Raw genomic sequence first — 85,129 nt, 5'->3', positions numbered from 1 at the left:
CTTTCGGGACACGCCCTGCCCCTTGCGGTACGTCGCCGTCTCCCGGCCGGTGGCCGGTTGTTCGCGCAGTTCCCCGCGCCCCCGGTGTGCGTGCCCTTTGTCCGTGGGGTCGGGGGCGCTCCGGAAGCGTCTCCTCGGAAATGTGCATACGGGTTCGTCCGCAGTCTTGCCCGGGGGCCGCGCACATTTCTCTGCGGGGAGCACTTCCTCCCCACCCCCTCCCGCTGATCCACCGTGCGGCGGGGGACATGGGCACGGCCAAGGTCCTCCCGCAGACGGGGACCGGCCGGAAGGGGACGATCCGGGTGTGTCCCCGCAGAGCTTTGCAAGGCCCCGGGCACCCTGACGGAAAAAGTCGCCATGCAAAGCTCGAGGAGACACTCCCGGAGTGGCCCCTGACCCCACCCACGAACGTGCACCGCCAGGGGCGCGAGGAACTGCGCGAGCAACCGGCCACCGGCCGGGAGACGGCCACGGCGCCCCGGGGGCACCCCGGAGGCCGAAGGGGCGCGGGGTCCCCCAGCCTTCGGCCGGGAGGTGCCCCCAACGCGACAAGCCGCGACGGCGCGGCAGGCGGCCGGAGCAAGCCCCGGGGGCACCCCGTTGGCGCGACAAGCCACGACGGCGCGGCACCCCGAAGCAAGCCCCGGGGGCACCCCGTTGGCGGCTAGAGCTCCGCGTAAGCGGACAAGCGGCGGACCGCGTCCTCGCGACGCGCCAAGCGCCGCCCCGCCGCTTTGGAGCGCGCCGCGGTCAGCGTGGCGAGCGCGTGGGCGACCGCGGCCACCGCGGTGGGGGAGTCGGAGAAGGACGCGCTCGCGGTCACGGCCGTGAGGCACACCGTCGCGTGCGCGGCCAACGGCCCGCCCGCGTCGTCGGTGACGGCCACCACCGCCGCGCCGGACTCGGCGAACGCCTCGGCGAGCCGGATCGTCGACGCGTCGTAGCGGCGCAGGGCGAAGGCCACGAGGACGTCCTGGGTGCCGGCGTCGGTGAGTGCCTCGATCTCGCGTCCGGCGGGCCCGCCGACGAGCGCGACCTGGCCGAGGACCGCGGACAGGTCGGTCGCGAGAAGGTGCGCGAACGCGTGGCTGCGGCACGCACCCGTCACCCAGCGGCGGCGCGCGCCGAGCAGCGCGTCGACGGCGAGGCTGAGCGCGCCGTTGTCGTCGAGCTCGCTGAGGGTCGTGGCGACGTTGTCGGACTCCAGCACGGTCATGCGCGGGAGCAGTCCGGCGCGCGCCGCCGGTCCCAGGCGCATCTCGAACCGGGCAACGGGCGTGCGCAGTTCGTCGTTGAGCTTGTCCGTGACGCGGGCCTGGAGCTCGGCGAGGTCGCGGAAGCCCGCGGCGGTGAGCAGGCGGTGGAGGTCGCGCCGGGTCGCGCCGCTGCGTTCCAGCAGGACGTCGTGGCGCAGCAGCACCGTGTGCGGGTAGCCCGCCGACAGCACGTCGTACAGGGCCCGTTCGCCGTCACCGAGTTCCTGTGCGGCGTCGGAGAGCATCGCGAGGGGGTCGGACCAGGTCGAGGCGTGCGGGAACACGTCAGTCCTCCAGCGGTTGGGGGCCGGGGAGTTGGCCGATGTCCATCCTTACCCTCCCAAAGCGGTGTTGAGCGTGATAAGCAATGGGGCCAACCGAGGTCGAGTGGAGCCGGTGTGGCGTCAGGGGGTCGAGGGACCGTGGGGGATCGGCGGACGGTGCGGGGCTTGCGGGAGGGGCCGGCGCGTGGAAGCGACGCGGCCGCGGCCCGGTTGGGGGCGCGGCTGCGCCTGTCGCGGCGGCGGCTGGGGCTGACCCAGGAGGCGGTGAGCGACCGGACGGGCCTGTCCAAGAGCTTCCTGAGCCAGTTGGAGGCCGGGCTCGCCAATCCGACGCTGGACTCGCTGCACCGGATCGCCGAGGCCGTGGAGACCCCGCTGTCGGTGCTGCTGGGCGGCGGGGGCGGCGGACGGACGGCGGCCGCGGTGGCGCTGAGCACGACCTACCGTCCGGCGCGTGACGGACGGGAGTGGGCCGACGGCGAGGGCCGCACGTATCCGCTGACCGCTCCCGGCGCGCGGCGCTTCGAGACGGTGCTGGCGGAGGGCACGCCGGCCCACCACGGCTTCGTCACCGGCCATCCGGGCGAGGAGCTGTGCCACGTGCTGGGCGGGCGGCTGCGCGCGGAGGTCGACGGTCAGGAGTTCGACCTCACGCAGGGAGCCTCGCTGCACTACGACAGCGCGCTGCCGCACCGCCTGACGGCGCTCGAGCCCGGCACGCGCTTCCTGCTTCAGGTGGCGGGTCCGCCGGTCGCCTGACCCGCTCGGCGGGACGGCCCCCCGGCCGTGGCGGGAGCATGTCATGGACGCCCACGGTAGTGAGGCGCTCGCGCCCAGGCGATGGACGAGCCGTCGAGGCTTGGGGAATTCCGGTGGACGTTTCGTCCAGGACCGGCGTCACCAGCGGGGCGGCTCGCCGGGAGGGCGGGGCGGGAGCGGGTGGCCGGGCGGGTGGACGACGTAGGCCGCGCCCGCGGCGCCGCCGGTGAGCCAGACGCGCTCGAACGCGGCGCGCGGGTAGACGCGGTGGGTGGTGTCGTCGGACGCCGCGAGCGGATCGTTGACGACGACGTCGCCGGCGACGGTGAAGCCGCGTACCACGAGGATGTTGCCCGCGGTCGCGTACAAGTGGCCGGCCGGGAACTCCGCACCGCCGCCGGAGAGTTCGCCGCTGCGGGCGGCCAGCGGGGTCGCGACGGGGATGCCCGCGGAGACGAAGCCCTCGACGTCGACCAGCGACGCCAGCCGGAGCACCGCCCCCTCCAGGCCGAAGCGCGCCGCGTAGGCGACGTTGAACGCCCAGTTCCCACAGCCCCGGTAGGCGTGGTCGTAGACCTGGCGGGCCGCGAAGTCGACCTGGGGGGCGGGGTCTTCGGGGTCGAGCCAGGCCAGGTCGGCGGGAGCGGGGCCGCGGCCGAAGTACTCGACGAGCATCGCCGTGCAGGCCGGTCCCGCCCATGCCTCGCCGCCGCCGTCCCACTGGGGGCAGTGCCCGGTGTGCGCGCCCTGGGACCGTCCGGGCACGTCGAGGACCGTGCCCCACGCGGTGCCCGGCCCGGCGCCGGCCGGTCGCGGGCCGGGCCCGGGCGGCCTGCTCCGGGGGTAGGGCGAGGCGGCCGCCTGCACGCGCGTCAGGGAGGGCCGCACGAAGCCGCCGGCCCGCCGGGCGAGGACGACGCGGACACGGCTGGCGCGGACGCCCAGCGGGCCGGCCAGGAAGGTGTCCGCCTCGACGCGGCCGCCGCCGTCGCTCTGACCCGGCACCGTGGCACGGTGCACCACCGTGTCTCCGGCGCACCAGCGGGCCAGCACGTACCAGCCCCACACCGCGCCCGAGCCGTCGCGGACCTGCAGCAGCACGTCGACCCGGGTGCCGTCCGGCGCGTCCGCCGACCAGGACGGGATGAGGTCCGCCGCGGCGAACGGGAGCTGCGTCCACGGCGACGTCCAGCGGGCGAACTCCCAGTCCAGGCAACCGTGCCCGAACGGGTCGTGGTACGCCGCGCGGCCGACCGGCGCGGCCAGCCGCAGCGCGCCGTCCCGCCACCGGGTGCCCTCGAACCGGCCCGCGGCGAAGTCCTCCTCGCCCGCCCAGCGGTGCAGCACCGCCCGTGTCCCGGACCAGAGGGAGCCCGCCGCCGCCTCGGGGGCGGCGCTCACCGCGGCTTCCCCGGTCCCGGCCGGACGTCGCCGTGCGGCTGCCGGCGGAAGGCCGCGCCGCGCGGGGTCCCGCTGCTCACGCCCAGCACTGTCACCACCACGGCCCTCCGAACCCGTCGGCGTGCCCGAACAGTAGGAGCGGCGGGCGGGCGAAAGCCATCGGGACGGCCGGAGTTCACCGGCAGTGGACGCGGCCGGGGCCCACCGGCCGTGCTACGGCGGCGTGTTCAGCGTCAGTGAACTTTGACCTGCGTGATTGCCGCCACCACTGGCCGGCTGTCAGCCTGCGACCGCTCCCGGGGGAGAACCGCCGCGGACCGCATCGCACCCCTACGGCACGGCTCACGGCCACGCCCAGGACAGAGAGCAGGTACCCGCCCATGCGACGCCAACTCCGTACCACCGCCGCCCTGGCCGCCCTGCTGCTCGCCGGTGCCGCCGCCTGCGACTCCGGCGGCAGCGGCGGTTCCGGACAGAAGGACCAGGGCGCGTCCGCCTCGGGCACGCTGACGGTGTGGCTCCAGGTGGACGCCCAGTCCCTGTGGCCGAAGTCGGTGGCCGCCGCGACCGCCGCCTTCAACCAGAAGTACCCCAAGGTGAAGGTGTCCGTGCAGTACCAGGCGTGGGCGGACCACCTCACCAAGTTCGACGCGTCGGCGCAGGCGAACAAGGTCCCCGACGTCATCGAGCTCGGCAACTCCGAGACCGCGCAGTACGTGCAGGCCGGCGCGTTCGTCGACCTGACGGCGAAGAAGTCCATGTTCGACGGCAGCGACAAGTGGCAGAAGGGCCTCGTCGACGCCTGCACCAACGACGGCAAGCTGTTCTGCGTCCCGTACTACGGCGGAACCCGCGCGGTGGTGTACCGCAAGGACCTGTTCCAGGCCGCGGGCATCGCCCAGCCGCCCAAGACGTGGAAGGAGCTGCTGGCCGATGTGCAGAAGCTGATGGACAAGCACAAGAGCGACAAGGGCTTCTCCGGCTTCTTCATGCCCGGCCAGCACCCGTACGGCGCCCTGCCGTTCGTCTACGACAACGGCGGCCAGATCGCCACCCAGGGCTCCGACGGAAAGTGGAAGTCGGACCTCGCCTCACCGGCCGCGGTCCAGGGCCTGAAGAACTGGAAGGCGCTGATCGACGCGGGCATGCGCGGTGACCGTACCGGCGACGACCTCGGCGCCGTCCCCGCACTGGTGGCCGGCAAAGCCGCGATGAGCTTCTCCACCAACGGCCAGCTGGTGCAGGTCTACAGCGCCGACAAGGGCGACCCGAAGCTCAAGGGCAAGGTCGGCTCGTTCCCGATGCCCAGCCCCACCAAGGAGGGCTCGTACGCGCCTCCGTACATGGGCGGTTCGGTCCTCGCGGTGACGGCCAAGAGCAAGGAGCAGACGTGGGGCGAGGAGTGGATCAAGGACTTCACCTCCACGGAGCGTGAGAAGGAGTTCCTGGCCGGCGGCTTCCTCGCCAACACCCTGGACCTGACGTCCGACGACCCGGAGCGCGCCGGCTACTTCGTCGGCCTGGAGCAGAGCTGGAACGTCCCGGCGGCGAAGAACTGGGCGCAGGTCGAGAAGGACCTGACGATCAAGCAGATGCTCGCGGACATCGCCACCGGGAAGATGAGCGTCGAGGACGCCACCGCCACGTACGGGAAGAAGATGGAGGACACCCTCAACGCCTCCTGACGACCGCCCGTCCGCGGTCCGGCGCCGTCCGCCCGAGCAGTGCCGGGCCGGCGCCGGCCCGCGGCCCCCGCACGGATGGAACCGCCACCATGACGTCCCTGGCTCCCTCACGGAGGTCCGCGACCACCGCGGAACCCCCGGCGCCGGCCCGCCGGCGCGCCGACCGCACCCCGTACGTGCTGATCGCGCCGTCCCTCGTCGTCCTGCTCGGCGTGCTGGCGTACCCGCTGGTGAAGGTGGTGATCCTGTCCACCCAGAAGTGGGGCGTCGCACAGATCTTCAGCGCCTCGTCGGCCCCGACGTTCGTCGGCCTCGACAACTACACCAAGCTGCTGGGCGATTCGGCGTTCTGGACGGTCCTGCTGCGCACGGTGGTGCTCACCGTCGCCATGGTCGGGCTGTCCATGGGCCTCGGCCTGGGCATCGCGCTGCTGATGCGGCAGGTGCCCGCGTGGTGCCGGCGCGGCATGACCTTCGCCCTGGTGATGGCCTGGTCGGTGCCGACCTTCATCTCCACCGAGGTGTTCCACTGGATCACCGAGTACAACTCGGGCGTCGCGAACTGGGCGCTGGGCATCCAGCCGCACAACTGGTACACCGACGCCACCCAGGGCCTCGCGGTGGCCACCGCCGTGGTCGTGTGGGGCGCGGTGCCGCTGATCGCCATCACCCTGTACGCGGGCCTGATGCAGATACCGTCGGAGCTGGTCGAGGCGGCCCGCATGGACGGCGCCGGTCCGTGGGGCGTGTTCCGGCACATCACCCTGCCGGTGCTCCGGTCCCTGCTGGCGATGCTCACCACGCTGTCGGTGATCTGGGACTTCCAGGTCTTCAACCAGATATGGATCCTGCGCAACGGCGCGCCCTCGTCGGACTACTACACGCTGGGCATCTACGCCTACGTGAAGGCGTACGCCGGCCACGACTACGGGCTCGCCTCGGCGACCGCGGTCCTCACGGTCGTCGCGCTGCTCGGTGTGATGGTGGTCTACCTGCGGCAGATCGCCAAGATCGGAGAGCTGTCGTGATGCCCGCACCCGCCAGGTCCCGCCGCCGGGAGCGGCCGGCCACCGGCGCGAGGCCCGCCGCCAGGGCGGTCTGGACGGCCCTCGGCGTGCTCGTGATCGCCGTCTGGATCTTCCCCGTGTACTGGATGGCCACCACCGCCTTCAAGTCCACCCCCGCGATGGAGGCCGACCCGCCGCAACTGTGGCCGCACACCCCCTCGCTCATCCACTTCCGCAAGGTGGTCGACGACCCGTTGTTCTGGGACGCGGTGCGCAACAGCGCGCTCGTCACCGGCATCACCGTCCCGGTGGCGGTGCTCGTCGCGTTCGCGTCGGCCCTGGCCATCGCCCGCTTCCGGTTCCGCGGCCGCGGCACCTACCTGGCCGCGGTGATGCTCGTGCAGATGGTCCCGCACGTGGCGCTGGTGGTGCCGATCTTCCTGACGCTCAGCGACGTGGGCCTGTCCGACTCCGTGCCCGGACTCGTCGTCACCTACCTGGCGTTCATCCTGCCCTTCGCGGTGTGGACCCTGCGCGGCTTCGTCGCCTCCGTCCCCAAGGACCTGGAGGAGGCCGCGATGACCGACGGCTGCACCAGGATGGGCGCGTTCCGCCGGATCATCCTGCCGCTGACCCTGCCCGGCCTCATCGCCACCTCGGTCTACGCCATGATCCTCGCCTGGAACGAGTACCTGTTCGCGTACTTCATCCTGGCCAGTCCCGACAAGTACACCGTGCCGCTGTGGCTCACGCACTTCGTCACCAGCGAGGGCACCGACTACGGGGCGCTGATGGCCGGTTCGGTGATCGTCTCCACGCCCGTGGTCATCTTCTTCATGATCGTGCAGCGCCACCTCGCGGCCGGGCTGACCGCCGGCGCGGTCAAGGGCTGAGGCACGCTCAGGACGCGTACAGCCAGGCGGGCAGGCCCGAGGCGTCCAGGAGCCGGGCCTGGCACCAGTCGACGAGCCGCAGGTCGAAGGCGCGCAGCACCCGGACCAGGCCGTCGGCCAACTCCCCGGCGGCGGCGGGCGGCAGGCCCGCGTGCGGGGTGCGGGCGAGGCACAGCTCCGCGGCCCGGTCGCCGTCCGCCCGCCCGTACAGGGCGAGATGCCCGAAGCCGACGGCGAACGAGCCGGCCAGCCGCTCCCGGGCGTCCCGGCACCGCACCCCCCGGTACGGCCTGTCGGGCGGCGGCAGCAGCGACAGCAGCCGCCGCAGCGGCAGGCCGCCGGGCAGCGGGGTGACGGGCCCCTGCCGGACTCTTATCCGCTCGAACACCCGCATCGACGCGGCCCCGTCGGCGACGACCCGCGAGTGGTGCCGGCGGATCTCCGCGACCGCCGCCAGTTCGGCCTCGGCCTCGGCGAGCACGTCCGCGGAGACCAGCTCGATCTGCCGCCAGTCGTCCTCGTGGATCACCAGGTCGTCCCGGTGCGCGCCGGCCGCCGGATCGGTCGGCGGCAGGGGGTCGTAGAACGTCGGAAGCGTGTACTTGATCTCCAGCGGATCGACGAACCTGATCCGGCGCACGATCAGTTCGAGACTGCCGGACGCGGTGTACTCGGCGGCGGTGGCCGGTTCGGCCAGGACGACGTCCCACTTGTCCCCGTCCAGGTCCAGCCGGGTGGCCGGCGCGAAGGACTCCGGCAGCTGCCCGGCCGCGAGTTCGGTCCGGGCGAACACCTCGCCGGTCTCGGCGTCGATCAGGCTGACCCGCACCAGGTCCTCGGAGGGCGGCATCCGTTCACGGTACCCGCAGTGGTGCGCGGCGGGCAGGGTCCATCCGAGGGGATGGGCGGCGTTCGTCCCGATGTCACCGCGTCGACACCGCCGGGATATTGGTGGAGCATGCGCGCATGCCTCTCACCGTGCGCGATCTCCTCGCGATCCCGTCGCTGCGGCTGGAGCTGGCGGCCGGGCGGGACGGGCTCGGCAACGTCGTGGAGGCGGCGCACGCGTCGGAGATGCTGCGGCCGGCGGCGTGGCTGGAGGGCGCCGAAGTCGTCATGACGACGGGCCTGCTGCTCGCCGAGCACGACAGGCCGGGCACGCGGGACACCCAGGACGCGCGGGACGCCCCGGACGCGTGGGCGCAGTACGCGGCGGACGTCGCGGGCGGGGGAGCCGCCGCCCTCATCCTCGGACTCGGGCGCCCGCTGCCGCTGCAGGACGTGCCGCCGGCGCTCGCCCGGGCCGCGGACGACCTCGGGCTGCCGCTGCTCACCGCCCCCGAGCGGACCCCGTTCGTGGCCGTCACCAAGGCGGTGTTCGGCGCCCGGGCCGCCGAGGAACGGCGTCTGCTGGAACGGACGTTGCGCACCCAGCGCCGGCTGACCGCGGCCACCGCCTCCGGCGACGGCCTCGACGCCCTGCTGCGCGCCTGGCAGCAGGCCACCGGCACCGCCGTCGTGGTGTGCGACGCTCTCGGCCGGCTGCTCGGCGCCGCCGGCACCGACGGCGCGGCCGCGATCACCGAGGCCGCCGGCATCCTCGACGCGGTGGCGCTGCGCGGGCTGCGCGGCAGCGCCGACGGCGACCTGTCGTCCGGCCGCGTGCAGGTGCAGCCGCTCGGCGCGAACCGGCTGCGCGGGTTCGTGCTGCTGCTGGGCGCCGGCAACGCCGAGTCCCGGCTGCTCGGCAGCGTGCTGGTGTCGCTGCTGTCCGTCGAGCTGGACGCCGGCACCTGGCCGACGAGCCCCAGCGGCGCCGCCGCGCCCACCTCCTCGCCCGGCTGTTCGCGCCGGAACTCGCGCCCGACCGGGCCCGGTCGCTGCTCGCGGCGGCCGGGGTGCGCAGCGCCGCGATCAGGGTGCTGGCGGTCGACGCGGAAGCGCAGCCCGACGAGCTCGCCGCCGACCTGGCGATGGCCGCGCCCGGCGGACTGGCCCGGGTCGCGGGCGGATGCGTCGAACTCGTCGTCGGCGACGGGGTGGACGTCGAGGAGATCCTGCGGCGGTTCGCGCCCGGCCGCCCCGCCGGCATCGGGCCGGCGGTCGCACCGCAGCACGCGGCGCTGTCCCTGCGCCAGGCGCACACGCTGCTGCCCACCAGCAGGGAACTCGGCCGCCCGGTGACGACCGCGGAGGCCGGCTCGGTCCGGCTGCTGCTCCGGCTCGGCAGCCCCGCGCTGCTGTCGGCGTTCGCCGACACCGTGCTGGCGCCCCTGGACGCGCAGGACCCGGCGGCCGGTCTCGGCGAGACCCTCAGGGTCTGGCTGGAGACGAACGGCGCCTGGGCGGAGACCGCCAAGCTGCTCGGGGTGCACCGGCACACCGTGCAGAGCAGGATCCAGCGCATCGCCCGGCTCACCGGCCGCCGCATGGACCGCATCGAGGACCGCACGGACCTCTGGCTCGCCCTGCAGGCCCGGGAGAGCGCCACCGCGGCGCCCGGCGCGCGGCCGTCTCCCGCCGCCCGCGATGCGCCCGGGCCGGGGGAGGAGGGGACGGACGCCTGAACCCCGAGGGGCGGCCGGTTCCCGGGACGGCCGCGAGCGGCGGGAGCCACCGGGCACCCCGGACCCGGGCGGCCGGACGGCGGCACAGGACCGCTAGACCCGCTCCGGTGCCCCGGGCCGTTCGTCCGGACGGTGGGGCCCGGGCACGTGCGGGGCCCGCACGTACGTGACGACGAGTTCCTCGAGGGTCAGCGGGCGGGTCGCCCAGCCGGGCGCGACCAGGGGCGTGTGGGGGTCCGTCCCCGGGAGGCGGACGGTGAACGTGGACTGCCGCGCGGTGTGCCGGGCATGGACGACCGTTCCCGGCCCGGGCGGCTGTGGCGCGCGGGGGCCGGTCAGGCGCACGTGCCCGGCCAGCAGCACGTCGACGTCCCCACTGAGGACGGCCCGGCCCGCGGACAGGATCAGCAGGTGGTCGCCGACCCCGGACAGCTCGGCGACGACGTGGCTGGAGAGCATCACCGTCATCCCGCTGTCGGCCGCCTCCGCCAGCAGCTCGCCGGCCACCTCGGCGCGGGCCACCGGATCCAGGCTTGCCAGCGGCTCGTCCAGCACCAGTACGGCGGGTCGTGCCCCGAGCGCCAGGGCCAGGGAGACCTGGGCGCGGTGGCCCGCGGAGAGCCGGCCGCAGCGCCGGTCGAGCGGGACGCCGAAACGGGCCAGCCAGGAGCGCGCCCGCCCGTCGTCCCACAGCCGGTTGGTGTGCCGGCCGAACCGCAGCATGTCGGCCGCGCTGAAGTCCCGGTACAGCGGCCTGCTCTGGGCGACCAGCGCGACCCGGGCGGCGGGGTCGCCGTCGCCGCGGCGCCCCGGCGCGGTCTCCCGCCCGCCGACCAGCAGCGAGCCCGTGGTGGCCGGCAGCACGCCGCCGACGATGTTCATCAGCGTGGACTTGCCCGCCCCGTTGGCACCGACCACGGCGACGACGCGCTGGGCGGGGAGCCGGAAGGTGCAGTCGCGCAGGGCCCACGTCCTGCCGAAGCGCCGCCCCACATCCCGTGCCTCGACGGCGATCCGCTCGCCGCTCACCCCGCGGTGCCCCCCGCTCGCGCACCGCCCCCGGCGGCTCCGGCGCCGCGTGCGGCGTCCTCGGCGATCACGGAGGCGAGCAGCGCCTGCACGTCCTCGTCCTCCAGCCCCGCCTCGCGGGCCTGCGCCAGCCAGCGGCCCAGGCCGCCGCGCAGCCGGGCCATGACGTGCGGGTCGGCCTCGCCGAGCGATCCGGAGACGAAGGTGCCCGCGCCCTGCCGGGCCTCGACCAGCCCCGACAGCTCCAGTTCCCGGTAGGCCTTCAGCACGGTGCTGGGGTTGACGGTGCAGGCGGCTACGACGCTGCGCACGGTGGGCAGCCGGTCCCCGGGGTGCAGCACGCCCAGCCGCATCGCCTCCCGCACCTGGCGGACCAGTTGCGCGTACGCGGGGACGCTGCTGGACCGGTCGACATGGAAGTCGATCACGCCGTGCTTCCTCTCGGGCCCGGGGACGGATTGTTCTGTTTCAGTAGAACACTAGCCAAATGGCCGGGGCAACGCCCCGCCGCGCGGTCACAGCCCCCACAGCCCCTTGGCCAGGGTGGTCACCCCGCCGGTCAGAGCGAGCAGCAGGACCAGACGCCTCGCCCCGGACTCCGGGACCCGTGCCGCGAGGATCTTGCCGATCACGCCGCCCACCGCGAGCCCCACCGCGGACAGCTCCCAGAGCACGCCGCCGACCTGCGGCAGGCCCTTGGCGGTGATCGAGAACGCGTTCACCGTGATCCCGTAGAACTGGGCGTTCGGCACGAACTCGCGCACGGTCCAGCCCGCGTTGACCGCGTACATCGAGATCGGCGGGCCGCCGACCCCGGCGGAGGAGTTCATGAACCCGCCGGCGGCGCCCGCGGTCAGCGCGCCGGGCACCCCGCGCAGCGCCTCCACCCTGCCGCCGCTGATGAGGAACAGGACCAGCACCGTGACCAGGCCGCCCATGCAGCTGAGCAGTACGGGTGCGGGCAGTCGCGACGCCACCCAGGTGCCGGCCGGAACCGTGCAGGCGGCCGCGCAGATCAGCGGGAGCATCGCCCCCAGCCGCACCTGCCGCCAGCCTCCGGCCAGGCCGGCCAGGCAGATCGCGCCGGACGCGCAGTTGGCGAGACCGACGCCGTCCCCCGGGCCCAGCACCAGCACCAGCGCGGGCACCGCGACGAGGGCGAACCCCATTCCCGTCAGGAACTGGACCGACGCGCCCGCCGTGACGATGCATCCCAGCAGCAGTTCGACCGCCCACCCGCTCGCCACCCCATGCCCTCCCGCCGCGCACGTTCGCCGGCCTCCCATCCTGGCCGGGCCGGCGCCGGTGATCAACGGCGTTTGCAGGGTGGGCCGTCACGGCGGCGCGGCTGTTGAGGACATGGCAAAAAGTTTCATCCGCGCCCTGTTCCTGGTGCCTCGTTGGCACTAAGTTTCAACTCCAGTCGCCGCGACGGTTGTTGACACTCCCTCACCCCACACGGGAGCACACGTGCCGAACCCCGAGAACGCCCGGAACGCCCGGAACGCCCGGAACGCCGAAAACACAGCCATGCCGCGCCGCCGCTTCCTGACCTCGGCCGCCGCCGTCGGCCTCGGCGCCGGAGCCGTGATCATCGGAGCCGGGCCGGCCCAGGCCATCGTGCCCGAGCCGAACATCTTCGACTGCACCGCCTGGGACGCCCGGCCCCCGTCCTCACCGGTCAGCCTCGCCGGGAACAACCCGAACAAGATCATCGTGCACCACACCGCGTTCGCCAACACGGCCGACAGCGGGACGTCCGGCTCGTTCGCCATCGCGCACGAGATCCAGGACCTGCACATGGACACCAACGGCTGGATCGACTCCGGCCAGCACTTCACCATCAGCCGGTCCGGGATCATCATGGAGGGCCGTCACCGGAGCATGGAGCGGCTGCTGGCCGGCAGCAACATGGTCGTCGGCGCGCACACGGTCGGCCAGAACACCCAGGGCATCGGCATCGAGAACAACGGGACCTACACCTCGGTCGCCCCGCCGTCGATCCTCTACGCGAGCCTGGTCAGCCTCTGCTCGTACATCTGCTACCAGTACGGCCTGAGTCCCACCGAGATCTACGGGCACCGGGACTTCAACAGCACCGAGTGTCCCGGCGACGTGCTCTACGCGATGCTGCCGCAGTTGCGCAGCGACACCGCGGCCCGCATGTAGCCGCGCCGCCTCCCCTGCGTGCGGAGGCCCGTTCCGCGCCTCGTTCCCTCCCTCCTCTCCGTTCCCTCTCCTCGTGTGCCGACGGGCGGGCCGCTCCCTGTGGGCGGCTCGCCCGTTTTCATGCCAAAAACTATGGTGAGCGCCGAACGGGCAAGTAAATGAGGGAATTTCGGCACACGGGCCGGTGGCCGGATACGTGACCCACGCCATGTGACCCATGCCACTTACGGTCCGGCTTAGTGGAAGGGCCCGCGCCCAATTCCCCGTGAACGCACGCCGGGCGGGTCCCGGCGAATTGCGCTGCCTTTCCCTGTACGACGGTGCTTAGTAGTGCGCGCCTTGTCAGGGCGAGTTCGCGCCGGTTAGAACGATGCCCCCGGATCCGCCGGGTGCCGCCGCCGAAACGGCGCACACTCCCAACCGGTGCCCGGGGTAAGGCAATCGGAAAGAAATCGGGTCGGCCATGGCCAGACACGCACGCCCTCGTACGCATCGAAAGACCAGGAACTCGGCGATCGCGGTCGTCACCGCCGGCGCGGCAGCGCTGACCGTGTCCGCGATGCGGGGCCCCTCCCACGACGCCCACACCGCGACCGCGGCGAGCGGGACCACCGCTCGCACCGCCTCGTACACCGGCTCCCAGCCGGCGAACGCCGCGGTGGCGAACCTCGCCCGCCAGTCCACCCTCGCGCTCCAGCGGGCCCACGACCAGGCGTCCCGCCGGCAGGAAGAGGCTCGGCACCGCCAGGAGCAGAGCCGTAAGAAGGCTGCCCCGCAGCCCGTGCGGCACCGCACCACCGCGACCACGACCACGCACAAGCCCGCTCCGGCACCCGCCCCGCACCCGTCCGCCACCGCGCAGCCGGCCGCCACGGCCGCGCCCGCGCCGGCCGCGACACCCACGGCGACCCCGACCGCCACGGCGGCGACGACGTACGCCAACAATCTCGACGGCTGGATCAAGCAGGCGCTCTCCGTCATGGCCCAGCACAACATTCCGGGGACCTACGACGGCATTTACCGCAACATCATGCGGGAATCGAGCGGCGACCCGAACGCCGTGAACAACTGGGATTCCAATGCCGCCGCGGGAACGCCCTCCAAGGGACTTCTCCAGGTGATCCAGCCGACGTTCGACACGTATCACGTGGCGGGCACGTCGAACGACATCATGGACCCGGTCGCGAACATCGTGGCCGCGTGCAACTACGCGGCGGCCATGTACGGTTCGATCGACAACGTCAACGGGCCGTACTAGGACAGCCCGGAACATCCTGCCCGTCCCGCGGGCGGACGGCGCCATGGGTGAGACGGGCCGCAGCCCCGCGCCGGGCTGCGATCCGCCCGCCGCTCGGTGGAACCCCGTCTTCGGCTCAGAGCAGGATCTCGACGGCCATGCCGATCGCGCCCGCCAGGAAGACGGCGACCACGAGCATGATCACCACGATCGGGGTCCAGGCCCAGCCGCGGCTGAGCGCCTTCCGCTCAGGCGCGTCCAGGGCGGTCACGCCCGACTCCGCGGGCGGCGTCCGCCCGGGGAACTGAGCCGCGTCACCGGGGATCTCCAGTCCTTCGTCGGGCAGGTGACTCCAGCCCGCCGCAGGGCGGGCACGGTGCGCAGCGGATGTGGGAGCCATGGCGCCTCCGATCGAGGGCACGCCCCGGGGACGTGCCCGGTACCGGCGCGGCGGCGTCCACGCGGCCGTCGCGCCCGACGCCCTACTGCTGCCCAGCATCGCGCCGGGAAACCTCCGGGCGCGGCCGGACCCGTCCACGCCGGGCCCGGCCGGTCCCGCCCGGCGGGCAGCGGATCACATGCGCGGTGTGCTCTGGTCGGTCCTGATGTCGAACGGCAGCGACATCACCAGCGCCGGGCCGTACGGGACCGCGCCGGTGTCGTACGACGCCGCCACGGCCGCCCCGTCCAGCCCCTGCCGGAACACCTGCACGTCGTCCAGGTAGCCGGTCAGGGGGTCCGTCCCGTCCGGTTTGGCCCCGAGCCGCAGCCCGTCGGCGGCGAACCCGTCGGTGGCGGTCAGGTCGCCGGGGCCGAGCGTGACCGTGCCGAGCGCGGCCTTGTCCACGTACAGCGTCACAGTGTCGCCCGCCCGGGCCAGGACCACCTGGTGCCAGGCGCCGTCGCCGAACGCCGTCGCGGCCGAGCCGTCCGGCGCGGTGACCTGCACCTGACGCTGGCCCGTCTGCACGGTCGCCGTCAACTGGTCGGCCGACGGCCTGGCCCGCAGCCACAGCTGCCGAGCGCCGGACACCGCACCGTAGCCCCACACCAGCACCTGGTCGGGGGTGGCCGGGCCGGCGCTGTAGCGGAACCAGGCGGCGACCGAGAAGTCCGCCGACTCACCCGGGTCGGCGGGGGTACCCGCCACCGCCTCCGCCTGGAGGGCGAGATCGGCGCCGCGGGGCACCAGCACGCTTCCCGATCCGTCGAGGTGCAGCGCTCCGCCGCCGTTCCTGGCGCCCGGCTCGATCCCGGCGCCGCCCAGCAGGTAGCCGTTGTCGCAGCGGCCCGAGACGTCCGGCGTGGTGGCCGTGGCGGCGGGCTCCGGCCGGGACGCCGGGACGGCGTACGTGTACTTGCTGTCGAAGCTCCAGCGCACGGTGGCGGCGGAGTCCGCGCCGAGCCCGCCGCCCGCGTGGACGGTCTCCAGGGCCGCGTCGTCCAGGGCGCTCGGGTACAGCCGGAACTCGTCGACCCGCCCGTCCATCACCTTCGCGCCGTCGATGCGCGAGCCGATCCGCAACCCGCGCACGCCCGTCGCCCGGCCGGACGTCAACGAGCCGGTGAGGCCCGTGGAGGTCGCCGTGTACACGGGGTCGGAGGCGGCCGCGCCGCGCACGGTGAGCGTGACCGTCCCGCCGCTGCGCCGCAGCACGAGCTGGTGCCACAGACCGTCCCCGAAGGCGCTCGCCGAGACGGTCGGCGACACCCGCCCGGTGTCGGTCTGCACCCAGGCGCTGATCGACCCCGACGACGGGCGGGCCTGCACCCACATCTGCGGGTCCGAGTTCATCCCGTACGCCCACAGCAGCGCCTGGTCGGGGGTGCCGGCCGACGCCGAGTACGCGAACCACATCGACAGCGTGAAGTCGCCGGCCCCGAGGTCCAGCGACGGCGTCATGGGCGCCTCGACGCCCGGGTGCCCGGAGTCCACCGCCAGCGACTGGCCGATGCCGCCGACCCCGGCGGCACCGTCCCGGCGGGCCGCCGCGCCGCCGAGCACCCAGGCGTCGGCGCAGTGGCCGGACTCGTCGTCGACGCCCGCGACGTCCTCCAGCACCGGTTCACCGGCCTGGTCGACGACGGTGAACGGCAGCCGCAGCACCAGGCCGGCGTCCGCGCCGGTGACCGGGTCCGCCGATCCGGCGGCCGTCGCGAGGCCCGCGATCTGCGCCGGGGACAGGGCGGTCCGGTACAGCCGGAGCTCGTCGACGTCGCCGGTGAACGGCTCCGTGGAGGACGCGGCCGGCTTGGCCCCGACGCGGATGCCGGACGGTCCCAGCGACAACGCCCCGGCGACCGGGCCGGCCACGCCCGTGGCCGTACCGGTGCCGCCGCGGCCGCCGTCGACGGTGAGGGTGATCCGGCCGCCGGCCCGGGTCAGCGCCACGTGGTGCCACAGGCCGTCACCGAACGCCGTGCTCGTCGCGGAGGCGTCCTTCACCGACACGTACGCGGAGCCGCCGCTGCCCTGCACCCCCGCGTAGAGGTCGTCGTGGTCCGGCCCGGGACGGGCCCGCAGCCACACCTGGGGCACGCCGGCGCCATACCCGTACGCCCAGAACAGCACCCGGTCGGCGGTCGCCGGGGTGGCCGTGTGCCGGAACCAGAGCGCGTACGTGAAGTCCCCGTCCGCCGGGTCGACGGACCGGGAGTACGGCACGTCGGCGTAGCCGGTGCCGGTCAGCGACAGGGACTTGTCCCACACCCCCGCGAGCTTGCCGTCGCCCAGCCCCGCACCGCCGTACAGGTACGCGTCGGACGCCTCGGGGGACGCGTCCGGGGTGGTCGGCCCGGGCTGCGGCGGCACCTGCACGCTGCCCGCGGCGCGCGGGGCGGCACCGCAGGGGCTGCCGAGCGCCGACTCGGCGAACCGGTCGAACCGGATCTCCTGCATCGAGTAGGTGCTGCCGCCCTCGTAGAGCAGGCCGATCTCGCCGTCCTGGAGCAGCGCCAGGTCGGAGTACCCGCCGCGGCTCGCGCTGACCGCCGTGCCGGTGCCGCGCCAGGATCCGCCGCACGCCGACCACAGCGTCATGTCGTTGCGGCCGGCGTTCGCCGGCGCGGCCATCAGCAGCTCGTCGACACCGTCGGCGGCCGCCGTGTGCAGCCGCAGCACGGACGCCTGGACGTCGGTCGCGCCGGGAGGGGTGAGCGCGCCGCCGCCCGCGGCGAACGCGGGCACCGACGGGGTGGCGGCGTCGGCGGGCGTCGTCGAGACCGCGGTCAGCCGCGGGCCCTTCGCCTCGTCGCGGGCCACCAGGCGGACGTCGCCGCCGGACTGCTCCGCCACGGCCACCTCGGACGGCTCCGGTGAGGCCGTGCCGGTCGCCGCGGCCGCCTTCCACTCGCCCGAACCGTCGGCCTGCGGGTCGAGATAGAGGTAGCCGCCGAAGTACTTCCCGGTCGACGCCTGGACCTGGTGGGCGCCCACGACCAGGCGCCCGGCGTGCGGACCCTCCGTCAGCTGGATGCCGTGGCCCGGCCCGGTCGCCCACCAGGTGCCGCTCGCCGTGCCCGCGCCCAGATCGGCGCCGATCCGCCGCGGGGCACTCCAGGTCAGTCCGTCGTCGGTGCTGTCCTGCACCCAGGGGATGCGCGGGTACGACGAGTTCGCCGGGTTCGAGGTCGACAGCAGCGAGATCCGCCCGCTCCTCAGATCCACGACGGGCGCCGCGTTGCCTCGCGTCACCGCCGCCCCGGCCTGCGCGGTGCCGCCGGCCTGGGGCGCGACGTCCCCCGCGGGCACGACGCGGACCGGACCCCAGGTCCGCCCGTCGTTGACGGAGCGCCGCACCACGATGTCGATGTCGCCGCGGTCCCCGCAGGACGGCGCCTCGCGCGCCTCCGCGAACGCCAGCAGCGAGCCCGCCTTCGTCCGGACGAGCGCCGGGATCCGGAAGCAGCCGTATCCGCCGGTCCCGGCACGGAACAGGGCCTGTTCACTGCCGATCGCCGGCGCGGTGCCGGACGGCGGCACACCGCCCGCCGCCGCGGGGCCCGTGCCCGGCACCGTCAGCCCGGTGACGGCCAGCAGCAGCACGAGCAGTGCGGCGGGGCGCGGCAGCCCGGGAAGTCGTCGTCGCATGTGGCTCAACGTAGCCTGCAGATAGCTGAGTTGACGTGCCGTCCGGTGACGTCGCGGCCCCGGGACCTGCTGGTCGTCTGCGCTTCATCCGCCGCACCCCGGGTGATCACCCGCCGCTCACCGGTGATCGGCAACGTTCTGGCGTGGCCCTCACACCTTGGCCCGTCGCCCGTCTCGGCGCTCGGCTCGCCATGTCGCTCGCCGTTCCCGCCGCGCTGCTCGCCCGCGCGACGCCGGCACCGGCCTTTCCCCTCGCGGCGTCAGCCGCCCGGCCGGCGGGGGATCTGCCACCCCCGCCGGCCCGCCGCGCCGCAGGGTACCTCCGGCACGGCGAGCATGCCGTCGTGGCCGTCGTGGCCGGCCGGCGGCTCCCGCACCTGTGACGGGCCACCACGGCAGGACGGCCGGAACGCCCGCCCGCTGGGGGTGTGCGTCCGGGGGATCGCGCCCGCCGCGGGCTGCCCGGCCGCACCGGCCGCACCGGTCTCATCGGCCGCGCCGAGAAGCCGGCGCTGCCGCGGCGACTCGCGGGTCCCGCCCCGTCGGAGTGGGACCCGCTCGCGGGCGGTCTCGGTCCGGACGTCGTCCTCAGCGGTCCTTGGAGAGGGCCAGCAGCTCGGCGAACAGGCCGTCCCCGGCGACCAGTTCGGCGAACGTGCCCTGCTCGGTGATGCGGCCGCCGTCCATCACGATGATGCGGTCCGCCACCCGGGTGTTCTCCAACTGGTGCGTGACCACCAGCGTGATGCGATCGCCGGCGATCGCCTTGAGGCCCTCGAAGATCCGGTGTTCGCCGCGCGGGTCCATCTGCGACGTCGGCTCGTCCAGGATCAGCAGGTCCGGCTTGCGGTACAGCGCGCGGGAGCAGGCCAGTCGCTGCCACTGGCCGCCCGACAGCTCGGAACCGCCCCACAGCTCACGGGCCAGCAGCGTGTCGAGCCCGAGCGGCAGCCCGTCGAGCGTGTCCCGCATGCCGACGGCCTCGACCGCCTCCCACACCGGAGCGTCGTCGTGGGTCCGCGGCTGGCCGAGCGTGACGTTCTCCCTTGCGCGCAGCGGCCATTGGGCGAAGATCTGCGGGACGAGGCCGCAGCGCGGCCACACGCTGCCCGGGTCGGCCGCGGCCAGGTCGACGCCGTTCCAGGTGACACGGCCCGCGTCGGCGAGATAGATCCCGGTGATCAGCCGGGAGAGCGTGGACTTCCCCGAGCCGTTCTCGCCGACGATCGCGACGATCTCGCCGCGGCGCAGCGTCAGCGACAGGCCGTCGACGGCCGGGCCGGTCTTGCCGGGATAGCGGAACACCACGTCCTCCAGGCGGATCTCCTCCACCGGTCCGTCGACGGTGAGGATGCCGCGGACCGGCGCGCGTGCGGCGGCCAGGTCGAGGAAGCTCCGCATGTCGGCGAGGTACAGGCTGGAGTGGAACAGCGCGGCGGCGCTGACCACGACCTGGGAGAGCGCGGCCAGGACGGTCTGGACGGCGACGACCGCCGTGGCGACGAGGGCGAGTTCGACCCGGCCGGTGACCGCGAGCCAGCCCAGCGTCGCCCAGGTGCAGACGAGGAAGAATCCGCCCAGCAGGGACGTGACGAAGTCGATGCGCAACTTCCGGGGAGCGGTCGCCAGGGTGCGCCGGTCGATCCGCTCGGACAGCGCCGTGTACCAGTACACGAGGTAGCCGGTCATGCCGTTCGCGCGGACCTCGTCGCCGTAGCGCGGCTCGGTGGACCACCAGCGCATCATGCCGCGCACGTTGCGGTCGCCGACGTTGGCGTAGTGCGTCGCGTAGTCCACCCGCGCCGTCAGCACCGCGCCGAGTCCGGCGGGCAGCACGGCGAGGAGCAGCAGGGGCAGCAGCAGCGGCTTGAGGACGGTGAGCACCCCGGCCGCGGCGGCCATGCGGATCAGGGCCGCGGTGAACGTCCGCGCGTCCTGGACCATCATCTGCGTGCGGACGACGCCCACCTCGGCGGCCTCGTGGCGGTCGCTGAACCCGTCCTCGCTCCAGGCCCCTGCTTCCACCCGGCACACCGCCTCGACCAGCGCGACGTCCGCCTGCGTGGTGAGCTTCGGCGTGATCCGGCCGTCGGCGTAGGCGGCCAGCGCCGAGGCGGCGCGGACGGCGGCGGCCGCGGCCGCCACGACGACCAGGGCGGGCAGTGCGGCGTGCAGCCGGTCCGCGACGGGCGCGGTACCGACCAGCGGCCTCATCGCCCGTGCGGTGGCGGTCAGTTGCACTCCCGACGCCAGGCCGGTCAGCACCTGGCAGGCCAGCAGCAGCGCGACGGCCGCGCGGTCGGTCCGCCAGGCCATCCGCGCCGTGCCGCCCAGCACCGAGGGCAGCCGCGCGCACAGCGCCCGGAACGACACCCCGCCCAGGGGGTTCTTCCCGAAGTGCCCTTGGAACGTGAAGTCGGCCGGCGGGGGAGGCGGCGGCGCCGCGGCCCGCCCTCCCTGCGCCGGTACGACGGCGTCAGCGGTCATGGCCGCACCCCGCCCCCGCCGCGGCCACCCGCCCGCCAGGGCACGCCGCCGGCGTCCCGCCCCCACCCGTCCCGTTCGAACAGCGCCCGCCCCTGGGCGGCACCATCGGTCCAGCGGTCACGGATCCTCCCCCTCGACAGAAAATCGGACGTCTGCTCGGAGAAACGCCCTGATCCTCGTCCCGGTCACGCCCCACCCGGGCGAACGACTCGAAAGAGTGCTCGCATCCACGCCGCCTGACGCCCCCACCCGCAGACGTCTGACGTATCCGCCCCTGTTCGACCACCCCGCGTCCCTCCGCGCCCCGCCGGAAGTCTGCGCGGTTCCCCGCATCGGGGAGTGGTTCGCGGACGAACCGCGGTGAGTTCAGGTCGCGGTCAGGTCGTGGTCAGGTCGTGGTCAGGGAGCGGTGCAGCAGGTCGGGGAGGGCGAGCGGGGGGCGGCCGATCAGGGTGGTCAGGGTCGGATCGACGGCGGCGAACTCGCCGGCGCGGCTGGCGGTGAACACGCTCAGCAGCGCGTCGGCCGTGCCGGCGGGGACTCCGTGGGAGGTCAGCTGGTCCCGGAAGGCGTCGTCCGGGGTGGTGATCCGTTCGATCGTGCGGCCCGTGAGGGCGGAGGCGGCGGTGGCGATGTCGGCGAAGGTGAGCGCCTCGCCCGCGGTGAGCGGCGGCGTGGGGCCGTCGAAGCGGCCCTCGTCGGCCAGGGTCGCCGCCGCCGCGTCGGCGAGGTCGGTGTGCGCGGTCCAGCTGACCGGCCCGTCCTCGGGCAGTGCGACGCGGCCCGACACGACGCCGTCGGTCAGGAAGTGCAGGGCGCTCGACGCGTAGAAGCCGTTGCGCAGCGAGGTGTAGGGCACGCCGCAGGTGCGCAGCACCTCCTCGGTCGCCGCGTGGTCGCGGCACGCCTGGAACCGTGAGGCCGGGCTCGCGCCCATGTGGCTGGTGTAGAGGACACGCCGCGCGCCGGCCGCGACGGCGGCCCCGATCGCCGCACGGTGCGCCCTGACCCCCTCGTTCCCGAACGCGTCGACGGACACGACGAGGACCTGGGCCGCGCCCTCGAAGGCGTGCGCCAGTCCCGCGGGGTCGGTGAAGTCCCCGCGCCGCACCCGCACGCCCCGGGCCGCCAGGTCCTCGGCCTTCCGCGGATCGCGCACGCTGACGCCGACACCGGCGGCGGGCATCCGCGCCAGCAGCGCCTCCACCACCAGGCGCCCGAGCTGCCCGGTGCCTCCGGTCACGATGATCATGGCCACTCCCTGATGTGGTTCCGTTGGTATCGAATCAATCGTACCATTGGTAATTCCAGTGGAATCGCGATCACGGTAGCGACGGTATGGGGCGGAGGGGGGCAGCGATTTTCCAGGTGGCGGTCTCCGGGTCGGCCGATCGCCCGGACCGCGGCCTCGGTGAGGGTCCTGGCCGTCCTTCGACCCGAGCACGCTCACCGACGCACAGACGGCCGTGCCCGCCGGCAACCGGGCGGCGCTGCGGGTGTATTCGGGGCCTGCCGCGATGGGCGACCCCATGCTTGCCGACCGCCTCGCCAAGGTGGCGAGCCGACTCTCGTGGCGTGGGGCGAGAGCGACCGCGTCGTGGACGCCGACTACGGCCGGGCCGTCCCGGACGCGGAGTTCCGGCTGCTGCCCGGCACCGGCCAGATGCCCCACGTCGAGACCCCCGCGGAACTGCTGCCGGTGGTCTGGGAGTTCGCCGAGGCCCACGCCCGTGCGCACGTGCGGGACGAAGGGCGCGGCGGCGCCTGAGCCGGTCTCGCCCCGCCCCGGGACGCGGCCCCCGCGCCCGGTCGCCCGACGTGACGCGACGGGGGGATGTGGTGCGACGCGACCGGTCGTCGGCACGGACCCGCCGTCACTCCCCGCGGGCCGCGAGCCGCGGGACCGGCCTGGAGCGCTCGTTCTCCGCCGTCGCCGCGAACGCGGCGCGCCACGCGGCGACCAGGTCGCCCTGCGCGGCCTGGAGGCCGGCCGCCGTGTTGCCGCCGGGAACGGCGACGCGGCGCACGATCTCGTCCAGGTCCGCGCCGTCGCCCATCAGCCGGCTCACGGCGTGCAGGCTCTGCGCCACGAGCTGTTCCGCGAGGGCCCGCGCGAGCGGCGCCGCGCGCTCCTGCTGGGCATCGAGCATCGCCCTCGCCGCTCCGGCCAGCAGCGCCGGCCCGCACGACGCGAGGTCGGTCGCCGCACGTCCCTGCTCCTCGTCGATCACGAACGGGTTCGAGAAGGACCGCAGCAGGTCGAGCAGGTCGGCCGTCGCCCCGGCGGTGAGGCGTGGGCCCGGGACGAGGAGCGTCGCCCCGGCACCGACCTGGTTGCCGGCGCTCGGGATCAGCTTGGCCACCGGCCCCGGGACGGCCTCGGCCAGTGCCCGCAGGAGCAGCCCGTTGTCGATCGTGACCACGACGTGCCGGTCGGTGAGGCCGGGCCCCAACTCGCCCAGGACACCGGGCAGATCGACGTTCCGCGTGCACAGCACGATCAGGTTCGTCCGCCCGGGCAGCTCCGCGAGCGGCGCGACGGCCGCACCCGGCACGGCCTCCCGGAACCGCGCGACGCTGTCCGCGGACCGGCCGGCCCCGACGACCCGCCCGGGCGGGAGTGCCTGCCCGAACCCCGTGGCCAGGGCCAGGCCCATGCGCCCGAGACCGACGACACCCGCGGACCGAAACTCGCTCATGTCGGCCAGCATCCCAGGTCAGGGGTACGGCTCCGGCGCGGCGCGGCCGGGCGCCCGGCCGGCCGGGCGAGCACGTACCCGGTCGCCCGTTCTCACCCGCCGCGCCGGACCTCGACACCTCACCGGCCCTCGTCTACCCTCCGACCTACCTAGTCAATTTGTTGAGTATCGCGAGAGGCCCGAGGACATGCACCCGTTCCGTCAGGCGGTCGAGAACCGCGACGCCTCCGCCGTCGAGGCGCTGCTCGCCGACGACGTCGTGTTCACCAGCCCCGTGGCCCACAAGCCGTACGCGGGCAAGGCGATCACGGCGGCGATCCTGCGCGGGGTGCTGCGCGTCTTCGAGGACTTCACCTACGTCCGCGAGATCGCCGACACGGGCGGCCGCGACCACGCCCTCGTCTTCACCGCCCGGGTGGGCGACCTCCGGATCCAGGGCTGCGACTTCCTGCACTTCGCGGAGGACGGCAGGATCGACGACTTCACCGTGATGGTCCGGCCGCTGTCCGCGGCCCAGGCGCTCTCCGAGGCCATGGGCGCCGAGTTCCCCCGGATCGCCAGGGAGGCGGCGGAAGGCGTCACGTCGTGAGCCGCTGACGCCTCCGCCGGAGCGTCCGCACTACCGTCCGGCGGCCGCGGCCTCGCGGCGTTCCAGCGCGCGCAGCGCGACGCCGCCCCAGCGGACGGTCTCCTGCTCGAAGGAGATGCCGCGCAGGAGCGTCAGGTACGGCCCGATCCGGTCGGCCTCCGCGAGGTACGCGTCCTCGGTGCGCCCGTCCAGCAGCCGTGCCCGGAGCCGCTCGTAGCGCGCCACCTTCGCCTCGGCCCACCGCACGCGCTCGGCGATCGCCGAACGCACCGCGCCGGTGTCGCCGACGTCGGCGCACTGGACCTTGACGAGCAGTTCGTCCCGGATCGCGGTCGGCCTGCCGGGCGGTTCCGCGACGTACGCGCGCACCGCCTCCCGGCCGGCCTCCGTCAGGGAGAACAGCCGCTTGTTGGGCCGCCGTTCCTGCTCCACGACGCGGGCTCTGACGAGCCCGTCGGCCTCCATCCGGTCGAGCTCCCGGTACAGCTGCTGGGGCGCGGCCATCCAGAAGTTCGCGATCGACGCGTCGAATCCCTTGGCGAGGTCGTACCCGGAGGCCTCGCCCTCCAGTAGCGCGGCCATCACCGCGTGACGCAGGGCCATCGGCGAACCGTAGCAAACCCGTTGATCAGGCACCGGCCCCCGTTCGGCGCGCCCGTCGTGAGGCGCGGGATCCGGATCGCGCGCGACACGTGCCGCGCCGAGTCCGTCCGGCGCGGTGGGGCCGTCAGCCCGCCTGGAGCACCTGCACGCCGCGGGACGTGACGGCCCGGACGACGGGGTGCCCGGGGCCGGCGTCCGTGACGAGGCCGGTGATCTCCTCCCAGGGCAGCACGCGGAACCGGGAGGCGGTGCCGATCTTCTCCGACGAGGCCAGGACGTAGGTCTCCGCGGACCGCGCGGCCAGCGCCCGCTTCATCGCGGCCTCCTCCGCGTCGCCCGTCGTCAGCCCCGCGTCGGGATGGACGCCGGCGACGCCGAGCAGGCACAGGTCGGCCGAGACGGCCTGCGCGGCCTCGACCGCGGCCGCCCCGCAGGTGACCGCCGAGTGCTTGAAGAGACGCCCGCCCAGCAGGATGACCTCGGCCCGAGGGTGCTCGACGAGCGCGACGGCGACGGTGGGGCTGTGGGTGATCACCGTGCAGTCGAGGTCCGGCGGAAGGGCGCGGGCGGTGGCGAGCGCCGTGGTGCCGCCGTCGAGGATCAGGGCACTGCCAGGTCGCACGAGGCCGGCCGCCACGGCCGCGACCCTGCGCTTGCCGTCCGGCGTGACGCTCTGCCGGGCCGCGTAGTCGGCGACCGCGGGGGAGGCGGGGAGCGCCCCGCCGTAGACCCGCTGGCACAACCCCTCGGCGGCGAGTTCGCGCAGGTCGCGGCGCACGCTGTCCTCGGAGATGCCCAGTTCGGCGGCGACGTCCTTGGCGACGATCTTGCCCTGGCGGGCGAGCATGTCCAGCAGGTGATCGCGCCGTTCGGCGGCCAGCATGCGTACTCCTTCGCGTTCTTGCACGTTTCTGCATGTATCGTAGCGCGCCATGACCGACACCACCCCGCACACCACCGCCCGACCCGGCGTCGACACCCCCGACCACCGCGGCCGCACCGGCCTCGACCGGGCCGGGCGCGATCTCGACCGCAACCCGGACGTCGTGGTCCGCGACGTGGAGCTGACCTCGCACGGCTGGCACGTGCTGCGCCGCACCACCTTCGACTACCGGCGGCGCGACGGCCGTTGGGCCACCCAGCAACGCGAGACGTACGACCGCGGCAACGGCGCCGTCGTCCTGCCGTACGACACGGCGCGCGGCTGCGTGCTGCTCACCCGCCAGTTCCGCTACCCGGCCTACGTCAACGACCACCCCGACGGGATGCTGATCGAGGCCGCCGCCGGGCTGCTCGACGGCGACGACCCGCGCGCCGCCGTCCGGCGCGAGAGCGCCGAGGAACTCGGCGTCGCACTCGGCCCGCTCACCCACGTCCTGGACGCCTACATGAGCCCCGGCTCCGTCACCGAACGGCTGCACTTCTACGCCGCCCCCTACACCGCGGCCGACCGCATCGGAAGCGGCGGCGGGCTGGAAGAGGAGGGGGAGGACATCGAGGTCCTCGAACTGCCCTTCACCGAGGCCATGGCCATGGTCCGGGACGGACGCATCGCCGACGGCAAGACCGTCATGCTCCTGCAATGGGCCGCCCTGCACGGCCCGTTCGCCTGAAACGTTGTGGGAAGGGCAGCCCGGCGCGCCCCTCTGCCGTGCCTCGTCCGAGCCCGGCGAGACCCCGGCCGGACGCGCGGCCGGCGCCGGCGCGGCGAGGCCAACTGCCGCACCTCTGGGGCCACATCCTTTCTGAGCAGCGAAGACACCGCCAATCCGGCCGATATGACGGTCTGTTCGAACGATCCTGGTTGAAACGTTGATTCAATCCCTGGCCCTGGCTAGCCTCGCCGCAGCAGCGATTGAAACGTACCAATCCCTCGTCCACCGGGACCCGTCCGAGGGGCTGGTGCCGCCGCGCCGTCCGTCCGACGGGACCCGACAAGGGAGTTGACGACGTTGAGGCCGTTGAGAGCGTTGGGGACGACGGGGACGTCGAGGACGATGACGCCGTTGAGGACTTCGTCCGGACCTCGCAGACGCACCGTCGCCCTGGCCTCCGCGGCCGGCGCGGTACTCGCCACGATCGTGCCGGTGGGACTGGCGTCGCCGGCCGCGCTGGCGGCGGCTCCCGGCACGCCCGCGTCGAGCCCCTGGTCGGACAGCGGATACCAGCCCCGCCCCGGTGACTGGCGGCCGTACGTGCTCGCGCCCGCCGGCCACGACGTCGCACCCGTCTCGGTGCTCTCCGCCGACCCGCGCGGCGGCGCCGTCCAGGGCGACCCCGAGGGTGCCCTGGGTGGCCGGCCGGTGCGCCTGGTGAGCAAGGGGGACCGCACGCAGTCGCCGCTGCTCACCTTCGACTTCGGCAAGGAGGTGGGCGGCCGGATACGCGTCCACCTCGCCGGGGCCTCGACGACGCCACCCACCCTGCACGTGTGCTTCAGCGAGTCCCGGCAGTTCGCCGCCCTCACCCCGCAGGCCAACAACGGCGAGGCCGCCTACGCGCCCGGATGCGACACCGCCAACATCTGGACCGGCTACCCGGGCGTCACCTACGGCTACGACGCCGACAGCCACACCCTGTCCCTCGACCCCTCGAAGCTGCCCGCCACCGTGACGGACGCCCAGCTGCGCGGCGGCTTCCGCTACGCGACGCTCTTCCTGGACGGCCCCGGGTGGGTGGACGTCGACGGCGTCTCCCTCGCCTTCGACGCGGCCCCGAAGCAGGCGAACCCCGCCGACTACAAGGGCTGGTTCCTGTCGAGTGACAACGAGCTCAACAAGATCTGGTACGCGGGCGCCTACACCGTGCAGATGGACACCTGGATGTCCGGCACGGCCAAGAGCTGGCCCTATGCGGCGGGCGAACCGGACCACTCCGACGCGCAGGTGCCGTACGCCGACCCCGGCCAGGAGGTCATCTTCGACGGCGCGAAGCGCGACCGCATCGTGTGGCAGGGCGACCTCGCCGTCCAGGCCCCCGTGACCTACCTGAGCACGGACGACCTCGCCGCCGTCGACAACTCGCTGTCCTCGCTCTCCGCGCAGCAGCTCTCCGACGGCTACGTGCCCGCCGAGAGCCTGGTCGGCCAGCACAACGAGGACGAGATCCGCACCTACGGCGAGTACGTCACCTGGTTCGTGTACAACCACTACCAGCACTGGCTGTACACCGGCGACCGCGCTTACCTGGACCGGTGGTGGCCGTCGCTGACCAAGGCGATGACCTGGCTCGAATCGGTGCGCGGCCAGGACCCGCAGGGCCTGATCGCCTTCGGCGCGGCCGGCTCCTGCGGCCACTACGGCTACAGCGACTGCGGCCACGAGACGTACGTCAACGCGCTCTACGCCCGGAACCTCGACGAGATGGCCGAGCTGGCCGGTGCCCGCGGTCTGGCCGGCGACGCGGCCACGTACGCCGCCCGGTCCACGGCCCTGAAGAAGGCCGTCAACGACCAGCTGTGGGACGGCGCGACCGGCGCCTACCGGCTGTCCCGCGAGACCCCGGACGTCTATCCGCAGGACGCCAACGCCACCGCCGTGCTCACCGGCGTCGCCGACGCCGGCCAGGCGCAGCGGGCCATGGACTACCTGCACGCGAACAGCTGGAGCACCCACGGCGCGCTGACCGTGTCGCCGAGCGCGCCGAAGTCCGCGATCGGGCCGATGTACGAGCCGCTGCCCAGCGGATTCGAGGCGAGCGCGCGCCTGGCGGTACCCGACCCGTCGGGCGGCACCCAGGCGAGCGGGCTCCAGCTGATGCGCTCCTTCTGGGGTTACATGCTGTCCAAGGACCCGGGCAGCACCTGGTGGGAGAAGGCCGACGCCGCCGGTGACCCCGGCATCGGCCAGTTCACCAGCCTCGCCCACGGCTGGGCGTCCGGCCCGACGGTGACCCTCACCGGCCAGGTGCTGGGCGTGGCGCCGACGGGAGCGGGTTTCGCGGCGTACGCGGTCGTGCCGCACCCCGCGGGCCTGACCTGGGCGCAGGGCAGTGTGCCGACGCCGCACGGCGACATCGCCGTCTCCTGGCGGGCGCTCGCCCAGGGCTTCCAGCTCCAGGCCACCGCGCCGGCCGGCACCTCGGGCCGGCTCGCCGTCCCGACGCAGGGCAGGAAGGTGAGCGTCCGGCTCGACGGGCGCCTGGTCTGGGACGGCTCCGCGGCCGCCGGCAGCGCGAAGGCCACCTCCGACGGCCAGTACGTCTACGTCGACGGCGTGACCGCCGGGCACCACGTCCTGCACGCCCAGAACCTCTAGCGCGCGGGAACGTTCGTGCCCCGGGGCGAGGGAGAAACCCTTGGCCCCGGGGCCCGCCCCGGCCGCCCCGCGCCGGCTGTGACGCTCGGTGCGCGTGTCAGTGCGCAGGGTTACGATCCCGTGCATGGCGGACGAGAGCTACGACGTGATCGTGATCGGCACGAGCCAGGGCGGGAGGTTCCTGCCGGTCGACCTCGCGAAGGCCGGCAAACGCGTCGCGCTCGTGGAGCGCGGCGCCGTCGGCGGCGTGTGCGTGAACAGCGGGTGCACCCCGACCAAGACCATGGTCGCGAGCGCGCGCCTGGCATACCAGGCGCGACGCGCGGGGGAGTACGGCCTGCGGATCGGCCCGGTGTCGGTCGACCTCGCGGCCGTGCGCGAGCGCAAGCGGGCGATGGTCGCGGGCGCCCGCCAGAACTACGCCGGGCGCCTCGACCAGGACGGACTCGACCTGATCGAGGGGGAGGCCCGCTTCACCGGGCCCAGGACCGTCGAGATCGCACTCAGGGACGGGGGCACTCGCACGCTGACCGCCGAGGTGATCGTCGTCGACACCGGCACCAGGCCCAGGCCGCCGGAGATCGGCGGCGCGCGGGACGTCGACCTGCTGGACTCGACGTCGATCATGGAACTCGGGGAGCTCCCCGAGCACCTGATCATTCTCGGCGGTGGCTACATCGGCCTGGAGTTCGGCCAGATGTTCCGCAGGTTCGGCAGCGAGGTCACGATCGTCCAGAGCCGGCCCCGCCTGCTCATGCCCGAGGACGAGGACGTCTCCGAGGCGGTCGCCGCACTCCTCCGCGACGAGGGGATCACCGTCCTGACGTCGGCCGTGGCCGAACGCGTCGAGCGGACGGACGGCGGCGGGCTCCGGCTGACCGTCTCCATGCCCGACGGCGAGCGGCAGGTCGAGGGCTCCCATGTGCTCGCGGCGATCGGCCGCATCCCCAACACCGAGGCGCTCGCCCCGGAGGCGGCCGGCATCCGGCTGGACGACCGGGGCTTCATCGAGGTCGACGAGCACCTGGAGACGTCCGTCCCCGGCGTCTACGCCATGGGTGACGTCAAGGGCGGCCCGGCGTTCACCCACCTCTCCTACGACGACTACCGGGTCCTGCACGCCACGTTGCTCGGCCGCCAGAAGGCGAGCATCCGCGGCCGGACCGTGCCGTACACCGTGTTCATCGACCCGCAGTTCGGCCGGGTCGGCATGTCCGAGCGGCAGGCCGCCGAGCAGAACCGCACGGTGCGCGTCGCCAAGCTGCCCATGAGCGCCGTCGTCCGCGCCATCGAGACGGGCGAGACCCGCGGCTTCATGAAGGCCGTCATCGACGCGGACACCGGCCGGATCCTCGGTGCCGCGGTCCTCGGCGCCGAAGGCGGCGAGATCATGTCGATCATCCAGGTCGCCATGCTCGGCAACCTGCCGTACACGGCACTGGCGAACGCGATCTTCACCCACCCGCTGCTCGCGGAAGGGCTGAACACCCTGTTCGCGCCGGACGAGCAGCCGGTGACCTGACGCCGGCCGGTCCACCGGGGTGCGCGGGGGGCGTGCCCATCGGGTCTGCCGTGCTCGTGCCGACCGCCGCGTCCGGCATGATCGCAGGACGACGCCGCCCCTGGACCGGGGGAGCGGACCCGAACGGAGGAGCGCAGTGGACGCGGCCACGGACTTTCAGGACCTGCCCCCGACCACCCTTGCGGACGTCCTCGACCGCGGGCAGGTCATGGACGCCGGCATCCGCCCGCTGTGGACGCCCGTGCCGCGCGTCGCCGGCCCGGCGTTCACCGTGCGGTGCCCGCCGGGCGACAACCTCATGCTCCATGCCGCCATCCACCGCGCCCCGCGGGGCGCGGTCCTGGTCGTGGAGGCGGGCGACAGCGACTACGCGGTGGCCGGGGGCAACGTCTGCGCCGTCGCTCATCGGCGCGGCATCGCGGCCCTCGTCGTCGACGGCGTGATCCGCGACCTCGGCGAGGTGCGGGAGCGGGGCTTCCCCGTCTTCGCGAGGGGCGTCATCCCGATCCCCGGGATCAAGGCCGCCGTGTCGCCGCTCAACGTCGAAGTCCGCTGCGGCGGCGTGCGGGTGAACGCCGGGGACGTCGTGGTCGCCGACGAGGAAGGCGTGGTCGTCGTCCCCTCCCCGCGCCGGGACGAGGTGCTGTCGGCCGCGCGGGCGAAGCTGGCCAAGGAGGCCGGTGAATCCCTCGATGCCTGGGAAGAGGCCCACCGCACCCGCATCGACGCGATTCTCGCCGAGAACGGCTACCGGGACTGACACCCGCCGCCGGCGCGGGGGACACCGCTGACCCGTTCCGGCCCGCGGCGGGCGAGGAGCGCCAGGGGCGGGGCTCCACCACCGCGAGGGTGACGCCTCGCGCGCATGTGCCCAGCACCTCCCAGGTGCGTCACGCCCGCGAGGTGTAAATGCTCGCCCCTGCGGCGTACGGGCTCCCGCCCGGCGCCCAGCGGATGCCGGTACCCAGGGGAGGACATGTGGCCAGCGTGTTTCAGGAGCGGAAGCTCAAGGGGATGTTCGACGCCTTCGACGCGGACGGTGACGGTTACCTGCGGGAGGACGACTTCCGGGCGCTGACCGCCCGGTGGAGCCGGCTGCCGGGCGTGGGGCCGGGAACGGAGCTGCGCGGGCGGGTGGAGACGCTGCTGATGAGCTGGTGGGGGGCGCTGCTGGAAGCGGGGGACGCCAACGGGGACGGCAGCGTCGACCTGGCGGAGGTGCTGGTGCTCGTGGACCTGCTGCCCGGCATGGCCGAGGACGTGACCGCGACGGCCGGCGTCGTCTTCGACGCGATCGACACCGACGGCGACGGCCGGATCTCCCCGGAGGAGCACCGGCGGCTCGTCGAGACGTGGAACGGGGAACCCGTCGACATGACGGGTGTCTTCCCGCTGCTCGACCCGAACGGGGACGGCTACCTCAGCCGCGAGGAGTTCGCGCTGCTGTGGCGGCAGTTCTGGATCAGCGACGACCCCGCCGAGCCGGGCAACTGGCTCTGCGGCCGCTTCGCGCCGTAGGTCAGGCGGGCTGCCACAACTCGACGCGGTTGCCCTCCGGGTCGGTCACCCAGCCGAAGCGCCCGACGCCGTCCATGTCCTGGGTCTCGTCCGCGACGTCCGCTCCCACGGCGCGCAACTGCGCGAGCATCGCGTCGAGGTCGCGGACGCGGAAGTTGAGCATGGTCTGCTGCGTCCGGGACCCGAAGTAGTCGGTCCCGGACTCGAAGGCGGCGAACACCGTCGGCCCGGCCCCCGGCTGCCACAGGCCGTTCTCGTCGGCGTCCAGCCCCAGGCAGTCCCGGTACCACGCGCCCAGGGCCGCCGGGTCCGACGCCCGCAGGAAGTACCCGCCGATTCCCACCACACGTTCCATACCGCCATCCTGCCAGCCGCCCCGGCCGCCCCCCGCCCGGACACGGGCGCCCGTCCCGGTGGTCAACGGGAGCCACGTCGACGGTCGTTGACGGGGCGTCATTCCAAGCAAGTGCTTGACATCGTGCTGCCGTGCGCCGCATATTCCCAGCATGTCCTTGGAAAGTGAGCGGCGCCGCGTGCGGTTCCTGGACGACCCGCTGGCGATCCGTGCGATGGCGCACCCCATCCGGCTGGAACTGCAGGCGATGCTCGGCCAGGAGGGGCCGCTGACGGCGACCGAGGCCGCGCGGCGCCTGGGCATCAGCCAGGCGCTGGCGTCCCACCACCTGCGGCAGCTGGCGAAGTACGACTTCGTGGAACCCGCGCCCGGCAAGGACAACCGCGAGCGCCCGTGGCGGGCGGTGTCGACCTCGCAGTCCTGGCCCCGGGCGGACCTCACGGCGGAGGGCGAGGCCGCCGTGGGCGTCCTGGAACAGCTCCTCGCCGAGCGCGCCCTCGACCGGCTCGCCGCCTGGCACCGGCAGCGTCCGGGGGAGGAGCCTGCCTGGAGCGACAGCGCGGGCATCGACACCACCGGGATCTACCTCACGGCCGACGAACTCGCCGAACTGACCGGGCGGATGAGGGACCTGCTGCAGCGGTACGTCGACGAGCGCCCGATCGACGACAAGGCCACTCGCCCGCCCGGCAGCAGGCACGTGCAGATCACCCAGATCGTCACCGTCTCGCCGCAAGCCGCGGAGGACGGGCCGTGAAGGACGTGTGGGCGGTGCTCACGCGGCAGCGCGACTACCGGTTGCTGCTGGGCGCCGGGCTCGTCTCGCTCACCGGCGACTGGATACTCCGGACCGGACTGGCCTTCCGCGTCTATGAGTTGACCGGCTCGACGCTGACCTCGGGCGGCCTGCTGCTGGCGTCGTTCGTGCCGACGGTCGTGCTCGGCTCGGTCGCCGGCGTCTTCGCCGACCGCTGGGACCGGCGGCGGGCCATGATCGTCCTCAACCTCCTGCACGTGATCGCGCTGCTGCCGCTGCTCGCGGTGCACGACCGGCGGACCATCGGGATCGTCTACGCCGTCGTGCTCGCGCAGAGCTGCCTGCAGCAGTTCTTCGTGCCGGCCGAGCAGTCACTGCTGCCCGCCCTCACCGAACCGGGACAGCTGCTGACGGCCAACGCGCTGAACAGCCAGACCCGGGACGTCGCCCGCCTCCTCGGCGGCGCTCTCGGCGGCGTCCTCGCGGCCGCGGGCGGCATACCTCTCCTCGCGACAGCGGACGCCGGCACGTTCGTCGCGGCCCTGGTCCTCGTCTCGTCCATCCGCCATCGGGCCGGGCGCGCCCCGGCCGTACGTGGCGCGGCGGAACGGGCCGCGCCCGGCGTGCGCGCGGAGCCGGGCAGGGGCTCGCGGCCGCGGATCCGGACAGGGGAGGCGCTCGCGCGCCTGGCGGAGGAGTGGAAGGACGGGCTGCGCCTGTGCGCGGCCGGGCGGGCGATGCGGCTCGTCTTCCTCTTCGGGCTGGTGACACAGATCGGCGAAGGCCTGATGAGCACGTTGTTCGCACCGTTCGTGCGCACCGAACTCGGCGGCGGCGCGCAGGCGTACGGGCTGATCGTGTCGTCCCAGGCCGTCGGCGGCATCGTGGGCGGCCTGGTCGCGGCGGCGGCCGGCTCACGGCTGCCCGCGGTCACGATGTGGGGGACCGGGTCGGTGCTGTTCGGGCTGGTCGACCTGACGCTGTTCTGCTCCCCGCTGGCGACGGACAGCCTCGTCCCGGCCTTCGTGTGCATGATCCTCGTCGGCGTCCCCGGTGCCTTCACCGTCGCCGGCTCGATGACCGTCCTGCAGCGCCTCGCCGAGGACGGCGCCCGCGGGAGGGTCCTCGGCGCGCTCAGCGCGGTAGAAGGCGCCGCCGTCCTCGCCGGGATCACCGTCGCGGGACTCCTCGGCAACGTGGTCGGCACCATCCCGCTGCTGGTCCTCCAGGCGCTGGGCTACGTGCTCGGCGGCATCGTCGTCCTGGCGCAGCGGCGTCTCCTCGGCGCGGAGCGGCCCGAGCGGGAGGCCGCCGCCCAGCCGGCGTGACGCGACGGTCCGCGGGCCGGGTCCGGTCCCCGGGCACGCCGCAGGTCGCCCTGGCCGGGCAGCGTGGGGGCCGTGCGCGTCAGCCCGCGAGTCTCGTGCGGGCGGGAGGGCTGGACGGGTCGCCGGCCGTGTCGCTGAGGGCCCTCAGACCGGTGAGGAGCGCCTGCCGGCTCTCGGGCCGCATGCGCTCCATGGCCTCGCGGAGCGCCTCCTCGCGGCGGTGCCGGAGGGTCCGCAGGTGGGCGGTGCCGGCCTCGGTGAGCTCCAGCTCCACCTCGCGGCGGTCCTGGGCGCCCGGTCCCCGGCGGAGGAACCCGGCCGCCTGGAGACGGTCGCAGAGGCGGGTGACGGACGGAGCGGCGGCGGACAGGGCGCGGCCGAGCGCCGTCAGGTTGATGCCGGGCTCGCGCTCGACGAGGTACAGCACCCGCGTCTGCGCGGCGGAGAGCGGAGCGGTGCCGAACGCGTCACGGGCGCGCTCCCAGGCGACCTCCAGGAGCTCCAGGACCTCGCCGACCTCGTGCGCGGCATGCGAGGGGTGTGTGTGGAGGTCGGTGGGGGCCTGGTTCATGTGACACTCCCGTGAGAGCCGTTCAGGCTCGTTTCCATCTGTTCGATCCAGTAGTCGCTTGGACGACGATATGTGAACGAGGGAAGGACCGATAGCGTTGGACAGACCTTGGACCGTGGAACGCCGCCTCCGTGAGGCCGCGCCTCACGAGATCTTCGACGTGATCCGTTCCACGATCGAGCGCCGCCACGAGGTGCTGGCGGTGCGGCTGATGATGGCCGACTACTCGTCGACCAGGCTCCAGACCGTGGGGGAGCCGTCCGCCACACGCACGCTGGTGTCGGTTTACGACACCGCCCCCGGACGGGCCTACGGTGCCCAGGAACCGCACTGGGTGCACGACGCCTCGGCGGCCGCCGTCGAGGTGCACCTGCCGGTCAGCGTCCGCGGCGACCGCCTGGGGATCCTGAGCGTCACGCTGCCCGACCCGGAGGGCGAGGGGCCGCCGCCGGAGCTGCTCGCGGAGCTCCAGGAGTGCGCCGACGCCCTCGGGCACGAGGTCCTGGTCGCCGACCGGGACACCGACCTGTTCCTCCGGGCGCGCCGGGCCGAGCGGCTCACGCTCGCCGCCGAGATGCAGTGGCAGCTGCTGCCCGGCCGCTCGTGCTCCCGGCCCGAGTACACCCTCGGCGCCCAGCTGGAACCCGCCTACGCGGTGTTCGGCGACAGCTTCGACTGGTCGGCCTCGGCCGACGAGCTGCACCTGACCGTGAACAACGGCATGGGCGAGGGGATAGACGCCGCCCTCCTGACCAACCTCGCCGTCAGCGCCCTGCGCAACGGCCGCCGCGCCGGACTGGAGCTCAGCGACCAGGCCTACCTGGCCGACCAGGCCGTCTTCGGGCAGCACCGCGGTGAGCAGTACCTGGCGGCGCTGCTCCTGCGCTTCCACCTGCCGACCGGCGAGGTGGAGATCATCGACGCGGGTTCGCCGCGCATATGGCGCCTGCGCGACGGCGCCGTCGAGATGATCGAGCTGGAGGCGCAGATGCCGCTCGGGATGTTCGAGGACACCGTCTACGAACCGCAGCGGCTGACCGTCGCCCCCGGCGACCGGCTGCTCTTCATCAGCGACGGCGTGTACGACGCGCTGTCCCCGGCCGGGGAGAAGTACAGCCTGCGCGCGCTGGCGCGGTCGATCAACGACACGCGTCTGCTGCCCGCCACCCAGGTGCCGCGGGCCATACTGGAGGCCCTGCTGGGGCACCGCGGACCCGGTCCCGCCGCGGACGACGCCCTGGTCATGTGCCTGGACTGGAACGGCCGCTGACCCCGGACCGGAACGGCCGATCAGGGGGACGGCTTGTCAGCGCGGACATCTGTACGAGATGCTTGCCGCGCGGCAAATAAATCGTCCTCCTCGCGAAAGTTGGTGCGGCCCGCTGACAGCGGGCTCCGTTCATGGCCTCTATCGAGGGAAAGCCCGTCACCGTTGCCGGGCCGGCAGCGACGTCCGACCTGTGGACGCTCGCCCCGTACCCGGTGATCGTCGCCGACGCGTCCGGCATCGTGGTGCAGGCCAACCGCGCGGCCGCCGCCCTGATGACCGGGGCGGCGGCCGGAGCCAGCCTGAGGGAATCCGTGCCCGACTGGCTGGCGCGGGCCCACGGTGAGGCCGTGGCGCACTCCCGGCCGCCGGCCCAGCGGAGCGGGAGCCACGACGGCGAGGCCCTGCCCCCCGCCTCGGGACCGGTCGGAGCGCGCCGCTTCGAGGCGTACCCGACCCGCGGGCAGGACGGCGAGGTCGTCTGGTGGCTGATCGACGGCACCGGCCGGCAGGAGGCCGAGCAGGCCCTCAGCACCGAGCGTGAACGCACCGGATTCCTCGTCGAGGCGTCCAACGTCCTGCTGGCCTCGCTGAACCTCGACCGGTGCATGGCCGCCACCGTGCGGCTGGCCGCCGACTACCTGGCGGACGTCGCGATCGTCGTCGCCCCGCCGGCGCGCGGGAAGCTGCCGGTCGCGCACGCCGTGGCCGGCCAGGACGTCGTCCGCACCCTGGTCGCGGCCGACCCGTCCAGCCTGCCCGGCCTCAGCGAGGCGCTCCAGGGGTTCCCGCCGCTGCCGTCGCGGTGGATCGACGGCGCCCTGCTGCCCGACTGGCTGCTGCCCGAGGGCTCCTCCGGTCCGATCGGGTCCGTCGTCGTCACGTCCCTGCCCGGGCACGGCGTCCCCGCCGGCGCCCTGATCCTCCTGCGCGGCACCGGGCACGCGCCGTTCAGCCCGAGCGAGGAGGTCTTCGCGCGGCTGTTCGCCGCCCGTGCCGGCGCCGCGCTGTCCGCCGCGCGCATGTACAGCGAGCAGCGGGCGATCACCCAGACCCTCATGCAGGACCTGCTGCCGCCCCGCCTCCAGCGCCTCAACGGCGTGGAGTTCGCCGGCGGTTACCGCCCCGCGGAGACCGGCGAGCGGGTGGGCGGCGACTTCTACGACGTCCACCCCGGCCCCTCAGGCGCCGACGCCTCGCTCGTCGTCCTGGGCGACGTGTGCGGCAAGGGCCTGGACGCCGCGGTGCTGACCGGCAAGATCCGCAGCACCCTGCAGGCGCTGACGCCCATGGTCGACGACCACGGGCGGATCCTCGAACTCCTCAACGGCTCGCTGCTCAACTCGCACCACACCCGCTTCGCCACGATGGTGCTCGCCTCGGTTCTGCGTAAGGGCCACGAGGTGCGGCTGAGCCTCACCTCCGCCGGGCACCCGCCGCCCCTGGTGGTGCGCCTCGACGGCAGCGTCGAGGAGGTCCGCACCCACGGCTCCCTGATCGGCGCCCTCCCCAGCATCGAGTCGCACTCCGCCCAGACCGTCCTGCAGCCCGGTGAGACGTGCCTGCTCTACACCGACGGATTCACCGAGGCGCGCGGCGGCCCGCTCGGCAGCGAGCTGTTCGGCGAGGACCGGCTCAAGCGCGCCCTGTCCGACTGCGCCGACCTGCCCGCCGAAGCGGTCGTCGAGCGCATCCAGATGCTCGCCTCGCAGTGGCTGCACGACGGCAGCCACGACGACATGGCCCTCGTCGCCATCGGTGCGCCGCGGACCACCCATCTCAGTGCGGTGGACGGCCGTACCCGGGGCAGGTACACGGTATGACGCCGACCGAATCCCGGGCCGATCCGCTCGCGGCCCTGCGCGACGACCTGTGGGCCGCGGTGACCGGCCGCGACGAGTACCAGGCCGCCGACCTCGTCCTCGGCGCGCTCGACGGGGGCGCGGACGCCGAGAGCGTCCTGCTCGACGTGCTGGCGCCGCTGCAGGCGAAGGTCGGCGCGGAGTGGGCCGCCAACCGGCTGAACGTCGCGCAGGAACATGCCGCGAGTGCCATCACCGAACGCGTCATCGGGGCCCTCGCCCACCACCCGGCCACCCGCACCGAGCCCCGCCTGGGCCGGATCACCGTGGCGTGCGTCGACCAGGAATGGCACGCCCTCCCGGCCCGCCTCCTCGCCGAGGTGCTGGCCCTGCGCGGCTGGCAGGTCGACTTCCTCGGCGCCCAGGTCCCCACCCCGCACCTCATCGCGCACCTGCACGCCAGCGGCTCGGACGCCGTCGCGTTGTCCTCCTCCCTGCCCACCCGGCTGCCGGCCGCCCACGCGGCGATCACCGGCTGCCAGGCGATAGGCGTGCCCGTCATCGTCGGAGGGGCGGCCTTCGGCCCGGACGGCCGCAACGCCCGGCTGCTCGGTGCGAACGCCTGGGCGCCCGACGCCCGCGCGGCCGCCCTGGCACTCTCCGCCGGCCTCCCCGGCCCCGACCTGGCCGCCGGACGGCAGCAGATCGACGACCTGCCCCACCTGGCCGACCAGGAGTACACCCTGGTCGCCCGCGCCCAGCGGGACATCGTCAGGAAGGTCCTGACCCAGCTGGAGGCCGCGCTGCCCGCGATGGCGTCCTACACCGCCGAGCAGCGCGAGCGCACCGCCGAGGACATCGCGCACATCGTCGAGTTCCTGGCCGCGGCCCTCTACTGCGACGACGACGAGCTGTTCGCCGCGTTCCTCACCTGGACCGCGGACATCCTCGCCGCTCGTCGCGTCCCGGCACGGTCGCTGCGCCCGGCGCTGGACGCCCTGGCGTCGGAACTGAAGGACTTCCCCCGGTCCGTCCGCATGCTCGACCGGGCAGGCCGCGCCCTGGACGCGTACGCGCCGGACGGCACCCCTCCCGGAGCACCCGCATGACGTCCCTGCCCCACTCCTCCTTCTCCGTCACCGTCGAGGCCGGTGCGGACACCGCGTCCCTGCGGCTGGCGGGCGACCTGGACTACGACACCGGCGACGAACTGGTCGCCCACGTCAGCCGCTGCCTCGCTGCGCACCCGGACCTGCGCGAACTCCGCGTGGACTGCGCGGAGCTGCGGTTCTGCGACTCGACGGGCCTGTCCGCCCTGCTGATGATCCACCGCCTCACCTCCGCGGGGAACGTGCGGCTGCGCGTGGACGGGCCGCCGCCGTTCCTGGAGCGCATGCTCACCACGACCGGCGTCCGCGGCCTGTTCCTGCCGGCGTCCGCGTCCGAACGCGCCGAGTAGCCCGCACCGGGGGGTTCCTCACTCCTTCACCCCTCGTCGAGGAGCGCCTTCACTCCTCGACGAGGAGTGACATCAGGCCCAGGAACTGCTCCCGCTGCTCGGCGGTGAGCGGCGCGAGGAACTCGCGCTGGATCCCGTCGATCACCGCGTCGAGGTCGAGCAGCCGGGTGGCGCCCGCGTCGGTGAGCGTGACGATCTTGCGGCGCTTGTTCGCCGGGTCGACCGACCGCTCCACCAGGCCTTGCGCCTCGAGTTCTGTCAGGGCCGCCGTCACGTCGCTCCGGTCGATCCCCGTGGTGCGGCCGACGTCCGCCTGGCTCGACGGCCCCCACTCCTCGAGGGCCGCCAGCAGCCGGTAGTGGTAGCCGCGCAGGCCGCCCCCGTGGGCCTCGAAACCGGCGTTGAGCAGCCGGAACGAGCGCGCGTGCGCCCTGCTGACAAGCCAGGTCGCCCGGTCCTGGAGACGGGCGGGCGTGCGGGGCGAGGGTCGGTGAGGCAGCGGCACACCCCAAGAGTATCGGTTGTTGGCACGACCCACATCGGCTATGTTGGTGGGACCAACATTGGTTCGTCCAACATAGGAGGCCGTGGTGGCCGCTGACCCCGTTCCGCTGTCGCTCGCATCAGGGCGCGGCCGACGGATCCTCGCGCTGCTGTGCGCAGTCGCGTTCCTCGATTTCGTCGACGCGTCGATCACCAACGTGGCGCTTCCCCACATCCGGACCGCCCTGGGGTTCTCGGTCCAGAGCCTCCAGTGGGTGCCCTCCGCCTACCTGCTGACCTACGGCGGCCTGATGCTGCTCGGCGGCCGCCTCGCCGACCTGCTCGGCCGGCGCAACGTGCTGCTCGCCGGCACCGTGCTCGTCGGACTGTCCTCGCTGGCCGGCGGCTTCGCCGGAGACGCCGGCGTCTTCATCGCGGCCCGGCTCGTCCAGGGCGCGGGCGCGGCGCTCATGCTGCCCGCCGCGCTGTCCGCCCTCACCACCACCTTCACCACGGACCGGGACCGCCGGTCCGCGCTGGGCGTGTGGGCCGCGGTCGCCGGACTCTCCTCCGCGGTCGGCATCCTGGCCGGCGGCCTGCTGACCCAGGGCCCCGGCTGGCGCTGGGTCATGTTCGTCAACCCGATCGCCTGCGCACTGGTGATCCCCGCCGTCGTGGTGATGCTGCCCCGGGACCGCCCCGCGGCCCGGACCTCCCGGTTCGACCTGCTCGGCAGCGTCGTGATGACCGGCGGCATGCTGCTCCTCGTCTACGCCCTCATCAAGGCGCCCGACCAGGGCTGGGGAGCCGCCCGCACATGGGGCGAACTGGGCGGAGCCGCCGTGCTGCTCGCGTGGTTCGTCGTCATCGAACTGCGGGCAGCGGACCCGATCCTGCCCCTGGACATCTTCCGCGTCCCGGGACTGGCCGCGGCCAACCTGACCGGACTGATCGGCTTCGCGGGCATGCTCTCGATGTTCTACTTCCTCACCCTGTACATGCAGAACGTCCTCGGCTACTCGCCGATCGCCGCCGGAGCCGCGTACCTGCCGCTCACCGTCGGCGTCGGCATCGGCGCGGGCATCGGCTCCAAGCTGCTGGGCAGGATCGGCAGCCGGGCCGTCGTCAGCGCCGGCGCGCTCATCTCGGCGGCCGGGCTGTTCGACCTCAGCCGCATCCCCGTGGGCGGCGGCTACGTCGCCCACGTCCTTCCCGGGCTGCTCCTCGTGGCGTTCGGCCTCGGGCCGGTGTTCGTCGGCGTGACCACCGCCGCCAACGCCGGCGTCGGTCCGAGCCGGGCGGGCGTCGCCGCCGCGATCCTCAACTCGGCCCAGCAGCTCGGCGGTGCCCTCGGCCTCGCGGTCCTCTCGGCCGTCGCGACGGCGCGCATCCACCACCTGGCCTCCGCGGGCGCCTCCGTGCCGGCCGCGACCACGTCCGGGCTGCGCCAGGCCCTGGCCGTCGGCGCGGCGTTCGCCGCGGCCGCCGCGCTGATCGCGCTGGCGACGAACAACACCCGCGAGGACGCCGCCGCGGCACCGCCACCCGAGCACGTTCCCGACCCGGCACCCGCGGGGGCACGGGAAACGGAGCGGGACGCGCACCACACGAAGGAACTGCACTCATGAACCACGCACATGACGCCGTTGCCGCCCACGACACGGAGGGCGCCCACGACTCGCACGACGTCCGTGACACCCGCGGGCCGGCCGGTGCGCACGGCGTACCGCTGCGCGTCCTCATCGTCGGCCGCAGCCCCGGCGTGCTGGTCGAAGCCGTCGGCCTGCTCCGTGCCCGCGGCCACCGGGCGGACGCCACCAACCAGTTCGGCAGCGTCCTGGAGGACTACGACGTCGGCGATCTCGACGTCCTCGTCTTCGGGGGCATGGTGCCGCCCGACACGAAGCAGCACCTGCGCGACGCCGTCGCCGAGCGCAACCCGGACGTGACGTTCCTCCAGGGCCTCGCCGGCATCGCCGGTGTGATCGCCGCCCAGGTCGACGCCGTCACCTCGGCGGACGCGACCGACGACATCACCTACGACGGCGCGGGGCGAACCGTGCGTGTGGTGCTGCCCGCTGCCGCACACGTCACCGTGGAGGCCTTCTGGGGCACGTCGTTCACACCCCCGGAGCCCAGGAGCACGTCCGCGCGTGTCCGGGACGGCGAACTCGGCGCCGGCGTCCACACGATCGCGGTACCGGAGTACGTTCCGCCGGTCGCCTCCTTCGCCGCGGTCACCGTCGGCGCCACCGTCCGGGTCTTCACCATCGGCGGCATGCCGGGTTCGGTGACGCGCCTGGTCCCGACGTCGGCGGGCGACCAGCGGCTTCCCGAGGTCGCCAGGGTCACCACCCAGAGCCATGAGCGGTGACACGAGCGGCGCGGGCCCCAGCCCCGACCGGAGGGTCAGGACCCTCCGGGGGCAGCGCGCCGTCAACCTCCTGGTCCGCGCGATGCTGCGGACACCGGGCCTGTCCCGGACGGCCGGCAGCCGGCTGGTCACCCTCTACGTCGTCGGGCGGACGTCGGGTCGTCGCTACGCGGTTCCGGTGGCCTACCTGCCCGACGGTGACGACCTCCTGATCGGCACCTCCTTCCCCTGGGCGCGCAACCTGCGCACCGGTGAGACCGTCCAGGTGCGGTTCCGGGGCCGGCTGTGCACGGCGGGGGTGCACGTCGACACCGCCGAGCCCGACGTCGTCCGCGCGTACGCGCACATGGCGCGGACGAACCCGACCTTCGCGCGGTTCAACGCGATCCGCACGGACGGGACGGGCGAGCCGGACCCCGGCGACCTCCACCAGGCGTGGCTCGGCGGCGCGCGAGCGATCCGCCTCACGGCCCCGGCCCGGTCCGCGCGGGCCGCCGGCCGACAGGTGCACCGGACGTGAACACCGCCGCGGCCGGGCGGTCCACCACAGGCGGACCGCCGCGGCCGGGGCGGTGGTGCGTCCGTTCCGCCGCGGTCGAGGGGGGCCGGGCCCCGTCCTCGACCGCGGCGCTCCGGCCGTCGGGCAGGCTGCGAACGGCGTCCGCCGCAGGCCCGACGGCGCGGCCTCACCTCAGGTGCCGGTCGTAGAACCGGCTCCCGTCCTCGCTCTCGAACGCGGGGGTGCCCAGGTGCCCGCCCGGATTCGCGTGCAGCGTCTTCTCCTTGCTGCCGAAGGCGTCGAACAGGTCCAGGGCCCGCTGCCGCGGGTTCCCCTCGTCGTCCCACTGCAGCAGGAACAGCAGCGGAACGGTCATCTGCCGGGCCTCCTCGCGCACGGCGCGGGGCACGTACCCTCCGGCGAAGAGGCCCGCCGCCGCGATGCGCGGGTCGGCCACCGCCAGCCGGATGCCGAGGGCGGTCCACCCGGAGTACCCGACCGGGCCGCTGATCTCGGGCAGCTCCAGGAGGGCGTCCAGGGCGGTCCGCCACTCCGGGACGGCGTCGTCGACCAGCGGGCCGACCAGCGATTCGAAGATCTCGTCGACCGGCTCGCCGGCCTTCATCGCCCGGCGAAGGTCGGCCCGGGCCTGCTCGGCGGCCGCGGAACGGGGCCGGTCACCGCACCCGGGGGCGTCGATGGTGGCCACCGCGTAGCCGTGCGACGCGGAGTGCCGGGCCCGCGCGACCAGCCGCGGCTCCCGCCGGGGCAGGCCGTTGTTGTGGGCCACCAGGATCAGCGGAGCCGGTTCGGATCCGCTCGTCCACAAGGTGCCGGGGATCTCGCCGAGGGTGAACTCGCGCTCGAGGATGCCGTCGTCGAGGCGTCGTTCGGAAGTGATGTCCATGGTCGTGCCTTTCGGGAGTGCTCGTGAAGACGGCGCTCCCGGACGACCTATCGCCCGACCGTGACCCCGGAGGGAAGCACCCATGTCGATTGGTTCACGGGTACCACCTCCTCGTTCTGCTGCACGGCCACCGGAAACGTAGCAGCGGCCGCCGCGCGGCGCCAAACGGTTTTCCCGGCCGCTCGTGGCGGGGCGAGCCGCCCTCCACCGGGCACGGATGGCCCGCCGGAGGCCGGCTCGCCCCGCCTCGGGCATGCGCTACTCCGCCCCGGGCTCCGGGGCCGTCGTCCTGGCGACGAAGTCGCGGACCGCCTCGGCGAACAGCTCCGGCTCCTCGACGTGTCCCATGTGGCCGCTGTCCTCCAGGACCAGCAACTCCGACTCCGGGATCAGGTCGTGGAGTTCGCGGCCCCAGCGGATGCCGCAGATCACGTCGTGCCGGCCGACGACGACCAGTGCCGGCACCTCCATGCCCTTGAGGGCGGCGCGGTCGTCGATGCTCTCGGGCACGAGGTGCTCGTCCAGTCCGGAGACGTACGTGGCCCGGATCGCGTCCCGGAACGGCGCGTACCGCTCCTCGTGGGCCCAGTAGTCGGCGAAGTACGAGGGCAGCACGCCCCGGGCGACGGCCACGGTCTGCTCGTCGCCGGAGATGTCCGCCATCGCGCCGAACGCGGCCAGCACACCCGGCAGTCCGGGGTGGCCCGCGTACCGGGCGGCGAACGCCCCCACCATGCGCCCCGCCTCCTCGGCGTGCTCGGGACCGGTGACCGGTGCCCCCTCGTAGAGGACGACGCCGGCCAGCCGGCCGGCGCGGTGCAGCGCGTGGTAGGCGGCGACGAACGCGCCGTGGGAGTGGCCGAGCAGGTGCACCCGGGGCACGCCGAGGCGGTTGATCAGGACCTCCAGGAAGCCGCTGTACCGCTCCCGCGTGTATCCGTGCGGGTGTGAGGGGAGGCGGCTGTCCTCGCTGGTCCCGACCGGTTCGACGTACACCATGGTCAGGTGTTCCTCGAGCAGGGGCATCCGCAGGTAGTCCCAGAAGATGCCGGGTCCTCCGGAGTGGACCACGCACACCGGGCCCGTGCCGTGGACGTGGTAGCGCTGGACCACTCCGCCGAGCCCGTACACGTGGGTGCCGGGGGTGAGGGGATCGTTGCCGGACGCCGTGCCGGCCGCGGGGGAGAGGGGGCTGTTCATCGGGATCTCCGGAGTCGTACAGGTGGGTGGGTCACCGACACGACGGCGCAGGAGGCCGGAAGTTGGATCCGCAGGGTGTGAACTGAGTCACACGTATCGCGGTCCGGGTCGTCGGGCCGGGACCGGCTCCGCCTACGGGCGGGCGGCGTGGTGCAGGGACACCCGGTCGAAGCGCCCGTCGGCGAGCGTCATGATCCAGGCGACCCCCGGAGGGCAGTGCTCCGGATCGTCCGGGGGGCTGACCAGCTCCATCTCCCAGATGACGAGCGAGCGGCCGGCCACGACGTGCAGGGGCCGCTGGCGCACACCCGCGGAGAGGTCCATGTCCATCCCGGCCAGCAGGAGCTCGGCTCCGCCGAGCCGTGCTCCGCCGGCCAGCAGCGACACGTCGGGGGAGTAGCGGTCCCTGACCACCCTGCCGAAGTCGCCGTGCTCGGCCGCCACGAGCATCCCGCGCGCCTCCTGCCAGCTGGCCGCCGTCCGTCGCCGTACGTCGTCGTGCCCGTCGGCCGCGGTCGCGGTCAGCGCACGGGCCAGCGCGGCGCGCGCCTGGTGGAGCCGGCTGCGCACGGTGGCCACGGGGATCCCGCAGGCGGCGGCGATCTGCTGGTACGAGGTGATCCCGGTCGAGAAGTAGCGCAGGACGACCGGCAGGCGCAGCGCCGGGGACAACGCCTCGACGGCCTCCCAGATCCAGTCCCGCAGCGCGTGGTCCTGCAGCACCTCTTCGGGTGTGCCGCCGACGGCCGGCACCGGCACCTCGGCCACGGGCTCGACCCGCCGGGCCGCGCGCAGCAGGGTGCGGCACTGGTTGCGGACGACCATGCGCAGCCACGGCCCCACGCTCGCGGGATCGCGGACGTCGACGATCCGCCGCAGTGCCACCAGGGCCGCCTCCTGCATGACGTCGTCCACGTCCGGCCCCGGCCCCAGCACGCTGATCGCCACCGCACGCATACCGGCCCGGTGGCGTTCCAGCAGCAGGACGAGCGACGACACGTCCCCCGCCTGGGCGGCACGTGTGAGCACCACGTCCTCCGCGCGATCGTCGCCCATCGGCGACCTGCCCATGTCAGGCCCTCTCGTTCGCCAGCACCCTGTCAGCGACCCTAACCGCCTGAGGCACATGTGTCACGCGGGGCCCGAGGGACCGCACCGCGGGGAAGGTGCGGAAGGGAGGGGCGGGTTGGCACACGCGCCGAGTTCACACGTATCTTGCATGGAGGGCGGTGGTCGAGCCCAGATACGTGTGAGCATGGACATCCGAACGTGCATGTGTGAGTGAGGTTGGGGAGAGCGTGAGTAGCGACATGTCAGGTGGGGCGAATGTCCGGTTGCGGCCGGAGGACGTGACGGACCTGCGGCACGCCGTGGCGGGACCCGTCCTGGAGCCGGATTCAGAGGGGTACGCGGCCGAGTGCGCCACGTTCAACCTGAGTTGCCCGCTCGCGCCCGCCCTGGTCGTCGGTGCGACGAGCGACGCGGACGTGCGCGCGGCGGTCCGGTTCGCGGTGCGCCACGGGCTGCCGGTGGCCGTGAAGTCCGCGGCCCACCAGGTCGTCTCGGCCGCCGAGGGCGGGCTGCTGATCTCCCTGGGGCGCATGCGGGCCCTCGACGTCGACGCGCGGGAACGCACTGTACGGGCCGAACCGGGTGTGCGCTGGAGCGATGTGCTGCCGCGCACCGCGGAGTCGGGACTGGCCCCGCTCGCGGGCTCCGCGCCGGACGTCGGTGTCGTCGGCTACACGCTCGGCGGCGGCCAGAGCCCGCTGCTCGGACGGACCCACGGCTATGCCGCCGACCATGTGCGCCGGCTGACCGTGGTCACCGCGGACGGAGCACTCCGCGAGGTGACCCCGCACACCGAACCCGAGCTGTTCTGGGCGCTGCTGGGCGGCAAGGGCAACTTCGGCGTCGTCACCCGGATCGAGTTCGAGGTGTTCCCGTACACGCGCTTCTACGGCGGCGGCATCTACTTCCCGGGCGAGCACCTGGCCGAGGTGCTGGAGGCCTGGCGCGCCTGGCTCCCCACCGTCGGCGAGGACATGACCTCGTCCGTGGGCATCCAGCGGCTGCCCGACCTCCCGGTCCTGCCCGAGCCGCTGCGCGGCGCCTTCGTCGTCCATCTGCGCGTCGGCTATCTGGGCTCGGCGGAGGAGGGAGCCGCCCTGCTGGCCCCGCTGCGCGCCGCGGCCCCGGTGCTCCTCGACCTGGTGGAGGAGAAGCCCTACGCCTCGATCGGCGACATCCACCAGGACCCGGTGGAGCCGATGCCGTACTTCGACCGGAGCGTCTGCCTGGAGGAGTTCGACGAGAAGACGGCGTGGACGCTGGTGGAGCTGACCGGCTCCCGGTCGGGCTGCACCCTGGCGAACGTCGAGATCCGGGCGCTCGGCGGCGCGTTCGACCGCGAGCCGGCGACCCCCAACGCGGTACCGAGCCGCGGCCTTCCGTACCTCGTCTTCGCCCTCGCAGTCGGTGCCCCCGACCGGGCCGAGGCGATGCGGGCGGACCTCGCGCGGGTCGTGGACGGGCTCGCGCCCTGGGCGGCGACGCGGAACCTCGTCAACTTCCTCTCGCCGGAGGAGGCCACCGACACCGAGGGCGTGCGGGCGGTCTTCGGGCCCGAACGCCACCGGCTGCTCGCCGACATCAAGAAGCGCTACGACCCGGACAACGTCTTCCGCTTCAACCACAACATCACGCCCGCCTGACCCACGCCGGGACCGGCCGGCGCCCGCCGCCGGCCGGTCCGGGCCCGGCCCCTGAGACACGGAGAAGAGGAGATCGGGCGTGACACCGGTCGAGCAGCAGACGCTGCACAGCAGCAACCCCGTACTGTGCCGGCCGCAGTTCGGCCGGCAGGGCGGGCGGAAGACGGCGGCCGGGGACCCCCTGGACGGCGTGCCCCTGACCCGGAGCCGCACCGACGCGGGCCCGCACCGGGCACGGGAGCACTCCGCCGGGCTCCTTCTCCCGGTGCTCGTCGCGGGCGACCTGATGACGCTGGACGACGTGCTGCCCCGCCTGACCGGGGCCCTCGCGGCGACGGCCCTCGGGGCCCTGGCGGCGTGGACTCTGCTGCCCGTCGTCCCCCTCGGCGCCGCGGAGTCCTACGGCGTCGCCGCGGTCCTCGGAACGGCCGCCGCGGCGCTGGTGGTGAGCCAGCGCCGCGAGAACCGGCCCTCGGCCCTCCGCACCCTCGCGTTCGCCGTGCTGCAGGGCCTGTTCCTCGGCGTCCTGTCGGCCACGCTCCCGGGACCCGCCGTCCTGGTCCAGCCCGTGCTCGGGACGATGACCACCACGGCCGGCGTCCTGCTGGCCTACCGGCTGCACTGGATGCGGGCCCACCGCAGGACCCGCGGATTCGCCGGCGCCGGGTTGCTCGGCCTCGGACTCCTCGCCGTGGCGGACCGGCTCCTGGTCTCCGTGGTGGGCCAGGACGCCCTGGGGCTGCGGCCGTTGGGCCTCGGATTCGCGACGGGGCTGGCCGGCGCCGCCCTGGCCGCGTCGTTCCTGGCGCTCCACCTCCGCCAGGTCGAGGACGCGATCAGGTTCGGCGCGTCCCGTGACCGCTGCTGGCCGGCCGTCTTCGGACTGACCCTGACGCTCAGCTGGCTGTACGTGGAGACCGTACGGCTGCTGACGCTGTATCCGGCGGAGGAGTGCTACGGGCCCGTCGGCATGCCCTGAGCGCGGGGGTGTGTGCGGCGGCAGGCGGTCCATGTGCCGTCCGGCAGGGCGGACCGCGGGTGGATCCGACACACGTGTGACGGGGTCCGCGTGTAGACTCGACCACGTTTGCCGGGGAGACACATGTGTGCCGGGTCCGGGCGGCCGAGCCGCGGCCCGTGGCCGCGCGCGTCGTCGGGCCCTTGTGCGTCCCTTCCGTCCCCGGCACCCCAGACCCCCTGGTTTCCGAGCTCTCAGGAGACGAAGTGCCGCCCCAACAGAAGCCGCAGGATCCCGCGTTGCTGGACGGGGCGTCGTCGCGCTTCGCCGACGCGTTTCTCCGCCGCACCACGCAGGGCCGTCCCGGCGGAGGCCCGGGACCGCGGCCGTGGACCTGGATCGCCGGCGCGGCCGCGGCCACCGCGGTCGTGGTCCTCGCCGTGTTCGCCGTCGCGCACCTCTCGTCCGGCTCCGGCGGCACGAAGAAGACCGCGGCCGCGGTGGCCTCCACGTCACCGGCGCCGTCCGGCGCCGGGCAGCACACGACCGCGACGGGCGGGCCGCCCGCGCCCGGCCGCAGCGCCGGCGCGGTGAAGCCCGGCGGCGGGGCCCGGACGACCGGCGGCGGCACCGACGCGACCGGCGGCGGCAGCGCGGTGCCCGGCGGCGTACCGCAGGCGGCCCCCGCCGCCGGGACCGGGACCGCCTCCGGGTCCAAGCCCGCGGCCGCCGGTTCCGCCGGCACCCAGCCGAAGAAGGCCGCACAGGCGCCCCAGGCCGCCGTCTACCCGGGCGTCGCCGTCGTCGGTCACGCCAGCGGCCGCTGCGTCTCGGCCACCGGGCACCAGAACAGCAGGGCCACCGACGGCACGCCCCTGGCGATCTACGACTGCGTCGGCGGATCGTGGCAGAAGGTCGACTTCCGGTCCGACGGCACCGCGCGGATCTACGGCCTGTGCATGGACATCGCCTGGGCCTCCAAGGACAACGGCGCCGCCATCCAGCTCGCCGTCTGCAACGGCGGCTGGGCCCAGAAGTTCAAGCTCAACACCTCCTACGACCTGGTCAACACCGCCATCGGCAAGTGCGTCGACGCCACCGACAGCGGCACCGGAAACGGCACGAGGCTCCAGCTGTGGAGCTGCGCCGGCACTCCCAACCAGAAGTGGAGCAAGGGCTGAGGCCCGCGGAACAGGAGGGGCACATGGATCTCGACGACGACGCGACCGTTCAGCGGCTGCTGCACAGCACCCGCCGCTTCGAGCAGGACTTCACCCGCGCCCAGGAGGAACTCGGCGCACTGACCGTGCAGGGCACGGCCGGCGGCGGCGCGGTGAAGGCGACGGTCGACCACCGGGGCGTGCTCGACGGCCTGACGATCGCACGGTTCGCGGCCGATCCGGGCAACGTCCGGGACCTGGCCGTCATGATCGTCGCGGCCGTCCACGACGCCCAGCAGGCCCTCACCGCCCGACGCGAGGAACGGCTCCGCCCGCTGCTGGAATCGATCAACGCCGAGCTGGGGAGCGGCCCGAGCCGCTGACCCGCGGCCAGCGGTCCCCCGGGCAGCCGCCCGGGGGACCGCGTGCGTCATGCGAGGTGCTTCGGGTCCGCGCCGAGGCTGATCTCGCAGAACCGCGCCCCGCCGCCGCCCGCCTGGAGGAGCCGCGGAGGCACGTGGATGAGCGTCGCGGTCCCGTCGAGGTCGATCGACACCACCTCGCCCTCCGCGGACCCGGGCGCCTCGGTCGTCCGCCCCGTCGCCTCGAACCAGAGGATCGTGCCGCCGACGTTCACCGCCCACAGGTGCTGACCGGGCGTCACACCCATGACGAGCGACCGGGAGGCGGGACCGGCCTCCAGCAGCGTCCGCTCCAGGTCCGGCACCTCCTCCGCCACCGGCCGCCGCCACACGCGCTTGGCCAGCGCGACACGCTCCCGGTACCCCAGCGGCCGCCCACCCGGCAGGGCCCGGGCGGACGACGACGAGCCGGCTGCGTACCCGGAGCCCAGGGGCCGGCTCGCGAGCCCACCGAACGGCCGCTCCGCGGGGAGGTGCTGGATGCCGAGTTCGCTGAGCCGGTACTCGGTCGCCGCGATGTCGTGGACGCCGAGCGCGTCGAGCCTGTCGACCGCTTCCCTCAGCCGGCCCTCGGCGCGGCGCAGGCGCGCGTCGCCGTCCGCGGCCGACGAGGGGCCGGCATGGCTCCCGGACCCGGCGGCCAGCGCGTCCAGGTGCTCCCGCGCGTCCCGCATCTCGTGCCACGCCCGGACGCGGACGGGCCCGTCCGGGCCGTCGAACAGCTCCGCGGGATCCGCGTCGAGGGCGGCGGCGGTGTCGCCGGTGACCGGCGGGGCCTCGCCCGGCGTCGCGGCTTCGCCCCACGCCTCGTCGCCGGACAGGGCGTCGGAGGAGTCGGCGGGGACGTGCTGCTCGAAGGCGAGCAGGTCCGGGAGTTCGTGCTCGAACCACTCCCCGACGCCCGGGTGCAGCCGGGCGCGAGGGCCCGGTGCCGGGTCGAAGTAGGCCGCGTAGGTCTCGGCGAACCCCTCGCCGGGGGTGGAGAAGTGGTAGTTGGACACGGCGTGCAGCTCGCGCTGGGCGCGGAGATAGCTGACCCACGTGCCCTCCTGGTCGACGTGGTAGACGCGCTCGCCGACGGCCAGGGTCGCCGCGCCCCCGTCGTCCAGCATCCACGGCTGTGCGAGCGCGAGCCGGGCGAACGTGACGATGCGCCCGAGCGCACCCGTCAGCCGCTCGTCCGCGGCCGGGAAGGTCCGGGCGAGGTCGGCCAGTTGCCTGGTGCCGGCGCGGAGGGCGGAGGGCACCAGCGTCTCCGCCAGGACACCTGCCAGCGTCCGGCCCCGGCGGTCCGGGAGCCGGGCCAGGTCCTCGATGCCCGCCCTGCGCAGGACGGCGTCGGCCACCTCCTCGACCCGCCCGTCCAAGGGCCGGTGGACGCGCCACCCGCCGAAGGCCTCCCGGCTCATGACCGTCTCGGTGAACCCGCGGTGGGCCTCCAGGGAATGGCCGACCTCGTGGCGGATCGTCCACTTCAGCAGGTTGCCGTGGGCCAGGACGTCCGACACCCCACCCATCACGTGCCGCCTGCGGCCGCCGATGCCCAGCGCCACGTCCCGCACCAGGCTGACGCCGTCGTAGTCGGACAGCGCCCCCCGGTCCATCAGGAAGCGCTGCCAGCGCGAACCGCGGTTCAGCTCGCTGTGCAGCCACGTGGGGATGCCCCACGGCCGGACCATGTCGATGCTTCTGGTCGTCGAGTGGTACGCGCTGGCGCTGGTCCCGCTGCCGCCGGCCCGCCGGATCGCCCACAGGTCGCGGTTGCCCCGCACGTGCGAGGACGGCAGCCCGCCCAGCACCTCGTCGATGCGGTCCAGCACCGAGTGGCTGAAGTGACCCGACGCGGAACGGCCCGCGGGCCCGATCCGCACGCCGTACCGGGCACTGAGCTCCCGCTCCCGCTCCACGGCGCCCGCGTTCCACAGCAGCCCGGCGGCTCCGCGCCCCCCGGCGCCCCGCGTCACCGCACGGGAGAGTGACCCCGCCGTGTGCTGGGTGTGCTGGGTGTGCTGCCCCTGCGCCGTCGGCCGGTCCGCGGTCCTGGGGGGCCGCGCCCGGTCCGGCCGGCCGCTGCCCAGCCGGTACGCCACCGGATCGTCCGCCGCGGTCTCCGTCCGGGGGTGCGGCGGGAAGCCGGGGATGCCGTGCGTGGTCGGCAGGAAGGACACCGCGCCGGCCGGCGGCGGCACGAGGGTGCCGGCCTGGCCGTCGAGGAACACCACCCCGTCGACGTCGCGTGCCACGTTGACGACGTGGGCGATGCCGCCGCCGCCGTCCTCGACGACCACCATGCCGCGCCGGCCCGGTTCCGCCCGGGACATCGCCTCGACCACCTCGGCGGGTCCGTGCACCGGATACGGCTCGAGGTCCCGGTAGCGGCCCAGATGGATCGTCAGCCCGTCGTCGTCCCCCTGCCCCAGTCCGTCGCTGCCCAGCCCCGACGGAGGCGCCTGGAACACCGCGGCGTCCGGATCGGCCAGCGACATGTCCACGGCGATCGCCGCCAGCACGCAGTTGGTCCGGAACGCCGCGTCCTCGTCGCGGTACGGGTTGACCCGCTCGACCCACGCGTACCTCTGCCACACCTCCAGGGAGGCCCCCGCGGAGACGACGGGCACGCCGAAGGCACCCGGGATGTCCGCGTCCCGTACGGCCGGCGGTGTGTCCAGCGCATCGCCCACGGGAGACGCCGCGCCCACGCGAGACGCGCCCAGCCGCCGGCTCGTTCCGGCCTGCGGCGGAAGCCCGCTCTGCAGGGTCCCCCGCGCCTCGTGCACGGCGTCGAGCAGCGCCTGGTACAGCGGGCGGAGTCCGGCCGGAACGGGAGCGGTTCCGGGCGACGGCTGCCAGTGGAGACGGTCGGCGAGGTCCTGCTCCCAGCCGGCCAGGATCGTCTCGATCCCCGGGGCCGCGGTGCCGACGAGCCCGGCGGCGGCCGCCGCCTCACGGGCCACGTAGCCGATGTCGGTGAGGCGGAACGTCGCCACACCGTGCCGCCCCAGAGCGGTGGCCGCCCCCAGGACGCGCGTCAGCGACGTCACCAGGGGATCGGCGAGGACACGGTCCGCGATCTCGGCCGGGGCACCCGGCCAGGTCCGGCTCTCGAGCGTCCACGTGTACGCGGACCAGCGGGTGAGCTCGTCGAGGTGGGCCCGCATCTCGCCCTGACTGGTGAGGCCCTTGCCGAAGTTGCGCAGTTCGAGCAGGACCAGCGGGCTGGAGAGCGTCGTGTCCAGGCCGAAGTCGTGGATCCTGAACACGTCGGCCTGGCCGACCTTCCGGCCGTCGCGCGTCCGGCCCGTGAGACCCGACAGGAGGTAGTCGCCCAGCGTGACGTCCGTGCCGCTCGCGAACCTCCGCGTGAGCAGGCCCTCGGCGGTGACCCTTTCCGCCGCCCGTGAGACGGCGTACGTCCCCAGCAGCGTGTCGAGGTGCTCGCTGAACCGCTTCTCCGTCCGGGCGGCCCTGTCCCGCAGGAAGGCCCGGACGTCCGGGGGGAGTTGCTTCCTGATGTCGCCGAACGACACCCGGGAGAGCGCGGGGACCACGATCTTCGGGACCGTCCCGAGGTAGTGCTCCGCCACCGGACCCGAAGCCACGTGGTTGAACAGCAGCCACGCGTAGCCGTGCAGGTCCTCCAGCCCGGCGATCCCGCCGAGGAAGGGGAAGTGCTCGGTCCGGACGGAGCCGAGCACCCGGCGGGCGTAGGAGCGGGTGACCGCGTCCGCGAACAGCCGCCCCTGGGCGAGGACGGGCGCGAAGTCGGAGAACTCCGACGGGAGCCGTTCCTCGACCAGTTGGAGCATCGTGCTCAGTCCCGCGACGGGCACGCCGACGGTGAACTGCGTGTAGGCCGGATGCTGCCGGCCCGTGGGCGCCCGCCCCACGAGAACGCTCTCGCCCATGTCGGTGACCGTCCAGCCGTCGCCGAGCGCCTCCGACAGCGGTACCGGACCGGACGCCGTGTGCGCCCGGGCGAGCCCGTTCTGGACGGACGCGTGCAGGTCCAGGCCGGTCCGCGGCGCGAACCTGGCGTCCTCGCCGCCAAGCGCCCGCATCGGGGGAAGCACGAGTTCGGGGATCTTGATGTCGCTGCGCCCGGTCGAGGGCCGGCCGGTCAGCCGGCGGATCTGGGCGTCCGACAGGGCGGCGGCACCTCCCACGCCCCGGAACACCGTGGTCGTGTCGACCTTGATCTGGGGGATGCCGACCTTCTGGGCGTCGTCGAGAGCGTCGATCTGCGCACGCGTCAGCCGCGTCCAGTAGGCGAGGGTGTCCTTGTCGTCGAGGACCGCGTGCCGCTCCCGCCCGTACTCGTCGAGCGCGAGGGGGAACTGGAACTCGGTCTCGGTCCCGACCGCGCCGAGCGGCACCGGCCGGATCGCGGGAGCGGCCGCCCGGGCCTCCTGGTCCAGGGGGAAACCGGGGACGCCGTGCGTGGTCGGCAGGAACGAGACGGCGGTGCCGGGCGCCGGAGCGAGGGTGCCCGCCTGCCCGTCCAGGAACACCACCCCGTGGTCGTCGCGCACGACGTTGACGACGTGCGCGATCCGGCCGCCCGGGCCCTCGACGACCACCATGCCGCGCTGCCCCGGTTCCGCCCGGGTCATCGCCTCGACCACCGTTGCGGGCCCGTCCACCGGATACGGTTCCAGGTCCCGGTAGCGCCCCAGGTAGTTCCTCAGGCCCGATCCGTCGCCGTCCAGCCCCCGGCCGGGTTCGCCCAGGTCCGAACCCGGCGCCTGGAACACCGCGTGCTCCGCCAGCGAGGTGTCGACGGCGATGGCCGCCAGCACGCAGTTGGTCCGGAACTCGCCGCCCTGGTCCCGGTACGGGTTGACCCGGCTCACCCAGCCGTACCGCTCCTCGCGTTCGACGGCCGCGGCGGCCGCGTCCAGCAGGTCATGCCGGGGGTCGCCGTGCGCGTCGAGGACCTGGGCCATCAGCCCCGTGCCGTCGACGTCCGCGTGGGCGCCGGGGCGGGCCCCGGCGACCGCCGCCGTGTCCGGCCGCGCCTGGTCGGTGTCCGTCCCGGACCGGCCGCTCCGCGGGCCCGGGTGGAGGGCTCCGTCACGGTCCACGACGACGCGCGGGACGTCCAGCAGGTCGTCGATGCCCGGGAACTCCGTGCCCGGACGGAACTTCTGTCCGTGCAGCTCTATCTGGCGTTCCGGACCCGGGAACGCCCCCGTGTGACCGGCACCGACCACCACCAGGTAGCCGCCGCCGTCCGCCGCCGCCCGCTGGTCGCGGCGCACCAGCCCCGCCGCGTACGTGTTCAGGGCCGCGCCCCTGCGGAAGCCGGCCCCGGCGTCGGTCGCGTCGCCGGTCGCGCGGGCCGGACGGCCGTCGACGCCCACGATCCGCACACCGTGCTGCCGGGCCGCCCTCAGCAGGTCCCGCATGCCCTGTCCCGCGGAGTGCGCGGAGGCCGCGGAATGCGGGGAGGCCGCGGCGCCGTCGAAGTGCCGGGTGAGCGACTGGAGTTCGGGTGGCATGGTGCCCGACGCCAGGTACGCGTCCAGGTGCCGCTGGTAGCTGTCGCCCCGGACGCCGCCCAGATAGACGGTCCGCACCCCCGCGGCCTTCAGGTCGGCCAAGTGACCGGCCAGGAGGCCCTGTACGGCGGTGCCCTCGTGCTCCTCGCCGATCACGACGCCCTCGTGGCCGCCCAGCAGCCGTCGCAGCGCCTCCACCGGGGACGCGCCGTCGATCGCGCGCGCCGCCTCCTGCTCACGGGTGTGCCGCGTGGGGAGCCTGCCGCGGAACACGCGCTGCTCCTCGCGCGCGACCATGCCCAGGACCGTGTCCCGCTCGTCCTGGCCCTTCCAGTAGGCCCCGCGCGTCGCCGGGTCCCGCTTGCCGAGCGCCTCCAGCACCGCGTTGCGCGCGGCGGTCGAGCCGATCGAGCCGCCCTCCAGACTCCGCCCCGCGTTGCTGAGGCCCTGATGGAGCGCCGGGTCGGTCTCGGCGAGCGTCAGCGGGTCCACCGAGAGGTCCAGCCGTTCCTTGCGGAGACCCTGGCGGGTGCCCTCCGGCAGCTTCTGCCAGGCGGCGTCCGCCAACTGGTTCGGCGTACGGCCGTCCTTGCCGCTCCGGCGCGGACCGCGCACCCTGATCGAGACGCCCTCCGGGGACGTGTAGAGCCGCCCCCCGATGTTCATGGCGGCCCAGGCCAGGGGCTCGGCGGCGGCGCCGGCCGAAGCGGGGGCGGCGGACGGCGGCGCGGGCGACAGCGGCGTCATGGGCACCGCACCGGCGGTGCCGGGCGCGCGCTCGTCGGCGAGCAGTTGCGGAAGGCCCTCCTCGAACCACTCCCGCACCACCGGGTGCAGCCGCTCGCGGGGACCCGGCAGCGGGTCGAAGTAGGCCGCGTAGGCTTCCGCGAACCACTCGTCGGGGGTGGAGAACTGGTAGTTGGACACCGCGTGGCGCTCGCGCTCCCGCCGCAGGTAGCTGACCCAGCTGCCCTCCTGGTCGATGTGGTAGACGCGCAGGCCGATGGTCTGGGTGGCGGCGCCGCCGTCGTCCAGCGTCCACGGCTGCGCGAGCGCGACGCGCGCGAAGGTGACGACGCGTTCCAGCCCCGCCCTGAGGGCCTCGTCCGCGCCCGGGAAGGACCGGGCCAGGCCGGCCAGCCGTTCCGGCTCGTCGCGGAGGCGGGACGGGACCAGCTCCCGCGCCAGCACGTCGGCCAGCGTCCGGCCTTCGTCGTCCGGCACGTCCGCCTTGTCCTCGAGGTCCGCCATGCGCAGGACGTCGTCGGCGACCTCGTCGACCCGTCCGTCCACCGGCGTGTGGACCCGCCATCCGCCGAACGCGGTCTGCTGCCGCAGGGCCCAGAACCACGCCCGGTGCTCCGCGACGGAGTGCCCCACCTCGTGCCGGACCGTCCACTCCAGAAGGTTGCCGTTGGCCAGGACGTTCGACACCCCGCCCATGACGTTGCGCCGGCCGCCCGCGAAGCCGAGGACATCGGCCACCGGGACGCCGTCGTAGCCGGACAGCGCCAGCCGGTCCATCACGAAGCGCTGTGCCCGCGACCCGCGGTCGAGTCCGGTGTAGAGCCAGGACGGGACGGCCGCGGGCCGGACCATGCCGATGCCCCGCGTCTCGCGGTCGTAGGCGCTGGCGCCGTCGCCACTGCCGGCCGCCGGCTCGATGTACTGCAGATCCGGGTTGCCCCGGAGGTGTTCGGCGGGCAGCCCGCCGAGGGCGGCGTCGATCCGGTCGAGCTCGGAATGGCTGAAGTGACCGCCGCCCGACAGGCGTTTCGAGGGGCCGATCCGCACGCCGTGCTTCTCGCTGAGTTCCAGCTCGCGCTCCCCGGCACCGGCGTTCCGGAGCAGCCCGGCGGTCCCGTACCCCCCGGTGCCCCGGGTGGTGCCGCGCCCCGCGCGCCGCGGTCCCGTCCTGCCCGTCGTCCGGGGCAGGTGGGCGTCGTCGAGGTCCGGGCCGACCGTGCCCGCGTAGGTGCGGCGCGGCGGCAGGCCGTGCTCCTCGCGGATCTTGTTCTCGGTGAACTCCAGATCCGCGTACTCCCCGAAGCCGACGACCTGCGCCTCGTCCACGGCCGCCGACGGATGCGACGTGCCGCGGAGGTTGCGGTGCACGTGGATCAGTTCGTGCACCAGCCCGATGAACGGGGGACGCAGCCCGTCGGGCGTCTCCCACGCGTTCGGGTTGTAGCGCACCAGACTGAGCGTGCCCTTGCCGGTCCGCGTCGCCCACTCCGAGTTGATCGCCTTGGTGACGTTGCCCGCGTGCGCGTGGAACCCCGCGTCCTGGCCGATCGCGGTCCCGCCGCCGATCCGCTCGATCTTGACCTTCACGTCCTGCCACGCGGCCAGCTTCGACGTCGCCGCGGCGGCGGCGATCTGGTCGAGCAGCGCCTTGCCCGCCGGTTTGCTCGCCAGCAGCCGCAGCTGCTCCTGGACCGTCGACAGGAAGTGCGGGTCCGCCTCGCGGTCCCACCGCACGGTGATGCCCGCGAAGCCCGACGGGGTGTCCACGGGACGCCGGGCCGGCTCGGGCGGCACCGTGACCGCCTTCTGCTTGGCCGACTCCGCGGCCTCGCGCTGGTCCAGGCCGTCCGTGGCCGGCCGCGGCCGGTCCTGCTCGAACGCGGTGACCGCGGCGGGCGGGTCCTCGCGGACCTGCGCCTCGGCGGCCGGGTGCGCGTCGCCGGTGAACGTCAGATGCGCCCGCACGACCTGGGCGACGAACTCGGCGCGATGGCCGATGTCCAGGCGGGTGAACTCAGGACCGTGTATGTGGAGAATCAGCGCGTAGGCGTAGGACACGTGTGCCGCGGTGACCCGGTCGTCGCCCAGGTGCTCCCGGACGCCGTGCAGCAACTGGCGGCGGTCCACCAGCTCCGCGACGGCGTTGCCGTTCCGCTCCTCCGGCGACAGCTGCCAGGGGCGCACCGGTCCGGAGCGCGGGCGCAGGCCCTGAGCGGCGGCCTCCGCCGCGGCGGGGCTCCGGACGTCCTGCGCGCCGGCGTCCGCGATCGTCCGCCGCACGTCGGCACCGGCGCCGGCACTGAGTGCGGCGTCTGCGTCGGCGGGGGCACCGACCTCGACGCCGGGAGCGGCATGGGCATCGACGCCGGCGCCCCGGGCCCCGGTGGTCTCCGGGAGGGACGCGAGGGGCGCGTTCCGCAGGATCCGCGCACCGACCGCCGCCACCTGGCGGCCCGTGTCGAGCGCCGCGAACGCGCGGCCGTGCTCGGCCACGAGATCCTGGTACGCCTGATCCACCTCGCGGTGGTCCGCACCCCACAGGCGCACGCCCGGCCGCTGACGCAGCCACTCGTCCACCCCGCGGGTCAGCTCCCGCTGCTGCCGCACGATCTGAGCGACGAACTCGGCGCGCTCGCCCACGCTCAGACGCGTCACACCCGGCCCGTACGCCCGGACGATCTGCTCATGGGCGTACGCCACGTGTGCCGCCGGAAGCGACGGCTGCCGCAGCAGGTCCTTGACCGCGCGCGACAGCTCCTGGCGGTCCACCATCTCCGCGACGACGTGTTCGGCCCGCTCCTCCGGCGACAGCCGCAGGAAGCGGTCCCCCCGCCGCTGGAGCAGCTCCTGGTGAACCTGGTACACCTCGCGCTCGTCGGGATACAGACCCGAGTGGCGCAGCAGCGGTCCGGAAGCGGCGCGCACCAGGCGCCGGGCGGAGAGCACCAGGGACTCGGCGACCTGCGCGGCCTTCGCGTCCGCCGGCAGGCCGGCGGCGGCCGGGCGCCGGACCAGCAACTCCTCGTAGGCGTGGCCGATCTGCGCATCGGTGAACCGGAACTCCGTGCGCGCCGACTCCAGGCGCCGGCGCACCTGGTCGAGGCCCGGGCGCACGTCCTGCTCCGTGCCGGCCTCCGCCGCGGCGGGGCTCCGCACGTCCTCCGCACCGGCCTCCGCGATCATCCGCGGGACGTCGACGCCGGCCACCAAGGCCCGGGTGCCCTCCGCCTCCATCAGGGAGGGCTGCGCCTGGATGATCCGCACGCCGACCGCCGCGGCCTGCCGGCCGGTGCCCAGCGCGGTGAACGGTCGGCCGTGCTCGGCCACCAGATCCTGGTAGGCGCGGTCCACCTGGCGGTAGTCGGCCCCCCACAGGCGGACGTACGGGCGCTCCCGCAGCCACGCGTTCACACCGCGCGTCAGCGTCGTCTGCTGCCGTACGGCCTCGGCGGCGGCATCGGCCCGCACCTCGGGACGCCACAGCGCGAACGCCTCGCCGTGCGTGCGGACGAGCTGGTCACGCACGTAGGACACGTGTCCTGGTCCGACCTCCGACTGGTGCAGCCGTTCCCTGACGTCGGACAGCAGCTTCGCGCTGTCCACCACCTCCGCGACGACGTGTTCCGCGCGCTTCTCCGGCGGCAGCAGCAGGAACGCGTCACCGCGCTGCCCCAGCAGCTGCTGGTGCACCCGGTGGATCTCCGGGCCGTAGAAGTAGCGGCCGGTCAGCTGCTGCAACGGCCCGGTCGCGGCCTCGACCACCTGCGCCGCGGAGGCGGTCAGGGCGTCGGCGACGTGCGCGGCCTTCGCCTCGATCGGCATGGCGGCGACGGCGGGGCGCTGCTCCAGCAAGTCCTCGTAGGTCCGGTGGACCTGCGTACGGGAGAACGTGAACCCGTCCTGCGGGAGCCCGCGGTGCACCTCGCCGTACAGGTCCGAAGGACCGGACGCGGCCGGCTCGGACACGGTGAGCGCGTCGCGTTCCGGCACGGGCGCGTGGTCCGTTGCCCCGGTACGGCCCGCCGTGCCGGTCTCCTGGACGTGCGCCGTCAGGTCGGTGGAGTGCGTCATGGTGCCGGGGGAACCGGCCGCGTCGCGCTCGACGGTGGCCTCCGCCCCCGCGGGCTCGTGCTCCTGCGGGGTGTGGTCGGTCGTGGTCCCGCCGGTGGGCCTGGCGGGGGAGCGGCCGGGCCGCTGGTGCGTCGAGGTGGGCCCGCCGTGCTCCAACTGGGTCTGGACGGAGCTGTGTTCACGCGGCGGCGTCGGGTGGGCAGCCGCGTCGTCCGCGGAGGCGGCGATGTTCCCGCTGCCGTGCTGCGGGCGGGCGGCGCCGGCCGGGCCGTCGGGACGCTGCGGGGCGGCGGGGGCCTGGTGCGACGAGGCCGGGTCGGCGGGTGTCCCGGTCTCGTGGGCGGCCGCGGGCGAGGTGTGCGCGTCCTCGGCGGCGGGACCGCCCGCCGGGGCCGGCGACGTGGCGGCCTCGTCGCGGCGCAGGTCCCCGAGGCGGCCCTGGAACCCGTCCTCGTGGTGCGACTCGTGCGCGAGCCAGGCCTCGGACGAGTGCCCCTCGGGGGCGTACAGGTCGTCGAACCGTGTGACGTGCTCCGTGCGGAAGTCGTTGCCGAGCCGGCTGATCGTGTCCTCGTGCAGGGTGGCCTCGGTGATGTCCGAGGGCCGGTCCACGAGGGTGTGGAAGGTGTGCGCGGACCGGCTGACCACCTCCTGCACGTCGCGCTCGTGGGTGATGCGGTCGGGCAGTGCCGCACGCAACTGGTCGCGCACGTCGTTCCACCCCGCCGAGGAGGCGCCCGGCTTCAGGCCGCGCTCCTGCTGACGGCTGGAGTGCAGTTCGGCCGCGTTCCGCACCTGCTTCAGGTAGCCGCCGATCAGGCGCTGTTCGCCGTCCTCGCCGAGGTGGTCGAGGGCGTGGTCGGCGGTGTGGTCCCACAGCTGGGACTGCGCGTGCGCCTTCTCCGCCTCCATCTGCGCGTGGACGAACTCGGCCTTGGCGATGCGTTCCGGGAACTGCTCGACCAGGTGCTTGGTCCGCAGGTTCCACTGCCTGCGGGGGCCCTGCCCGTCGCCGTTGCCGAACACGGCGTCGTGCCCGGCGCGATGGATGAACACCTCGTCGTGCAGGGCCCGCAGCTCGCGTGCGAGGTCCGCCCGCACGTGGTCCACGACCTGGTGCGGCCGCGAGGTCTCCCAGCCGACGTTCCGCCACCAGTCCTCGGTGACGTCGTCCGTGGCCGTGCGGACGTCGTGCTCGCGGGAGGCGATCCAGTCCAGGTCGCGGGAGGAGTCCCTCAGCAGCCTGTCGATGTGGAAGGCGGTCGAGGACTCGCCGAGCAGCCGGTTGACGCGGCCCAGCATGTCCGGCGGGATCTCGTCCGCACCGCGCGTGTCGTGGAGGGACTCGTCGAGGATGTCGTTGAGGTGCTCGCGCTTGTCGATGTAGTAGTGCTCGAGCGCGTTGAAGTCGTGCGACTTGTCACGGAAGAAGTCGACCGGCGCGTCCGCGTGGCCGTTCGGCGTGTGACCGTCGGCCGCGGCGCCGGCGGGGTGCCGGGCGGGTTCGGGCTCGTGCGGATAGCCGTAGACCTTCGCGTCGTCCCGGACGTAGGTCCCCAGTTCCTTGTCGTAGGCGTAGTCCGCCGGCGGACGGTCGAACGCCGGCAGATCGTCGCCGTTCCCGAAGGCGTTCGCCTTGTACGTCTTCAGCGCCTCCGTGAACTTGTCCGCGAACGTGATGAGCTGGTCGGCCCGTTGCAGGTGCCGGTACGCGTTCTCGTCGGCGTCCCGCAGGATCCGGTCGTAGGACTCCGTGGAGATCCGCCCGTTCGTCTCCAGCTCCGCCCGGAACTGCCGGGTGAAGTCGGCACGCCACTGGTACTCGGCGTCCTTCACCGCCCGCTCCCAGCGGGCCTCCTGGTTCATCCGCTTCCAGTGCTCGTCCATGGACTCGGCGCCCGGCCGGGACTCCTGGCCGTCCTTGCCCCGGTGGAGCGTCGCGAACTTGTCGGCGCCGCGCACCCATGCCGCGCGGACCTCCGTGTGGAGGGACTCCAGATGGGTCTCCGCGTGCAGCAGCAACGTGTTGTTCCGGACCTGCTCCCGCTTGAACTCCCCCCACTGCGCGGCCTTCTGCTCGGACCCGTGCCCTGCCGGGACCGGCTCCGGCCCGTGATCCGGCGCGGCCTCGCCCGCGTGGGCCGTGTCGTGGCGCACCGGCTCGGCACCCGCACCCGCGTGGGTCGCGCTGACGTCGCCGTGGCCGTGCCCCGTCCCGGTCGCACCGGCGTCGTGCACTGTTCCGGCCTCACCCGCGTCCGGCCCCGTCCGAGTCGCACCGGCGTCGTGGCCGCCCGCGGCGGGCGCCTCGGACGCGGAGGTGGCCAGTGCGTCCTTCCCGCGCCCGGCACCGCCGTGGGCGCCGGGCGCCGCGGACGCCTCGAAGCGCGTGGCGTCCGCGGACCCGTGCCCGTCCGGGGCGGGCCGCTCCGTCGCGGAGGACGCGGAAGTCGGCGCGGGCTCCTCGTGCCGGCCGTTGCCGCCGCCCGCGGGGGCCTCCGCCGCACCACCGTCGTGTGGCACGCCACGCCCCGGACGGGCGCCACCGGCGGGCTCAAGTCCCGCGGGCCGCCCGGCGGAGGCGGGCGCGGCGGTGTCCGCGCCGCGCACCGCCTCACGCACCGGGCCCGCACCGTGCGGGGAGTCCCCGGCCCCGCGGGCACCGCCGGAGCCCGCGCCCGCGTTCGTTCCCGCGTCGGCGGCCCGGACATCGCCGGCGCCCGCGTCGGAGTGTGCGGCCCTCATCGGGCCGGGGGCATCGTCGTGCGAGGTCACCGTGTGCGAGCCGGAGCCGGAGCCGGAGCCGGTGTGGGAGGCGGAGCTCGAGGACGGGAGGATCGGCGCGTCGTCGGCGTGCGGCCGTCCCGTGGGGGAGGGCGGCACCTCGCCGTGCGTCGGGGAGTCGTGGGCGGCGGCCCCCCTGCCGCTGGTGCCGCCGGTGCCGCCGGGGCGCGACGGCACGGTCGTGCCCGCGCCGGCAGCGGCGGGATGGGCGCCGGCCTGCGCGCTGCGCGGGGCCGGTTCCAGGTGGACCTGGGGCTTTCCGGCACCGGAGCCGGCACCCGAGACGGGTGCGGGCGCCGTGTCGCCCCTGCCCGCGTTCGCCGGCAGGTCACCGTGCCCTCCTTCGGCGGGCGGGCGCGCACCGGACTCGGGACCGCCGGGACCGGGCGCCGGGCTCGCCGGGTTCGACGGGCGTGCCGATCCCGGACCGGTGCCCGGCGCCGACCCCGGTGCGGGCCTTCCGCCTTCGGAATCCGGCCGGGCACCGCCCGGCAGCGGGGCCGTACCGCCGGGAGCGCCGCTGTCAGGCCGGGGGGCGCCGGGACCGGGCACGCCGACGTCCCCCTTCGCGCCGGGGGACGCGTCCGCCTTCACCGCCGCGTCCGGGACGAAGTGCCCCGCGTCGAACTTCTCCGAGCCGTAGGTGGCCGGCCCCGTCTCCGTGAGCTTGGCCCCGGTCGGCGGCACCAGGGTGTCCGTGGACGACCTCCAGCTGGTGACGGAACCCTTGTCCGAGAGGGTGGGGGTCGGCGAGACATGGGGCACCGCGTTCGGCACGTTCTCGCCCAGCGCGCCGGGCGAGACCTTCGGCACCGACTCCTGCTTGTCGCCCCTGGTGAGGTGCGGCCCGAAGTGCTCGCCGAGACCCGCCTCCAGACCCAGGCCGAGGTTCATGGCCTCGCCGGCCCAGTCGATCTTGATCGGGCCCTTCGCGATCTCCGAGGCCAGGATCTGGGAGAAGATGTCGTTCTTGAGGGTGAGGAACCCCCAGATCCCCGCCGACGTGGCGAACGCGGCCGCGTTCCCCAGCGCCGCCGCGATCCCCGCGAAACGGGCGGAGTCCGCGGCGAGTGCCGCCGCCAACGTGCCGACCTTCGTGGCGAGTTCCTCGATCACGCCGGCCAGGCCCAGCGTCGCGCCGTTGAGGATCAGGCCGAAGATGCTGGCCAGCGCCTCGATCAGATGCGACTTGTTGATCTCCTTGACGGTCTTGTCCAGTTCGTCCGCGTACTGGAGGATCGAGTTGCCGATCTGCTCCGCCACCCACGCGGCCTGGAAGATCTCGTTCCAGATGTTGTGGTCGCCCGTCTGCGATCCGTTCCACACCACCTGGGCCGCGGTCCCGGCCTTCCCCGTCCAGGCCCCGGACATGCTCCACACGCTCTCGTGCATCGTCTGCAGGTACCCGCGCAGATTGTGACTGTCGTTCAGCCACGCGTTGCCGAGGGCACGTATCTGAGAAGTGTCGTACTGGGCCATGGGGCACGTCCTTACAGAAGGGCGGCCCCGTGCGGGGGCCGCCCCGGTCACTCACTGGCTCTGGGTGTGACGGTGGCGGGTGGTGGCGCTACACGGTGCCGCCACCGCGGTGGTCGCCGGTGTCCTCGAAGTCCTCGTAGTCGTCGGTGCCGGGGTCCTGCACGGTCTGGACGACGTAGGCGTCGCTGCGGCGGGAGACGACGATCCCCCGGCCGGGCGGCAGTTGGCGCGCCCGCTGGTCCGCCAGCACGACCCCCTCACGAGGGTCACCGGACAGGAGCAGGCCCCCGGAACCCAGGTCGCGGATGCGCCCGGCCACCGGGTCGCCGAAGGAGCGTCCGGCCCCGCCGGTCCGGCGGGCGAGGACCACGTGGAAGCCGATGTCGGCCGCCTGCGCGAGGTGGTCGGCGACCGCGCCCAGCGGTCCGCGTCCGGTCGATCCGCCCGTGGCGACCAGGTCGTAGTCGTCCACGACGAGGTACAGCTCGGGGCCGGTCCACCAGCTGCGCTCCCTGAGCTGGCGCGGCGTGACGCCCGGGGGCGGCATCCGCTCCCTGAGCTTCTCCACGACCTGCTCCACGTAGGCGGTGGCGGTGTCCGGGTCCCCGGCCGTCGCCCCCACGTAGTCCTCGGGCACCGCGCCCAGCAGCCCGCGCCGGTAGTCGACCACGATGAAGCGCACGTCCCACGCCGACCGGCGCCGGGTCATGGCGCGCATCCAGGACCGCAGGAACGAGGTCTTGCCCGACCCGGAGTCGCCGTACACCAGGAAGTGCGGTCCGTCGGCCTCCAGGTCGAGGGCCGCGGGGCGCAGGTCGAACTCCCGGATGCCGATGGGCACGGCACCAGTGGGCAGCGCGTCCCTCCCCTCGGGAAGGGCGGCGAACTCCCGGTCCAGGTCCTGCGACGTGACCAGTTCGGGCAGCACGCGCAGCGGCGGGGCGGCGGCGCCCTTCCAGCCCGCCACCAGCTCGTCGACCACGGCCTCCTGCGCCTTGGTGAGGTTGTCGGCGGACTGGGTGCCGTCGAGCCGCGGCAGTGCCGCCTGGAACACGTGTCCCGGTGCCACCAGGCCGCGGCCGGGCACGAACGCGCGGGACTGCCGGGCCAGCGGGCGGGAGATCTCCGACTCGGTGGGGTCGGCCAGCCGCAGCTCCAGCCGCCCGTTGACGGTGTCGCGCAGGTTCGCCCGCAGCTCCGCCCAGCGGTTGGCGGTGAGCACCAGGTGCACGCCGACGTTGAGGCCGCGCACCGCGATCTCGGGCACGATCGCCTCGGCCTCCTCCATCGCCGACCGCAGGCCCGCCCAGTTGTCGATGACCAGGACGACGTCGGCGGCGTCGACGCCTTCCGGCAGGGCCTTCTCGTCGCGGAGCCGGCGGAAGTCCGCCGCGGAGTCGATCCGCAGCTGCTGGAAGAGCCGTTCACGTTCGTCGACGAGCTGCCGGACGACGGACAGCGCACGGCGGGTGCGTGCCTCGTCGTGCCGGGTCGTGACGCCGGACACGTGGGGCGCGCGCTCCAGGCCGACGAGGCTGCCGCCGCCGAAGTCGATCCCGAGGAACCGCAGTTCGTCGGGGGTGTGGGTGAGCATCGCGCTCAGCATCAGCGTGCGCAGCAGGGTGCTCTTGCCGGACTGCGGCGCGCCCACCACGATCAGGTGGCCCTGCTGCCCCGCGAGACCGAGCAGCATCGCCCGCTGCTCCTGCCGGCTGGGCAGGTCGAGCACGCCGACGGGGAACGACAGTCCGCCGCCCTGCGGCCACAGCTCCGAACGGTGGCCGCGCTCCTCGTCGGTGCTCACCGGACCGAGCAGCGCGTCCAGTTCGATCACCGGTGGCAGCGGCGGCAGCCACACCTGGTGCACGGGTGTGCCGTGGGCCCGCACCTGCTCGACGGCCACCTGCATCTCGGTGCGCCGGCCGGGCAGCGGCCGGGCGAGCGTCACCGACGGCTCGGACTCCTCCGTGTCCTCGCTCGTGGCGTCGTCGGCCGTCCGCAGCCCGAACGGCACCGGCACGGGGGCGGGTCCGGACACCGGCCGCTGCGCGGTCTCCGCCCCGTAGGCGCCGGAGATGTGCGCGACGCGGAAGCGCTCGTAAACGGATTCGTCGACCTTCAGGAAGGCCGAGCCGGGGATCGCCGGGAGCCGGTAGGCGTCGGTGGTGCCGATCACGGCCCGGCTCTCCTGGGCGCTGAACGTCCGCAGGCAGATCCGGTACGACAGGTGCGACTCCAGGCCGCGCAGGCGGCCCTCGTCCAGCCGCTGGGTGGCCAGCAGCAGGTGCATGCCCAGGCTGCGCCCGACCCGCCCGATCTGTACGAACAGCTCGATGAAATCAGGCCGTTGGGCCAGGAGCTCACCGAACTCGTCGACCACGACCATCAGGTACGGCATCGGTTCCAGGGGCCGGCCGTCGGCGTCCGTGCCGCCGCCGGCCTGCAGGATCTGGTACTCGCGGACGGAGTCGACGTTGCCCGCGTCGCGCAGCATCCGCTGGCGGCGCTGCTGCTCGCCCTGCAGGGCGGTACGGACCCGGTCCACCATCGCCAGGTCGTCCGCGAGGTTGGTGATCAGGCCCGCCACGTGGGGGAGTTCGGTCACGCCGGCGAACGTCGCGCCGCCCTTGAAGTCGACCAGGACGAATCCGAGGTGTTCCGGGGCGTGGGTCATGCTCAGGCCGGTCACCAGGGTGCGCAGCAGCTCGCTCTTGCCCGAACCCGTCGCGCCGACGACCAGGCCGTGCGGCCCGATGCCACCCAGCGCGGACTCCTTCAGGTCCAGCACCAGCGGCGCGCCGTCACCGGTGAAGCCGATCGGCAGCCGCAGCAGCGCCTCGTCGTCCGGCGCGCGCCACAGCTCGGTGGGGTCGAACGCGCCGAGATCGGCCACACCCAGCATCTCCGGCAGGGCGACGGTGCGGGCGAGGACCTGCTCCCGCTCGCCGGACAGCCGCAACGGCGCGATCGCCCGCGCCGCCTGCTCGCCCAGCCGCGGCGGGCACACGTCGGCGACGGCGTCCTCGACGGCCTGGACGAGAACGGGGTGGCGCGTCTCCAGGGCGAGGTTCCCCGCCGCGTCCACCCGGGCCCGCGCGTCGACCCGGCCGGGCTCCTCGCTCTCCCGGTCGACCACGCACACGACGTGCAGCCCGCTCTCCGGGCCGGCCTCGGCCAGCAGGTCCGCCACCAGTGGCAGGCGCGCCCAGTCCGCGCCCGGACGGTAGCCGTCCAGCACCACCACCACGTGCCGGGCCGCCCTCGTCTCGCGGCGCATGCCCAGCGCGCCGGCGCGCTCCGTACGTTCCTCGCGGATCCGGTCCACGTGCGCCTGGAGGACGTCGGCGATGCCGTCCATGCTCCGCGCCACCGCCGGGGCCAGGCCCGCGCGGCCCGGTCCGCGGGTGTGCGGGAGCCACTTCACCCACGCCCAGGGCTGGTCCTCGTCCTCGGTGAGGGCGACCAGCCGGACGTCGTCGGGGGCGTGCAGCACCGACAGTTGCATCAGCAGCGACCCGACGAGCTCCGCGGTGCGCTCCCGCGGCCCGAGCAGGCTGAGGACGCCGGTGTTCGCCAGGTCGACCCAGGCCGGCTGGAGACCGACGGTCGCGAAGTCGGCGGCGAGCCGCTCGGCGCGCTGGTGCGCGTCGGGGTCCCGCTCCGCGGTGGGATCGCCGTGCTTGCTGAGGGTGACGCGCAGGGCCGGCGCGGCGTGGCCGGTCCCCAGCCGGAGCCTGAGGAAGTCGGAGTCGGCCGGCCGGCGCTCCCACACCCGGCGGGGGCCGGCGGTGGCGATGGCCCACAGCCGCTGCGGGCTCGGGTGGGTGAAGGCCGCGGCCGCGCGCTGCGCCGCGGCCGACGCGCGGGCCTGGCGCCGGACGTCGCCCAGGTACTCCACGTACAGGTCGCGCTGACGGTACTGCGTGCGCCGGTTCGCGTTCTTCATCTGTGTCCTGATCAGCACCATGACACCGATGGAGAGCGTGACGAAGCCGACGCCGAGCATCATCAGCCACGGCCTGCCGAACGTGAACATGTAGGCGGCCATGCTGACGCTGCTCAGCAGCGGCAGCAGCATGGTCAGCCAGGTCTGGGCCTGGTTCTGGGCGGCCTTCTGGGGCGGGGCGGCCAGCGCGACCTGCTGCTCCGGGACGGAGAGCGGGAAGGTCCTGGCGGGGCGGTGGAAATCGACGCTGGTCATCTAGTTCGGGTAGTCCTGGGAGATGGGGTAGTCGGAGCCGGTGTGGTCCGTCGGTGAGCCGCCGCTGCCGCTGGTGTCGGCGAGCCCGCTCGAGAACTTGAGGAACGACGCTTCCAGTTCGACCTCCGTGTGGCTGTAGGCCACGGCCGTGCCGAGCAGGCCCCCGGCCATCGCGGGGAGGACGCCGACGGGGCCGTCCTTCGTGCCGAACATCTGGACCATGACGTTCTTCCAGGAGGCGTTGAACTCCTGCGCCTCCTTGGCGCTGCTGCCCACCCACGACAGCGCCAGGTTGCTGACCGCGTCGGTGATGCCCTCGATCTCGTCGGCCATCTGTGCGGCGAGCGACATCAGCCGGTCGCTGGCGTCGCTGAGGTCCTGCGGGCGGACCCGCAGGGTGCTGATGTCGTAGTCGGCGTTGACGGGCACGGTCAGCCTCCGGAGTTGTGGGCGTTGGCGGTCTCGGCCGCGTGATACGTGTCGTAGGTGGTCCGCATGCGCCGGGCCATCTCGTCCAGCAGGTCCTTGAGCGCCTGCGAGCAGTCCGCGAACCAGGTCGCCGTCGTCTCGAACGTCGTGGCCGACGGGCTCTGCCAGGAGTCGTGGGCCGCGACGAACGCGGTGTGGATCTGCGCGAGCAGGTCCGCCACCTGCGCCCGGTGCCCGTTCACGACGGTGATCGCGTGCTGGAGCTCCTCAAGGGCGACCCTGAACTCCTGGAGCGTGTGCGATCCCGGACCGTGCGCACTCCCGTGACCCCCGCCGCTCGTCGTCGCGAACCTGTCCGACCCGGACGAGGTGAGCACATGTGTGCCGCCCGGGGACGTGGTGTGCGGTGCCGCGCGATCGAGGAAGGGGACGCGCTGCGTGGCCGCGCCGCCGTCCGCGCCGCCCGGGGCGGCCGCCTGCGGTGCCGCGCGGTCCAGGACCGGCGAGGTGTGCGCGGCCGTGGGGGCCGCGCGGTCGAGGACCGGCGAGGTGGGGGTGGCCACGTCGTCCCCCACGCCGGAACCGCTCCCTGACGGTGGCGTCACGAGGCCGTCCTTCCTGTCGTGTGCCGGGCACGTGTGTCGTTCGCCGGCCCGGGCCGCGGCCCGGACCGGCGGAACCGAGGTTCCTCCGACATACGTATCTGTGACATTCTGGGATCAATCGACCGCCCCGAGGGCGGAGTTGCCGCCCGGCCCGCCGCCGGGCACACACAGCGGAGGAAACGTTGTCCGATTCGCGCCAGAGCGACGACGACCCGGACGCCGGGAAGGACTTCTACGATCTCGTCCCGGCGATGGGGGTCACCTGGGACGTCCCGCCCAGCTTCAACCTCGACCCGGACGGCCAGGCGGCCGGCCAGTCGTCGTCGGACGTCGCCGACAGCGGCCCGATCCTCTTCGACGCGGCGGCCGTGCGGGCCACCGAGAACACCCTGCTGGCCCGGAGCCGCGACGCGATCTCCAACTACGAGTGGCTGCGCGGGCAGGTCGACCACGCCGCGCACGGCCAGTTCTGGGGACCGGCGCACACCGCGAAGACGATCTCCTCCGGGCAGAACACCGCGTCCCAGACGCCGAACCCCTCGGGCGGCTCGCCGGCTCCGGCCCCGGACTGGGAGGACAAGGACGACCAGAACACCCTGGCCGACATCGGCGACGAGTTCGCCCGGCACATCAACCCCGCGATGCAGAAGGCCCTGGCCATGCAGAGCAACGCGCTGGAACTGCTCGGTGACTACATCGCCATGATCAACGCCTCCGGCCAGTCCTACGCGCACATCGACAAGGCGGCGGGGTTCCCCGAACCGCCGGGCCCGGTCACGCACTGACCCGGGTCCCGCGCCGTGCCCGGCGCGCCCGCGGTGGTGACGGGACATCACGCCACCGCCGCGGGCACGTCGGCCGGCCGGAGCACCGTCAGGTCCTCGCCGGTGGGATCGGCCAGGTCGGCGACCCGCATGGCGTGCTGCTCGGTCATCCGCTGGAACGCCTGCCGGGCGGTGCGGCCGTTGCCGAAGCGCTCGGTCCGCTCGATGGCGTCGAAGTGCGCGAGCAGCGTCGCCGCGGTCTCCTCGGGGACGTCGTAGTCGTGCTGGGACGCCTGGTACCGGACGATGCGGACCAGGTCGGCCGACGAGTAGTCGTCGAAGCTGAGGGTGCGGGTGAAGCGGGACGCCAGTCCGGGGTTGGAGTCGATGAGGCGTTCCATGTCCTGCGGGTAGCCGGCCGCGATCACCACCACGTCGTCGCGGTGGTCCTCCATCAGCTTCACCAGCGTGGAGATGGCCTCGTGGCCGAAGTCGTTGCTCTGCCCGACGGGCACGAGGGCGTAGGCCTCGTCGATGAACAGCACGCCGCCCAGCGCCTGGCGGAACACGCCGGTGGTCTTCGGCGCGGTGTGCCCCACGTACTCGCCCACCAGAGCGGTGCGGTCGGCCTCCACCAGGTGCCCCCGGGCCAGCAGGCCCAGGGCGGCCAGCAGCCGGCCGTACAGCCGGGCCACCGTCGTCTTCCCGGTGCCCGGGTTGCCCGCGAAGATCAGGTGCCGGCTCAGCGGCGGCGGTTGCAGACCCGCCTCCTGGCGCCGTTTCACCATCTGCATCAGTTTCGCCATGGAGGCCACTTCACGCTTGACGCCGTCCAGGCCCACCAGTTGCTCCAGTTCGGACAGCAGCGCCGGCAGTTGGTCCTCGCCGGCCCCTTCGGCGCCCGTCACGGCGGCGGCCGTCGCGGCGGGCGAGCCCGGGCCCGCGGTGACCGTCGCACCGGCCGCCGCCGGAACGGGCGCGGCCGCCGGCAGGCTCGTGACCTTGACGCCGGTGCTGCGGCACTCCTCGAACCGGGCCGCCGCGTCGTCGGCCTGCGACAGGTCCTCCTCCGTGTCCCGGATCAGGCAACGGCGCAGCACCGGAGCGGCCTTGGCACCCACGTACACCGCCGGAAAGGCGGTCGCGGACAGCGTGCAGTCCTCCAGCAGGCCCCCGGCGCCGTCGCCCGCGTACACGCCGTTCTTGCCCGTGTCCGCGACGGTCACCGACCGCACCCGCGGCCGCGCACCCGCCCAGATCACCAGTCCGCTGCCCCGGGTACCGGAGATCGCCAGGTCCTCGATCCACGACTCGCCGCCCTCGTCGAGGAAGACACCCGCGGAACCGCAGTCCTCGACCCGGCCACCGCGCACGATCGCGCCGGTGGCCGCGGCGACCTCGATGCCGGTCCGGCCGGAGCGCAGCACCTCGCAGCCCGCCAGCAGCGGGCGGTGCCCGGTCTCCAGCCGGACACCGGTCTCCGCGTCGCTGATCACGCAGCGGCGCAGCACCGCGTCGCCGCCCTTGACGTCGACGCCTGACATGGCCGCCCGCTCCACGCGGCTGTCGTCGGCGTCCAGGGTCGCCGCGCCCTCCACCCGCACCCCGTGCTGGGCGCTGTCCCGCACGGTGCAGCCGCGCAGTTCGGCCCGCGCGCGCCCGCTCACGTTCACGGCGGTGTACGCGGTCGCCGAGATCTCGCAGCCGGTGAGCCGGACCGTGCAACCGTCCGTCGCGTGCACGCCGTTGGCGCCGGTGCGGGCCACGGTGCCGCCGCTCACCAGCAGGTGTGCCTCATCCATGACGGCCAGGCCGGTGCTGGGGACGTCGACCACGCGGGTCGCCTCCAACTCCACCCGGGCCGGGCCCGCGACGATCACGCCGGCCCCGCCCGTGTCGTGGACGTGGCAGTCCGACAGCCGCAGAACGGCCGCCGCGGACGCCAGCACCCCCTCCTGGCCGGTGCCGAAGACCTCGCACCCCTCCAGCCGGATCCGCGACTCCTCCTGACCGGCGCCGGCCGCCGCGCCGTCCGCGGGAGGGGCCGTCGCGGCGGGGGCCGCGCCGCCGGAGGGGGCGGCGATCCTGATCCCCTGCGCCTTGGTGTCGTGCAGCCGGCAGCCGCGCAGCAGGGGGTGGGCGCCGGCCCGCACCACGAGTCCCGCGTCGCCGGTGCGGCGGACCGTGCAGTCGTCGAAGGTGCCCGCGGACGCGCCCAGCATCACGATGCCGGAGCCGGTGACGCGCTCGACGGTGGTGCCGCGCACGTCCGCGCGGGCGGCGTCGCCCACCGTCAGGCCGTGCCCGGCCGCGCCCTGGACGACGCAGGCGTCGAGGACCGCCCGGGCGGTCCCCGTGACGTGGACGCCGGAACCGGGGGCGTCCCGCACCGTGCACGAGCGCAGTTCGGCGCGGGCGGACTGGACGACCTCGACCCGGCCCGCGATTTCGCAGCCTTCCAGGACCGGCGCGCCCCCGGCGGCGACCACCGTGGGACCGCGGTCCGCGCCGCCCTCGAGCGTCAGCTGCCGCAGCACGGGGGTGCCGTCGCTGACGCGTACGGCGGGGCCGTGCGCGGCCACGACGCGCACGGTCCCCGGGCCCTTCTCCGCCGCCACGACGACGTCGCCGTCCAGGACCAGGGACTCGCGGTAGACCCCCGGCTGGACGTGCACCACGGTGTTCTCGCCGGCGGCCCGGAGCGCTGCCGTGAGGGTCCGGTAGGTGCCCCATCCGCGGTCCGCGACCCGGAGTACGGTGCGCTTCACGGGCGGCGCACTCCGATCGCCGCGCGCGTCACGGGGTGTGCCCCGAGTTCATCATCGCGCCGTAGACGCCGAAGACGCCCACCACGAGCGGCACGCAGACCACCGTGAGAAATCCGGCGAACGGGTCGATCCACGCGGGGCGGACGTCGGGCGCGTCGGTGCGGAACGCCCGCACCAGGCCCACCGCGAGGGCGAGCACGGCCGCCGCGACCAGCACGGTGGCCCCCGTCCAGTCCGGCGCCCCGAACGTGCCGGGGGCCGTGAGGAGCGTGGCGGTCAGGCCGGTCGCCCCCGCGAGCACCACCGGCACCACGGCCGACGCCACCGTCAGCCGCCCCGCGCGCAGCACGAACGCCAGGCCCAGGCAGGCCGCCAGCGCCACGGCGTAGCGCTGGTGCGCCGAACCGAGCACGAGCAGGCAGGCAGTGGCGACGACGGACACCACGACGTTCGTGCCGACGAGCAGCCGCCGGCCGCGCCGCACCAGGTGGGAGACGTCGGCCTCCCCACGGCGGCCGTCGGCCCCGCCGGAGTGACCGGCCAGGACGGCGAAGTGCCCGGAGAGCCGGGGCGCGACCCCCAGGACGGCGAGCAGGGCGACGCCCACGACCGCGGCGGACTCCAGCAGCGAGGCGTGACCGGCGGTCAGACACACCGTCAGCACCAGGGCGAAGCCGGCCATCGCGGCGGCCATCAGCGTCGTCGCGTGGCGGACCGCCAGCAGCGCGGCGAGCGCGCCGAGCACGGCTCCCGCGCACAACGCCACCAGCACCGCGCCCGCGTGCGGGCCGTCGCCGGAGGTGGCCGGGGGCAACGAGGCCGCCGCCACGGCCAGCAGCGGTACGGCGGCACAGGCCATCACCAGGCGCAGTCCCAGCGGCAGCGACCAGCCCTGGCGGGTGGCCTGCCACACCAGCGCGAGCAGCGAGAAGGCGACGAGGACCGCGGCGCCGGCGGCGGCCGGCAGCACCGTCGAACGGCCGCCCGTCGCCCCGAGCGCGACGAAGCCGGCGATCATGCCGAGGACGCCGAGGACCAGGGTGGTGTAGGCGCGCGTCCGCCGGCCCCACACGCTGACCTCCTCGCCGGCCTCCTCGACCTTCTCCTCCAGGTCGGTGACCACCGGCTCGTCGAACTCCCCGGTGGCGGCGTCCCGCAGGTACAGCGTCGCGCCGTCCACGACGCCGCACTCCCGCAGGGAGGCCTGCGGACCGAACGGCGGCCCGCCGGGCAGCGCGAGCGACCAGACCGGGGGCAGGGTGTCGTCGAACTCCACCTCGCCCAGGAGGGTCAGCAGGGCCGGGGTGTACTCCGCGATGGCCGCGTCCGCGGGCACGGCGAGATCAACCCGCCGCCGTGCGCCCACCACGGTCACATGGCAGCGTTCGTTCTCCACAGGGTGTTTCGTCCTTGTCGCATGTGGGGGCGGCGGGCGAGCCCGCCGCGCCGGATCATTACCTGGAGGCCCACGTCTTGGTGTTGGCGCCCTCGGCCTCGACGTAGTTCTCCCAGATGGTCTGGAGCCGGTTGGCGATGTCGCCGAGCACCCCGCCGTCGCCCCGCGTGCCGAACAGGCCGGTGGCCGAGGCGTCCCACTCGCGCATCCGGTCCTGGAACTCCGTCGAGGACTGGGCGATCCACGTCTCGGGCATGGCCAGGATGCGGTTCTGCAGGGCCTTGAGCTCGCCCATGATGGTCTCGGCGCGTGCCTCGATGGTCCCCGGCGCCGACTCCAGTTCCGTCTGGACGCTGATGGGCATGTTGTCGATCGCGGTCAACTCGGCTCCTCCGTGTACGTGTGAGTGGCGGCGGCGTCAGGACAGGCGGGCCGGCGGCATCGAAGCCGACACGCCCGAGAGCACCGTCGTGTTCGCGTGTTCGGCGCGCGCGTAGTTGTCGGCGCTCCCGACCAGGGAGGTCGAGATCTCGCCGAGGACGTTGCCCAGCCGGTGGGCGAACCGGTCCCACTCGGTCATCAGGTCCTGGAAGGTGTTCGACGCGTAGCCCTTCCAGATGTCCTCCATCTGCACGGCGTAGCTCCGCAGCGCGGCGATCTCGCCGATGATGGTCTGCTGGGTGGTGGCGATGTCGTGTGCGTGGTCCTTCAGGTCGTCGGGCGTCGCGTGGTACAGCACGCCGTTCGCGCCCTTGTAGTCCGTCACCCCGTCGGTCGCCGTCATGGCTTCCGCCTCCCTGAACTGGTCGCCGGCGGCCGGGCCGGTGGCCCGGCCGACCCCGCGTGAACTGTGGTGCGGCCCGCGGCCGCCGGCCCGGGCGGAACACCCGCCGGGAGCATCACACCTTCACTGATGTGCGCACCACACACTAACACGTGTGTCGCAAGGGCCGGGGTGTGCGGGTGTCGCATATGTGTGAGTAGCGGGCGTGCCGTGCGGCGCCGGGAAGGTGTGCCCACCCCGCGTCCGCCGCGCTCTGATCGCCGGTCAGGCGCGGCAAGGGAGGTGCCGCGGCGGGCCGCCCGACAGGGGGCGCGGAACCGGCCGCGCGGAGGCGAGGGCGGGGGCAGAGGCGGAGCGCGGCGGTGGGGCGCGAAGCCGGGCGTGCTGAGCGCATCGACGGCCTGCCTCACCCACGCTCATGACACGGTGTGAGATCTTCGTCGCCACGGGTCACTCTTGCGGAACGACGCAAGGCGGCGAGGCCGACGGATCGAGAGGCGGGATGCGGCCATGAGTGGGCATCATGCAACGGACAAGGGACCGCGGCCGGAGAACCACGTCCTCGTCATCTTCGGGGCGACAGGCGATCTGGCCCGGCGCAAGCTGCTGCCGGGCCTGTTCCACCTCGCCAAGGCGGGCCTGCTGCCCGACGGTTTCCGCGTCGTGGGCTCCGCCCCCGCCGCCGGTGCGCCGAGCGAGGCGGAGTTCCGCGAGCACGCACGGCAGGCCGTCGCCGAGTTCGGCCGGACGCCGCCCGAGGGCCCCGGCTGGGAGGCGTTCGCCGAGTCGCTGACCTTCGGAGCCGCGGACCCCGACGACGTCGGACCGCTGCTCGACGCCGTCCGCGCGGCCGAACGCGCGGTGGGCGGACAGCCCCGACGGCTGTTCCATCTCGCCGTGCCGCCGGTCGCGTTCAGCTCCGTGGTGCGGATGGTCGGCGCGAGCGAGCTGAGCGACGACGCCCGGGTGATCGTCGAGAAGCCGTTCGGCACCGACCTGGCCTCGGCGCGCGCCCTGCAGGCCGAGCTCCACGCCGTCTTCGACGAGTCCCGGGTCTTCCGCATCGACCACTTCCTGGGCAAGGAGTCCGTCGACAACGTCCTCTCGCTGCGTTTCTCCAACGGCCTGTTCGAACCGATCTGGAACCGCCAGCACATCAGCCACGTGCAGATCGACGTGCCTGAGCGGATCGACATCCAGGGCCGCGCGCGGTTCTTCGAGGGCACCGGCACCTTCCGGGACATGATCGTCACCCATCTCTTCCAGCTCCTCGGCTTCGTCGCCATGGAACCGCCCGCGGTCCTCGACGCGGACTCGCTGCGCGCCGAGAGGGACAAGGTCTTCCGGAGCCTGCGGCCGATCGACCCGGCGCACGTGGTCCGCGGCCAGTACGAGGGGTACCGGGCGGAGCCCGGTGTCGACCCCGCCTCCGACACCGACACCTTCACCGCGCTGCGGGTCGAGATCGACAACTGGCGCTGGGCGGGAGTGCCGTTCCACCTGCGCTCCGGCAAGGCACTGGCCGAGGGGCGGCACATGGTGACGCTGTCCTTCCGGCAGCCGCCGCTGAGGATGTTCCCGCTCGCCGAGCACGGCGGCGAGGCGGCCCGCAGCAACACGCTCGCGATCGACTTCGACGATCCCGGCAGCATCACCGCGCGCTTCCTGACGAAGGAGCCCGGTCCCTACATGCGGCTCTGCACGGCGGAGATGACGTTCGACTACGCCGGCTCGTTCTCCGAGGACCACGGCCTGGAGGGCTACGAGCGCCTGCTCCTGGAGGCGATGCTGGGCGACCAGGCGCTCTTCACGAGTTCCGAGGGCATCGAACGCCTCTGGGAGGTGTCCGAGCCGCTGCTGACGAACCCCCCGCCGGTGGAGTCGTACGCCCGGGGCTCGTGGGGCCCGGAGGGCATCCGGCGCCTCGTCCGCCCCCACCACTGGTACCTGCCCGACGGCCGCTGAACCGCGGGCAGGTCACGGGAGCGCGGCCGGCCCCTTCGACGCGTCCGCCGCACGCACCACGGCCGGAGGCGCGCGCGGCCGTCGCCGGGCCACGCGTGGTGGCTGCCGGCGACGGCCGCGGCGCTGCCCCGCCGCGGACGGCGGGAGCGCGGCCTACGCCCGGCTGAGTTCGAGCACGGGAATGGTGCGGATCCCCGCGGTCCGGCGGGCGTACTCGGCGAAGCCCGGGTAGCGCCGTGCCTGCTCGGCGTAGACCCGGTCGCGCTCCTCGCCGGGCAGGTCGCGGACGGTCACCCGGTAGGTCTCGGTGCCGCGTTCGACGGTGCCGTCGCCGGCGGCGGTCAGGTTGACGTACCAGTCCGGATCGGTCGGTGCGCCGCCCCTGGACGCGAAGACGTAGACGACGTCCGGGTCGGTCTCGTGCGGCAGGTACATCACGGGCGCGACGTACTCCCGCCCGCTCTTGCGGCCGAGGTGGTGCAGCAGGACCAGCGGGGCGCCCTCGAAGTCGCCGCCGACCCTGCCCTCGTGCGCCCGGAACTCGTCGATGATCCGCTGGTTCCAGTCGTGCGCGTCGCTCACGTCGAACTCCCGTCGTTGTTCTGCGCCGGCGTGTCGCCCACCCGGGTTCCGTCCGGATCCGGCCGGCCCCAGCCTATGCACCGGCGCCTCGGGACCCCGGCGCCTCGGGACCGCCGGTGCCACGCCGCGAAAGCCCGTGCTGGCATCCGCGGCGAGTGCCGGATCCGACGGGACCGCTCGTCGTAGGGTGGAGCCGGCCGACGGCGGCCACCGGCCGAGGGAGTCCCGTATGACCCGGTATCTGATCTCGTTCGACGACGGAGCGATGACCTTCCCCGAGGAGGACCTGCCCGAGGTGGGCGAGGCCGCGCACGCGGTCGTCCGGGAGGCGCAGGACGCCGGGGCGTGGGTCTTCGGCGGCGGTCTGGCGACCCAGCAGGCGAGCATCGTGGCCACCGACGGCACCGTCGCCGCCGGTCCGTTCCCCGAGACCAAGGCGGTCCTCGGCGGGTTCGCCATCGTCGACGTGCCCTCCCGCGAGGACGCGCTGAAGTGGGCCGCCAAGTTCGCGTCCGCGTGCCGCTGCGCCCAGGAGGTCCGCGAGATCCTGCCCGACCCGGCCGTCTGACCGGGACCTTCGCCGCCGGCACCTGCCGCGGACAGCGCGTCGGGCCCGCGCGTCCGGCCCGAGCGTCCGGGACGCGCGGGCCGGTGCGGTGAGCCGGGAGACGACCGGCCCGCCGAGGCGCGGGCCGCGCCCGGCTGCGGGGATGTCCGGCGCCGGGGCGTCAGCGCAGCACCCACCCGCCGTCGACGGCCAGGTCGACGCCATTGATCCCGCGGTTGCGCAGCAGGAAGTCGACGGCGTCCACCACGTCGGCCATGGAGGCCAACCGGCCGGTCGGGGTCCGCTCGGTGACCGCGTCGAGGGGCTTGTCCGCCCAGAACGGGCTGTCGCCGACGATGCCGGGGTGAAGGGCGTTGACCCGGACGGGAGCCAGCTCCGTCGCCAGCGCGCGCACGAGGCCCGTGACGGCCGCGTTGACGGTCGACACGGATATCGACCCCGGATACGCGCGCTCCTTGGCCTGTCCGCCGAAGACCACGACGGAGCTGTCGTCGTGCAGACGGTCGTGCAGGGCGTGCACCGTCGCCGTGTAGCCGACGAGCTTCAGCGTCATCAACTGGAGGGCGCCGTCGATGTCGTACGAGGCCAGGGTGTTGTGGTCGCGGGTGATCGCGCCGAGCACGAGGCCGTCCACCCGTCCCACGTCCGCAAGTGCCGACGCGATCTCCTTCGGGCGCGTGAGGTCGAGAGCGAGGCCCCTGGCGGCGCCGATCTCCTTGGCGGCCAGGTCCGTTCGCTCCGCGTCCCGTCCGGTGATCACCACGGTGTCACCCCGCTCGGCGTGGAACCGTGCCACTTCCCGGCCCAGGCCCGTGGTGCCTCCGACGACAACGATGCTGCTCACTGTGTCTCCGTTCGTTGACCGCTGCCAACTGCGGGCAGGGGGACGGTCGCGGACCTCTAGGGGGCGAGGCGCGTGTAGTTGAACCTTAAACGAGGCTGGCCAGCTCCGTCTTCCGCTGCCATTCGAACACTGCCGGACGTCTCCCGCACGTCGTGCATCACGTCGCCGGAGTTTTCGTAGGGGACGAAGTGGCCCTATGGAGGCTGCTGTTGACCTGAACCGCGCTGAACAGGCCCCGAGTGGCGCGGTGTTCGAAGGCGGCGACGCGCTCATCGACGGCGGTGACCGCGGGCGTCGGCGTCACTGGTGAGGACGGCGAAGCCGGCCGGCGGCCGACCGGTTCGTGCCCCGTGAAGGGGCCGTCCGGAGAGGACGGACCCGCCCCTTGGCGACGCGGCCGGCGGACACGCCGCGGCGGCATGGAGCGGCCGGGCGGCGGTGCTGCTCCGTCGCGCGTTAGCGTGGGGACCCCGGGGAGCGGAACGCCGTGTGCGGCCGGTGCTGCCGGTGTGGAGCCGGCCGCACGCGGCGACCCGCCCCGCGGGGAACGAAGCGGCAGCGTGAGAGCGGAGTGGTGATCGTGGAGGAACGCGTTCTGGGCCGGACCGGCCGGAAGGTCGGCGTGGTGGGGCTGGGCGCCTGGCAGCTGGGGGCGGACTGGGGGACCGTCGACGAGAGCCAGGCGCGGTCGGTGCTGGCCGCGGCCGTCGAGGCGGGTGTGACGTTCATCGACACCGCCGACGTCTACGGGGACGGCCGCAGCGAGCAGCTGATCGGCCGGTTCCTCGCCGGCGGCGGCGCCGAGGGCGTCACCGTGGCCACCAAGATGGGCCGAAGGGTGCCGCAGGAGCCGGCCGCCTACACGCTGGACAACTTCCGTGCCTGGACCGACCGTTCCCGCGCCAACCTCGGCGTCGACCGGCTCGACCTCGTCCAGCTGCACTGCCCGCCCACCGCGGTCTACGGCGACGACGCGGTGTTCGACGCCCTGGACACCCTGGTGGCCGAGGAGCGCATCGCGGCGTACGGGGTGAGCGTGGAGACCCGGGCCGAGGCTCTGACGGCCATCGCCAGGCCCGGCGTGGCCAGCGTGCAGATCATCCTCAACATGCTGCGGCTCGGGCCGCTGCGGGAGGTCCTCCCGGCCGCGCTCGAGGCCGGCGTCGGCATCGTCGCGCGGGTGCCGCTGGCCAGCGGCCTGCTGAGCGGCCGCTACGACGAGAGCACCACCTTTGCCGCCGACGACCACCGGAACTACAACCGGCACGGCGAGGCCTTCGACGTCGGCGAGACCTTCTCCGGCGTCGACTTCGCCGCCGGGCTCGAGGCCGTGCGCCGGCTGCGCCCGCTGGTCCCGGAGGAGGTCGCGATGGCGCAGTTCGCCCTCCGGTGGATCATCGACCAGCCCGGCGTCTCGGTGGTCATCCCCGGCGCCCGGTCGCCGGAGCAGGCCCGCGGCAACGCGGCGGCGGCGGCGCTCGCCCCGCTCCCGCAGGACACCCTCGACGCGGTCCGCGAGGTGTACGAGGAGCTGATCGCCCCGCAGGTGGCGAACCGCTGGTGAGGTGACGCGACGCGTCGAGGCCCGGGCGACGGCGTGCGCCCGGGTCTTGCGCGGCCCGGGGAGGGAGAGGAGCACCGGAGCGCTCAGGACCGTCGCCGGGCCCTCCGCCGGGTCTCGGGGTGCTCATGGTGCGGCGGGCGGTGCGCGGTGGGACGCTGGAAGTCGCGCCGCCGCAGGTGGGCGGCCGGTTCGCCCTGCCAGCGTCCCCCAGCCCCGCCAACCCGGGCCGTACAGCGGATGAGCACACCATCCGCGGAGTGGTCATCGCTATGGACAGCATGCAGACAGGACTTCCCCCACGGCAGCTCACACCGGTTGCCGCCGTCGTCCGCGGCCTCGTGGCCGGCGCGGTCGGGACCGCCACGATGGACACCGTGCGCTACCTGAGATACCGGCGCGGGGGCGGCAAGGACAGCCCGGCGGAGTGGGAGTTCCCGCCGGTCGCCGACTGGGACGAGGCCCCTGCCCCGGGCCAGATCGCCAAACGGGTGCTCGAAGGCTTCACGCAACGCCGGATCCCTCCTCGCTGGGCATGGCTCACCAGCACCGTCGCGCACTGGGCCTACGGTTCCGCCTGCGGGGCGCTCTACGGGATCGCGGCCGGGTCCTCGGCCAAGGCCCGCCCCGTCCACGGCCTGCCCTTCGGCGCGGCCATCTGGGCCGGCGGTTACGTCGTCCTGCCCCAGGCCGGCCTCTACCAGCAGATCTGGAAGTACGACGCGAAGACCCTGGCGGACGATCTGACCGGCCACCTCGCGTACGGGCTGGGGACCAGCACGTTCTTCTGGCTGACCACGAAGTTCCGCTGAACCGCGACGGTCCGGCGCCGGCGGATCCCGCACCCTCGCGGACCCGGCCGCGGGCGGGCGGCGTCGCGCCCCTGGCGTGCCGGTGGCCCGGCCGGGGGTTCACCCCGGCCGGGCCACCGGACGCCTGCGGGCGTGCGCGGGTCAGTGCGCGGCGCCGCCGTCCTCCCAGTGCCGGGTCACGGGAGTCGCCGTGACGTCGCCGGAGTACACCAGCGCGACACGGTGGTTGAACTGGATCGTGTACATCGTCTTCGCGCCGGTGACGACCGTGCCGCTGGACTTGAAGTAGTCCACCGTCGCGAAGGGCGGCTGCGTGGCGACGTACGCCTGGCCCGGGGGCACGGTGTAGCCGCTGATCGGAGCCTGCGTGGAGGCGCCCAGCCCGGCGGGGTACTCGGCGGCGTCCGGGTAGCTCGAACCGTACACGGCCACCGGGGCGGTGCCCGCGGCACTGACGGTCTGCACGCCGTAGGCCTGCTTGGTGTTCTGGCCGCCGGGGTTGAAGAACCACACCTCCGCGCCGCTGTACCAGATCGCGGTCCAGTCGCCCTGCTGGTCGGCGACGACGAACTGCTGGCCGGCCACGGCGGTGCTGCCCCAGTCGCTGATCTCGTCCGTGCCCGGGCCCGTGCCGTGGATCGCCTGGTCACCGAAGAGCGGGGCCGACGCGTCCGGCGCGGTGCGCAGGTACACGAAGTTCGACTCCTGCTGCCGGTCGGTGCACGCGGTCGTGGCACCCGTCGGGTCGTCGATCGGGCACACCTGGACGGTCTGCACGTTTGTGTCGAAGGCCGGGTCGATGGTCACGACCGATCCGACCGGCGAGGTGCCGCGGAGTCCGCTGAGCGGCGCGTTCAGCAGCCTCATGAAGTGGTCCCAGTCCCAGCTCGGCCCCGGGTCCCAGTGCTGCGCGCGGACACCGCTCAGGCTCGGCCCCGCGACGTTGTCATGGCCGAGGATGTGCTGGCGGTCCAGCGGGATGCCGAACCGGTGCGCGAGGTAGGTCACCAGATCGGCGGTCGCCTCGTACTGCGCCTCCGTGTACCAGGTGGCGCCCTGCACGGCGTAGCCCTCGTGCTCGATGCCGATGGAGTGCAGGTTCGTGGAGTAGTCGCCGGCCTGGAAGGCGATGTCCTTCGTCGGCACCATCTGGGTCACCGCGCCGTCGGAGGACCGCATGACGTAGTGCGTCGACACCCCGTTCGTCGGGTTGGCCAGGCCCGCGACACCGGCGTCGTACGAGGACTCCAGGTCGTGGATGACGATGGTGTCGATCTTGAGGCCGTTGGCCGGGCGGTCGGACACCTGCAGGCCGGCGGGGGAGCCCGCGACGAACGTGCACTGCACGGCCGGCGGGCACTCGGTATCGGTCGCCGCCGACGCCTTCAGGTGCAGCCGGCCCAGCTGGGCGGTGGCGGGGCGCACCGCGGGCGAGGCGGTCAGCCGGACCCGCTGGCCGTCCTCGGTGTCGGTGGCCGCTCCGCCGCGGATCGTGCCGAAGACGCGGTCGGCGAAGCCGGCCGCGCCCCGCTGCTGCGGAGACTGGCTGTAGCGGGCCACGGCGCCGTACCACTGCGCCGGGTCGGTGGGTGCGCCGCCGGTCACCTCCTTCTCGTACGAGGCCAGCAGGGCCGCGCCGCCACGGATGTTGGCGGCGGGGTCGGTGCGCAGGGCCTCCGCGGAGAGGCCGGTCAGCGTCGCGGCGGCCCGAAGGGTGTGCAGGGCCGGGTTCGCCGCCATCGACGCCAGGTCACTGCGGCCCGCGGCCCCCGCGCCGCCGACGGCCATCATGGCCGGGGTCACGTCGGTCAGGTGCAGGGGGCCGTAGCCGCCGTCGGAGCTGGCCCGCGCGCCGTGCGACTCCCACGCCGACTCCTGGTACGCCAGGCCGAGCAGCACGCTCGGCGGGACGTGGTACTCCGCAGCGGCGGAGGCGAACTCCTGCTGCCGTGCGGCGTCCGCCGTTCCGGAGCCGCCACTCGTCGTGTCGGCCAGTGCCGTGATCGGCAGGGCGGCCAGGCCGCCCGCGGCCAGCGTGCCCACCGCGATCGCGACGGACAGCCGCCGCCGCGTTCTCTTCTTGTGCAAGATGCTGATCCTTCGAAGAGCCCAGATCTGAAAGGGTGTCGAGTTCTCCGCGCGCAGGGTCGCCGTCAGGCGGCGTACGGCGCCGGTCTTCACCACCAGTCACACTAATACGACCAGTTATCAGGGCTCCACGCGGCACGCCCCTGTCGTGCCCGATCCTCCACACGTCCGCCGGTGGCGCCAGTGGGCCCTCCCGTGACGCCAAGTGCCGCTCTCCACACCTGAACTGACGGCTCGTCAGCCTCTTGAGTGGCCGCCGTCGGGGCCGCCCGAAAGCGAACTCCGTGCGGGAACGCGGTGAATTCCCGGTACCTCCCTAGGAGTCCAGGCCTCTCGGTTGCGAGCATTCTCGTCCCAGAGCGCGTTCCGTCATATCCGGATCACCCCGGAAACGCACGATGTCGTCCGCCTCGATCGTGCACGTCTCCGCCCTGTTCTCCTGCCGGCCGTCGCACTCGCCGTACGGCGCGACGGGCGGCCGCGCGTGCCCGTCCGCCACGGTGGGGAACGTCCCGGCGGGCGTCACCCCTCACGGCGGAAAGCGGTGGGCCCGCCCCCTCGGATGAGGGGGCGGGCCCACCGCTGCTGCCGGGCTCGGCCTGCTGTCGATCAGTGGGTGCCGATCAGTAGGCGGAGTTGACGTTGTCCATCGAGCCGTACCGGTCGGCCGCGTAGTTGCACGCGGCGGTGATGTTGGCGACCGGGTTGTAGATGTTCCATGAGGTGCCGGCGACGTGGAACCGCTTGAAGGTGGGGTCGATCACCTGCAGCAGGCCCTTCGAGGGAATGCCGTTGCGGGCGTTGATGTCCCACAGGTTGATCGCCTGCGGGTTGCCGCTGGACTCACGGATCACATTGCGGTGGATGCCCTCG

General features: G+C 74.0%; 64 protein-coding genes. 33 read left to right on the top strand and 31 right to left on the bottom strand.

The annotated features are described in order from the left end of the window. Nucleotides 1–667: 667 nt before the first annotated feature. Nucleotides 668–1,543: a MurR/RpiR family transcriptional regulator gene (locus tag BMW99_RS30555; protein WP_079176238.1), complete on the bottom strand. Its 876-nt coding sequence runs from the start codon at nucleotides 1,541–1,543 to the stop codon at nucleotides 668–670. 165 nt (nucleotides 1,544–1,708) lie between these two features. Here BMW99_RS30555 and BMW99_RS41520 point away from each other — a divergent pair, with 165 nt between their 5' ends. Continuing rightward, nucleotides 1,709–2,302 carry a helix-turn-helix domain-containing protein gene (locus BMW99_RS41520; protein WP_177226121.1) on the top strand — a complete coding sequence of 198 codons (594 nt, stop codon included), beginning with the start codon at nucleotides 1,709–1,711 and terminating at the stop codon, nucleotides 2,300–2,302. A 138-nt stretch (nucleotides 2,303–2,440) separates the two neighbouring features. On the opposite strand, the gene BMW99_RS30545 is transcribed toward BMW99_RS41520, so the two are convergent. Further along, nucleotides 2,441–3,703 carry a C39 family peptidase gene (locus BMW99_RS30545; RefSeq protein WP_075017943.1) on the bottom strand — a complete coding sequence of 421 codons (1,263 nt, stop codon included), beginning with the start codon at nucleotides 3,701–3,703 and terminating at the stop codon, nucleotides 2,441–2,443. Between the two features lie 380 nt (nucleotides 3,704–4,083). Between BMW99_RS30545 and BMW99_RS30540 the strand changes: the two genes are divergently transcribed. The 3 genes from BMW99_RS30540 (at nucleotide 4,084) to BMW99_RS30530 (ending at nucleotide 7,288) form a co-directional block, all read left to right on the top strand. Continuing rightward, nucleotides 4,084–5,388, top strand: a complete 1,305-nt coding sequence (locus BMW99_RS30540) for an extracellular solute-binding protein (protein WP_069465965.1) — start codon at nucleotides 4,084–4,086, stop codon at nucleotides 5,386–5,388. Between the two features lie 89 nt (nucleotides 5,389–5,477). Next, complete coding sequence (locus BMW99_RS30535; RefSeq protein WP_069465966.1) at nucleotides 5,478–6,416, top strand: carbohydrate ABC transporter permease; 939 nt, start codon at nucleotides 5,478–5,480, stop codon at nucleotides 6,414–6,416. Next, nucleotides 6,416–7,288, top strand: a complete 873-nt coding sequence (locus tag BMW99_RS30530; RefSeq protein ID WP_069465968.1) for a carbohydrate ABC transporter permease — start codon at nucleotides 6,416–6,418, stop codon at nucleotides 7,286–7,288. The genes BMW99_RS30535 and BMW99_RS30530 overlap by 1 nt, the downstream gene beginning before the upstream one ends. A gap of 7 nt (nucleotides 7,289–7,295) precedes the next feature. Here the strand turns inward: BMW99_RS30530 and BMW99_RS30525 are convergent, their stop codons facing one another. Further along, nucleotides 7,296–8,138 carry a hypothetical protein gene (locus tag BMW99_RS30525; RefSeq protein WP_069465967.1) on the bottom strand — a complete coding sequence of 281 codons (843 nt, stop codon included), beginning with the start codon at nucleotides 8,136–8,138 and terminating at the stop codon, nucleotides 7,296–7,298. Between the two features lie 116 nt (nucleotides 8,139–8,254). On the opposite strand from BMW99_RS30525, the gene BMW99_RS30520 reads away from it, so the two are divergent. Continuing rightward, nucleotides 8,255–9,472, top strand: a complete 1,218-nt coding sequence (locus BMW99_RS30520) for a PucR family transcriptional regulator ligand-binding domain-containing protein (protein WP_245791691.1) — start codon at nucleotides 8,255–8,257, stop codon at nucleotides 9,470–9,472. After that, nucleotides 9,469–9,855: a PucR family transcriptional regulator gene (locus BMW99_RS42340; RefSeq protein WP_245791690.1), complete on the top strand. Its 387-nt coding sequence runs from the start codon at nucleotides 9,469–9,471 to the stop codon at nucleotides 9,853–9,855. The genes BMW99_RS30520 and BMW99_RS42340 overlap by 4 nt, the downstream gene beginning before the upstream one ends. A 93-nt stretch (nucleotides 9,856–9,948) precedes the next feature. Here BMW99_RS42340 and BMW99_RS30515 read toward each other — a convergent pair whose 3' ends face one another. From BMW99_RS30515 to BMW99_RS30505, 3 genes are all read right to left on the bottom strand, one after another. Then, a complete protein-coding gene (locus tag BMW99_RS30515; protein WP_075017942.1) occupies nucleotides 9,949–10,884 on the bottom strand; it encodes an ABC transporter ATP-binding protein in 936 nt (311 codons plus the stop codon). Continuing rightward, a complete protein-coding gene (locus BMW99_RS30510; RefSeq protein WP_069466485.1) occupies nucleotides 10,881–11,312 on the bottom strand; it encodes a GntR family transcriptional regulator in 432 nt (143 codons plus the stop codon). The genes BMW99_RS30515 and BMW99_RS30510 overlap by 4 nt, the downstream gene beginning before the upstream one ends. Nucleotides 11,313–11,399: 87 nt before the next feature. Beyond that, nucleotides 11,400–12,170 carry a TSUP family transporter gene (locus BMW99_RS30505; protein ID WP_069466486.1) on the bottom strand — a complete coding sequence of 257 codons (771 nt, stop codon included), beginning with the start codon at nucleotides 12,168–12,170 and terminating at the stop codon, nucleotides 11,400–11,402. A gap of 244 nt (nucleotides 12,171–12,414) precedes the next feature. On the opposite strand from BMW99_RS30505, the gene BMW99_RS30500 reads away from it, so the two are divergent. Both BMW99_RS30500 and BMW99_RS30495 read left to right on the top strand, forming a co-directional pair. After that, on the top strand, nucleotides 12,415–13,053 hold the full coding sequence (locus tag BMW99_RS30500; protein ID WP_075017947.1) for a peptidoglycan recognition protein family protein: 639 nt from the start codon (nucleotides 12,415–12,417) through the stop codon (nucleotides 13,051–13,053). Nucleotides 13,054–13,516: 463 nt separating this feature from the next. Further along, nucleotides 13,517–14,311 carry a transglycosylase SLT domain-containing protein gene (locus BMW99_RS30495; protein WP_069466804.1) on the top strand — a complete coding sequence of 265 codons (795 nt, stop codon included), beginning with the start codon at nucleotides 13,517–13,519 and terminating at the stop codon, nucleotides 14,309–14,311. A 115-nt stretch (nucleotides 14,312–14,426) separates the two neighbouring features. Here BMW99_RS30495 and BMW99_RS40890 read toward each other — a convergent pair whose 3' ends face one another. From BMW99_RS40890 to BMW99_RS30475, 4 genes are all read right to left on the bottom strand, one after another. After that, nucleotides 14,427–14,690 (bottom strand): DUF6480 family protein, encoded by a 264-nt coding sequence (locus tag BMW99_RS40890; protein WP_141726460.1) that lies wholly within the window; start codon nucleotides 14,688–14,690, stop codon nucleotides 14,427–14,429. 174 nt (nucleotides 14,691–14,864) lie between these two features. After that, complete coding sequence (locus tag BMW99_RS30485; protein WP_107451746.1) at nucleotides 14,865–18,380, bottom strand: LamG-like jellyroll fold domain-containing protein; 3,516 nt, start codon at nucleotides 18,378–18,380, stop codon at nucleotides 14,865–14,867. 588 nt (nucleotides 18,381–18,968) lie between these two features. Next, complete coding sequence (locus BMW99_RS30480) at nucleotides 18,969–20,867, bottom strand: ATP-binding cassette domain-containing protein (RefSeq protein ID WP_075017941.1); 1,899 nt, start codon at nucleotides 20,865–20,867, stop codon at nucleotides 18,969–18,971. A gap of 388 nt (nucleotides 20,868–21,255) precedes the next feature. After that, nucleotides 21,256–22,119 (bottom strand): NmrA family NAD(P)-binding protein, encoded by an 864-nt coding sequence (locus tag BMW99_RS30475; protein WP_075017940.1) that lies wholly within the window; start codon nucleotides 22,117–22,119, stop codon nucleotides 21,256–21,258. 318 nt (nucleotides 22,120–22,437) lie between these two features. On the opposite strand from BMW99_RS30475, the gene BMW99_RS42335 reads away from it, so the two are divergent. Beyond that, complete coding sequence (locus tag BMW99_RS42335) at nucleotides 22,438–22,635, top strand: hypothetical protein (protein ID WP_075017939.1); 198 nt, start codon at nucleotides 22,438–22,440, stop codon at nucleotides 22,633–22,635. Nucleotides 22,636–22,741: 106 nt separating this feature from the next. Here the strand turns inward: BMW99_RS42335 and BMW99_RS30465 are convergent, their stop codons facing one another. Next, on the bottom strand, nucleotides 22,742–23,566 hold the full coding sequence (locus tag BMW99_RS30465; RefSeq protein WP_177226120.1) for a pyrroline-5-carboxylate reductase dimerization domain-containing protein: 825 nt from the start codon (nucleotides 23,564–23,566) through the stop codon (nucleotides 22,742–22,744). 187 nt (nucleotides 23,567–23,753) lie between these two features. Between BMW99_RS30465 and BMW99_RS30460 the strand changes: the two genes are divergently transcribed. Beyond that, a complete protein-coding gene (locus BMW99_RS30460) occupies nucleotides 23,754–24,155 on the top strand; it encodes a nuclear transport factor 2 family protein (RefSeq protein ID WP_069464175.1) in 402 nt (133 codons plus the stop codon). Between the two features lie 30 nt (nucleotides 24,156–24,185). Here the strand turns inward: BMW99_RS30460 and BMW99_RS30455 are convergent, their stop codons facing one another. Next, nucleotides 24,186–24,758, bottom strand: a complete 573-nt coding sequence (locus tag BMW99_RS30455; RefSeq protein WP_069464174.1) for a PadR family transcriptional regulator — start codon at nucleotides 24,756–24,758, stop codon at nucleotides 24,186–24,188. A 124-nt stretch (nucleotides 24,759–24,882) separates the two neighbouring features. Beyond that, on the bottom strand, nucleotides 24,883–25,641 hold the full coding sequence (locus tag BMW99_RS30450) for a DeoR/GlpR family DNA-binding transcription regulator (RefSeq protein WP_069464173.1): 759 nt from the start codon (nucleotides 25,639–25,641) through the stop codon (nucleotides 24,883–24,885). A 49-nt stretch (nucleotides 25,642–25,690) separates the two neighbouring features. Here BMW99_RS30450 and BMW99_RS30445 point away from each other — a divergent pair, with 49 nt between their 5' ends. From BMW99_RS30445 to BMW99_RS30425, 5 genes are all read left to right on the top strand, one after another. Then, a complete protein-coding gene (locus BMW99_RS30445; RefSeq protein ID WP_069464172.1) occupies nucleotides 25,691–26,371 on the top strand; it encodes an NUDIX domain-containing protein in 681 nt (226 codons plus the stop codon). Between the two features lie 393 nt (nucleotides 26,372–26,764). Then, a complete protein-coding gene (locus BMW99_RS30440; RefSeq protein ID WP_141726186.1) occupies nucleotides 26,765–29,014 on the top strand; it encodes an alpha-L-rhamnosidase-related protein in 2,250 nt (749 codons plus the stop codon). A gap of 124 nt (nucleotides 29,015–29,138) precedes the next feature. Then, on the top strand, nucleotides 29,139–30,536 hold the full coding sequence (locus BMW99_RS30435) for a mercuric reductase (protein WP_069464170.1): 1,398 nt from the start codon (nucleotides 29,139–29,141) through the stop codon (nucleotides 30,534–30,536). 136 nt (nucleotides 30,537–30,672) lie between these two features. Continuing rightward, nucleotides 30,673–31,296, top strand: a complete 624-nt coding sequence (locus BMW99_RS30430; protein ID WP_069464169.1) for an RraA family protein — start codon at nucleotides 30,673–30,675, stop codon at nucleotides 31,294–31,296. Nucleotides 31,297–31,514: 218 nt separating this feature from the next. Next, on the top strand, nucleotides 31,515–32,054 hold the full coding sequence (locus BMW99_RS30425) for an EF-hand domain-containing protein (RefSeq protein ID WP_069464168.1): 540 nt from the start codon (nucleotides 31,515–31,517) through the stop codon (nucleotides 32,052–32,054). A gap of 1 nt (nucleotide 32,055) precedes the next feature. On the opposite strand, the gene BMW99_RS30420 is transcribed toward BMW99_RS30425, so the two are convergent. Next, nucleotides 32,056–32,409, bottom strand: a complete 354-nt coding sequence (locus BMW99_RS30420; RefSeq protein WP_069464167.1) for a VOC family protein — start codon at nucleotides 32,407–32,409, stop codon at nucleotides 32,056–32,058. Between the two features lie 151 nt (nucleotides 32,410–32,560). Between BMW99_RS30420 and BMW99_RS30415 the strand changes: the two genes are divergently transcribed. Next, nucleotides 32,561–33,166: a helix-turn-helix domain-containing protein gene (locus BMW99_RS30415; RefSeq protein ID WP_069463534.1), complete on the top strand. Its 606-nt coding sequence runs from the start codon at nucleotides 32,561–32,563 to the stop codon at nucleotides 33,164–33,166. Further along, nucleotides 33,163–34,494 (top strand): MFS transporter, encoded by a 1,332-nt coding sequence (locus BMW99_RS30410; protein WP_069463535.1) that lies wholly within the window; start codon nucleotides 33,163–33,165, stop codon nucleotides 34,492–34,494. Before BMW99_RS30415 ends, BMW99_RS30410 begins: the two co-directional genes overlap by 4 nt. 79 nt (nucleotides 34,495–34,573) lie before the next feature. Here BMW99_RS30410 and BMW99_RS30405 read toward each other — a convergent pair whose 3' ends face one another. Further along, nucleotides 34,574–35,065 (bottom strand): MarR family winged helix-turn-helix transcriptional regulator, encoded by a 492-nt coding sequence (locus BMW99_RS30405; protein WP_069463536.1) that lies wholly within the window; start codon nucleotides 35,063–35,065, stop codon nucleotides 34,574–34,576. 97 nt (nucleotides 35,066–35,162) lie between these two features. On the opposite strand from BMW99_RS30405, the gene BMW99_RS30400 reads away from it, so the two are divergent. The 4 genes from BMW99_RS30400 to BMW99_RS30385 all read left to right on the top strand — a co-directional run bounded on the left by BMW99_RS30400 (nucleotide 35,163) and on the right by BMW99_RS30385 (nucleotide 39,593). Beyond that, nucleotides 35,163–36,335: a PP2C family protein-serine/threonine phosphatase gene (locus tag BMW99_RS30400; RefSeq protein WP_069463537.1), complete on the top strand. Its 1,173-nt coding sequence runs from the start codon at nucleotides 35,163–35,165 to the stop codon at nucleotides 36,333–36,335. A 131-nt stretch (nucleotides 36,336–36,466) separates the two neighbouring features. Continuing rightward, a complete protein-coding gene (locus tag BMW99_RS30395) occupies nucleotides 36,467–38,155 on the top strand; it encodes a PP2C family protein-serine/threonine phosphatase (RefSeq protein WP_079138407.1) in 1,689 nt (562 codons plus the stop codon). Continuing rightward, complete coding sequence (locus tag BMW99_RS30390; RefSeq protein ID WP_069463538.1) at nucleotides 38,152–39,243, top strand: cobalamin B12-binding domain-containing protein; 1,092 nt, start codon at nucleotides 38,152–38,154, stop codon at nucleotides 39,241–39,243. Before BMW99_RS30395 ends, BMW99_RS30390 begins: the two co-directional genes overlap by 4 nt. Continuing rightward, nucleotides 39,240–39,593 carry an STAS domain-containing protein gene (locus BMW99_RS30385; RefSeq protein WP_069463539.1) on the top strand — a complete coding sequence of 118 codons (354 nt, stop codon included), beginning with the start codon at nucleotides 39,240–39,242 and terminating at the stop codon, nucleotides 39,591–39,593. The genes BMW99_RS30390 and BMW99_RS30385 overlap by 4 nt, the downstream gene beginning before the upstream one ends. Before the next feature lie 49 nt (nucleotides 39,594–39,642). On the opposite strand, the gene BMW99_RS30380 is transcribed toward BMW99_RS30385, so the two are convergent. Continuing rightward, the gene (locus tag BMW99_RS30380; RefSeq protein ID WP_069463540.1) at nucleotides 39,643–40,098 is read right to left on the bottom strand and encodes a MarR family winged helix-turn-helix transcriptional regulator; all 456 of its coding nucleotides are present in this window, start codon (nucleotides 40,096–40,098) and stop codon (nucleotides 39,643–39,645) included. Nucleotides 40,099–40,183: 85 nt separating this feature from the next. Between BMW99_RS30380 and BMW99_RS30375 the strand changes: the two genes are divergently transcribed. The 3 genes from BMW99_RS30375 to BMW99_RS30365 are packed head-to-tail and all read left to right on the top strand — an operon-like array spanning nucleotide 40,184 to nucleotide 42,970. Continuing rightward, a complete protein-coding gene (locus BMW99_RS30375) occupies nucleotides 40,184–41,704 on the top strand; it encodes an MFS transporter (RefSeq protein WP_245791688.1) in 1,521 nt (506 codons plus the stop codon). Then, on the top strand, nucleotides 41,701–42,450 hold the full coding sequence (locus tag BMW99_RS30370; protein WP_218108413.1) for a hypothetical protein: 750 nt from the start codon (nucleotides 41,701–41,703) through the stop codon (nucleotides 42,448–42,450). Before BMW99_RS30375 ends, BMW99_RS30370 begins: the two co-directional genes overlap by 4 nt. Further along, nucleotides 42,440–42,970: a PNPOx family protein gene (locus BMW99_RS30365; RefSeq protein WP_075017937.1), complete on the top strand. Its 531-nt coding sequence runs from the start codon at nucleotides 42,440–42,442 to the stop codon at nucleotides 42,968–42,970. The genes BMW99_RS30370 and BMW99_RS30365 overlap by 11 nt, the downstream gene beginning before the upstream one ends. 166 nt (nucleotides 42,971–43,136) lie before the next feature. Here BMW99_RS30365 and BMW99_RS30360 read toward each other — a convergent pair whose 3' ends face one another. The 3 genes from BMW99_RS30360 to BMW99_RS30345 all read right to left on the bottom strand — a co-directional run bounded on the left by BMW99_RS30360 (nucleotide 43,137) and on the right by BMW99_RS30345 (nucleotide 46,127). Next, nucleotides 43,137–43,856: a dienelactone hydrolase family protein gene (locus BMW99_RS30360; protein ID WP_069467505.1), complete on the bottom strand. Its 720-nt coding sequence runs from the start codon at nucleotides 43,854–43,856 to the stop codon at nucleotides 43,137–43,139. A gap of 258 nt (nucleotides 43,857–44,114) precedes the next feature. Continuing rightward, nucleotides 44,115–45,056 carry an alpha/beta fold hydrolase gene (locus BMW99_RS30350; RefSeq protein ID WP_075017936.1) on the bottom strand — a complete coding sequence of 314 codons (942 nt, stop codon included), beginning with the start codon at nucleotides 45,054–45,056 and terminating at the stop codon, nucleotides 44,115–44,117. Nucleotides 45,057–45,188: 132 nt separating this feature from the next. Then, nucleotides 45,189–46,127: an RNA polymerase sigma factor gene (locus BMW99_RS30345; RefSeq protein ID WP_069465422.1), complete on the bottom strand. Its 939-nt coding sequence runs from the start codon at nucleotides 46,125–46,127 to the stop codon at nucleotides 45,189–45,191. Between the two features lie 227 nt (nucleotides 46,128–46,354). On the opposite strand from BMW99_RS30345, the gene BMW99_RS30340 reads away from it, so the two are divergent. The 4 genes from BMW99_RS30340 (at nucleotide 46,355) to BMW99_RS30325 (ending at nucleotide 50,271) form a co-directional block, all read left to right on the top strand. After that, on the top strand, nucleotides 46,355–47,770 hold the full coding sequence (locus BMW99_RS30340) for an FAD-binding oxidoreductase (protein ID WP_245791687.1): 1,416 nt from the start codon (nucleotides 46,355–46,357) through the stop codon (nucleotides 47,768–47,770). 79 nt (nucleotides 47,771–47,849) lie between these two features. Then, the gene (locus tag BMW99_RS30335) at nucleotides 47,850–48,749 is read left to right on the top strand and encodes a Bax inhibitor-1/YccA family membrane protein (RefSeq protein WP_069465420.1); all 900 of its coding nucleotides are present in this window, start codon (nucleotides 47,850–47,852) and stop codon (nucleotides 48,747–48,749) included. 245 nt (nucleotides 48,750–48,994) lie between these two features. Further along, complete coding sequence (locus BMW99_RS30330) at nucleotides 48,995–49,909, top strand: RICIN domain-containing protein (protein WP_075017935.1); 915 nt, start codon at nucleotides 48,995–48,997, stop codon at nucleotides 49,907–49,909. 23 nt (nucleotides 49,910–49,932) lie between these two features. Beyond that, nucleotides 49,933–50,271, top strand: a complete 339-nt coding sequence (locus BMW99_RS30325) for a YbaB/EbfC family nucleoid-associated protein (RefSeq protein WP_069466747.1) — start codon at nucleotides 49,933–49,935, stop codon at nucleotides 50,269–50,271. 47 nt (nucleotides 50,272–50,318) lie between these two features. On the opposite strand, the gene BMW99_RS30320 is transcribed toward BMW99_RS30325, so the two are convergent. The 4 genes from BMW99_RS30320 to BMW99_RS30305 all read right to left on the bottom strand — a co-directional run bounded on the left by BMW99_RS30320 (nucleotide 50,319) and on the right by BMW99_RS30305 (nucleotide 70,094). Next, complete coding sequence (locus BMW99_RS30320; RefSeq protein ID WP_075017934.1) at nucleotides 50,319–64,889, bottom strand: toxin glutamine deamidase domain-containing protein; 14,571 nt, start codon at nucleotides 64,887–64,889, stop codon at nucleotides 50,319–50,321. An 88-nt stretch (nucleotides 64,890–64,977) separates the two neighbouring features. Next, nucleotides 64,978–69,090: a type VII secretion protein EccCa gene (eccCa, locus tag BMW99_RS30315; RefSeq protein ID WP_069462830.1), complete on the bottom strand. Its 4,113-nt coding sequence runs from the start codon at nucleotides 69,088–69,090 to the stop codon at nucleotides 64,978–64,980. Continuing rightward, nucleotides 69,091–69,519: a WXG100 family type VII secretion target gene (locus BMW99_RS30310; RefSeq protein WP_069462831.1), complete on the bottom strand. Its 429-nt coding sequence runs from the start codon at nucleotides 69,517–69,519 to the stop codon at nucleotides 69,091–69,093. Between the two features lie 2 nt (nucleotides 69,520–69,521). Continuing rightward, a complete protein-coding gene (locus BMW99_RS30305) occupies nucleotides 69,522–70,094 on the bottom strand; it encodes a WXG100 family type VII secretion target (RefSeq protein ID WP_069462832.1) in 573 nt (190 codons plus the stop codon). Between the two features lie 212 nt (nucleotides 70,095–70,306). Here BMW99_RS30305 and BMW99_RS30300 point away from each other — a divergent pair, with 212 nt between their 5' ends. Then, entirely contained in the window at nucleotides 70,307–70,909 is a 603-nt protein-coding gene (locus tag BMW99_RS30300) for a hypothetical protein (RefSeq protein ID WP_069462833.1), read from the top strand. Between the two features lie 47 nt (nucleotides 70,910–70,956). On the opposite strand, the gene BMW99_RS30295 is transcribed toward BMW99_RS30300, so the two are convergent. From BMW99_RS30295 to BMW99_RS30280, 4 genes are read right to left on the bottom strand one after another with little or no spacing between them, the layout of a single operon-like run. Continuing rightward, the gene (locus BMW99_RS30295) at nucleotides 70,957–73,656 is read right to left on the bottom strand and encodes a right-handed parallel beta-helix repeat-containing protein (protein ID WP_069462834.1); all 2,700 of its coding nucleotides are present in this window, start codon (nucleotides 73,654–73,656) and stop codon (nucleotides 70,957–70,959) included. A gap of 28 nt (nucleotides 73,657–73,684) precedes the next feature. After that, entirely contained in the window at nucleotides 73,685–75,052 is a 1,368-nt protein-coding gene (gene eccD, locus BMW99_RS30290; protein ID WP_069462835.1) for a type VII secretion integral membrane protein EccD, read from the bottom strand. A gap of 58 nt (nucleotides 75,053–75,110) precedes the next feature. Further along, nucleotides 75,111–75,434: a WXG100 family type VII secretion target gene (locus BMW99_RS30285; protein WP_069462836.1), complete on the bottom strand. Its 324-nt coding sequence runs from the start codon at nucleotides 75,432–75,434 to the stop codon at nucleotides 75,111–75,113. Nucleotides 75,435–75,470: 36 nt separating this feature from the next. Beyond that, nucleotides 75,471–75,836, bottom strand: coding sequence for a WXG100 family type VII secretion target (locus BMW99_RS30280; protein WP_069462837.1), 366 nt, complete (start codon nucleotides 75,834–75,836; stop codon nucleotides 75,471–75,473). A gap of 510 nt (nucleotides 75,837–76,346) precedes the next feature. On the opposite strand from BMW99_RS30280, the gene zwf reads away from it, so the two are divergent. Next, nucleotides 76,347–77,801, top strand: a complete 1,455-nt coding sequence (gene zwf / locus BMW99_RS30275) for a glucose-6-phosphate dehydrogenase (RefSeq protein WP_075017933.1) — start codon at nucleotides 76,347–76,349, stop codon at nucleotides 77,799–77,801. A gap of 153 nt (nucleotides 77,802–77,954) precedes the next feature. Here the strand turns inward: zwf and BMW99_RS30270 are convergent, their stop codons facing one another. Next, a complete protein-coding gene (locus tag BMW99_RS30270; protein WP_069463437.1) occupies nucleotides 77,955–78,383 on the bottom strand; it encodes a nitroreductase family deazaflavin-dependent oxidoreductase in 429 nt (142 codons plus the stop codon). A gap of 229 nt (nucleotides 78,384–78,612) precedes the next feature. On the opposite strand from BMW99_RS30270, the gene BMW99_RS30265 reads away from it, so the two are divergent. Then, nucleotides 78,613–78,951, top strand: coding sequence for a YciI family protein (locus BMW99_RS30265; protein WP_069463438.1), 339 nt, complete (start codon nucleotides 78,613–78,615; stop codon nucleotides 78,949–78,951). A 160-nt stretch (nucleotides 78,952–79,111) separates the two neighbouring features. On the opposite strand, the gene BMW99_RS30260 is transcribed toward BMW99_RS30265, so the two are convergent. Then, the gene (locus BMW99_RS30260; RefSeq protein ID WP_069463439.1) at nucleotides 79,112–79,795 is read right to left on the bottom strand and encodes an SDR family NAD(P)-dependent oxidoreductase; all 684 of its coding nucleotides are present in this window, start codon (nucleotides 79,793–79,795) and stop codon (nucleotides 79,112–79,114) included. Between the two features lie 580 nt (nucleotides 79,796–80,375). Between BMW99_RS30260 and BMW99_RS30255 the strand changes: the two genes are divergently transcribed. After that, nucleotides 80,376–81,359: an aldo/keto reductase gene (locus tag BMW99_RS30255; protein WP_069463445.1), complete on the top strand. Its 984-nt coding sequence runs from the start codon at nucleotides 80,376–80,378 to the stop codon at nucleotides 81,357–81,359. Nucleotides 81,360–81,616: 257 nt separating this feature from the next. Continuing rightward, the gene (locus tag BMW99_RS30250; RefSeq protein WP_141726115.1) at nucleotides 81,617–82,168 is read left to right on the top strand and encodes a hypothetical protein; all 552 of its coding nucleotides are present in this window, start codon (nucleotides 81,617–81,619) and stop codon (nucleotides 82,166–82,168) included. A gap of 141 nt (nucleotides 82,169–82,309) precedes the next feature. Here BMW99_RS30250 and BMW99_RS30245 read toward each other — a convergent pair whose 3' ends face one another. Then, complete coding sequence (locus BMW99_RS30245) at nucleotides 82,310–84,256, bottom strand: N-acetylmuramoyl-L-alanine amidase (RefSeq protein ID WP_069463441.1); 1,947 nt, start codon at nucleotides 84,254–84,256, stop codon at nucleotides 82,310–82,312. 623 nt (nucleotides 84,257–84,879) lie between these two features. Then, nucleotides 84,880–85,129, bottom strand: a 250-nt coding sequence (locus tag BMW99_RS30240) for a transglycosylase SLT domain-containing protein (RefSeq protein ID WP_177226119.1), incomplete at its 5' end; no start/stop codon positions are given.

Origin of the sequence: Actinacidiphila rubida, assembly GCF_900110255.1 — a bacterium.
In the GTDB taxonomy this organism is placed as follows: Bacteria; Actinomycetota; Actinomycetes; order Streptomycetales; family Streptomycetaceae; genus Actinacidiphila; species Actinacidiphila rubida.
This window is presented reverse-complemented; position numbering and strand designations above follow the sequence as displayed.

What these genes read in the sequence shown, in the direction of transcription:
- BMW99_RS30390 (WP_069463538.1), top strand. Translation starts at nt 38,152, where the DNA reads ATGACGCCGACCGAATCCCGGGCCGATCCGCTCGCGGCCCTGCGCGAC.
- BMW99_RS30365 (WP_075017937.1), top strand. Translation starts at nt 42,440, where the DNA reads ATGAGCGGTGACACGAGCGGCGCGGGCCCCAGCCCCGACCGGAGGGTC.
- BMW99_RS30420 (WP_069464167.1), bottom strand. Translation starts at nt 32,409, where the DNA reads ATGGAACGTGTGGTGGGAATCGGCGGGTACTTCCTGCGGGCGTCGGAC.
- BMW99_RS30405 (WP_069463536.1), bottom strand. Translation starts at nt 35,065, where the DNA reads ATGAACCAGGCCCCCACCGACCTCCACACACACCCCTCGCATGCCGCG.
- BMW99_RS30320 (WP_075017934.1), bottom strand. Translation starts at nt 64,889, where the DNA reads ATGGCCCAGTACGACACTTCTCAGATACGTGCCCTCGGCAACGCGTGG.
- BMW99_RS30450 (WP_069464173.1), bottom strand. Translation starts at nt 25,641, where the DNA reads ATGCTGGCCGCCGAACGGCGCGATCACCTGCTGGACATGCTCGCCCGC.
- BMW99_RS30345 (WP_069465422.1), bottom strand. Translation starts at nt 46,127, where the DNA reads ATGGGCAGGTCGCCGATGGGCGACGATCGCGCGGAGGACGTGGTGCTC.
- BMW99_RS40890 (WP_141726460.1), bottom strand. Translation starts at nt 14,690, where the DNA reads ATGGCTCCCACATCCGCTGCGCACCGTGCCCGCCCTGCGGCGGGCTGG.
- BMW99_RS30350 (WP_075017936.1), bottom strand. Translation starts at nt 45,056, where the DNA reads ATGAACAGCCCCCTCTCCCCCGCGGCCGGCACGGCGTCCGGCAACGAT.
- BMW99_RS30265 (WP_069463438.1), top strand. Translation starts at nt 78,613, where the DNA reads ATGACCCGGTATCTGATCTCGTTCGACGACGGAGCGATGACCTTCCCC.
- zwf (WP_075017933.1), top strand. Translation starts at nt 76,347, where the DNA reads ATGAGTGGGCATCATGCAACGGACAAGGGACCGCGGCCGGAGAACCAC.
- BMW99_RS30385 (WP_069463539.1), top strand. Translation starts at nt 39,240, where the DNA reads ATGACGTCCCTGCCCCACTCCTCCTTCTCCGTCACCGTCGAGGCCGGT.
- BMW99_RS30530 (WP_069465968.1), top strand. Translation starts at nt 6,416, where the DNA reads ATGCCCGCACCCGCCAGGTCCCGCCGCCGGGAGCGGCCGGCCACCGGC.
- BMW99_RS30370 (WP_218108413.1), top strand. Translation starts at nt 41,701, where the DNA reads ATGAACCACGCACATGACGCCGTTGCCGCCCACGACACGGAGGGCGCC.
- BMW99_RS30485 (WP_107451746.1), bottom strand. Translation starts at nt 18,380, where the DNA reads ATGCGACGACGACTTCCCGGGCTGCCGCGCCCCGCCGCACTGCTCGTG.
- BMW99_RS30480 (WP_075017941.1), bottom strand. Translation starts at nt 20,867, where the DNA reads ATGACCGCTGACGCCGTCGTACCGGCGCAGGGAGGGCGGGCCGCGGCG.
- BMW99_RS30435 (WP_069464170.1), top strand. Translation starts at nt 29,139, where the DNA reads ATGGCGGACGAGAGCTACGACGTGATCGTGATCGGCACGAGCCAGGGC.
- BMW99_RS30455 (WP_069464174.1), bottom strand. Translation starts at nt 24,758, where the DNA reads ATGGCCCTGCGTCACGCGGTGATGGCCGCGCTACTGGAGGGCGAGGCC.
- BMW99_RS30475 (WP_075017940.1), bottom strand. Translation starts at nt 22,119, where the DNA reads ATGATCATCGTGACCGGAGGCACCGGGCAGCTCGGGCGCCTGGTGGTG.
- BMW99_RS30325 (WP_069466747.1), top strand. Translation starts at nt 49,933, where the DNA reads ATGGATCTCGACGACGACGCGACCGTTCAGCGGCTGCTGCACAGCACC.
- BMW99_RS30520 (WP_245791691.1), top strand. Translation starts at nt 8,255, where the DNA reads ATGCCTCTCACCGTGCGCGATCTCCTCGCGATCCCGTCGCTGCGGCTG.
- BMW99_RS30460 (WP_069464175.1), top strand. Translation starts at nt 23,754, where the DNA reads ATGCACCCGTTCCGTCAGGCGGTCGAGAACCGCGACGCCTCCGCCGTC.
- BMW99_RS30500 (WP_075017947.1), top strand. Translation starts at nt 12,415, where the DNA reads ATGCCGCGCCGCCGCTTCCTGACCTCGGCCGCCGCCGTCGGCCTCGGC.
- BMW99_RS30495 (WP_069466804.1), top strand. Translation starts at nt 13,517, where the DNA reads ATGGCCAGACACGCACGCCCTCGTACGCATCGAAAGACCAGGAACTCG.
- BMW99_RS30465 (WP_177226120.1), bottom strand. Translation starts at nt 23,566, where the DNA reads ATGAGCGAGTTTCGGTCCGCGGGTGTCGTCGGTCTCGGGCGCATGGGC.
- BMW99_RS30525 (WP_069465967.1), bottom strand. Translation starts at nt 8,138, where the DNA reads ATGCCGCCCTCCGAGGACCTGGTGCGGGTCAGCCTGATCGACGCCGAG.
- BMW99_RS30395 (WP_079138407.1), top strand. Translation starts at nt 36,467, where the DNA reads ATGGCCTCTATCGAGGGAAAGCCCGTCACCGTTGCCGGGCCGGCAGCG.
- BMW99_RS30505 (WP_069466486.1), bottom strand. Translation starts at nt 12,170, where the DNA reads ATGGGAGGCCGGCGAACGTGCGCGGCGGGAGGGCATGGGGTGGCGAGC.
- BMW99_RS30360 (WP_069467505.1), bottom strand. Translation starts at nt 43,856, where the DNA reads ATGGACATCACTTCCGAACGACGCCTCGACGACGGCATCCTCGAGCGC.
- BMW99_RS30540 (WP_069465965.1), top strand. Translation starts at nt 4,084, where the DNA reads ATGCGACGCCAACTCCGTACCACCGCCGCCCTGGCCGCCCTGCTGCTC.
- BMW99_RS30415 (WP_069463534.1), top strand. Translation starts at nt 32,561, where the DNA reads ATGTCCTTGGAAAGTGAGCGGCGCCGCGTGCGGTTCCTGGACGACCCG.
- BMW99_RS30535 (WP_069465966.1), top strand. Translation starts at nt 5,478, where the DNA reads ATGACGTCCCTGGCTCCCTCACGGAGGTCCGCGACCACCGCGGAACCC.
- BMW99_RS30445 (WP_069464172.1), top strand. Translation starts at nt 25,691, where the DNA reads ATGACCGACACCACCCCGCACACCACCGCCCGACCCGGCGTCGACACC.
- BMW99_RS30280 (WP_069462837.1), bottom strand. Translation starts at nt 75,836, where the DNA reads ATGACGGCGACCGACGGGGTGACGGACTACAAGGGCGCGAACGGCGTG.
- eccCa (WP_069462830.1), bottom strand. Translation starts at nt 69,090, where the DNA reads ATGACCAGCGTCGATTTCCACCGCCCCGCCAGGACCTTCCCGCTCTCC.